We start from the raw sequence: 82,364 nt of genomic DNA, 5'->3' as shown, positions 1-82,364 counted from the left end.
GTCGGGCCAAACCGAGAGCAGGCACTTTTGCTTACTTTTGGTGCTTTTCAAAAGTAAGTCGCCGAAGGCGAAACAGTCTGCCCCCAGGCAGACGCCCTTGATCTTAAGGATCTTGAATCACTGCAAAGCATCACTCAGATGCCCCAACCCCGCCAGCTCCAACTCCTGCCGACGAATACTGTCCAGACTCACCCCCGCCCCCTGCGCATCCGGCACCGCATGCCAGACCACAAAATCCCGCTGCACATCCAGAAACAAAAAGAAATCGTTGAACAACTCCGCCTGCGAAAACCGCCGCTCCAACGCATCGCGCAACTGCTCCGGGCGCAAGGCGCGGCCCTCGATATGCAGCGCGATGCCCCAGTCCCGATGCTCACGTCGACTGACAAACGCCACGCCCGTTGCCACCGGCCAGATCGCCGCACGCTCGGCGGCGACGTGGGCATAAAACGCTGATTTTTCCGATACCCGAATCATGCTCAGTCCTTTAATGGCACCACAGTAAAATCCTGCTCATGGTCACGCTCATCAATCCCCTGACGCATGTCCGGCGGCCACCAGATCACCAGCTCCCGGTCATTGGAATCCGGCCGCTTGCACGAATAACCCGAGCACCCATGGGTGGCACACCCCGCCAGCGTGGCGGTGACCAGAAACAGCAAAAGCAAACCGCGCAGGTTCATCGTGTAGCCCCCTTGAGCAGCGAAGGTCGGTTCTGTTTGGCCTTGCTCGACACCTGCGGCTGGCGCAGGGCGATGTAGATCTCACTCTCCGCCCCCGGCTGCAACCACGCATGGGGCCAGGCGCTGACACCCATCACCCAGCGACCGCCGCAGCGGCTTTCGTCGATGCGCACCGGCTTGCTGGTGGTGTTGCGCGCCACGACCACCGCGACACCCCAATCCTTGCGGGTAAACCACTGGGAACGCTGGCGATCCATGCTCAGCCCGGCACCTGGATCACACAGGCTGTCGGCCTCGAACGGCAGGGTCTCGCCGCTGTTAAAGCCCACCGGTGTCACGCCGTCGAGCAACTGGGTGAAGGCATTCTGCACGTCGCTGCGGGTCGGTTGTTCGCCACCGTCGCGACGTTCCTTGATGCGCTTCATCTGGTCATCGACGTCGTGGGGGTTGCCGTTCTGCACGTAGCGCGCCGGGTTGATCTGATCGCCTATCAGCCGCGGCGTGAGGATGAACAGGCGCTCACGCTGATTCAGCTCGCGACTGCGGGACTGGAACAGCAGTTTGCCGATGACCGGAATGTCGCCCAGCAGCGGGATCTTGTTGACCTTGTCGGTGGTTTCCAGCCCGTGGAATCCGCCGATCACCAGGGAGCCATGCTCCGCGATCACCGCCTGGGTGCTGACATTGCCCTTGCGCACCGACGGCTGGTCTTCGTTGATTTGCGAGGTGTCGATCTGGCCGTCTTCGATGTCGACGATCAGCTGCACCTGAGATTTTCCGTTCTGGTCCAGGGAGCGCGGAATCACCTGCAAGCTGGTGCCCGCCGTGATCGGCACAATGTCCGCGACCCGCTCGGAGGTGGCGGTGAGGTATTCGGTGCGGCTGAAGTCGATCACCGCCGGCTGGTTTTCCAGGGTCAGGATCGACGGATTGCCGATCACCGACGCCGCGCCGTTGCCTTCGAGGGCATGCAGGTCTGCCGAAAACTTGCCGGCGTCCTGAATGAACAGCGTGGTGCTGGTGCCCTGCTCGAACAGGTTGGCGCCACCGCTTACGCTGCCGCCCTTGAAATTCCAGCGGCTGGACAGCTGCGCCAGTTCGTTGCGGTCGATGTCGAGAATCACCGCGTCGATCTCGATCAGGTTACGCGGCGTATCCAGTTCCTTGACCAACTTCTCGTACATCGCCCGGCGCTTGGGCAGGTCATAGATCAGCACCGAGTTGTTGCGCACGTCGGCGCTGACGCGGATCTTCGAGCGGCCCGCCGCTTCACTGGAGGAACCGCCGCGTTTGCCCTTGGCACCCAGCACCCGGTCCAGCCCCTGTTCGATGGCGCCGGTGTCAAACCCCTGGCTTTGCATGCCGCCGTAATTCAGGCCCGACGACGTGGTGCCGCCGCCCGCAGATCCCCCTGCGCCGCTCTGCCCTTGCAGCAGGTTGACGCCGTTGATGGACTCGCCACGGGAGCGGCTTTCCAGCAACTCTTGAAGAATGCTGGCGACGCCGGCGACAGTGAGTTGCTGATCGCGATAACGAATGGTGCGGTCGGCGGCGTTGGCGTACTTCAGCGGCAGGACCACGATGTCCTGCTTCTCGGCTTTTTCCGGGGCCTCGACCTTCTTGCTGTAACTGCGCACGAAGTCGACGTACTTGGCCGGACCGCGCACCAGCACCACGCCTTCGTCGGGCAATGCGCCCCAGCCGAAGCGCTTGTCCAGCAGGCCGACATCGGACAGCGCCTGCTGCAGGTCATCGACCGCCTCCGGCGACACTTCGATGCGCGCCGAGGTCTGCTCGCTGGTCGGGCTGATGTACAGGGTTTCGTTGTAGACGAACCACTGGAAGTGATGCTCCTGCCCCAGCCGGTCGAGGAATTCCTGCGGGTTCTGCGCACGAATGCGCCCGTCCAGCGTGCCCTGGATCGCCGGCATGTCGAGACCGATGCCGAATTCCTTGGCAAAGTCTGCCAGCGCAGTCGCCAGGTCGGTCTGCCGCGCATCGTATGCGTAGGCGGTGTGTTTCCAGGCGTCCGGCACCGCGGCCAGCGCCGGCGCGCCGATGCCGATCATCAGCAAAGGCAACCACATTAAGGCCTTGCGCATTTCACACTCCCGGTTGCCAGGTTCTGAGGGTCGAGCGGGACGACGAAGCGGTCGCGCTGCGAATCGAGGTTTGCATGAGGCTGAGCATCGCGGCGCGCTGATTGGCCAGGCGCTCCAGACGTTCGAGCAGTTGCGTGGGGTTGCAGGGGTCGGCGACCCAGCTGACCAACACCACGCAGCGGGTGTCGGGGTCGATGGCCAGTCCGCCCTCACAGGCACAGGCCACGCCGGCGCCGCCTTGGGTCAGCACGGCGTCGAGGCGCTGCGGGTCGCTGCCGTCGTAGGGATCGAGCACATCGAGGCTCAGGCGAATGCCGTTGCCCGACACCGCCAGTCGCGCGTTGGCGTCGTCGATCCAGCAATCCAGCGGCGCGAGCGGACGTCGCTCGCACCACTGAGCGAGGATCGCGCTGAATTCACTGAATTCCATCGATGATCGCTTTGGTGATGCCGTGTTTGGCGCGCAGCCCTTCGTTGAGAATCATGTTGGCAACGTTGGTCTGCTGCGAGGCATCGCTGAACGCCTGAAAGTCTTCCATGCTGCCGCTTTCCGAGGCGGTTTCGGCGGCGTCCTGCATGTCGTCCTGGGCGCGGGAATAGGAGTGATCGAGGTGGTTTTGCAGGGATTTGAAACTGATCATGCCGGTGGCTCCAACTGAGGGATTCACCCCCTGAGTGGAACCGGCGGCCGCTCCGGTTCCATGAACCGTCACAACCGGGTCAAGAAAAACTCATGAATGCGCCGAAGGGCCCGCGAGCCCGCGGCGCAGGCTGTCCCAGTCGATGTCGAACGCGCCATTGGCATCGCTCAGGCGCAGGGTCTGCGGCGCCAGCGCCGGGTCACCTTTTAGTTGCCAGTGATCGGCAAAGCGACTGGCCGACAACCACTCGCCGAGGCTGTCGAGCATGGCCGGATGAGCGCTGAGCACCGCCCTGGTTTCGACGGTCTGGCCGGCGGCAAGATTTCTCATCAGCGCGCGACTGCGTTCGGCGAGTGTGGTCTGGTCGAGCAACTCGGCGAGGGCTTCGTTGAGCAAGGTTTCCACAGCCTCCATGGATTCCTGCGCCAGCGCCGATCGCTGCTGCTCAAGCTGCTGCAGAAAACCGTTGGCGCTGTCCCAGAATTGCGCCAGCGCCTGATCCTTTTCCTGCTGCGCCTGAGCGTGGGCAGCGGCCAGAATCTGCTCGGCCTCTGCACGGGCGTTGTCCAGCACTTCGGCGGCGAGCACGGTACCGGCCAGGTCTTCGCGACGCAGGATGTCGGTGACCAGCACGGCGGAGGAAGACAACACGAGACGGCGCTTGGCGAGCATGTTCAGCTCCTGAATAACAATGAGGTAACTGCAAGCATCAAGGTGTCGTCACCCGCCATAACACCGAGTGCCACAGGGTTTGCAGCTTGTTCTCGGGCAGCTCGGCGCACGGTGGCGGCAAGGCATCCGGCGCCCAGGACAGGCGCAGCCGCGACCAGCAAGGCTCGCCCGCCCACGCCGCCAGCAACACCCGCGCATCCGTCACCGAAGCATCGAGCCACAACCCGGGCCGCAATGCCTTGGCCACCGCGCGGCACCAAGGCTCATGCACCTGCCCGGCGTCGTCAGCGCTGGCCTGCGTGCCCTGGCCGAAACAGATTCGGCCCGCCAGGGACAGCGCCCGCTGTTGCTGCGCTTCATCCAGTTGCAGCCATTGCATCAGCGATTCAACGGGCGGCGGCGGTTGGCTCGGGACCACACCGACGCTGTGCAGAAAGACAGTGTGGCGGGTGCCCAACAGCTCGGTGCAATCCTCGCGCGTCACGCCGCAATGCTCGGCGAACACCTCGATCCAGTCGGCGTGGGCCCACTCCCAGGGCGCACACCACCAGCGAATCCAGTGCTCCTCGGCACTGATCATTACGCCCGCACCGGCATGCTCGTCCGGGCACTGCGGCGCAGGCCGATGCGTTGCAACAGCGCATTGCGCCAGTCGCCGCGCAGAATCAACACGATCACGGCAATCAGCAGCAGCGCGGCAAACGGCGCGAGCCACAGCATGCGATTCCAGAAGTCGACATTGGCGCTGTCCACCAGAAACGGCCCGAAATTCACCAGCCGTTCGGTGTCCTGAAACTCCGCCGCCGGCACGAACACGATGGCGAATTTCTTCGAATCCAGCGGCTCACCGGACATACCGGGAATGCTGCTGGCGACCATTTGCTGAATACGCCCACGCACGCTGTCGGGGTCGAGGGCCGCGGTGTGTTTGATGAACACCGCCGCCGACGCAGGCTGCACCGGCTCGCCCGGCGCGATGCGTTCGGGCAGCACGACATGCACGCGGGCGACGATCACGCCGTCGATCTGCGACAGCGTTGCTTCCAGCTCCTGGGACAAGGCGTAGATGTACCGCGCACGCTCTTCCAGCGGCGTGGAAATCACCCCTTCCTTCTTGAAGATTTCACCCAGGCTGGTGCGCGAACGGCGCGGCAGGCCGGCGGCATCGAGGATGCGCACCGCGCGATTGATCTCGGCGGTCGGCACGCTGATCACCACGCCGGTCTTCTCGCTGCGCTTGCGCGCGTCGATGTGCTGGTCGGCGAGGCTGGCGATCACGTCATTGGAATCCTGCTCGGACATCCCGGTGAACAGGTCTGTGTCATCGCTGCACCCGCTGAGCAACAGCATCAGGCAGATCAGTCCCGCAGTCAGGTAGTTCACGGCATGCCTCTACTGCAGGTTGGTCAGCTTATCGAGGGCCTGGGCGCTCTTGCTGACGACTTTGGTGGTCAGCGCCATCTGCAGCGAGTACTGCGACAGCGACCGACTCATCTGGGAAATTTCCAGCGGGTCGTCGGTGGTGGACGCCCGTTTCATCTTGCGCGCCGCTTGCTGCGAGAGCTTGTCGGTGGCGCCAAGACGTTCCGACAACGCACTGGCAATCTGTTCGGACAAATGGCTCTGCTGCATCGACAGTTCAGGGCGCATGGCGGCGTTGAACAGATCGACGTCCGCCTGCGAAGGCCCGCTGACCAATCCCTGATCCAGGCGCGGCTCAAGATCGGTGGACGGCGATTTGAGTTGGTTGACATTGGAAAGGGTCACGGGCGATCTCCGGCAGACGGTGTCGATGCGTACGGTTTGCTTCAGGAAAGGGTGTTGCTGTTGCTACCGCCGCCCACCAGCGCCGAGACGAGGGCGGAAGCAGCCTGGGCCAGCGTGTTTTGCTGATCGTGTTGGGCGAACGGGTTTTGCCCACCTGCGCCATTGACGCCGGCACCGTTCTGTTCAGCTTCGAGCCCTTTCTTGATCAGGCCGCTGAGCAGTTGGCCCAGGTCCTGGGTCACGCTGTTGCCGGCACCGCCGGACTGAGAGGCATCGTTCATTGGCGTGCCGAGGCCGCCGCCAACACTGGCGTTGACGCCCTTCTGCAGGAGGTCGCCCAGCAGTTGGCCGAGGTCCTGATTCACGCTGTTCGGGGTCTGCGCAGCGCCGCCCGATGGATCGGCGGGAGAAAGGCTGCTGACCGGATTACCCAATGGCGATCCGCCGCCGGCATCACTGACGCCGTTCTGTTGCTGACCGAGCTGACTGCCCAGCGAATCCAGTGCAGAGCGAAATGCAGCCGTTTCTTTGCCGTCGAGGAAGTTGTCGCCCTCGGCCGTGAGTTCATTCTTCCAGGAGCCCGAGTCCGGCGCCGGAAATTTCTGCGGATCCTGGGCCGTGCGCTGGTCCATGAATTCGGCGATTTTTTCCAGCAGCGGCATGTCGCCCTTGGAGAAGGTGGTGCCGCTGTCCGTCTTGGTCAGCAGATCATCCAGAGACGCCTTGGCCAGACCGTTGAGGGTCTGCGACATCAGGTCCGGCGCGCCGGCGCCCGCCTGGCCCGCATCGGCGGCAGCACCAAAGTTTTCGCCCAGCTTGTCTTTGATCAGGTCGCCCAGTGCGGCCTTGATCATGTCCGGACTGCCACCGGCCAGTGACGCCAGCGGGTTGTTCTTCTCCATCTGCTTGCCGACCATCTGGCCCAGCGGCGATTCCTTGTCCAGGTGCCCGCCTTTGGTCAGCGCCTGAGCGAGTTGGTCGATGACGTCCTTGAGCGACTGCGGGGTCTTGTCGCCGCCCAGCGCTGGTTGGGTCGCCACGGTGCCGATGTGCAGGTTCTGCATCGGATTGGTATTGGCATTGAGACTTAGCATGAAACCTCCCTCCTCAGGTGGATGCCCCCGTTTTCAGGGGGCGCTCGGACCGATCAGTAGCTGATGCCCTTGGCGTTCTGCGCCTCGGCACTGATCGCCTTGTTGGCGCTGTCTTCCTTGCCGGAACGGATAGCGCTGAGGACGTCGTTGGTCTGCTTGCGGATGTCGGCTTCGGTCTGCATGGCAATCAGGCGCGCCTGGCTTGCATCGGACTTTTCGGTGGCGGCGTTTTGTGCAGCTTCGGCCTTGGAAGGGGCGGCGGACTCGGTGATCTGGTTTTCCTGCTTGACATTGGTCACAGCGCTGGCGGCTTGCTGAGTCATTTGCCCGCCCGCATTGATAGCGCTGTTGGCCAAACCACCGACCATTGAGATTGGATTCATGTCGAACACTCCTGAGTCATCACCAGCGAAAGTGCTTGGTGCCAATGGGTGGCCCGGACCTCAGGATCGGTTCCGCCAGTTGCTCAATAAAATTCGGGGTGGGCGGGGACGCTGCGTATTCGGCTGTGTGGACGGAGGGTGTGCCAGCCAGAGGCAGCGGGTCGCGCAGGTCAGACGTCGAGTTCTTTCATACGGTGATAGAGCGTGCGACGGGGGATGTCGAGCTCCTGGCTCACGGCCTCGACGCTGTTGTTGTGGCGCTTGAGCGCCGCCTGGATCAGGGCTTTTTCGATCACCCGCAACTGCGATTTGAGGCCCGACGATTCGCCCTCATCGCTGGCCTCCCCGCCCAGCAGCGGAAAGCCCATGACGTGGCGCTTGGCCGCGGATTTCAGTTCGCGGATGTTGCCCGGCCAGTCGTGGTTGAGCAGGACGTGGCGCAGCACACCAGTGGTTTCGGGCAACGGAATACCTGATTCCTGCGCCGCAGCCTCCGCGAAACGGGCGAACAGCGGCAGGATGCGTGCTCTCTGCTCGCGCAGCGGCGCCAGGGTCACGGTCAGGACGTTCAGGCGGAAATACAGGTCTCGGCGAAAACGTCCCTGCTCGACCATCTCGTCGAGGGAGCGCTGGGCCGAGGCGATGACGCAGACGTCCAGCGCAATCGGCGTTGTCGAGCCGAGCCGCTCGACGGAGCGCGTTTCCAGCACCCGCAGGAGTTTGGCTTGCAGGCTCAGGGGCATGCTGTCGATCTCGTCGAGGTACAGCGTGCCGCCCTGGGCCGCTTCGATGTAGCCGACCCGCGCCCGATCAGCGCCGGTGTAGGCGCCGCTGACCACGCCGAACAGCTCGCTCTCGGCCAAGGATTCCGGGATGGCCGCGCAGTTCATCGCGACCAGCCGGCCCTTGCGACCGGACAGCGCGTGAATCCGGCTGGCGACGGTGTCCTTGCCAGTGCCGGTTTCGCCTGACAGTAGCAGGTCGATCCCCAACTGACCGAGACTGCGGGCCACCACCCGCAGGTTCGGCACCTGATGGTCGTCTTCCAGTTGCTCATCGAATAACTCGTACACACTCATCCACGACCTCTGGTATTTCAGGGTTACGCGACATTGGCTGCGCGAGATTGGCTGCGAGGCGTCCATTGCGAAACAGCGCGCTTGGTGGGGCAGGTATTTGTGGGACTCTGGGCAGAACTCGCGTTTGTAGGACCGGCTTTAGCCGGGAAGACGTCAGGCGTCACACCACACATCTCATGCCGTTCACACCGGCCTCTTCCCGGCTAAAGCCGGTCCTACGAAATCGCCGCTTCATCCGGGAAGGCGTCAGGCGTTACACCGCAAATCTTATGCCGCTCACACCGGCCTCTTCCCGGCTGAAGCCGGTCCTACGAAATCGCCGCTTCTTCGGCATCGTTCATGCCCAGCTCTTTCATTCGGTGATACAAAGTGCGCCGGGGAATTTCGAGCTCCTGCACCACCGCTTCCAGGCTGTGTTTGTGACGCTTGAGTGCGTCTTCGATGAGCATCCTCTCGATGACGCGCAGCTGGGTCTTCAGGCCGGTTTCCAGATCACGATCCGCGGTCGCATCGCCGCCCAGCAGCGGGAAGCCCAGCACAAACCGTTTGGCGGCAGACTTCAGTTCGCGAATATTGCCGGGCCATGAATGGCTGAGGAGCAGCTGTACCAGACGATTGTCCAGCTCGGCGACCGGGCAGCCGAAATCGGCGGCGACTTGCTGGGTGAACTGGTCGAACAACGGCAGGATCTGTTCGCGACGCTTGCGCAAGGCTGGCATTTGAATGGTCAGCACATTGAGCCGAAAAAACAGGTCACGACGAAAAAGCCCTTGTTCCACGAGTTCATCCAGAGGGCGCTGCGCCGAGGCGATGACCCGAAGGTCCACCGGAATGAAATCGGTCGACCCCAATCGCTCGATGCCCCGGGTTTCCAGAATCCGCAGCAGCTTGGCCTGCAGGCTCAGCGGCATGCTGTCGATCTCGTCCAGGTACAGCGTGCCGCCGCAGGCCGCTTCGATGTACCCCTCCCGTGACCGATTGACGCCGGTGTACGCGCCATTCACAACCCCGAACAACTGACTCTCCGCAAGGGATTCCGGAATAGCCGCGCAGTTCATGCCAATGAAAGAACCTGTCCGACCGGACAAGTCATGAATACGTTTGGCCAGCGTATCCTTGCCTGTTCCAGTCTCCCCGCACAGCAGCAAATCCATACTCAGGTTTGCGGTATTCAATGCTATTTGCTGGATATCCAGCGCCACATTTTCGGGCTGACAGGAACAGTCGCTTACATCGATTTCTTCTTTCATCGATACCTCTCGTAGTGGGAGCAAGCGATTTATTAATACCACGCATTCCAAAGGCAGCAATAATTAAATTTAGTTCCCCAACGCGCTGAGACTTACTTCACAACGCCTCAGTGATAGCACTTTGACTTTATTGACGACGACAACTAATCATCCACAAAACATTCAAACGACTATTTAAAATCGTCCCTTGCCCCCGACTGGACGATGACTTACGCGTGCTGCCAAAAGCCCGGCCCGCCTGACGCCTGCATCACAATAGCTTAACAATCATCAGGTTATGCTCTGCCATGGTGCGTTCCCTCTTGCTCTGTCTGGTCGCCTCCCCTGTCGGGTGGCTGTTGACGCTCTAGCACGCTTATTCAATCAGCTTCAAACTTACTGTCATTTATCATGCGCGCCCGGCCGCGGCCTGATAAATATCCACTTGCACCCGCTATTAACAAGCACCCACTTTCTCGCCAGACTTATATATCACCCTCCCCCGAGAACTTATATAAGCGGACGTGCACACTTAAAGTTGCCGAACCACTTGCAGACTGCCTGTTAGTTTCAAAGACTGTTAGTTTAACTCCGTTCGGAAATCCGACCGTTTCAACTCGGTTTTCCGAACACGCTTTACTGTACTCTCGCGTATAGGTCCAGACCCCTTGAATTTAGGGGGTCGGGCATTACGCCTCTCCTCATCTGGACTATTAAAAGCAAAGCAAAGGTTTGCGCATCCCTGCAGATCCGATAATAGGATCCAACTAACCGTTGCCGCGAAAGATGGCTTATCGGCTGAGCTGACAGAACCAAGGCTCCCGTCAACCTGTCGAGGCGGATGTTTCTAATTGTGTCTTAAGGCGGCAGCTGGCCGGGATGTATCAGCGCTTTTACACAACACCCGAAAAGTTCGGTGAAATTTTCGTTAATTGATTGCTTGAATACGTCTGACCCGGCTGGCGCAGATAGATGGGCGGTGAAGAGCAGGCGCGCCGATGTGTATCCGCACCGACATACGCCGGACCCATTGCTGCCAAAAATGGGCCCGAGGCGGACAACCTCGCGGCTGAAACGGTGCGTCAGGGACGCACGATCCCCGCTGACGCGGTGGCCGTGCTGACCGCCAGTGCCTCGTTACCGTGCATGACGTCGTCGGTCATCCTGCCCAGGGTGGCGGAAAGCTGCTCGAACTGGTCGCGCGGCACCAGCAGGCGAGAGGGTCCGTCGACGGTTTTTTTGCGCAGGAACGCCGGATTGAGGTTCAACAATACCGAGCGATCAATGCCGGCACTGACGGCGAGGCGTTCCAGGTCCACCGGCCGCGCCAGCTCCAGCACGGTGAAATACGGCGCATTGGCCACCGGGCTGAGCTTCACGCCATAGGTCTCGGGGTCGCGCACCAGCAACGACAGCGCCAGCAAGCGCGGCACGTAATCCTGGGTTTCCTTCGGCAGGCTCAAGTGCCAGTAATCGGTGGGCAAACCTTTTCGCTGGTTGGCGTCGATGGCCCGGCTCACCGTGCCCTCCCCTGCGTTATACGCCGCCATCGCCAGCAGCCAGTCGCCGCCGAACTGAGTGTGCAGCCGGGTCAGGTAATCCATCGCCGCTTTGCTGGACGCCACTACGTCGCGACGGCCGTCATACCAGGCGGTCTGGCGCAGGTCGAAATCGCGCCCGGTGGCGGCCATGAACTGCCACAGCCCGGCCGCGTCACGGATCGAGTTGGCTGTGGGGTTGTAGGCGCTTTCGATGATCGGCAACAGGGCCAGCTCCGCCGGCATTGCGCGCTGATCCAGGGTTTCGACGATGAAGTGCAGATACGGGCTGGCCCGCTGACTGGCATTGCGGATGAAGCCTGCGTTGCCCAGCAGCCAGTCGCGCTGCCGCACAATGCGCTCGTTGACGCCATTGTCGTCGGCCAGACGGAAATCCTGCCCTATCCGCTGCCAGATATCACTGCCGTCATAGGGTAGCGTCGGCCGCGAGTACGCAACCGGCTCAACGCTGCGATTGAGCCCCGCCACCAGGCGCGGCGTGCGTTCGGTACTCGCCTCGGGCGGGCCGTAGGACTGGCACCCGGCACACAACATCGCAACAGTCAGTGAAGCGATGCGCATCGGAAGAACGACACGCAAAGCGCCCGAATACGGGCGGGAGGCAGGCGGCATTGGAGGTCATCCTGAGAAGTTTATGCTGTGTGGCACGGGCGCTGGAACGGTTCCGTGGCAGAAGGCTGAATACCGGGAAAACCGCGCTCCGGCCGGATGAAAAAACGCCGGCCGGACCGGGTCATCGACGCAATCAGGTCGGGCGATAGCTGCCCGCGCCTGGCGCCGCCATGCCGCGCAATGACGGCGTGTCGCGCTCGGCAGTCAGTTGCCCCTCAAGTTTGTAACCGACCGGCGACTGCTGAGCTTCGGCGTAGTCGAACGTGATCTCGCCGCGCAGTCGCTCGACGCTCAGGTTGCTGCCACTGCGAAAGTTCGTCCAAACCCCCGGCAGGGTGAACGAGTCTTCCTTGGCCGCGTTGCGAAAGACCGAGATGCTCTTGATGCGCAGATTTTGCTCGTCGTCCAGAATCTGCTTCAAGGCCGCGTCGTTGAGCGTCCCGGCGATGGCCATCTGATCAATCTCGGCCTTGGCGTCGTCCGTCACTTCCAGTTTGATCTCCGCGCGGGTAGTGCCCTTGCGGTCCTGAAGCTCCTTGATCAGCCCGGCCAGTTGCGGGTCCTGATTCATCAACCCGGCGATTCTCTCGGCATTGCCCGAATTGGTCGTCCCCCCCAGCCAGGCGCGCACCGGATCGGTGGCGCGCTTGCTATTGCTGGCGCGGTCGATGCGGTTGACGTTGCTCTGTTTGGTGGTGAAATCCATGGTCGTCATCAGCCGGGTGTTCTGATCCGCCGCCTTGTCCTGGCGCTGGGTCTGGCTGAGGCTGTTGAGCGCGGCGTACTGGGCGTTGGTCAACGGCTCGGCGGGCGGAATCGTCACGGCGGCATAGGTCGAGGCCAGCGCGTCCAGTTGCGCCTTTGCGTCCTTGCCCGAGAGGTCCGGCGCATCGATCAGCGGAAACGCCTTTTCCAGCGTACTGGCCAGCGCTTTGGTCTCGGCCGGCAGCAACGGCAAGGTGTCCTTGAAACGGATATCAAACGCTTTGCCGGTCTTGTTTTCCACCACGACGCTGGCGGTGACACCCGTTGGCACCCCGCCGGACAGAAACACGTGGTTAGGCTGCGAGCTGAAAGCAGCATCGAACAACCGCGCGTAAGCGGTGGCGCCGCCCTTCTCCAGAAAACGCACCCTGTTGTCGGTGCGGATATCGGTGCGCAAACCGTCCGACCCTCGTCCTTTCACCCGCTCGCGCTCGTAGCTGGCCAGGTTGGCGGTGCCCACGGCGCCAGCCGAAAGACGCATGAACCCCTTGACCGGCTTCGCGCCTATCTGCCCTGCGTTGAGCCGGTACTCGGCGCCGAGGTTCAGGTCGACATCGGCGTTGTGCTTGGTGCCGATGCGCAGTTCCTGCTCGGAGCTTTCGTCCAGGAAAGACAGTGGATGCAGCCGGCTGGCCACCGCCCCCTGCGCGTCGCTACTCTTTTGCAAGGGTGTGCTGGTCAGGTCCCGCACGAAGCCTTCGATGTCCTCGTCGCGCACGAAGAAACTCAGCGCGTTGCTCTGGGTGTATTTGTATTTGAGGTCGGCGCTGACGCCCATCCAGCTGCCGTTCTGTATCAGGTTGGCGGAAGTGTCCTGTTTCGGCGCGGCGTGATCGGCAAACCCGGCACCGAAGCCAATGTTGCCGCCGCCCGCCACGGCGCCGTCGCGGTTCATCGAGACCTTCAGCCCGCGCTCGTAGCGGGTGAAGGTCAGGCCGTAGGTGCGCTCCGGCTCGACGTTGACCCGCCCGCCCAGATACGCAGCCCCCGTGACCGGACCACTGACCCCGGCGTTGACGTTGCCGGCATAGTTGCGGCTGATTTTCAGGTTCTCCCGGGGTTTGAGCTGACGCAGTGCCGTGCTCAGTTCTTCGCTCATGCGCTCGGGCGGGACGTCCATCCCGGCGCGCAGGTTCTGCGTCATCGGGTGCTTTTCATCGCGGAAGTATTTGAGCATGGTCTTGCTGGCGTCGTAGCTGGCCTCGAGTTCCGTGTGGCTGCGGAATCCGGCGTCGGTGTATTTCTTCAGCGGCGCGTTGGCGTATTCCTTAGCGTACGTCTGTTCCAGGGTGTTCGCCACGCCATCGAGCAGCGCGTTCGACGTATTGCCTTCGCGGGCGGCGGCCGTGAGCAGATCAAGCTGTTGATTCAACTGAAAGAGCACATCGGCGTTGAGCGCCAGCCGCGCTTTTACCAGCCCCTGGGCATCGCCCCGGTCGCGATCACCCTCGGGCTTGCGATGGCCGACCTGAAAGCGTTGGGAGGTCAGCTGTTCAAGCAACGCGTTCAACGGTGTGTCGGTTACGCCGGAAACCGCCAAGGAGTGTGCCAGCCCGGCCACCATGTCGTTGGCAACCGGTTTTGACGGCGTGAACGCGGGATTGTCCTGACCATCGCTGTTCAGTACGCCATGGTCTTGAGCCAGCGAGCGCAGCAGCCGCTCGGTGTCTTCGGTCACGGCTTGGGTGGCCTTCTCGATCACGTCGGTCAGCAGGTCAGCCTTGGGGTTGTTGATGAACGCGCCGTTGCCGCGAATCTGCTCCAGTCGCGCGCTCATCGCCGGGACCCTGGCAGTGGGCCTCATCCTCCAGCGTTGATCCAGTCGCGCCAGCATGTCGGATTCGTTTTGATAGACATCCGCCAGGCCTTTGCGGCCCTTGAAAACATGGGTGGCCTTGTCGAACGGCTTGCGCAGGCCCGACCCGAGGCGAAGGTGCGACCTCAGGTAGTTAAATGGGCCGGGCGTGGCTTCCTTGGGCGTGACCGTTTCCATGTTGGCCCGGCCCAGCACGGCGGCGTTGACCTTGAGGTTGCCGTGGCGGGTGAACCCACCGAGGGCGTGCTCGCGTTCGGCCAGGCGTTGATGCAAATCATGCTGTCGGGTCAGTTTGGCGGGCTGGGCAGGCGCTGCGGTGAGGGTGCCATCGGCGTTCAACTGCTGTTCGGTGTCGCCATGTTTCACGAGCAGGGCGCCACCGGGGGCAGTGCGAATGCTGTCCAGCGAGACACCCGCTGGCAGATTCGGCTCAACCAGGGCCCAGGCGGACTCATCCTGATGATGAACCCCCAAGCCCTCCTTGCCGCCCTGCCAGTGTTTCGCCTCCATGCGAAACAACGCGCCGGCCTTGAGCACGTAGAGGTCGCCGCCTGCGATGGTCATGTCCTGGATATGACGTTGGTCCACCTCATGGGGATCGGGAATGCCCAGTGTCTCGTCGTCGCCAAAGCCCGGCAACGGCGGAAGTGCCTGGCGCGTGCCTTTCTGGTCGTGGCTGCGCAGATGTCCGTCGCTCAGGGTGACGTATCGATCATCGTTGAGCACCGCGATTTTTTCTGCGACGACATCGTGGGCGCCACGCAACGTTGCGCCCGCTTTCACCTCAGTGCCATGCCCGGTGGTGAGGTCCGGTCCGCTGCCCATCGTCCTCGACAACGCTTGGGCCTGCACGGCCAGACGCTTGACCGCGCCTTCTTTGTCGACCACATACGCGAAGCCGTCATTGCCTTGATGCAGGTCCTGCAGATCCGACTCCGAACCCTTGCTCCACGCATCGGTTCTCGGGTCGTTCACCAGCAGTTGGCCGTTTTTGTGCGCCACGCTGCCGCCATCCAGGTGAATCACCTCGTGGGGATCGGGGACCAGCGCCGGCAAATTCTTCTGCCTGACCACCGCCGTGGACTGGCTGAGGTTCCAGCCCGGCACGAAATCACCCTTGGTTGCGTCCCATTGAGCGGTGTGCTCCTTGCCATGGGCGTCCTTGAACCGCGCGTTCAGATTGCCGGCCTGGTCATTGAACAGACCGCTGAAGGTCAGCTTGCCAAACTCCGCGACCGCCAACTCCCTCGCGGCGTGGGGCTGTAGATTCAGTGTGTCCGGCCACTGGTCACCGGTGGGCAACCGACCTTTGTACAACCGCCCACCGCCGTCGACCATCAGCAAATGCGGCCCGGCGACGCCGATGGCTGAAGGCTTGTCGGTTTTTTTTTCACCCAATGGCGCGCCGTTGAGAGTCAGCTCCGTGGAGCGACCTTCCGGTTCCTCCAGATGAACGGCCCCGTCGTGCGACGACACACCCAGCAACTCATCGTCACGGACCGCCGTCGCACTCACCGGATGGGCAAACATCACGCGCGTTGGCTGACCGTCGCCCAGCTTCCAGACAACGCCTGTTTCATCGAGGGCGTGGACATCGCCGCCATCAAGGCTCAATGATTTGAACTTGCCCTCGTGGCCATCGGGCACGCCGGCGGCGTGCCAACCGGCGTCGCCGCCAAAGCGAAAAAGCTGCTTGTCATGAAGGGTCCAGACGTCCCTGCCAGCACCTTCGAAGATGCCGTTTTTCTGAGCCAGATGCCCCTTGTCGAAGGGTATCGCCGGCGCCACGCCGCCCGTGCGATGAGGCCTGGAAGCAACATAGGCATGGACCGTATGCGCGGACGCGTCGGCCCTGACGGCAAAGCCCTGGGCGTCGATCAACTGACCGCCCGGATGCTTTGTAAACGACTGGCCCGGCTTGTTGAGGATCTCGCTCAACAGACGCTGTTCGTTGTCCAGCCCTCCAATGAGCCCCTTATCGCTGACCTCCACACGCCCTTGAGCATTGACCGCCAGGTCGAGACGCGTCAGCGGGTCTAACGGCTGCAGGGCAACGCCGGGGTTTTGCCCGGCGGCGGGCTGCTGCGGGCCGTCATGGCGGCGAAAGACTGAGGCACCGAAGTGTTGAAGCGATCGCAACGGGTTATCAAAGCGCATGAGAAGACATCCATGGAAGCGTCCGCCTGAGTGGCTGCCGACGCCCGAAGGGTTCCCACCGGATTGAGCCTTTGTACCCGTCTTCTTGCCTGCGACCTATAAAAGAGGCCCGCGCCTCACGAATGCATCACCTTGTCGTGATCGCGAACGCTGTACTTCACCACGCCCCAGATCAGCAGCTCGTCGCCATCCATGACATAGCGCGGCGGGTATTTGCTGTTCTCGGACTTGAGGATGACCTCGTTGCCCCGCATGTGCAGCCGCTTGCAGACCGGCTCGGTATTCAGCGCGGCGATGACGATGTCGCCGTGTTCGGCGTACAGGCTGCGGTCGACGATCACCAGATCGCCGCAATAGATGCCCGCGCCCTGCATGCTGTCGCCTTCTATTTTCACCAGATAGACATGGGGGGCGCGGATATCGAACAACTCGTCCAGCGAAATGTGCCGCTCGATGTGATCGGCCGCCGGCGAGGGAAAACCCGCCGGCACTTGAAAGGCGTAAAGGGGAAACCGTTCGCCCGCCGCCGACAATCGGCCAAGGATGGTGACACTCATGAGACTGACCTTGTGTTTGTTAACTGTACGTATATACAGTTAACGTTCTCAGCCGCGCGCGGTCAATCTGGTATGCAGGAAAATTCGACGGGTGACACATGTGCGGACGCTACTCGATCTACGAGCCAATGGACCATTACCTCAAGACGCTTGCGCCAGAGCAGCTGGTGATCAATGGCTACGATCTCTGGCCCATCGAGCGTTACAACGTGGCGCCGACCACCCGTGTCGAGATCATCCGGCCAGTGGCTGACGGCCTGAGCGTCGACAAGGTGCGCTGGGGCTGGTCGCCCTGCTGGGCCAAAGGCAAACGGCCCGACCCGATCAATGCGCGCGTCGAAACGGTCATGACCGGCAAGTTCTTCAAAGACCTGTGGCCGAACGGGCGCGCCCTGGCGCCCGCCAACGGCTGGTACGAATGGGTCAAAGACCCAAACGATGCGAAGCGCAAACAGCCGTACTTCATCCATTTGAAAGACCAGGAGCCGATGTACTTCGCCGCGCTGGGACAGGTCAGGCCCGGCCTTGAGCCGGACGAACGCGATGGTTTCGTCATCATCACCGCCGCCAGCGATGCCGGCATGCTTGACATCCACGACCGCCGCCCGCTGGTACTGACGCCAGAGCTGGCCCGGGAATGGGTCGACCCGCAGACGCCGGCGTCACGGCTCGCGCAAATCGCCCAGGAAGGCTGCCGGCCGGTCAGCGATTTTCACTGGCATGCCGTGGGCAAGGACGTCGGGAATGTGCGCAACGAAGGCGCGCAGCTGATCGAGCCCCTGGCCGGGCTCGATTTGCTGGCGGAAGATCAGGCCGAGGACCTTTGATCGCAGTGCGTTGCGATCAAACGATGTGCCGGGTACGGCGAGTGATCAGAGCGTCCACTTCACCGAGAACATCAGGTTGCGCGGATCGCCGTAAACGCCGGTCCCCGACGCGTTCGGAAGGCCCTGCCAGTAGCGGGTGTCGAACAGGTTGTTGACGTTGACCCGGCCGTCCCAGTGCTCGTTCAGCGTGTAGCCGGCCATCAGGCCGACGATGCCGTAAGCGTCCTGATCGGCCTGACCGTCGCCGACGCGGTTGAAGGTCTTGCTCTGGGCCAGCACGTCCGCCCCCACTCGCCACTTGTGCAGCTCGGCCGGCAAGGTGTAGCTGGTCGCGGCTTTGAACAGGTGCTTCGGCTGCTCGGGGGCGAACAGTTTGCCTTCGTTGCTTTTGGTGCCGTCTTCGACAAACTGGCTCAGCACGTAGGTGTACGACGCCGAGAACTGCCAGTCCGGCGTCAGCGCGCCGCTCAGTTCGGTGTCGATCCCGCGGCTGCGCACCTTGCCCGCTGCGCCGTAGCAGCTGGAAGCCGGAAAGCTCGGGCAATTGGTGGAGTTCTGGTCCTGGACCAGAGACGCGCGGTTCTCCTGCTCCATTTCAAACAGCGCCACCGATGCATTCAGCGCGCCGTCGAAGTATTCGCCCTTCAGGCCGATCTCGTAGTTCTTGCCGGTCATCGGCTTGAGCACCGAGCGCGAGGAGTCCATCTCGGTCTGCGGCTTGAAGATTTCGGTGTAACTGGCGTAGGCCGAGTAGGTGTCGTTCAGGTCGTAGATGACGCCAGCGTACGGCGTGACTTCACGGACCACCTTGTAATCGCCACTGCCGACGCGGTTGTCGAAGTCATACCAGCTGACGCGGCTGCCGAGGATGACGTGCAGCGGGTCGATGGGGTTCAGGCGCGCCACGGCGTAAACGCCTTCTTCAGTGGCGGCGTTGCGGGTTTCGTAAAGGCTGGTGTCGACGTCAGGTTTGGTCACTGAGTGGGTCGGGTTGTAGAGGTCGATCGGCGTGCCGTCGGTCCAGCCGCCCCACTGGTGAAACTTCTCCTGCCGGTGACTCACGCCCACGACCAGTTCATGCTCGCGACCGAACATCTGGAACGGCCCGCTGAGGGACGCATCAAGGTTGGTCTGGTCATCGTCGTCGCGGTACTTGCCGTGGTATTGCTGAAAGCCCAGACCATCGTAGTTGCCGACGTAGCTGGAGAAGGTGTCCGCTTCGGCCCAGATCTTCTGCCCCGCCAGCTTGGTCGACCAGCCGTTGTCGAACCGGTGCGTGACGTCGGTGAAGAACATGATGTTGTCTTTGTTCCAATACGACCAGTCGTTGCTGAGGAAGGTCGAACGCTTGAGGTGCAGGTCTTCGCCGTTCGGACCGCTGGGCAGACCGCCCCAGTCCGAAGTGTTGTCGTCACGCTGTCTGGACGCGCCGACGGTCCAGGTGGTCGAGTCGTTCAGGTCGGCTTCGAGGATGCCGTAAAAGGTCTGGCGCTGATTCTTGCGGATGTCGGAGAAGCTTTTGTCGTCTTCGTACGCCGCCACGACACGGCCGCGAACGGTGCCAGCATCGTTGAGTTTGTTCGACGCATCGACCTCGGTGCGGTATCGATCCCAACTGCCGGCGCTGGTGGTCACGCTCACCTGTGGCACGGCGGTTGGGCGCTTGCGCACCAGGTTCAGCGTCGCTGCCGGGCTGCCCGCGCCAGTCATGAGTCCCGTCGCACCGCGCACCACTTCGACGCGGTCGTACATGGCCAGATCCGCGCCGGAAATCACGTCCTGGGTGTAGGTGCTGATGCTGCTCGGCAGGCCGTCGTACATGATGTTGTCGATCTTGAAACCGCGCGCCAGAAACTCCTGACGGTCCGACGCCGTTCGGTGCAACGTCACGCCGGGCGCGTATTTCACCACGTCGTTCAGGTCGTTCATGCCCTGATCGTCCATGCGCTGGCGAGTGATCACACTCACCGACTGCGGCGTCTCGCGAATGGAAAGCGGCAGCTTGGTTGCCGTGTTCATGGAACCCGTTGTGTAAGAGCCTGAATTCTCCGTGGTCGCTTGCCCCGCGATGCCGTAATCGGCGTTGATGCTCAGGCCTTCCAAAGCCACTGCACCCGGCGCCGAGTTGCCGCTGGCACTGCCCGGTGGAGCGGGCGATGTGACCGATGGCTGATCGGGCGAATCCTGCTGCACCGGCACTGCGAAGGAATGGCTGGAGAAACCAAGGGCGACGAGTGCCGACAAGGCTGGCAGGGCGGGACGTAGCATCGGGTGCTTCCTGGAGAGGACGAAGGCGTGCTGATCGGCGGCACGGCCCCCTGAAAAGCGACGGTCCGCATGGCGAAAAGCTATGAGGGCGCCGATCGTAACAACTTTTGTATAAATTGGTAATGCAAAGCGTTATCAGTTGTTAAGGTTTCTGATTCGTCTTGCAAGGGCTGGTATTGTAAGGGGATGAACGGGCGGCCAAATGCTCTGCAATGACGGGGGTGCGGGGTTCGCGACAGGCCGCGAGGGATGCCTACAAAATCTTTTCTAAAGATTTCAGCCGGGCAGCCGACATGCACCTACAAGCCTTTCTACTATAGGGATATGAGATGGCGATGGTATTTTGTCGTGGCGGTGCAAAGGAGCTGCATGAAACGGCAGTCACTTGCCCGCAATGTGGCGCAAGTCAAATCACCTCAGCAACACTTCACCTCAGCAACACCCCCCCCTGCAAACGTACGCTCTCCCTGGATGGCAATCATTTCGCTCGTGCTCAGTATCGTGTGCACGCTTGCGCTCTTTGACCAAGGCGAGTGGGACCTTGAGACGATTCAGGGCCTGGGCCTGTTCTCCGTCGTCGCCCTGATTCTGGGGATCATCACTATCAACACCAAAAGACCAGGCTATGGCATGGCCATCGCCGGGACTGTGTTATCCGGTGTTTCGCTGCTTGTTTTCGTTGGACTGTGTGTTAATTAATCAAAGGAAGATTCAAATGGCATTTTGTCGTGGTTGTGCAAAGGAAATCAGTGATGGTGCTGTCACGTGCCCGCAGTGCGGCGCACCGCAGTTGGCGTACGCAGGCGGCGGCAATAGTGCTGCAGTTGTCGCCCAGCCAGGTTTTTTTCACTGGTATGTAGACGTTCTGAAAAAGTACGCGGTGTTCAGTGGGAGGGCGCGGCGCAAGGAATACTGGATGTTTTTCCTGATCAGCTTCCTGATCTCAATCGCGCTTGCCGTTGTCGACGCCATCATCGGCAGCAATTCAATGATCTCGAATGTGTATAGCCTTGCGTTATTGATACCCTCCCTCGCCGTTGGCGTTCGCCGACTGCACGACACTGATCGCAGCGGCTGGTGGCTCATTGTGCCGTTCGCCAACATCGTGTTCCTGGCTACGGAAGGTCAGAAAGGCGATAACCGCTTTGGGCCGGCTCCCCAGTAAGCTGATCGGAAGGGGCGCCGTCCCTGGACGGCGCAACTGCCTGAATCGGGTTTGCATCGCGAAACCCTGATCCCCGCACATCAAGCGGTCGCTTGTCGCCCACGGCTGAACAGCTTGGGCCCGAGCAGATTGACCGTCAGCCCCAGCATCACCAGCACACCCCCCGCGCATTGCAGGACGCTGAGTCGCTCGCCCAGCACCAATGCTGATGAACTCAGGCCGACCACCGGCACCAGCAGGGAAAACGGCGCGACCTTGCCCGCTGGATAGCGAGACAGCAGCTTGCTCCAGCTGATGTAACCGAAAAGCGTGGCGACGAAAGCCAGGTAAGCCAGCGACAGCACCGAACTCCATCCCAGGTTAAGCAACGAATGTTCAATGAGCGCAGGCCCCTCTAGCCACAACGACATGGCGAGAAACGGCAGCGGCGGAACAATCGCGCCCCAGACCACCAGGGCAACGAGATCGACGTTCCCAAACCGGCGCGTGATGATATTGCCCAACGCCCACATCGAAGCCGCGCATAACACCAGCAACACCGCCAGCAGCGGTGTCGCAGCCCCCGTGCCCATGCCGATCAGGGTCAGACCGCCAGCGGCGATGAGTAAGCCCGCCACGCTGAAAATGCGTAATTTCTCACCGATGAATATCGCCGCGAACAGCAGCGTGAAGAATGCCTGCGCTTGCAACAGCAAGGACGCCAACCCCGGTGGCATGCCATGGGCCATGCTCTCGAATAGAAAGGCGAACTGACCGAAAGAAATGGTCGCGCCGTACGCAAGGAGCCAAAACCAAGGCAACTGCGGACGACGGATAAAGAACACGGCGGGAATCGCGACCAGCGTAAACCGCAGCGCGCCCAGCAACATCGGCGGCAGGCCATCCAGCCCGTACTTGATCACGATGAAATTCAAACCCCACGCAATGATGACCAGCAATGCCAGGCAAAGGTCTTTAAACGGCATGGTGTTCCTTAATGGTTGGCAGGTATTTCGGGACGATCCCGAGAAGCGATAATCGCCTCAGGCTCGCCCCGTTTGCAAACGCATTGGCGGTATTAAATGAAGAATTAGTTAATTGATTATTGAGCACTGCGCAAACACGCGACCATGATAGCCATATGCCCGTCTATCCGCTGGACGTACCTTAAGTAATCGAGAATCCGGCAGACACGGTGGTTGCTGGAACGGACCTCAGCGCCTTCCTTTGGAGCTCTGGAGAGACCCCATGCAACTACAAAACTTCAAGATTTCAACCAGAGCGCTGCTTTGCTTTGGTCTCATTACGCTCATTCTGCTAGGCCTTGGCGTATTCGCGTACGTTCAAATTGATGAAATGCGTGCCACTGAGCAAAGCCTGGAAACTGACGTGGTTCCCAGCATTCAGGTGATCGACGATATTCAGATTGCACTGCTGCATACCCGACTGGAAAGCGTACGGTTATTGGCGGTGTCGGGCCCGGATGCAGAACGCAAGGTCACGGATAATATTTTCCAATACATCGCTACGCTCGATGAGAAGACGGGCTATTACCGGGCGCATCTGGTCACCAACGACGAAGATAAACGGCAGTTTCAAATAGCAAACGCCCTGATGGAAAAATACATATCAGGCGTCAAAAATATCATTGCGCTGAATAAATCCGACCATCAAAGCGCACTGGACTTCGCCAACACCGAGCAAGCGCAGACCGCGACGCAGTATCAGGCAGAGCTCACCACGCTGCGTGACATCAATTCACAGAATGCCGTCAGCGCAGGGCATCGCGCTGCAGAGGTTTACAGCCACAGCATTATGGTGCTTGTCTCCGTCGTGTTGGCTGCCTCGGCTCTGACCATAGGCCTGGCGTATGCCCTCACCCGAAGTATCGTAAAGCCGGTCGCCAGCTCATTGACCTTCGCGGAGAAGATCGCAACGGGCGACCTCTCCGGCGTCCTCGCCGTGACGGGGCGGGATGAGGTATCCAGTTTGATGATTGCGCTCAATCTCATGGCCGGCAATTTAAAGACCACGATAACGGAGATATCGGGAGCAGCCGACCAACTGAGCACCGCCTCCGTCGAAATGACATCGATCACCGAAAGCGCAGACCGGACACTTCAAAGACAGAACAGCGAGATCGAACAGGCTGCCACTGCGGTCACCGAGATGAGTGCGGCAGTGGAAGAAGTGGCGAGAAATGCGAACTCAACGTCCGAGGCCGCACAGTCATCCAGCACATCTGCTGAAGAGGGCAACCGCAGGGTGGTCCACACGGTGACGGCCATGACGAACCTCGCCGACCTCGTGGACAACTCTGTGGTACAGGTCAAGGCCCTGGCCAGCCAGGCTGACGATATTACAAAAGTGCTGAGCGTCATCCGGGCCATCGCCGAGCAGACAAACCTACTCGCGTTGAACGCGGCGATTGAAGCGGCGCGCGCCGGGGAACAGGGACGCGGCTTTGCTGTGGTGGCGGACGAGGTACGGGCACTGGCGCACAGGACCCAACTGTCTACTCAGGAAATCGAGCAGATGATCACCAAGGTCCAGTCAGGGTCTGCCGCTGCGGTGGCGTCCATGGACAAAAGCAGACAGGAGGTTCACAGCACGCTGACCTCTGCGAAAGACGCCGGCTCGTCCCTGCGCCTGATCACCGATGCGGTGCTGGAGATCAATGAACGAAATATGCAGATTGCGACGGCTTCGGAGGAACAGGCGCACGTTGCCCGCGATGTCGACAGAAACCTGGTAAGCATTCGCGATCTGGCCATGCAAAGCACAGAGGGCGCGAGACAGACACTGGAAGCCAGCAACGAGCTGTCGAAACTCGCGGTCAGGCTCAACGACATGGTCGGCAAGTTCCGGCTTTAGCCCCTCGCTGCTTTGACGCTCTGAAGCGGGTTCCAGGGCCCATGCCACCCCCCGGAAACGTAAAAAGCCCCGCAGATGCGGGGTTTTTTACCGTGTTTGGCGGCGGGTAGTTCAGCAGGACTGCGGGCTGGCGAAACGTTTACGGTGAGGGGCCGGGCGCTCAACGGCGAGCCTGCCCCGGACGGCTTGCTGATGACTGTGCTGCGGATCAGGGAACGCCCTTGAAAAACATGTGGTTCCCGAGTTTCAGAGTCCGCTTGGCGCTGGCTGCCCACGCCGGAGCCCTCGACAAAGTGGTCGCGTAGTAGTGAGTCGCCCCACCGGTGGGGTCTGGCACCTTGCCGTCGATCACCAGGTCAGCAGCGATTTGGCACTGCGCCAAATCGCGGAACGGGATCTGTCGCGCGCCGCTCAGGAATGGATAGTTTGGATCGTCCTTGTTCCAGCAACTGAACTGATAGGGCTTTTGGCATACCCCGGCGTAGCCCTCCCCCCACCATGACTTTTCCTGTCCATCGTTCACTCGGTTGCGGATCGTCCAGGCCACGGCCAGCATTCCGGCAAGGCCCTCCCCGCGAGCTTCGCCATACAGCGTGCGAGCGAGGACGTCGCGATCTTTGTCAGTCACGGTCATGATTATTCTCCAGGCGAAAAAGTCCGCTCAACGGCGGGCTAGACGATCGGATGTGCTTTTGGGGGCGGTCTGCCGCGCGTCACGCTCGAGGGCGATGGCACCCTGCAGACTGACAACGCGAATCTGCCGGAGCGCAATCAGCAGTCCCATCACGATTGCAATGACCATGGCGGCTGCAATGGCTCGCAATGCAGAACCAGCTTGGCTACAGCGACAATGGGCCCGAGGCTCATAACGAATCCGCCTTGCGTCCGAGGAACCGGATGATCAGCTCGCGGATCGCCGTCACGCCGATGAACCCTATGGTGCCGCCGGCGGCGACGGACAGACTCGATGGCCAGGCCATCCATTCGATGACGCTGCTGGCTGACAGGCTCAATGCACCACAGATCAGCGCCTCAAGCACGACGCGCCATTTGTTGGCTTCTTTGCCTTCATAAAGCACGCGCAACAGAGAAATGGTTGCGGCGATGATTGCTCCTTGCCAGAGCGGCGTCGTGATGATCAGCCAGACGTGCGCCCAGAAGTCAGGTGTTTTTTCCGGCATCTTCGTCGACCTCCGACAGTACGCCCTCTCGGGCTCGGGGAATGGGTCCGCCCCTCAGCAATCCCTACTCGGAGCGATGAACGTGGCGGGGCTGAATACGAAAAAGCCCCGGCAAATGCCGAGGCTCTGAATAAGTGCATGTCGTTCACGCTGCCCGTCGGAGCAGCGCGGGTACTGTTATGTAGCGTTCCGGATCGGGTGTTCACACCCGCGGTCACTGAAAGAATGGGAAGGAGAGCCTCCCGGAATGGGAGGCTCAGGCTCTGCTAGCGAGACTACGCTTGCGCGTAACCCCACTGAGTGATGCGCTCAGCGAAGTATGGCTTCAACATCGTAACGGTTGCCGCTTGGTTACTCGCTTCAAGGCTCATCTTCTCGCCGTCAGTGCCCGGACCCGCGACCCATAGGGTGACGGGGATTTTCTCAGCCTTGGCTTTGTCGAGCAGATTCTTCAGCGCGGTACGGCCAGCATCCGTTGGTGGAATGCCAGTCTCGCCGATGAATGCCGCCATCTTGTTGGCTTTGGCGTAAGTCAGAAACGGACCCACGATTTGGTCGCGCAGCGCTGTTGGCGAAATTTGGGTGTTGTCGCCGTTGTAGGCACCGCTCGATCCGCCATCGACGTCAGCATAGGCGTGCGCTTCCCACACGATAGAATTCGCCGGATCCACAATCTTCGACTGTAGATTCGCCGAGACACTCGCCCAGTCCTTGGCACTCGCGTATTGCAAGCCACAGATGAAGACTGGCTTTTTGGAGCTGTTGCGCAGGGCCTTCAGCACGGTATTCATCGTGTTGATGTAAAGGGTTTCCAAGTCGCCCGACGTAATGTAGTCCTTTGCGCCGGCGTTGGGGTTGGGATAGGGCTCGTTGCCCAACCCCCAACCAAGAACCATAGGGTCATCGCATGCAACGACCAGTTTCTGATGAAAGTTTGCCAGATGAACAGCGCTCCAAGAGCCACCGCCAACCGCATTCCCGTCTTTAATCAGCACCTGCTCAGTGACCTTCCAACCGTCTTGGTTACCCGCCTGATCGCTCGGGTAAAGCGCGCCGGTCAGCTGGCCGTTCGCATCGGTCTGATAGCGGTGCAAGCGCATGTAGTGGTGCGGATCGGGAATAATTCGAGCCTCACCATTCGACGCCTCTCTGATCAGTTTGAGCATGATCTGCCATTGATCGATGAACGCCTGATTGAGGTTTGCGCCTTGGCCGGGCAGACCGTCTACCGTCGACAGCTGGATGGCACGTTGGAGCTCGAAAGGGAATCGAATCAGGCGTACGCCTAGATCCTTTACCCAGTGGGTGATGGTGTCCTGATTAGGCCATTGATAATGAGTGCCGGCCGAACCTGGAAGGATTTGACCAGCATTGGCGACCGAACCCAGGTTGATTCCTACCAGAGGAATGTTTTTGAGCTGGGCGATTACTGAGCTGCTATTGGACATTTTGATTACCTTGAGTCGAATGATTTTTAGCGAAGAATTCCGCATTCATGTCGCTCATAGGCGATAGCTCGGGGCACGTGGCCCTCACATGGTTCAACGTCCCGCACCGGGAACACTTGATCTGGAGCTCCGTCATCTCGCCTATACGGGCGAGAAGTCTTTTGCACTTTCCACATCTGCAATCTTTCAACATTCTGCGAAGCCTTTTGGTTTCTGCCAGGCTCCGCCCCGCTCGCGCGGAGAGTAAGGGCCTCGGCTTGTTTGCAGGTACAGCCTGCGATCTGGCGATCCCTGTGGGTGTTAGTGCACCCGCCTGGCTGCCCTCTCTTTCTCCGTTGATTTCCCGTCTGGCCCTGTTACCAAGGCCAGCCAGCGAAATCGGTGATTCCGTTCTGCTTAAAGAACTTTAATCCAGTCGGTCCCTTATCGGGGCTGGGAGACCACTTCGCTGATCCCTGGCTATCTGGCGGCTTCACCAGTCATTTATCGCTGCGGTATCTCGCTGCGATGGATGTAAATTAGCAAACGCTAATTAATGCGTCAATAGCTAACGCTAAATTATTTCCGTGTCTGTAATGGGTGGTTGGCGCTCGAGGCAGGTCGATATTTCTGACAGGGGTTTTGCAAACAGCTGACTGTCGGTATGCTTACGAAAGCTGTACGCATATACAGTAATCAAGGAGAAACTGATGTCCCTGCGAGAGAAGAAAAAGCCTCAAGAGCGCGTGCCCATGTCCGGCCTGGAGCGCCTGAACCTAAGGGTTGCAAGCATGATCAACCACCCGATCGCTCAGGATCAGATGTGGGTGACGATCCATAAGCTGGAGACTGACGGCGACAGGGAGTGGGACGACGTGATGGGGGCAATCGCAGAGGTGGATGGGATAGAGATGGTTTTCAACGATGAAGACCGTTCGGTCACGCTGAAGTGGGAGGCGCCGTCAGATAACGATCCGCGCGTCCAGGTGCGGGACGAATTCGAAGTATTGGAAGAAGCCCCGCCTTTCTAAGGGCACAAAAAAGCCCGCTTGATAAGCGGGCGTCTGTACCTTCAACAAACTGCCTGTGCCGATCCCGGTTGGCAACGTCCGTCAGCGCAACTAGGCCTTCCTTGCGTTCCAAATCAATAAAACCTTCGCATGGATCGTTACGTCGTCGATCCTTGCCGTCTGGTTCTCATAATGCTGATTGTCTGAAATAAGCCTGTAATTCTCTTCGTCCAGCCGCATCACGCGCTTGATGTACAGTTCCTGGTGCCAGGTCAGCACGTAGATCCCCTCGCCGATAAATTCCTGCACGCCTTTGTCGACGATCACCAGGTCTTTGTCGTTGATGGTTCCTTCCATGCTCTGACCCCAGCCACTGATCATTGCCAGCGCTGTCTTCGAGGTGTACGTCACACCTTTCTCGCGAAGAATCTCTTCCCTCACAACCAGGTTGCGCACCACCTCAGTGTAGTCCGGCGGCACCTGTCCGTGACCCATCGCTGCGCGGATGTCGTACTGACGAATGACAATCTCTTCATTGGTAGGGCGAAGAGCGGCGAAATTGGCCGGAAGCACATCTGTGCTCTGGCCATCCGGGTCGGCGGCCGCCGCCACAATCCGTTCCCGCGCCTCATTTGAAAAGCCTTTCACCTTGGCGAGTGACTGTTTGAGCTGTTCCAGCGCCGAAAGCCCGGCTTTCACTGGCGCAGAAGCTTCGGACGTAGCAGGGCTGACCAGGCTTCCCGAAGGGAGGCCGATCTTCTCTTCCAAATTCGCAGCGGCTTTCTCGCCGAGGTTCCTGTGCCCGTTAAGAATCTGGGACAGATACGACGCATCAAGGCCGTGCTGATTCGCGAAATCTTTCTGCGAAGCCCCGGCCATTACGGCTTTCAGGGCGTCTGCTCTCAGTTTGTTGATGTCCATGCCCAATAATCGCTTCCGGTTAGCATACAGTAAATTACGATCTGCTATCACACAGACGATTAGCGCTTGCTAATATGCTAGCGGCCTGGGCAGCATGATTCGCGAGAATACGATCAAAAGCAGCCCGTCGAGCACCAAACCCCGGAAACGAAAAAGCCCTGCATTAGCAGGGCTTTTTACTGTGTTTGGCGGGGAACTAGGGATTCGAACCCTAGAAACGCTATTAACGTTCGCCGGTTTTCAAGACCGGTGCATTCAACCACTCTGCCAATTCCCCGAAGCATCTGCGTCGGAAGGTTTTGTGAACCCTCCCTCGCTTTGCGGGCGCCATAATACCGTAATGAAACAAGCTGTCAAACTCTCCGGCTAGCGCCTTGCCTCGCCTCTGTTATGATCTTTGCAACTTGAGGTTTCAAACCCTTCAATTTCACCATCAGGAGTAGCGCCATGCGCGAACAGGATTACGCAGTCAACAACCGCGTGCAGGTCGAGCAGCTAGAGGTTAGCCGCGTCCTGCGCAACACTTACGGCCTTCTGGCCCTCACCCTCGCCTTCAGCGGCGTCATGGCGTTCGTTGCCCAACAGATGAACGTGCGTTACCCGAACGTCTTCGTCGTGCTGATCGGCTTCTACGGTCTGTTCTTCCTCACCAACAAATTGCGCGATTCGGCGTGGGGTCTGGTTTCGGCGTTCGCGCTGACGGGCTTCATGGGGTTCATCCTCGGCCCGATCCTCAACCGTTACATCGGCATGCAGGGCGGCGCCGAAGTCGTCGCTTCCGCGTTCGCGATGACGGCCCTGGTCTTCGGCGGTCTGTCGGCTTACGTGCTGATCACGCGCAAGGACATGAGCTTCCTCGGCGGCTTCATCACCGCAGGTTTCTTCGTGTTGCTCGGGGCCGTGGTGGCCAGCATGTTCTTCCAGATCAGCGGCCTGCAACTGGCGATCAGCGCCGGCTTCGTGCTGTTCTCCTCGGTCTGCATTCTGTTCCAGACCAGCGCGATCATTCACGGCGGTGAGCGCAACTACATCATGGCGACCATCAGCCTGTATGTATCGATCTACAACCTGTTCATCAGCCTGTTGCAGATCTTCGGCATCATGGGCAGCAAAGACTGATCAGTTTGCCCGCTTCAACAAAAAGCCCGCTTCGGCGGGCTTTTTGCTGTCTGGCGTTCGTGAATTCTTTATCATTGCGCCCATGTTCCCTGTCAGCGCCCCACCGAGCCGCCCATGAAGTTCGCCATTGCCCTGCATTCGCCCGCCCACGCGCCCTCCTCCCGGCGCGCATTGCTGTTCGCCAAAGCCGCGTTGGCGCAGGGCCATGACATCGTCCGTCTGTTCTTCTATCAGGACGGCGTGCACAGCGCGTCCGGCAATGTCGTGTCACCTCAGGACGAGTCGGACACCGCCGCGCAATGGCGTGATTTCGTCACCACCCACCAGCTGGACGGCGTGGTCTGCATCGCAGCGGCCCTTCGCCGGGGCGTGTTGAATGCCGAAGAGGCGGAGCGTTATTCGCGATCTGCGGCGAACCTGCCGGCACCCTGGGAACTGTCGGGGCTGGGTCAGCTACATGATGCAGTGCAGACGGCCGATCGCTTGATCTGTTTTGGAGGGCCGTAACGTGGCGAAGTCATTATTGATCATCAGCCGTCAGGCACCCTGGTCCGGCCCCGACGCCCGGGAGGCGCTGGACATTGCTTTGGCCGGCGGCGCGTTCGATCTACCGGTGGCCATGCTGTTCATGGACGACGGCGTGCTTCAGTTGGCGACGGCGCAGAACGCCAGCCAGGTGCAGCAGAAAGACCTGACCGCCAACCTTCAGGCGTTGTCGATGTTCGGCGTGGAAGACCTGTTCGCCTGCAGCACCAGCCTGAGTGAGCGAGGGATGCAGCCGGCCGGGTTGAGCGTCGCACCGCTTCAGGTGCTGGATGACCCGCAGATCGCCGCGCTCATTGACCGTTACGACCAGGTGATAACGATCTGATGGCTACCCTGCACGTACTCTCTCACTCCCCGTTCACCGACTCGCGCCTGAGCAGTTGCCTGCGCGTGCTCGGCAGCGAAGACGCAATCCTTTTGTGCGGCGACGCGACCTATGCGTTGCGCGCCGATACCGCCACCGCGCGGACACTGAGCGCGAAAACCGGCACCCTGAAGCTATTCGTGCTCGATGAAGACGCCACCGCTCGAAACATCGCGCTGCCTGACTGGGCCCAAGGCGTCGACTACGCCGGATTTGTCGCGCTCTCGGTGCAATACGACAAGGTCAACACGTGGCTATGAAACAGCTTCTCGTCGACGGACGCAGCATCGCGCTGGACAAAGACGGCTATCTCGAAGACCTGCACGACTGGTCCGATGAAGTCGCCGAAGCCCTGGCCCTTGAGGAGGACATCCCCCTCACGCCGGAGCATTGGGAGATTCTCGAACTGCTGCGCGCGTTCTATGCAGAGTTTCAGCTGTCCCCGGCCACGCGGCCGCTGGTCAAGTACACCGCGCTGAAGCTGGGCGCCGGCAAAGGCAACAGCTTGCACCTGAATCGTCTGTTCAACGGCACTCCCGCCAAACTTGCCGCCAAGCTGGCGGGCCTGCCCAAGCCGACCAATTGCCTATGACCGACTTCGCCCCCCTTCTCATCGAAACCCCTGCCGAGCATCCGTTCGCGCCCTTCGTTCGTATTCTCGGCAAGGGCAAGCGTGGTGCGCGCAACATGACCCGCGCTGAAGCCCGGGAAGCCATGGGCATGGTGCTCGATGAAAAAGTCGAAGACACCCAGCTCGGCGCTTTTCTGATGTTGCTTCGGCACAAGGAAGAGAGCCCGGATGAGCTCGCAGGCTTCACCGAAGCCGTGCGCGAGCGTCTGCATGCGCCGCAGCTTAACGTCGATATCGACTGGCCGACGTACGCTGGCAAAAAGCGTCATCTGCCGTGGTACCTGCTGGCGGCGAAGTGCCTGGCGCAGAATGGCGTGCGCGTATTGATGCACGGCGGCGGCGCCCATACCGCCGGCCGCCTGTACAGCGAGCAGCTGCTGGACCTGTTGGGCATTCCGCTGTGCCGCAACTGGCAGGCGGTGGGTGAGGCGCTGGAGCAGCAGAACATTGCGTTCTTCCCCCTCGGCGATTGGGCGCCGCAGCTGCAGCGCATGATCGATCTGCGCAACACGCTGGGACTGCGCTCGCCGATCCACTCGCTGACGCGCATCCTCAATCCCCTGGGCGCGCGCTGTGGGCTGCAGAGTATTTTCCATCCGGGCTATCAGGGCGTGCATCGCGACGCCAGCAGCCTGCTCGGTGACCACGCCATCGTGATCAAGGGCGACGGTGGTGAGGTCGAGATCAATCCCGACACCATCAGCCATTTGTACGGCACCACCGATGGCCAGCCGTGGGATGAGGAATGGCCGGCACTGTCGGACCGTCGCCACGTAAAGCCGGCCACCCTCGACCCGCAGCATCTGGTCGCGATCTGGAATGGCGATATCGAGGACAGCTACCCGCAACTGGCGCTGATCGCAACCATCGCGCTTGCACTGCGAGGCCTCGGGATGCCGCGGGCTGAAGCCTTCGCGCAAGCCGAGCAGTATTGGGCGAACCGGAACAGATCGATTTAGCCGATAGCTACCCCCCAGTCTTTGCGTTATTCGTTCGAACGATTGCCTTTAGACTGATCTCCAACGTACTTCGGTACAGCTCAATTTGGAGTCAGACATGGGCCTTCTCGTTGAAGGACGCTGGCAAGACCAGTGGTACGAAAGCAGCAAAGACGGCGCTTTTCAGCGCGAGCAAGCCAAGCGTCGGAACTGGGTCACCAGCGATGGGCGCCCCGGTCCGTCCGGTGAAGGCGGCTTCAAGGCAGAAGCCGGTCGCTACCATCTGTACGTTTCCCTTGCCTGCCCGTGGGCCCACCGCACGTTGATCGTGCGCAAGCTCAAGGGTCTGGAAAGCCTGATCGACGTCTCCGTGGTCAGTTGGCTGATGCGAGAAAACGGCTGGACGTTCGACAAGCAGACCGGCTCCACCGGCGATGCGCTGGATGGCCACACCTTCATGTACCAGCGCTACCTCGCCGACACCGCCGATTACACCGGCCGGGTCACGGTACCGGTGCTGTGGGACAAGCGGCTGAATCGCATCGTCAGCAATGAATCGTCGGAAATCATCCGGATGTTCAATTCGGCATTTGATGACCTTACCGGCAATCGCCTGGATCTGTACCCGGAGCCGCTGCGCAACGAGATCGACCGGCTGAACGACCGCATATACCCGGCCGTGAACAACGGCGTGTATCGCGCCGGCTTCGCCACGTTACAAGGTGCGTACGAAGAGGCGTTCGATGAAGTGTTTGCCGAGCTGGATGCGCTGGAAAACCTGCTGAGCGATAAACGCTACCTGGCGGGCGAGTACCTGACCGAAGCGGATGTACGCCTGTTCACCACGTTGATCCGGTTTGACGCGGTGTACCACGGACACTTCAAGTGCAACCTGCGGCGCATTGCCGACTACCCGAACCTGAGCAACTGGGTGCGCGAGATGTACCAGCTGCCGGGCGTGGCCGAGACAGTGGATTTCGTGCACATCAAGCATCACTATTACGGAAGCCACGCCACCATCAACCCGACTGGCGTCGTGCCGAAAGGGCCGCAGCAGGATTTCAGCGGCGAGCATGATCGCGGGCGTTTGAGCGGGAAAGGGATTTTGCAGAACGGCTGACCTGAACGATGCAATTGTAGGAGCCGGCTTGCTGGCGAACGCGGCGTGTCAGTCGATACATTCGTCGATGATCAGTTGCGTTCGCCAGCAAGCCGGCTCCTACGGGTTTTGCGTCCGACGTGCATCTTCGACGGGTCACGATCACGTGTAGGAGCGCGCTTGCCCGCGATGGCGGAGGATCAGCTACAGATGAGGCGCCTGATCCACCGCGTTCGCCAGCAAGCCGGCTCCTACGGGTTTTGCGTCCGACGTGCGTCCTGTGCGGGCCCAAAGGTTTGCGTCCGACCCCGATCGATTACCAACCCAATCGGACTGGGGCCGGAATCAAACGCTTGCCTGCGCCCCTTCGAACCATGCCAGTTTCTCCCGCAGTTTCACCACTTCCCCCACAATAACCAGCGTCGGTGCATGAACCTCATGCTCCGCGACCAATTGCGGCAGGTTGGCCAGTGTGCCGGTGAAGACGCGCTGGTTGACGGTGGTGCCCTGCTGAATCAGCGCAGCCGGGGTATCGGCAGAGCGACCGTGTTTGATCAACTGCTCGCAAATGACCGGTAGCCCGATCAGGCCCATGTAGAGCACCAATGTCTGCGACGGCGACACCAGATCCTTCCAAGGCAGGTCGGTAGAGCCGTTCTTGAGGTGGCCCGTCACGAAACGCACGGACTGCGCGTGATCGCGATGGGTCAGCGGAATCCCCGCATACGCCGCACAACCACTGGCCGCGGTGATGCCAGGCACGACCTGAAAAGGAATACCGTGGGCTGCCAGCTCCTCGATTTCCTCGCCGCCACGGCCGAAGATGAACGGATCGCCCCCCTTGAGCCGCACCACGCGTTTGCCCTGCTTGGCCAGGTCCACCAGTTGCTGGTTGATCTGATCCTGGGGCAAAGCGTGATCGGCGCGCTGCTTGCCCACGTAGACCCGGTCGGCGTCGCGGCGGCACAAATCCAGAATCGCCGGCGCAACCAAGCGGTCGTACAGCACGACGTCCGCCTGCTGCATCAGACGCAGTGCGCGAAAGGTCAGCAGATCAGGATCGCCCGGCCCCGCGCCCACGAGGTAAACCTCACCGGTCGTGGCCGGCGCATCGCCGTCGATCTTCGCTCGCAGCAACCGCTCGGCTTCAGCGCCCTGCCCGGCCAGTTGCCGGTCAGCGATGGGCCCCTGAAATACATCCTCCCAGAACGCCCGACGCTGCTGAACGTTGGGAAACAGCCCTTTCACCTGATGACGGAAGCGCGCGGCCAGACCGGCCAGATGCCCGTAAGTCGGCGGAATCCAGGTTTCCAGCTTGGCGCGGATCAGCCGTGCCAGCACCGGCGCATCACCACCGCTGGACACCGCGATCACCAGCGGCGACCGGTCGACGATCGCCGGGAAGATCACGCTGCACAGCGCAGGCGCATCCACCACATTGACCGGCACGCCGCGCTGGCGTGCATCGGCTGACACCTGAGCATTGAGCGGCTCGTCGTCGGTGGCAGCGATGATCAGCACGCAGCCGTTGAGGTCCGACTCGGTGTAGCCGCGCAGAATCTGTTCACCGCCGCTGCGCTCGATCAGCTCGCGCACTTCCGTCCCGATCTCGGGAGCAACCACGCGGAGCACCGCCCCGGCCTCAGCCAGCAGGCGAGACTTGCGCAGGGCAATCTCGCCGCCGCCGACCACCAGCACTTGAGCGCCCCGAAGGTTATGGAACAGCGGCAGAAATTCCATTTAGCCGATCACCTCGATGCCGCCCATCCAGGGCTTGAGGACGTCCGGTACGCGGATCGAGCCGTCGGCCTGCTGGTAGTTTTCCAGCACCGCCACCAGCGTGCGACCCACAGCAAGACCCGAACCGTTCAGCGTGTGAACCAGTTCCGGCTTGCCGGTTTCCGGATTGCGCCAGCGCGCCTGCATGCGACGCGCCTGGAAATCGCCGCAGTTGGAGCACGACGAGATTTCACGGTATTTGTCCTGGCTTGGAATCCACACTTCCAGGTCGTAGGTTTTCACTGCGCTGAAACCCATGTCGCCGGTGCACAACGCCAGGACGCGGTACGGCAACTCGAGCAGTTGCAGAACGCGTTCGGCGTGACCGGTCAGACTCTCCAGCGCTTCCATGGATTTTTCCGGCTCGACGATCTGCACCATCTCGACCTTGTCGAACTGGTGCTGACGGATCATGCCGCGAGTATCTCGCCCCGACGCGCCGGCTTCGCTGCGGAAGCACGGGGTGTGGGCGACGAATTTCAACGGCAGCTGTTTGGCGTCGATGATTTCGCCGGAGACGATGTTGGTCAGCGACACTTCGGCGGTCGGGATCAGGTACAGATCCGCCTCGCCTTCGCGGGAGATCTTGAACAGGTCTTCTTCGAATTTCGGCAACTGGCCGGTGCCCTGTAACGCAGGCGCCTGGACCAGATACGGCGTGTAAGTCTCTTCGTAACCATGCTCGTTGATGTGCAGCGTGATCATGAATTGCGCCAGCGCACGGTGCAGGCGCGCGATCGGGCCACGCAACAGGGCGAAACGGGCGCCGGACAGTTTGGCGGCGGTTTCGAAATCCAGCCAGCCGAACTTCTCGCCCAGGGCAACGTGGTCCTGAACCGCGAAGTCGAACGACGCCGGCGTGCCCCATGTGCGCACTTCGACGTTTTCTTCTTCGTCAGCACCCACCGGGACCGATTCGTGGGGCAGGTTCGGCATGCTCAGGGCCATGGCATCGAGTTCGGACTGAATGGCGTCCAGCTCTTTCTTGCCGGTGCTCAGCTCTTCGGCCATGCGATCGATGTCCGCCATCAACGGCGCGATGTCTTCCCCGCGTTGCTTGGCCTGGCCGATGGATTTGGAACGGGCGTTACGCTCGGCCTGAAGCTGTTCGGTGCGGGTCTGCACCGTCTTGCGCTGGGCTTCCAGCGCTTCGATGCGGGCCACGTCCAGAGTGAAGCCACGGGAAGCCAGGCGATCCGCTACGTCCTGAAGTTGAGTACGCAGCAGTTTGGAGTCGAGCATATCGGTCTCTCGTATATTAAATTCGGGTCAAAGACAGGCCGGCCCACGTCGCGAGCAGCCCGCCCAGTACGCTGATAAGGGCGTAACCAATGGCCAGAGGAGCCTGGCCGCTTTCAAGCAGACGAATGGTGTCCAGTGAGAAAGACGAAAACGTCGTCAAGCCACCGAGGACTCCCACCATCAATCCGGCGCGCACTTCAATCGGGACCTCCGGGCGAATCAGAAACAGCCCGTAGAGCACACCGATCAGCAGGCAGCCCACCAGGTTCACTGCCAACGTGGCCGTGTAAAAATAGCGCGGCCAGTTCGCGGCAACCACGTTACCGGTGGCGAAGCGCAATAATGTACCAGCCACGCCACCGGCGGACACGGCAAGAATCAGCTGAATCATTATTTTCTCCGTTGACGGGGGCTTGCGCGGTCAAGCGCCGACAGGTGTTTGAGCTTTTCACCGATCTTCAGCTCAAGGCCACGGGGGACCGGCTGGTAATACTGGCGCGGTTCGAGTTCGTCCGGGAAGTAATCCTCGCCCGCTGCGTAAGCGTCCGGCTCGTCGTGGGCGTAGCGGTATTCTTCGCCGTAGCCCAGCTGTTTCATCAGCTTGGTCGGCGCGTTGCGCAGGTGCAACGGCACTTCCAGCGAGCCATGCTCGGTGGCTTCGCGCATGGCCATCTTGAAACCCATGTACACGGCGTTGCTCTTCGGCGCGCACGCCAGGTAAACGATGGCCTGGGCCACGGCCAGCTCGCCTTCCGGGCTGCCGAGGCGTTCCTGCACATCCCACGCCGACATGCACAGCGGCAAGGCGCGCGGATCGGCGTTGCCGATGTCTTCGCTGGCCATGCGCACCACCCGCCGCGCCAGATACAACGGGTCACAGCCGCCGTCGATCATGCGCGCGAACCAGTACAGCGCGGCGTCAGGGTTAGAGCCGCGAATGGATTTGTGCAACGCGGAGATCTGGTCGTAGAACGCTTCGCCGCCCTTGTCGAAACGACGGCGGCTGTCACCGAGCAGGCTCTGCAGCAATTCGGGATCGATTTCGCTGCCGTCTTCCGCCAGGTCCGAGGCGTTCTCCAGCAGATTGAGCATCCGCCGGCCATCGCCATCCGCTGCGGCCAGAAGCGTCTTGAACGCCTCGTCGCCTAGGCTCAGATGCCGATTGCCCAGCCCGCGTTCTTCGGTCAGCGCGCGGTTGACCAACTGACGCAGCGCCCCTTCGTCCAGGCTTTTGAGAACATAGACACGGGCGCGGGAGAGCAGCGCGTTATTGAGTTCGAATGAGGGGTTTTCGGTGGTGGCGCCGATGAAGATCAGCGTGCCGTCTTCGACGTAGGGCAGAAACGCGTCCTGCTGCGACTTGTTGAAGCGGTGCACTTCGTCGACGAACAGTATGGTGCGGCGGCCGTACTGACCGGCCTGTTGCTTGGCAATCTCCACCGCTTGGCGGATCTCTTTGACCCCCGCCAGCACCGCCGACACCGTTTCAAAATGCGCGTCGGAGACTTTCGCCAGCAACCGCGCCAGCGTGGTTTTACCGACGCCGGGCGGCCCCCAGAAAATCATCGAATGCAGCGCGCCCTGCTCCAGCGCTTCACGCAGTGGCTTGCCGTGGGCGAGCAGGTGCTGCTGGCCGACGTACTCGTCCAGGTTAGTCGCTCGCAGGCGGGCTGCAAGCGGTTGCGCGATCGGTTCAGTGCTGAACAGGTCCATGAAACAGGCGAACCCCTTTTATTCCTGAATGACGTCAGCGCCTTTCGGAATCTGGAACTGGAATTTGCTCGCCGCGACAGGCTCATTGGCCTTGACGCCGGTGAACAGGATATTGGTGCGCTGGCCGACGCTGTCGATCAGTTGCATGTCGTTGATCATGCCGTTGCGAAAGGACAGGCGCAGGCTGTCGAACAGCGTATCCTTGGATTTAGGCTTGAGCACGAAGTCGATCACGCCGCCCGCTTCCTTGGCGGTGATGTCGAAGCTTTCGCTGATTTTTGAGACATCGCCGGACAGCAGCAGCGCCGGGGTCTGAGTCAGGCGCTGGTCGAGGGTCTTGATGGTGACCTGTTCCAGGTCAGGGTCCCACAGGGAAACCTTCTTGCCATCGGAAACCATCGTTTGCTCTTGCGGCGCGTCGGTGTGCCAGTAGAACAGGCCCGGACGCTGCAGGGTCATCTCACCGGCAGTTTCCTGCAACTGGGTGCCGCCCCCGTCGAGGGTGAGCTGGGAAAAACGCCCGCTCAGGGTTTTCGAGCTTTCCAGCAGTTGGGTCAGACGTGCCACGTCCTTGTCGTCGGCGTGGGCCGAGAGAGCGGAAAAAGCCAGTGCAGATACCAACAGCATGCGGATAAGACGCATGGGATTCCTCTTTGATTATGGTTGAAGCCGGGCATCGCCGCGATGGCGCCGCCCGGTAAAGCACGACCGGGAAGTGTCAGTCACGCACAGGGGCTGGCGCAATCACTTCGCGCGAGCCGTTGGTATTCATGGGTGTCACGACGCCGGCGTTTTCCATGGTTTCGATCATGCGTGCGGCGCGGTTGTAGCCAATCTTCAGTTTGCGCTGCACCGCAGAGATCGACGCACGACGGCTTTCCAGCACGAACTTGACCGCCTCGTCGTACAGCGCGTCGCTTTCGCTGTCTTCGCCATCACCGCCGCCGCCACCGCCGTCGAAGCCACTGCCCGGCTCTTCAACGCCGGCCAGGATGTCGTCGTTGTAGTTGGGCGTTCCACGCAGCTTCCACGCCTCAACGACGCGGTGAACCTCTTCGTCCGACACGAACGCGCCGTGCACACGAATCGGCAGGCTGGTGCCCGGCGGCATGTAGAGCATGTCGCCATGACCGAGCAGTTGCTCGGCGCCGCCCTGATCGATGATGGTCCGGGAGTCGATTTTGCTCGACACCTGGAACGCCATGCGCGTCGGAATGTTCGCCTTGATCAGGCCGGTGATCACGTCCACCGAAGGTCGCTGGGTCGCGAGGATCAAGTGGATACCTGCCGCACGGGCCTTCTGGGCAATACGGGCGATGAGTTCTTCGACCTTCTTGCCGACGATCATCATCATGTCGGCGAACTCGTCGACCACCACGACGATGGTCGGCAGCTTGGTCAGCAGCGGCGCTTCGTCGTGAATGCTTTCGCGGTGGTACAGCGGGTCAGACAGCGGCGTGCCGGCTTCCTCGGCTTCGCGTACCTTCTGGTTGAAACCCGACAGGTTACGCACGCCCATCTTGGCCATCAGTTTGTAGCGGCGTTCCATCTCGGCCACCGACCAGCGCAAAGCGTTGGCGGCGTCCTTCATATCTGTGACCACCGGGCACAGCAGATGCGGGATGCCTTCGTAGATCGACAGCTCGAGCATTTTCGGGTCGATCATGATCAGTTTGGCGTCTTCCGGCCCGGACTTGAACAGGATCGACAGGATCATGGCGTTCACGCCCACCGATTTACCGGAACCGGTGGTACCGGCGACCAGCAGGTGGGGCATCTTGGCGAGGTCGGTGATGACCGGCTTGCCGCCGATGTCATGACCCAGCGCAAGGGTGACCGGCGATTTTGCGTCGTCGTACTCCGGCGTCGAGAGGACCTCGGAGAAGCGCACGATCTGGCGATCCTCATTGGGGATTTCGATACCGACGGTGGTCTTGCCGGGAATGACCTCAACCACACGGACGCTGGTCACTGCCAGGGAGCGCGCAAGGTCTTTCGCCAGGTTCGAGATACGGCTGACTTTCACGCCGGCAGCCGGCTGGATTTCGTAACGGGTAATCACCGGGCCCGGATGAATCGAGTCCACGGTGACCTCGACGCCGAATTCCTTGAGCTTGATCTCCAGCAGATGACCCACCGCCGCCAAGGATTCAGGCGAATAGTTGAGCTGCTTCTTCTCGGCCGGGTCGAGGATAGAGATCGGTGGCAAGGTGCCTTCCACGGCGCTGTCGACGAACAACGGCGTCTGTTTCTCTTTCTGTACGCGCTTGCTCGGCTCCGGTGCCCGTGGCGGTGCCGGCGCAATGACGGCGGGCACGTGCTTCTCACGGGCGGCCATGTGTTCGGTCAGTGCTTGCTCGCGCTCAATGATGCGTTCCTTGGCTTTGGCCTGCTCCCGACGATCCGGGGCCACCGGAGCGACCACTTCGTCGACACGCATGTCGACTTCACGCAGCTGAGCCACCATCTGCTTGCGCTCGTTGCGGGCGGTCCACCAGCGGTTGACCGAGCCGGTGAACAGCTCGATCAGGTCCAGCGTGATCTTGCCGGTGTTGTCCATGACCTTGAACCAGGACAAATCGGTGAACACGGTCAGGCCGAAGAGGAACAAGGCGATGAACAGCAAGGTGCTGCCCTGGACATTCAGCGCGCGCTTGGCCAGATCGCCCAGCACCTCGCCCAGCACGCCGCCGGCCGAGCCCGGCAGGCCCGATGCAGAATGAAAGTGCAAGTGCGCCAGCGAAGCGCCGGCCAGCACGAGAAATACCAGACCGATCATGCGCCAGGAGAACAGCCAGCCGCTCCATTGCCATGGCTCATGGCGATGGCGGAAAACCTGATAGGCCTTGACGCCCAGCAGCAACGGGAAGATGTAGGCGAAGTAGCCGAGGATCATGAACAGGATGTCGGCGGAATAAGCACCGGCAAGGCCTGCAGCGTTCTGTACCTGGGCCGAGCTGCTCGTGTGACTCCAGCCCGGATCGCCCTGATCGTAGGTCAACAGCGCCATGATCAGATAGAGGCAAAGTGCGCCGAACGCGATCAGTGCACCTTCCTTGAGCCGGTAGTGCAGGTGCTGCCGCCAAAGCGGAACGGGGGTGGGTGCTATGGTGGATTTCTTCAAAACGCTTCAATTCCTGCGCGCAAGCGCGAACATCTGATGATTGACTGTGTACGACTGCCTTGACGAAATGGCATTGGCTATCCTGAACAGCGGCTTGACGCTCGGGAAAACCACGCCTGCGATAACGCACGCTCGACAGGTGACTTGAAATGAGGTTAAACAACCTCGGCATTGTACGGATTTGCGCGCCGCGCGCTACGTTAGTCTGGCGCGGCGCTTGCAGATGTTCAAGCTTCGCCGGCCGCTGACAATTTGAGCACGCATTTTCTTTGCCGACAAAGGCTTATGGCGTGTTTTTCCTGCGCCCTTGAACTGTCAAAATGCCATGCCCGGATGAAGGCACCAACGGTTCCCGCTCCCGGGCGCAACCAAGCGGCTTGTGACCGCAGTTGCAGCACGGAGTTGCAAGCCGGCGTTGACTCCCCTCCCCTCTCGTGAAGTCTGGATGCCATGCTGACCTGGTTACAACGCGACACCCTTGATTTCCCACCGCTGGAAAAAGCCATGCGCGAGCCCAACGGACTGTTGGCCGGTGGCGGCGATTTGTCTGCCGATCGCCTGATTGCTGCGTACCGGCATGGCTGTTTTCCCTGGTATCAACAGGGCCAGCCGATTCTCTGGTGGTCACCGGACCCGCGCACCGTGCTTTTTCCGGACGAGCTGCATGTCTCACGTAGCCTGGGCAAGCTGCTGCGCCAGGGGCGTTATCGGGTCACCTTCGATCAGGATTTCGCGGCGGTGATTCAGGCGTGCGCCGAACCCCGGGCCTACACCGACGGCACGTGGATCACCGGCTCGATGCAGGCGGCCTACATCGAACTGCACGCCCGCGGCTTCGCCCACAGTGTTGAGGTCTGGGACGGCGAGGCGCTGGTGGGTGGCCTGTACGGATTGGCGATGGGCCAGTTGTTTTTCGGCGAATCAATGTTCAGCCGCGCCGACAACGCTTCGAAGGTCGGCTTCGCAACGTTGGTCGAATACTTGAAGGAATCGGGTTTTGTCTTGATTGATTGCCAAATGCCTACCGAGCACCTGCTAAGCCTTGGCGCGCGCTCGATTGCGCGCCAGACCTTCGCCGACTATCTGCACAAACACCTCGATGCGAGCAATTACGCCGATTGGTCGCCTAGGCGAGTTTGATTGGGCTGGCTTACACTGATGTCTACAGTTTTTCTCGAGGGTTGATCATGACCGAGCTGGCGCGGCTGAAGTTCTATGCCACTCAACCCCACTCCTGTAGCTACCTGCCCGAGGAACAAGCCACCACGCTGTTTCTCGACCCCAGCCAGCCAATGGACGTCCAGGTCTATGCCGATCTCTCGGACATGGGGTTTCGCCGCAGTGGCGATCATCTTTACCGTCCGCACTGCCAGAACTGCAGCGCGTGCGTGCCTGCGCGCATTCCTGTCGGACTGTTCGTGCCCGATCGTCAGCAAAAACGTATTTTCAAAAGGAACGCCGACGTCGAAGTGACGAGCACCAAGCCGCATTTCAGCGAGGAGTATTTCGATCTGTATCAGCGTTACATCGAGCAGCGCCATGCCGATGGCGATATGTTTCCACCGAGCCGGGACCAGTTTTCCACCTTCCTGGTCAGGGACCTGCCGTTTTCGCGTTTTTACGAATTCCGCCTGGAAGGCAGGCTGCTCGCCGTGGCCGTCACTGACCTGCTGCCCAACGGGCTTTCTGCCGTTTACACGTTCTACGAACCTTCGCAAGAGCGCCGCAGCCTCGGGCGTTACGCAATTCTCTGGCAGATTGCCGAGGCCGCACGTCTGCAGTTGCATGCGGTGTACCTCGGCTACTGGATAAAAAACTGCAAAAAGATGAATTACAAGACCCAATATCGCCCCATCGAACTGCTCACCAACCAAAGATGGGTCACTCTTTACTGAAGCCCTTGGCTTAACCCTCAATTTTCGGGCACAATGCAGCCCGCTTTTGCCTGGCTGCCGTTTGCACCGGGCCATTCATTGGATACCGAGGGCTTTACTGCATGTCGAAAGAAGACAGCTTCGAAATGGAAGGCACTGTCGTCGACACCCTGCCCAACACCATGTTCCGTGTGGAGTTGGAAAATGGGCACGTCGTAACCGCGCACATCTCCGGCAAGATGCGCAAGAACTACATCCGCATTCTTACCGGCGACAAGGTCCGCGTTGAGCTGACGCCCTACGACTTGAGCAAAGGGCGCATCACCTACCGCGCCCGCTAACAGGTCTTAACAAAAACGCCCGGCACATGCCGGGCGTTTTTGTGTGCGCGGGACTCAAGACCCCCGCTTTCTGTTTGAACGCTCGCCATCGTTGCAGCGCCGTAACCCCGTAGGAGCCGGCTTGCTGGCGAATGCATCGTGTCAGCCGACATACTCATCCCTGACCAACGTATTCGCCAGCAAGCCGGCTCCTACGGATCGTGCGAAGCGTCAAGTCTCATCATGCGTCACGAATCACGACCATGACGCCAACAAAAAAGGCGCCAATCGGCGCCTTTCAGGTTTATTGCAGTCACCCGAAACGTCAGGCCATTTCAGCCGTGGTTTCGTACTCGAAGGTGATCTCGCCGTCCTTGAAGTCGATGTGTACAACACCGCCATGCTCGGACAACTCGCCGAAGAGGATCTCCTCGGCCAGAGGACGCTTGATCTTTTCCTGGATCAGACGTGCCATCGGGCGTGCACCCATCGCTGCGTCATAACCCTCTTCGGCCAGGTAACCCCTCACCGCGTCGGTCACTTCCAGCAGTACGCGCTTGTCTTCCAGTTGCGCCTGAAGTTCGGTAAGGAACTTGTCCACCACGTTCTTGATGACCTCATGGCTGAGGCGACCGAATTGAATGATGGTGTCCAGACGGTTGCGGAATTCCGGCGTGAAGCTCTTCTTGATCACTTCCATCGCATCAGAGGAGTGATCCTGATGGGTGAAACCGATCGAAGCCCTCGCTGCCGTTTCTGCACCGGCGTTGGTGGTCATGATCACGATCACATTGCGGAAGTCCGCCTTGCGCCCGTTGTTGTCGGTCAGCGTCCCGTGGTCCATGACCTGCAGCAACAGGTTGAAGACTTCCGGGTGTGCCTTCTCGATCTCATCGAGCAGCAGCACGCAATGCGGCTGTTTGGTGACCGCTTCAGTCAGCAGGCCGCCCTGATCAAAACCGACATAGCCCGGCGGCGCACCGATCAGCCGCGATACGGTGTGACGCTCCATGTACTCGGACATGTCGAAACGCACCAGCTCGATACCCAGCGCCTTGGCCAGTTGACGCGCTGCCTCGGTTTTACCGACACCGGTCGGACCTGCAAACAGGAACGAGCCGACAGGCTTGTCCGGCGACTTGAGGCCGGCACGCGACAGTTTGATCGCGGTGGACAACGAGTCGATGGCTGCATCCTGACCGAACACCGTCAGCTTCAGGTCGCGCTCCAGGTTACGCAGCAACTCTTTGTCGGAGCTGTTGACGTGCTTTGGAGGAATCCGCGCGATCTTCGCCACGATGTCTTCAACCTGTGGCACTTCAATACGCTTGACGCGCATTTCCACCGGTTGCAGCCGCTGATAGGCGCCCGCCTCGTCAATCACGTCAATGGCCTTGTCGGGCATGTGACGGTCATTGATATAGCGCGATGCCAGTTCAGCAGCGGCACGCAGGGCCTCGTCGCTGTATTCGATATTGTGATGCTGTTCGAAACGACCTTTCAGGCCGCGCAGAATGCCGATGGTGTCTTCGACGGATGGCTCGGAGACGTCAACCTTCTGGAAGCGACGGGCCAGCGCACGGTCTTTCTCGAAGATGCCGCGGAATTCCTGGAACGTGGTCGAGCCGATGCAGCGGATGTCACCCGACGACAGCAGCGGCTTTAGCAGGTTGGAAGCGTCCATCACGCCACCTGACGCAGCGCCCGCACCGATGATGGTGTGGATTTCGTCGATGAACAGGATCGCGTGGGGGCGTTTCTTCAACTCGCCGAGCAGCGCCTTGAAGCGTTTTTCGAAATCCCCACGGTACTTGGTACCGGCCAGCAGTGCGCCCAGGTCGAGGGAGTACACGACGCTGTTGGCCAGCAGGTCCGGCACCTGGTTGTCGACGATGCGTTTGGCCAGACCTTCGGCAATGGCGGTTTTACCCACCCCGGCCTCGCCCACCAGCAGCGGGTTGTTCTTGCGGCGCCGCGCGAGAATCTGAGCGACGCGCTCGACTTCCATCTCGCGCCCTACCAGCGGATCGATGCGGCCTTGACGGGCCAGTTCATTCAGGTTGCTCGCATAGGCATCCAGAGGATTGCCTGAGGAAGAAGACTCACCGCCCTCGTCATCCTGCATATCTTGCTCACCTTCAGATTGATCGCCATGCCCAGGCACTTTGGAAATACCGTGGGCGATATAGTTGACGACATCGATACGGGCAACGCTCTGCTGCTTGAGCAGGAACACTGCCTGGCTTTCCTGCTCGCTGAAGATTGCCACCAGCACGTTTGCGCCAGTGACTTCCCGCTTGCCGGAGCTCTGCACATGAAAAACCGCACGCTGTAGAACGCGCTGGAAGCCGAGTGTAGGTTGGGTCTCGCGATCCTCGTCATGGACGGGAATCAGCGGCGTGGTGGAGTCGATGAACTCCTGGAGGTCGTGTTTCAGTTTGTCGAGGTTTGCGCCGCAGGCACGCAGTACGGTGGCGGCAGCCTCATTGTCCAATAGGGCCAGCAGGAGGTGCTCGACGGTCATGAACTCATGACGTTTAGAGCGGGCCTCCTTGAAAGCCAGATTGAGGGTGACTTCGAGCTCACGGTTTAACATAGCTTCACCTCATACCCAAGTGTCCGGCGGTTAACCGTCCTTCTCGATTTCACAGAGTAGCGGATGCTGGCTTTCCCTGGCGTACTGGTTGACCTGCATAGCCTTGGTTTCGGCGATGTCGCGGGTAAACAATCCGCAAACGGCCCGTCCCTCTGTATGGACGGCCAGCATGACCTTGGTCGCCAGCTCACGATTCAGGTTGAAAAACACCTCGAGGACTTCGACAACAAAATCCATCGGGGTGTAGTCATCGTTGAACAAAACCACCTTGTACATAGGCGGCACCTGCAATATCGGCTTGGCTTCCTGTACAGCGGTGCCCGACGCATCGTCCTCATGGGGATGCGGGTCATCCTGATTGAATGTTAGTCGAATCTTGCTGATTGCATGCATGGTAAAGAAGGTTCACAGAGGACGTGATTGAAATAAATGGTGGCGGTGATACCGGTTTTCAACTGGACCGCCGCTTGACCTTGACTATCGGCCAATCAGTGTTACAAACAATAGAACCCACATTGGGTAAAAAGGGTCCGCGCAGTCAACCAAAATTTTTTTAGGTCCGGCGGATGAGAGGTGATGATACTCCCATCGGAGTCCTTTGCAGAGGGATGTGACTATGTACAGCGGTAAGGTCAAGTGGTTCAACAACGCCAAGGGGTATGGCTTCATCGTTGAAGACGGCAAGTCTGAAGACCTGTTCGCTCATTACTCGGCGATCACTATGGATGGCTATAAAACCCTGAAGGCCGGCCAGCCGGTTCAGTTCGATATCACTCAGGGTCCCAAGGGTCTTCATGCCGTAGGCATCAGTGCCAAAGCTCCTGCTGATATTCCTGAGGCAGCCCTGCAGCAAGCGCGACATTTCGAGAAGCAACAGGCATAGCGCAACAATCACGCCTGAGCCGGACCGTTCAAGCGCGAGATTCGAGAAGCCGGTCAATCCGTTCAGGGTTGACCGGCTTTTTTTGTGCCGCTCATCCGTGCGCCTCCCCTACACATCCCATGCTTCTATATAGAAGCGAGTAAAAGGCACCGGGCCGAGTGTCCTCCTTTAGTCGAAATCCGGTCGGCGACCGGAGCAGGCTTTTCGGCTCACAATACTGCGACAGGTTGCCGCAGCCCCCGTACTACAAGGGCTGGAAGGTTTTCCGGGGAAATCATGACACCTCCCGAGACCCGCGCGATCGTCCCGGGCACCGCAAAGCCGTCACACGAGTACCGTAGTAATGGCCGAGTGCGGTGATATACTCAGCGCCGGTGACCGTTGGGTCATTGGGGGCCGGACCACCTGAGCTCAGGCTTTCAGCCCTCGACAGGCCAGACCGCTACCCGGGTCTGACCGTTTGACGCTCGACTGATGCACCCCCTATCACGCGACGAAATTCTCGACTTTCGGCTCATCGATACTTTGGGCGAAAGTGCCTACCCTGCGCATCTCGAAATTTTGTGTACGCTCAGCAAAGAAGAGAGTTATCCCGAAAATGTCCATCCGCTCGAAGATCATCTACACCTTCACTGACGAAGCGCCAGCCCTCGCCACCTACTCACTGCTGCCTATCATCGAAGCGTTCACCGCCTCCGCTGACATCGCCGTTGAAACCCGCGACATCTCGCTTGCAGCCCGCATCCTCGCCAGCTTTCCCGAGCGCCTGGGTGACAAGAAGGTTTCCGACGATCTGGCAGAGCTGGGCCAACTGGCCACCACGCCCGAAGCCAACATCATCAAGCTGCCGAACATCAGCGCCTCGGTTCCGCAACTGAAGGCCGCGATCAAGGAACTGCAAGCCAAGGGCTACGACATCCCGAACTACCCGGATGAAGTCGTCACCGAAGCCGACAAGGTCGCCCTGGCTGGCTACGACAAAGTGAAAGGCAGCGCCGTTAACCCGGTTCTGCGTGAAGGTAACTCTGATCGCCGGGCGCCGCTCTCCGTCAAGAACTTCGCACGCAAGCACCCTCACAAAATGGGCGCCTGGGCTGCGGACTCCAAGTCCCACGTGGCGCACATGGACAACGGCGACTTCTATGGCAGCGAACAATCCTCGCTGATCGAAGCCGCGGGCGCCGTGAAGGTCGAGCTGATCGGCAAGGACGGCAGCACCACCGTGCTGAAGGACAAGACTTCGGTACTGGCGGGCGAGATCATCGACTGCGCGACCATGAGCAAGAAAGCCCTGCGTGCTTTCGTGGCCCGTGAAATCGAAGACGCCAAGAAGCTTGGCGTGCTGTTCTCGGTGCATTTGAAAGCCACCATGATGAAGGTCTCGGACCCGATCATGTTTGGTGAGTTCGTCGCCGAGTACTATCAGGAAGCGCTGAGCAAGCACGCTGACGTCCTGAAAGAAATCGGCTTCAACCTGCACAACGGCATCGGCGACCTGTATGCCCGCATCAAAGACCTGCCGGCCGACCAGCAAGCGCAGATCGAAGCGGACGTCAAAGCCGTTTACGCGACCCGCCCTCCTCTGGCGATGGTCAACTCCGACAAGGGCATCACCAACCTGCACGTGCCGAGCGATGTCATCGTCGACGCCTCGATGCCTGCCATGATTCGTGATTCCGGCAAGATGTGGAACAACGACGGCGTCCTGCAGGACACCAAGGCCGTGATTCCGGATCGCTGCTACGCAACCATCTATCAAGCCGTGATCGAAGACTGCAAGCAGCATGGCGCCTTCGACCCGACCACCATGGGCAGCGTGCCAAACGTTGGCCTGATGGCACAGAAAGCCGAAGAGTATGGCTCGCACAACAAGACCTTCCAGATTCAAACCGATGGTGTGGTCCGTGTGACCGACGACAAAGGTCAGGTCTTGATGGAACAGACCGTTGAAGCCGGCGACATCTGGCGCATGTGCCAGACCAAGGACGCGCCGATTCAGGACTGGGTCAAACTGGCCGTCAACCGTGCGCGCCTGAGCAGCACACCGGCCATTTTCTGGCTGGACCCTGAGCGCGCCCACGACGCGGCGATGATCAAGAAGGTCGAGCACTACCTGAAGGATCACGATACGGCAGGCCTGGACATCAGCATCCAGTCGCCAGTCGACGCGATGAAGGTTTCCCTGGAGCGTATCCGCGCGGGCAAGGACACCATTTCGGTGACCGGCAACGTGTTGCGCGACTACCTGACCGACCTGTTCCCGATCATGGAACTGGGCACCAGCGCCAAGATGCTGTCCATCGTGCCGCTGATGAGTGGCGGTGGCCTGTTCGAAACCGGCGCAGGTGGTTCGGCGCCCAAGCACGTTCAACAGTTGAACGAAGAGAACTTCCTGCGCTGGGATTCGCTGGGCGAATTCCTGGCACTGGCCGCCTCTCTCGAGCACCTGGGCAACGTCTACGACAACCCGAAAGCGCTGGTACTTGCCAAGGCCCTGGACAAGGCCACCGGTCAGTTCCTGGACAACAACAAATCGCCATCGCGCAAGGTAGGCGGTATCGACAACCGTGGCAGCCACTTCTATCTGGCCACCTACTGGGCTCAGGCTCTGGCGGCACAGACCGAAGATACGGCGCTGCAAGCCAAGTTCACGGAGCTTGCAAAAACCCTGACTGACAACGAAGCGACCATCGTCGCCGAGCTGAACAGCGTACAGGGCAAGCCATTGGACATCGGCGGCTACTACTTCCCTACCCCGGAACTGGCCAGCAACGCGATGCGCCCAAGCAAGACCCTGAACGACGCGATCAATGCGTTGAAGTAAGGCGCAGTGACCGGCGGCTGAAAAGCTGCCGAGTGCGACAAGAAAGCCCTGGCCATTGCGCCGGGGCTTTTTTTTGATGTCACCATTCCTCTAGGAGCCACCGCAGGTTATGACGGTCACGAATGCGGTTTACCTGACACTCGCTTCGCGACCCTCGTAAACTCGGATGGCTCCTACAGATAACGAGAAGCCCCAATGACCTGGCATCCCCACATCACCGTCGCAACCGTCATCGAGGACAACGGCCGTTTCCTGTTCGTCGAAGAATTGAAAAACGGCAAGCTGGTGCTCAATCAGCCTGCCGGGCACCTGGAGCCTCATGAGACCTTGCGTGAAGCGGCCATCCGCGAAACCCTGGAAGAAACCGGCTGGGACGTCGAACTGACGGGCGTCGTCGGCATTTACCTGTACACCGCGCCGAGCAATGGCGTGACCTATCAGCGGGTGTGTTTCTCGGCCAAAGCGACGCGACACCACCCCGAACGTGCGCTGGACACCGGCATCGTCGGTGCGCCATGGTTCAGCCGCGACGAACTCGCGGATCAACCGGAGCGCTGGCGCAGCGAGCTGGTGTTGCAGTGCATCGATGACTACCTGGCAGGTCCGATTCACAGCCTGGAGGTTGTACGCGACTGACCAAGCGCTTCCCGGCAAGAGCCCGCCCTACAGACCGCATGCATCGTGTGGGACCGGCTTTAGCCGGGAAGGCGTCAGATGTCACACCGCGAAATTGAGGATCATCATTGAGGCCTCTTCCCGGCTAAAGCCGGTCCCACTCGGTGGAGGCGTCAGCGCAACTGAATAGCTTTTAGCCTTGGCGACGACTCCCTGTTAGAATCGCGCCCTTTCCTGCTGCTACCCAATCGAATTCCTATGTCTGATTCAGCCTTTTCCGATACAGAAAAGAAGCGCGTCATTGTCGGCATGTCCGGCGGCGTGGATTCTTCGGTCTCCGCCCTTCTGCTCATGGAGCAGGGGTATCAGGTGGAAGGCCTGTTCATGAAGAACTGGGAAGAAGACGACGGAACGGAATACTGCACCGCCATGGACGACCTCGCGGACGCCCAGGCCGTGTGCGACAAGATCGGCATCAAACTGCACACCGTGAACTTCGCGGCCGAGTACTGGGATCACGTCTTTGAGCACTTCCTCGAAGAATATAAGGCCGGGCGCACGCCAAACCCGGACATCCTGTGCAACCGCGAGATCAAGTTCAAAGCCTTCCTCGACTACGCCTTCATGCTCGGCGCCGACCTGATCGCTACCGGTCACTACGTGCGTCGCCGCGACATCGACGGCCGTACCGAACTGCTCAAGGGCCTGGACCCTAACAAGGACCAGAGTTACTTCCTGCATGCCGTCGGCGGCGAGCAGATCGCCAAGACCCTGTTCCCGGTCGGCGAGCTGGAGAAGCCCGAGGTGCGCGCCATTGCCGAGAAGTATCAGCTGGCGACCGCGAAGAAGAAGGACTCGACCGGCATTTGCTTCATCGGCGAACGTCGTTTCACCGATTTCCTCAAGCAATACCTGCCTGCACAGCCCGGCGAAATCAAGACCACCGAAGGCGAAGTCATCGGTCGCCACGCCGGCTTGATGTACCACACCATCGGCCAGCGTCAGGGCCTGGGCATTGGCGGCCTGAAAGATGCCGGCGATGAGCCGTGGTACGTGCTGGTCAAGGACCTGGAGCAAAACGAGCTGATCGTCGGCCAGGGCAACGAGCATCCGTGGCTGTTCTCCCGCGCCCTGCTCGCCTCTGAGATCTACTGGGTCAACCCGATCGACCTGAGCAGCCCGCGCCAGCTGACCGCCAAGGTGCGTTACCGCCAGAGCGACCAGCGCTGCACCCTGGAACGCACTAAAACCGGCTATCGCGCCACTTTTGACGAGCCGCAACGCGCGGTCACCCCGGGCCAGTCCGTCGTGTTTTACGACGGCGAGGTCTGCCTGGGTGGGGGCGTCATCGAAATCGCCGAGCCGTGGCACACCAGGAATGCACGTTGATGACCCCGATTCAGGAACAACTTGTCGCCCTGGCCGGGGTTTTCCAGGCTGCGGTGCTGGTCGATCGCATCGCCAAGACCGGACAGGCCGGTGAAGCAGCCGTTGGTTGCCTGATGGGCACGCTGCTGGTCTTGGACCCGAAAGACACGCTGGACGTGTTTGGGGGCGACGACCTGAATCTGCATGAGGGCTATCGGGCCCTCGCCAGCGCTCTGGAACGCGATCCGGCCACCCTGCAACGGGAACCCTTGCGTTATGCCCTGGCGATGCTGGGCCTGGAGCGCCAGCTGTCCAAGCGCGAGGACATGCTCGACACCATCGGCAAGCGCCTGCCGCAGATCAAATCCCAGGTCGAGCATTTCGGTATCGCTCACGAGAACGTCATTGCCGCCAGCGGCGCGCTGTACCAGGACACCCTGAGCACCTTGCGTCAGCGGATTCAGGTTCATGGCGACATGCGCAATCTGCAGCAACCCAACAATGCCTCGAAAATCCGCGCGCTGTTACTGGCCGGGATTCGCTGCGCGCGACTTTGGCGACAAGTGGGCGGTCACCGCTGGCAACTGGTCATCAGCCGTCGCAAGTTATTGAAAGAACTGTATCCATTGCTTCACCGCTGAGTGGCCCACGCCCTTCAGCCTGCTCCGAACCCGACATCGCGCCACTCATAACGGTCAGCCAGCCTCGGCTGACCGGAATTTTCATGTATGATACGCGCCCCTTTTCGTCGCCTGACAGTCCGAGAACACCCCATGCAGCTTTCTTCGCTCACTGCGGTTTCCCCTGTAGATGGCCGCTACGCCGGCAAAACCCAGGCCCTGCGCCCGATTTTCAGCGAATACGGCCTGATCCGTTTCCGCGCCCTGGTGGAAGTACGCTGGCTGCAACGCCTGGCGGCTCACCCGCAAATCCCGGAAGTCCCGGCCTTCTCCGCCGAAGCCAATGCCATCCTCGATGCCCTGGCCAATGACTTCGCCCTCGAGCACGCCGAGCGCGTGAAAGAGATCGAGCGCACCACCAACCACGACGTCAAGGCCATCGAGTACCTGCTCAAGGAACAGGCTGCGAAGTTGCCGGAGCTGGCCAAGGTCAGCGAGTTCATTCACTTCGCCTGCACCAGCGAAGACATCAACAACCTGTCCCATGCGCTGATGCTGCGTGAAGGCCGTGACACCGTGCTGCTGCCGCTGATGCGTCAGATCGCCGAGTCCATCCGCGAGCTGGCGATCCGTTTCGCCGCGGTGCCGATGCTCTCGCGCACCCACGGCCAGCCGGCCTCGCCGACCACCCTGGGCAAGGAACTGGCCAACGTCGTCTACCGCCTGGAACGCCAGATCGCTCAAGTGGCCGCCGTGCCACTGCTGGGCAAGATCAACGGCGCCGTCGGCAACTACAACGCGCACCTGTCGGCCTACCCGGACATCGACTGGGAAGCCAACGCCCGCGCTTTCATCGAAGACGAGCTGGGCCTGGGCTTCAACCCCTACACCACGCAGATCGAACCCCACGATTACATCGCCGAGCTGTTCGACGCGATCGCCCGTTACAACACGATCCTGATCGACTTCGACCGCGACATCTGGGGCTATATCTCCCTGGGCTATTTCAAGCAGCGCACCATCGCCGGTGAAATCGGTTCGTCGACCATGCCGCACAAGGTCAACCCGATCGACTTCGAAAACTCCGAAGGCAACCTCGGCATCGCCAACGCGCTGTTTCAACATCTGGCCAGCAAGTTGCCGATCTCCCGCTGGCAGCGTGACCTGACCGACTCCACCGTACTGCGCAACCTCGGCGTGGGCTTTGCTCACAGCGTGATTGCCTACGAAGCGAGCCTGAAAGGCATCGGCAAGCTGGAACTCAACGAGCAGAAGATCGCCGCCGATCTGGACGCTTGCTGGGAAGTCCTGGCCGAGCCGATCCAGACGGTCATGCGTCGATACGACATCGAGAACCCGTACGAGAAGCTCAAGGAACTGACGCGCGGCAAGGGCATCGGCCCTGAAGCGCTGTTGACCTTCATCGACGGTCTGGACATGCCTGCCGACGCCAGGGCCGAGCTGAAGAAGCTCACGCCGGCGAATTACATCGGCAACGCTGTCGCGCAAGCCAAGCGCATCTGACTGCACTGCACCCGCTCTGAACGCCCGGCTGAGCCGGGCGTTTTTATTCCCGTCGTAAAAACGCGCTTTTTCAATAGGTTACACATGAATCCTGACATCCCTCTTCAGCTCCTAGGTGGCATCACGGCGCGCGAGTTCCTGCGCGACTACTGGCAGAAGAAACCCTTGCTGATCCGTCAGGCCATTCCGGACTTCCAGAGCCCGATCGATGCCGACGAACTGGCCGGCCTGGCGCTGGAGGAAGAAGTCGAATCGCGTCTGGTCATCGAAAAAGGCGAGCGCCCGTGGGAGCTGCGTCGTGGCCCGTTCGCCGAAGACGAATTCAGCAAACTGCCGGAACGCGAGTGGACCCTGCTGGTTCAGGCTGTGGATCAGTTCGTGCCTGAAGTCGGCGAGCTGCTGGAAAACTTCCGTTTCCTGCCAAGCTGGCGCATCGATGACGTGATGATCAGCTACGCCGCGCCGGGCGGCAGCGTGGGTCCGCATTTCGACAACTACGATGTGTTCCTGCTGCAAGGCCACGGCAAGCGTCACTGGCAGATCGGCCAGATGTGCGACTCCGAGAGCAAGCTGCTTGAGCACGCCGACCTGCGTATCCTCGCCGACTTCCAGGGTACCGACGAGTGGACGCTGGAACCCGGCGACATGCTCTACCTGCCGCCGCGTCTGGCCCATTGCGGCGTCGCGGTGGATGAGTGCCTGACCTACTCGGTGGGCTTCCGCGCGCCAAGCGCCGCCGAAGTGCTGACCCATTTCACCGACTTCCTCAGCCAGTTCATGCCTGAAGAAGAGCGCTACACCGACGCTGACGCGCAACCGGTCAGTGACCCTCATCAGATTCAACACGACGCCCTCGACCGCCTGAAGGGCTTGCTGGCCGAGCACATGGGTGACGAGCGCCTGCTGCTGACCTGGTTCGGCCAGTTCATGACCGAGCCTCGTTATCCCGAGCTGGTGGTCGGCCCGGAACTGGCCGAGAGCGAGCTGCTCGACAGCCTGGAACAGGGCGCCGTGCTGATTCGCAACCCGAGCGCGCGACTGGCGTGGTCGGAAGTCGACGACGACCTGCTGCTGTTCGCCAGCGGTCAGAGCCGTCTGTTGCCGGGCCATCTGCGTGAACTGCTGAAAATGATCTGCGCAGCCGATGCGCTGCACATCGACAATCTGGGCCAATGGCTGGCAGATGACGATGGACGTAACCTGCTCTGTGAGCTGGTCAAACAAGGAAGTCTGGGGTTTGCTGATGAATAAGATCCACGTACGGGTAGCCGACTGGCAGAAAGACAACGCCGACATCCGGCGCATTCGTGACGCCGTGTTCGTGTTTGAACAGTCGGTTCCGCCCGAACTGGAATGGGACTCGGAAGATGCAGGCGCCCTGCACTTTCTGGCGCTTGAAGGGGATTACGCCGTGGGCACCGCGCGCTTGCTGCCCGATGGTGAATTCGGCCGTTTGTCCGTGCTCAAGGACTGGCGCGGCCTCAACGTAGGTGAGGCGTTGATCACCGCGATCCTCGCCGAAGCAGAGCGCCGCGACCTGAAACAGACGCGGCTCAGCGCACAGGTTCATGCCACGGCGCTGTATGAGCGCTTTGGCTTTACCGTGGTCAGCGACGAGTTTCTCGAAGCCGGCCTGCCCCATGTGGACATGGTGCGCAACTCGCACTGATTGCACCTGGCGACATTTGCGCCCCGGCGTTTGCGCTTCAGCTGTCTATGCTGGAACGCAAGCGCCGGGGCGTTTTGCTATGTGCGATTCAACTTGGTGCTGCGCGGGCCGACAAACTGGCAAACTCGTCGTTCAGACGCGACCCTCGCGGAGACCACACCGATGTCATTACGCACCCTGCTCGCTTCACTGTTGTTGGCTTGCAGCTTCACGGCCGCGGCCGCCACTGAAGTCATCCCCCTGAATTACCGCACCAGCGACGATCTGCTGCCCACCGTGAAGTCGTTCCTGGGCAACGAAGGCAGCGTGAATGCCTATGGCAACAAGCTGATCGTCAACGCCGAACCGGACAAGATCAGCGAACTGCGCGACCTGCTCGGCCAGCTCGACACGGCCCCCAAGCGCCTGATGATCAGCGTCGACACCAGTGACAGCACGGTCCAGAGCGACCAGGGCTACTCGGTCAACGGCACGGTGCGTTCGCAGGATGGACGCATCAGCGCCGACGGCCGGACGCGTATCCAGAATTACGGGACCGCCAGCCGCGAGGGTGGCGTGCAACAGGTTCAGGCCAACGAAGGGACGCCGGCGCTGATTCAGATGGGCCAGAGCATCCCGATCACCTCGGTGCAGTCCGATGGCTATGGCTACCCGCAGACCAACACGCAGTATCGAAACGTGACCCAGGGTTTCTACGTCACGGCGACGGTCACCGGCGACATCGTCCACCTGAGCATCAGCACCAACAATGACCGCATGAGCCAGCAACAGGCTGATGCGATCAAGGTGCAGAGCACCGACACGCAAGTCAGTGGTCGGCTGGGTAAGTGGATCACGCTGGCCGGCGCCAGCGATCAGTCCCGCGCCGACGAGCATGGCGTCGTCCGACGCTACTCGACACAGGGCAGCAACGACATGCAACTGAGGGTGAAGGTCGATAGCCTGGATTGAGGGAACATCATTCACGACTCCACTGAATCGACGCCCTGCAATCTGTAGGAGCCGGCTTGCTGGCGAACGGTGTCTGTCATTCACCGCTGCAGTGGCTGGAAAATAGGTTCGCCAGCAAGCCGGCTCCTACGACTTTTGCGCAGACGCTGATTTATAAGACGGCCCAAACACTCAGCAACCTCATCAATTATGTAGTGCCCGATCCGGCACTACATCCTGCCTTAATCCCGTGACCACCCAGTGTCCACGCTGACTTCTCCTTCCCAGCACCCGCACGCCCGAAACTGACCGCCAAGTCGCATTCAACGAATTATGTAGTACACCCAAAAAAGCACTACAAAGTGTTTGACGAGGCAAAATTGCCGAGGCATGATGGCCTCGCTCCCGCTGATCGGAGGTTGTGCAGAACGCCTCCTGATCGCGCTCGAACTCAACATGTTCGTGCCGATTAGCGTCATTTCCGCCCAAAAGGCGGCTTCAACGCCTCATCACCCTGATGGCGAAAAATCTGACTGAGAAACCATGCTTTCCGATTCAGCGAGCAGCCATCAGTGCGCCTTGAAGAAACACCCGGCGCCGGCGAAGCAAGGAGCTTCACCTCAAGACCCACAACACCAAGCAACGAGGTTTACCCCATGGCACTGACACGCGAACAACACATTGCAGCCATCGAGAAAGACTGGGCCGAGAATCCACGCTGGAAAGGCGTAACCCGCACCTACTCCGCTGCTGACGTCGTCCGCCTGCGTGGCTCGGTTCAGCCTGAACACACGTTTGCAAAGCTGGGCGCTGAAAAGCTGTGGAACCTGGTGACCCAAGGCGCCAAGCCATCCTTCCGTCCCGACAAGGATTTCGTCAACTGCATGGGCGCCCTCACCGGTGGCCAGGCCGTGCAGCAAGTCAAAGCCGGTATCCAGGCGATCTACCTGTCTGGCTGGCAAGTCGCGGCAGATAACAACTCTGCCGAATCGATGTACCCCGATCAGTCGCTGTACCCGGTGGACTCGGTGCCGACCGTGGTCAAGCGGATCAATAACTCGTTCCGCCGCGCCGACCAGATCCAGTGGAAGGCCGGCAAGAATCCGGGCGACGAAGGCTATATCGATTACTTCGCGCCGATCGTGGCGGACGCAGAAGCCGGTTTCGGCGGCGTGCTCAACGCTTACGAACTGATGAAGAGCATGATCGAGGCGGGCGCTGCCGGCGTGCACTTCGAAGACCAACTGGCGTCGGTGAAAAAATGCGGCCACATGGGCGGCAAGGTGCTGGTGCCAACCCAGGAAGCCGTACAGAAACTGGTGGCTGCACGTCTGGCCGCTGACGTTGCCGGCGTGCCGACCATCATTCTGGCGCGCACCGACGCCAACGCCGCCGACCTGCTGACGTCGGACTGCGACCCGTATGACCAGCCGTTCGTCACCGGCACTCGCACGCCAGAAGGCTTCTACAAAGTACGCGCCGGTCTGGACCAGGCGATTGCCCGAGGCCTGGCGTACGCGCCGTATGCCGATCTGATCTGGTGTGAAACCGCCAAGCCGGATCTGGACGAGGCCCGACGCTTTGCCGAAGCGATCAAGAAGGAATACCCGGATCAGCTGCTGTCCTACAACTGCTCGCCTTCCTTCAACTGGAAGAAGAACCTCGACGACGCGACCATCGCCAAATTCCAGCGCGAGCTGTCGGCAATGGGCTACAAGCATCAGTTCATCACACTGGCCGGCATCCACAACATGTGGCACAGCATGTTCAACCTGGCCCATGACTACGCCCGCAACGACATGACCGCCTACGTGAAACTGCAAGAGCAAGAGTTCGCCGACGCCGCCAAGGGTTACACCTTCGTGGCGCACCAGCAGGAAGTGGGCACCGGCTACTTCGATGACATGACCACGGTCATTCAAGGTGGCAAGTCTTCGGTGACGGCACTGACTGGCTCGACGGAAGAAGAACAGTTCCATTAAGCCATCACATCATTTGAACTCGGAAGCCGCCTTCGGGCGGCTTTCTGCTCACAATCTCGGAATTAACCTACTTTTCTAGTCAACCATTAACGATAGAAAACCCACATCACTGCTTGAAAGTTAATTAATCAGGCAAGCAATAATCGGAGAACTTCCTACGGATAATTAACGGGAACTTCGTCACGCTCCAGTGACTCGCATCAAACGCCCTCGCCAAATGATATTTATTATCATTTAAGCCTGACCAAACTGTCAGCCCGCCGTAAGAAACATATTTCTCCAAACCCTCTTCGATGCCCGTCCCTGCTGGGGCTAAGCATGAAAACCGTGACCTATCTCATTAATCCTGCGAATAAATTTGATGCAGAAAATTTACTTGCCCTCCTTTTGCACATAAAATCCCGGAATTGATCGCACTGCGACATATCGTCACTGCTTCTACTTCTTCCAAGCCCAGAGACCTTTGCTCTCTGTTAAGGACTGCCAGCATGCCCGACTCGACAGGATTGATTGCCCACAATTGGGGCTTCGCCGTGTTTCTTCTTGGTGTCGTCGGCCTCTGCGCCTTCATGCTCGGCCTCTCCAGCCTGCTGGGTTCCAAGGCCTGGGGCCGCAGCAAGAACGAACCGTTCGAATCCGGCATGCTGCCCACCGGCGGCGCCCGTCTGCGGCTCTCGGCAAAATTCTATCTGGTCGCGATGCTGTTCGTGATTTTCGACATTGAAGCCCTCTTTCTGTACGCCTGGTCTGTGTCCGTCCGCGAAAGCGGCTGGACCGGCTTCGCCGAAGCGCTCGTTTTCATAGCAATTCTGTTGGCAGGTCTTGTCTACCTATGGCGGGTAGGGGCGCTCGATTGGGCTCCCGTTGGTCGTCGTAACCGGCAGGCGAAGCTAAAACAATGAGGCTTTGGCAATGCAATATAATCTCACCAGGATCGACCCGGATGCTCCTAACGAGCAGTACCCTATCGGCGAACGCGAAGTCGTTTCCGATCCGTTAGAAGACCAAGTCCACAAAAACATCTACATGGGCAAGCTCGAAGACGTGCTGAACGGTGCGGTCAACTGGGGTCGCAAGAACTCCCTTTGGCCGTACAACTTCGGTCTGTCGTGCTGCTATGTGGAAATGACCACCGCCTTTACGGCGCCCCACGACATCGCGCGCTTCGGCGCCGAAGTGATCCGGGCATCGCCGCGTCAGGCGGATTTCATGGTGATCGCCGGCACACCGTTTCTGAAGATGGCCCCGATTATCCAGCGCCTCTACGAGCAAATGCTGGAGCCCAAGTGGGTGATCTCCATGGGCGCCTGTGCCAACTCCGGTGGCATGTACGACATCTATTCTGTGGTTCAGGGCGTGGATAAATTCCTCCCTGTGGATGTTTACGTGCCCGGCTGCCCGCCCCGTCCAGAGGCATTTCTGCAAGGCTTGATGCTGTTGCAGGAATCCATTGGCCAGGAGCGTCGTCCCCTTTCCTGGGTCGTCGGTGACCAGGGCGTTTATCGCGCCGAGATGCCGTCGCAGAAGGAACAGCGCCGCGAACAGCGTATTGCGGTGACCAACCTGCGCAGCCCCGACGAAGTCTGATCCAGTTTTTCTTTTACAAAAAGAAGCCTGAACCTGGGTTCATTCTGTACGTTGACCGATAGCGATCGAGACCTATGACTGCAGACACCGCTCTGTACATCCCGCCTCACAAGGCTGACGACCAAGAAGTCGTCGTTGAACTCCATAACCGTTTTGGCGCTGAAGCCTTCACCGCCCAGCCCACCGTCACCGGCATGCCCGTGCTGTGGGTGCAACGTGCCCGGCTGATCGAAATCCTGACCTTCCTGCGTCAGATGCCCAAGCCGTATGTGATGCTGTACGACCTGCACGGCGTCGACGAACGCCTGCGCACCAAGCGCCGTGGCCTGCCGGACGCCGACTTCACTGTGTTCTATCACTTGATGTCGATAGAACGTAACAGCGACGTGATGATCAAGGTCGCGCTGTCCGAAAGCGACCTGAGCATGCCGACCATCACCGGTATCTGGCCGAACGCCAACTGGTACGAGCGTGAAGTGTGGGACATGTTCGGGATCGACTTTCCGGGCCATCCACACCTGACCCGCATCATGATGCCGCCGACCTGGGAAGGTCACCCGCTGCGCAAGGATTTCCCGGCCCGTGCCACCGAATTCGACCCGTACAGCCTGACCCTCGCCAAGCAGCAGCTGGAAGAGGAAGCCGCGCGTTTCCGTCCGGAAGACTGGGGCATGAAGCGTTCCGGCACCAACGAGGACTACATGTTCCTCAACCTGGGCCCGAACCACCCTTCGGCCCACGGTGCGTTCCGCATTATTCTGCAGCTGGACGGCGAAGAGATCGTCGACTGCGTGCCGGACATCGGTTACCACCACCGTGGCGCCGAGAAAATGGCCGAGCGCCAGTCCTGGCACAGCTACATTCCGTACACCGACCGCATCGATTACCTCGGCGGCGTGATGAACAACCTGCCGTACGTGCTCTCGGTCGAGAAACTGGCCGGCATCACCGTGCCGGACCGGGTCAACGTCATCCGCATCATGATGTCCGAGTTCTTCCGTATCACCAGCCACCTGCTGTTCCTGGGGACGTACATCCAGGACGTGGGCGCCATGACCCCGGTGTTCTTCACGTTCACCGACCGTCAGCGCGCCTACACCGTGATTGAAGCCGTCACCGGTTTCCGTCTGCACCCGGCCTGGTTCCGCATCGGCGGCGTTGCCCACGACCTGCCCCGCGGCTGGGAGAAACTGGTCAAGGACTTCATCGACTGGATGCCCAAGCGTCTGGACGAGTACACCAAGGCGGCCCTGCAAAACAGCATCCTTAAAGGTCGTACCGTCGGCGTTGCCGCGTACAACACCAAGGAAGCGCTGGAATGGGGCGTCACCGGTCCCAGCCTGCGCGCGACCGGTCTGGACTTCGACCTGCGCAAGGCGCGTCCGTATTCGGGTTACGAGAACTTCGAGTTCGAAGTGCCCCTGGCCCACGATGGCGACGCCTACGATCGCTGCATCGTGCGCGTCGAAGAGATGCGCCAGAGCCTGAAGATCATCGAGCAGTGCATGCGCAACATGCCGGCCGGCCCGTACAAGGCGGATCACCCGCTGACCACGCCGCCGCCAAAAGAACGCACCCTGCAGCACATCGAAACCCTGATCACGCACTTCCTGCAGGTTTCGTGGGGCCCGGTCATGCCGGCCAACGAATCCTTCCAGATGATCGAAGCGACCAAGGGCATCAACAGTTATTACCTGACGAGCGACGGCGGCACCATGAGCTACCGTACCCGGATTCGCACCCCAAGCTACCCGCACCTGCAGCAGATCCCTTCGGTGATCAAAGGCAGCATGGTCGCGGACTTGATTGCGTACCTGGGTAGTATCGACTTCGTTATGGCCGACGTGGACCGCTAAGCATGAACAGCACGCTTATCCAGACAGACCGTTTCGCCCTGAGCGAATCCGAGCGCTCGGCCATCGAGCACGAAATGCATCACTACGAGGACCCGCGTGCGGCGTCCATCGAAGCCCTGAAAATCGTCCAGAAGGAACGTGGCTGGGTCCCGGACGGCGCCATCTATGCCATCGGCGAAGTGCTGGGCATCCCTGCCAGCGACGTTGAGGGCGTGGCGACGTTCTATAGCCAGATCTTCCGTCAGCCGGTGGGCCGCCACATCATTCGCGTCTGCAACAGCATGGTCTGTTTCATTGCCGGTCACGAAGACATCGTCAGCGAGATTCAGAGCAAGCTGGGCATCGGCCTGGGCCAGACCACCGCCGACGGCCGCTTCACGCTGCTGCCGGCCTGCTGCCTGGGCAACTGCGACAAGGCGCCGGCGGTCATGATCGACGACGACACTTTCGGCAATCTGCAGCCCGCGGGCGTCGCCCCGCTGCTGGAGGGTTACGTATGACCATCACTTCCTTCGGCCCCGCCAACCTGATCGCCCGCGCCCCGGAAACCCATCCGCTGACCTGGCGTCTTCGCGATGACGGCGAGCCAGTGTGGCTCGATGAATACCAGAAGAAAGACGGGTACGCAGCGGCGCGCAAAGCGTTCGCTACGCTGTCGCCTGACGAAATCGTCCAGGCCGTGAAAGATTCCGGCCTCAAGGGTCGCGGCGGCGCGGGCTTCCCCACGGGCGTGAAGTGGGGGCTGATGCCCAAAGACGAATCCATGAACATCCGTTACCTGCTGTGTAACGCCGATGAAATGGAGCCGAACACCTGGAAGGACCGCATGCTGATGGAGCAACTGCCCCATCTGCTCATCGAAGGCATGTTGATCAGTGCCCGCGCGCTGAAGGCCTACCGCGGTTACATCTTCCTGCGCGGCGAATACACCACCGCGGCGGTGCACCTGCGCCGTGCGGTGAAAGAGGCCGAAGCGGCCGGCCTGCTGGGCAAGAACATTCTCGGCACCGGTTTCGATTTTGAACTGATCGTGCACACCGGCGCCGGGCGCTACATTTGCGGCGAAGAAACCGCGCTGATCAACTCCCTGGAAGGCCGTCGCGCCAACCCGCGTTCCAAGCCGCCCTTCCCCGCTGCCGTGGGCGTATGGGGCAAGCCGACCTGCGTCAATAACGTCGAAACCCTGTGCAACGTCCCGGCCATCGTCAACAACGGCAACGATTGGTACAAAGCCATCGCGCGTCCGGGCAGCGAAGACATGGGCACCAAGATCATGGGCTTCTCCGGCAAGGTGAAGAACCCGGGCCTGTGGGAATTGCCATTCGGCCTGCCAGCACGCGAGTTGTTCGAAGACTACGCGGGCGGCATGCGTGACGGCTTCAAACTCAAGTGCTGGCAACCCGGTGGTGCAGGCACAGGCTTCCTGCTTCCTGAGCATCTGGATTGCCAGTTCTATGCAGGCGGTGTCGCCAAAGTGGGCACGCGGATGGGTACCGGCATGGCGATGGCGGTTGATGACAAGGTCAACATGGTCTCCCTGATGCGCAACCTGGAAGAGTTCTTCTCCCAGGAGTCGTGTGGCTTCTGCACACCGTGCCGCGACGGCCTGCCGTGGAGCGTGAAAATCCTGCGTTCCATCGAAAAAGGCGAGGGGCAGCCGGGCGATATCGAGACGCTGCTGGGCCTGGTTAACTTCCTCGGCCCTGGCAAGACGTTCTGTGCGCACGCACCGGGCGCCGTGGAACCACTAGGCGCCGCCATCAAGTATTTCCGGTCTGAGTTCGAAGCAGGTATCGCCCCGGCACGTCCGGGCAGCCTGACTCAGGTCAGCAGCCCGACGGTGGTTGGCGCATAACACGATAAACGGTTGGCGGCTCACAAGGCCGCTTTCCCTGCATCCGACGACGCCGCGAGGCTGTTTGAGTCGGATGGCACCGAGATTCCATTAGCCACGCCCGCTGACACCGGGCCAACGAAGAACTTTGAACCATGGCCACTATCCACGTAGACGGCAAAGCGCTCGAAGTCGATGGCGCAGACAACCTGTTACAGGCATGTCTGTCGCTGGGCCTCGACATCCCTTATTTCTGCTGGCATCCGGCACTTGGCAGTGTTGGCGCCTGTCGCCAGTGCGCGGTCAAGCAGTACACCGACGAGAACGACACCCGTGGTCGTATCGTCATGTCCTGCATGACCCCCGCCACTGACAACACCTGGATCTCCATCGAAGACGACGAATCCAAGGCGTTTCGCGCCAGCGTCGTTGAATGGCTGATGACCAACCACCCGCACGACTGCCCGGTCTGCGAGGAAGGCGGTCACTGTCATTTGCAGGACATGACGGTGATGACGGGCCACAACGAGCGCCGCTATCGCTTCACCAAACGCACCCACCAGAATCAGGAACTGGGGCCGTTCATCGCACACGAGATGAACCGCTGCATCGCCTGCTATCGCTGCGTGCGCTTTTATAAGGACTACGCCGGCGGTACTGACCTCGGCGTGTTCGGCGCCCACGACAACGTGTACTTCGGTCGCGTTGAAGACGGCACCCTCGAAAGCGAATTCTCCGGCAACCTCACCGAGGTCTGCCCGACCGGTGTGTTCACCGACAAGACCCACTCCGAACGCTACAACCGGAAATGGGACATGCAGTTCTCGCCGAGCATCTGCCACGGCTGCTCCAGCGGCTGCAACATCAGCCCGGGCGAGCGTTATGGCGAAATCCGCCGTATCGAGAACCGCTACAACGGTTCGGTGAATCAGTATTTCCTCTGCGACCGTGGCCGTTTCGGTTATGGCTACGTCAACCGCACGGACCGTCCGCGCCAGCCGCTGGCCGAAGGCGTCAAGCTGGGCCTGGACGCTGCGCTGGACAAGGCCGCTGACCTGCTGCGCGGGCGCAACATCGTCGGCATCGGTTCGCCGCGCGCCAGCCTGGAAAGCAACTTTGCCCTGCGCGAGCTGGTCGGCGCCGAGCACTTCTACTCGGGCATCGAAGCCGGTGAGCTGGAGCGTCTGCGCCTGATCGCTCAGGTGCTGAAAGACAGCCCGCTGCCGATCCCGACGATGCGTGAAATCGAGGAGCACGACGCCGTGTTCATTCTCGGTGAAGACGTCACTCAGACCGCTGCGCGCATGGCCCTCGGCCTGCGTCAGTCGGTGAAGAACAAAGCCGAAGACATGGCCGCGGCGATGAAAGTCCAGCCATGGCTCGACGCTGCGGTGAAGAACATCGGCCAGCACGAGATGAACCCGCTGTTCATCGCCAGCCTGACCGACACCCGCCTCGACGACATCGCCGAAGAGTGCGTGCATGCGGCGCCCGATGATCTGGCGCGCATCGGTTTCGCCGTGGCCCACGCCATCGACCCGAGCGCCCCGGCCGTTGTCGGCCTGGACAGCGAAGCACTGCAACTGGCCGAGCGCATTGCCGCTGCGTTGCTTGAAGCCAAGCGCCCGCTGATCGTGTCCGGCGCCTCGCTGGGCTCGAACGCGCTGATCGAAGCGGCGGCGAACATTGCCAAGGCCTTGAAGCTGCGCGACAAGCAGGGTTCGCTGAGCCTGATCGTGCCGGAAGCCAACAGTATGGGCTTGACCCTGTTCGGTGGCGACTCGGTGGACGCTGCGCTGCAAGCCGTGATTTCGGGCCAGGCCGACGCCATCGTCGTGCTGGAAAATGACCTGTTCACCCGTGTTGACGCTGCGACGGTCGAGGCTGCACTGAAGGCCGCCAAAGTAGTGATCGTTGCCGATCACCAGAAGACTGCAACCACCGACCGTGCTCATTTGGTGCTGCCGGCTGCAAGCTTCGCCGAAGGCGACGGTACGCTGGTCAGCCAGGAAGGCCGCGCCCAGCGCTTCTTCCAGGTCTTTGATCCGACTTATCTGGATGCGAGCATTCTGGTGCACGAAGGCTGGCGCTGGCTGCATGCCCTGCGCGCTACCCTGTTGAATCAGCCGGTTGACTGGACTCAGCTCGACCACGTCACTGCCGCCTGCGCTGCAAGCAATCCGCAACTGGCCGGCATTGTCGGTGCCGCGCCGTCTGCTTCGTTCCGCATCAAGGGTCTGAAACTGGCCCGCGAACCGCTGCGTTACAGCGGCCGTACCGCCATGCGCGCCAACATCAGCGTGCACGAACCGCGTATGCCGCAGGACATCGACACCGCGTTCGCGTTCTCGATGGAAGGTTACTCGGGCTCTGCCGAACCGCGTTCTCAGGTGCCGTTTGCCTGGTCGCCGGGCTGGAACTCGCCACAGGCGTGGAACAAGTTCCAGGACGAAGTCGGTGGTCACCTGCGTGCTGGCGATCCGGGCGTACGCCTGATCGAAAGCAGCGGCGACAAGCTGGGCTGGTTCGCCAATGTGCCGCGTGCCTTCTCCCCTGCCCAAGGGACCTGGCAGGTCGTGCCGTTCTATCACCTGTTCGGCAGCGAGGAGACCTCTTCCAAAGCCGCACCGGTTCAAGAGCGCATTCCCCAAGCCTATGTGGCGCTGGCGAAGTCCGAAGCGGACCGTCTGGGTGTCAACGAAGGCGCCTTGCTCAGCCTGAGTGTGGCCGGCCAGACCCTGCGTCTGCCGCTGCGCATCAGCGAAGAACTGGGCGCAGGCCTGGTGGCGCTGCCGTCCGGTCTGGCCGGTATTCCTCCGGCGCTGTTCGGCAAAACCGTTGATGCCGTGCAGGAGGCCGCTCAATGACCTGGTTCACCCCTGAAGTGATCGATTCGATCATCGCTGTCGTCAAGGCCATCGTGGTGCTGCTCGCCGTGGTGGTCTGCGGCGCGCTGCTCAGCTTCGTCGAACGCCGTCTGTTGGGCTGGTGGCAGGACCGTTACGGGCCGAACCGCGTGGGCCCGTTCGGCATGTTCCAGATTGCTGCCGACATGCTCAAGATGTTCTTCAAAGAAGACTGGAACCCGCCCTTCGTCGACCGGGTGATCTTCACCCTGGCGCCGGTGGTGGCCATGAGCGCGCTGTTGATCGCGTTCTCGGTCATCCCGGTGACCCAGACCTGGGTGGTCGCGGACCTGAACATCGGCCTGCTGTTCTTCTTCGCCATGGCCGGTCTGTCGGTTTATGCGGTGCTGTTCGCCGGTTGGTCATCGAACAACAAGTACGCCCTGCTGGGCAGCTTGCGTGCCTCGGCGCAGACCGTGTCGTACGAAGTGTTCCTCGGCCTGTCGCTGATGGGCATCGTGGTGCAGGTCGGTTCGTTCAACATGGGCGACATCGTCAAGTACCAGGCCGATCACCTGTGGTTCATCATTCCGCAGTTCTTCGGCTTCTGTACCTTCTTCATCGCTGGCGTCGCCGTGACTCACCGTCACCCTTTCGACCAGCCCGAAGCGGAACAGGAACTGGCCGACGGTTACCACATTGAATACGCCGGCATGAAATGGGGCATGTTCTTCGTCGGTGAGTACATCGGCATCATCCTGATCTCGGCGCTGCTGGTAACGCTGTTCTTCGGTGGCTGGCATGGCCCGTTCGATATCCTGCCGCAGCTGTCGTTCATGTGGTTTGCCCTGAAAACCGCGTTCTTCATCATGCTGTTCATCCTGTTGCGTGCTTCGATCCCTCGTCCGCGTTATGACCAGGTGATGGATTTCAGCTGGAAGTTCTGCTTGCCACTGACCCTGATCAATTTGCTGGTGACCGCTGCGGTCGTCCTGGCGGCTCAGTGAGGATTTGACCCATGTTCAAATATATTGGCGACATCGTTAAGGGTACGGGTACCCAGCTGCGCAGCCTGATCATGGTCTTCGGCCATGGCTTCCGTAAGCGTGACACCCTGCAATACCCGGAAGAGCAGGTGTACCTGCCGCCGCGCTACCGTGGCCGCATCGTCCTGACCCGCGACCCCGACGGCGAAGAGCGCTGCGTGGCCTGCAACCTGTGCGCCGTGGCATGCCCGGTGGGTTGCATCTCGCTGCAGAAAGCCGAGACCGACGACGGTCGCTGGTACCCGGAGTTCTTCCGCATCAATTTCTCGCGTTGCATCTTCTGCGGCATGTGTGAGGAAGCTTGCCCGACCACCGCGATCCAGCTGACACCGGATTTCGAGATGGCCGAGTTCAAACGTCAGGATCTGGTGTACGAGAAGGAAGATCTGCTGATCTCCGGCCCCGGCAAGAACCCTGATTACAACTTCTACCGCGTTGCAGGGATGGCCATCGCCGGCAAGCCGAAAGGCGATGCACAGAACGAAGCCCAGCCCATCAACGTCAAGAGCTTGCTGCCTTAAGGAAGAAAGATGGAATTCGCTTTCTATTTCGCATCCGGCATCGCTGTGGTGGCCACCCTTCGGGTGATCACCAACACGAACCCGGTGCACGCCCTGCTCTACCTGATCATTTCGCTGATCGCCGTGGCCATGACCTTCTTCAGTCTCGGCGCGCCGTTCGCCGGTGCCCTTGAAGTCATCGCTTACGCGGGCGCCATCATGGTGCTGTTCGTCTTCGTGGTGATGATGCTGAACCTGGGCCCGGCCTCGGTTCAACAAGAACGCGCCTGGCTCAAACCCGGCATCTGGCTCGGCCCGATTCTGTTGGGCGGCCTGCTGCTGGCGGAGTTGATTTACGTGCTGTTCGCCAACTCCACCGGCGCTTCCATCGGTCACACCACGGTGGACGCCAAGGCGGTCGGCATCAGCCTGTTTGGCCCTTACCTGCTGGTTGTCGAACTCGCCTCGATGCTGCTGCTTGCGGCAGCCGTGACGGCGTTCCATGTCGGCCGCAACGAGGCGAAGGAGTAAAGCCATGAACTCAGCAATTCCTCTGGAACATGGTCTGGCGGTCGCCGGCATCCTGTTCTGCCTCGGCCTGGCGGGCCTGTTGGTACGCCGCAACATTCTGTTCGTGTTGATGAGCCTGGAAATCATGATGAACGCAGCCGCGCTGGCCTTTGTCGTCGCGGGCAGCCGTTGGGCACAGCCTGACGGCCAGATCATGTTCATTCTGGTGATCAGCCTTGCCGCAGCCGAGGCCAGTATTGGCCTGGCGATCCTGCTGCAGCTGTATCGCCGCTTCCACACGCTCGATATCGACGCTGCCAGCGAGATGCGCGGATGAACCTACTCTTTCTGACTTTCGTATTCCCCCTGATCGGTTTCCTGTTGCTGTCGTTTTCGCGCGGCAAATGGTCGGAAAATCTTTCAGCCCTGATCGGCGTGGGCTCCATTGGCCTCTCGGCCATCGTGGCCGCTTACGTGATCTTCCAGTTCAACGTCTCACCACCGGAAGGCGGTCACCTGACCATGGTGCTGTGGCGCTGGATGTCGGTGGACGGCTTCGAGCCCAACTTCGCCCTGTATGTCGATGGCCTGTCCATCACCATGCTGGGTGTGGTGGTCGGCGTTGGCTTCCTGATTCACCTGTTCGCCTCGTGGTACATGCGCGGTGAAGACGGTTACTCGCGCTTCTTCGCCTACACCAACCTGTTCATTGCCAGCATGTTGTTCCTGATCCTGGGCGACAACCTGCTGTTCATCTACTTCGGTTGGGAAGGCGTGGGCCTGTGCTCGTACCTGTTGATCGGTTTCTATTACAGCAACCGCAACAACGGCAACGCAGCCCTGAAAGCCTTCATCGTCACCCGCATCGGCGACGTGTTCATGGCCATCGGCCTGTTCATTCTGTTCCAGCAACTGGGCACGCTGAACATTCAGGAACTGCTGGTTCGGGCGCCGCAGCATTTCAAGGTCGGTGACTTCTGGATCGTTCTGGCCACCCTGATGCTGCTGGGCGGTGCTGTCGGTAAATCCGCGCAACTGCCGCTGCAAACCTGGCTGGCGGATGCGATGGCCGGTCCTACCCCGGTGTCGGCACTGATCCACGCCGCCACCATGGTAACGGCGGGCGTTTACCTGATCGCACGGACCCACGGTCTGTTCATCCTGGCGCCGGACATCCTCCATCTGGTCGGCATCGTCGGCGGCGTGACGCTGGTACTGGCGGGTTTCGCTGCACTGGTGCAGACCGACATCAAACGTATCCTCGCGTACTCGACCATGAGCCAGATCGGCTACATGTTCCTGGCGCTGGGCGTGGGTGCATGGGACGGCGCGATCTTCCACCTGATGACCCACGCCTTCTTCAAGGCGCTGCTGTTCCTGGCGTCCGGTGCGGTGATCGTTGCCTGCCATCACGAGCAGAACATCTTCAAGATGGGCGGCCTGTGGAAGAAACTGCCATTGGCCTACGCCAGCTTCATCGTCGGCGGCGCCGCGCTGTCGGCCTTGCCGCTGGTCACGGCGGGCTTCTATTCCAAGGACGAAATCCTCTGGGAAGCTTTCGCCAGCGGCCATCAGTATCTGCTGTACGCAGGTCTGGTCGGTGCGTTCATGACCTCCCTGTACACCTTCCGCCTGATCTTCATTGCCTTCCACGGCGAAGCGAAGACCGAAGCCCACGCCGGCCACGGGATTTCCCATTGGCTGCCGCTGGGCGTGTTGATCGTGCTGTCGACGTTCATTGGCGCCTGGATTCATCCGCCACTGGCCGGTGTGCTGCCGGAAAGCGCAGGCCATGCGGGCGGCGAAGCCAAGCACAGCCTGGAAATCGCCTCGGGCGCCATCGCCCTGGCCGGTATCCTGCTGGCGGCCGTGCTGTTCCTCGGCAAGCGTCGTCTGGCCACGGCCATCGCCAACAGCGGTCCGGGGCGTTTCCTCTCGGCATGGTGGTTTGCGGCCTGGGGCTTCGACTGGGTGTATGACGTGCTGTTCGTCAAACCTTACCTGGCGATCAGCCGCCTCCTGCGTAGCGACCCGCTCGACCACACCATCGGCCTGATTCCGCGTCTGGTCAAAGCCGGCAACGGCTTGATGACCCGCACCGAGACCGGTCAGCTCCGTTGGTACGCCGCTTCGATCGCCGCAGGTGCCGTATTGGTACTCGGCGCGATTGTGCTGGTCTGATGAGTCGATCTGACATGAACCTTGCGACTTTGCGAAAGGAATTGAGCCCGTCATGATTCTGCCTTGGCTAATCCTGATCCCCTTCATCGGCGGCCTGCTGTGCTGGCAAGGTGAGCGCTTCGGCCCTACCCTGCCGCGCTGGATTGCGCTGTTGACCATGTCTCTCGAGACGATTCTGGGCCTGTGGGTCTGGAGCACCGGTACGTTTACCTACGCTCCTGCTCCGGGCGCCGATCCGACCTGGGCCCTTGAATTCAAGCTCCAGTGGATCCAGCGCTTCGGCATCAGCGTGCACCTGGCGCTCGATGGCCTGTCCCTGCTGATGATTCTGCTGACCGGCCTGCTGGGTATCCTCTCGGTACTCTGCTCGTGGAAAGAAATCCAGCGTAACGTCGGCTTCTTCCACCTGAACCTGATGTGGATCCTGGGCGGCGTCGTCGGCGTGTTCCTCGCCATCGACCTGTTCATGTTCTTCTTCTTCTGGGAAATGATGCTGGTGCCGATGTACTTCCTCATCGCGCTCTGGGGTCACAGCTCGGCGGACGGCAAGAAGACGCGGATCTACGCGGCGACGAAGTTCTTCATCTTCACTCAGGCCAGCGGCCTGATCATGTTGGTGGCGATCCTGGGCCTGGTGCTGGTGCACTTCAACCAGACGGGCGTGATCACCTTCGGTTACGCGGACCTGCTGAAAACCAAGCTGTCCCACGGCACCGAATACATCCTCATGCTGGGCTTCTTCATCGCCTTTGCGGTGAAGCTGCCGATCGTGCCGCTGCACTCCTGGTTGCCTGACGCTCACGCCCAGGCCCCGACCGCAGGTTCCGTGGATCTGGCGGGCATCCTGCTGAAGACCGCTGCGTATGGTCTGCTGCGTTTTGCCCTGCCGCTGTTCCCGAATGCCTCGGCCGAGTTCGCGCCGATCGCCATGGTGCTGGGCCTGATCGGTATCTTCTACGGTGCCTTCCTGGCCTTCGCCCAGACCGACATCAAGCGCCTGATCGCGTTTTCCAGCGTGTCGCACATGGGCTTCGTGCTGATCGGCATCTACTCCGGCAGCCAGCAGGCGTTGCAGGGCGTCGTCGTGCAGATGCTCGCTCACGGTCTGTCGGCCGCCGCGCTGTTTATCCTCAGCGGCCAGTTGTACGAGCGTCTGCACACCCGTGACATGCGTGAAATGGGTGGCCTGTGGAGCAAGATCGCTTACTTGCCGGCCATCAGCCTGTTCTTCGCCGCTGCATCGCTTGGCCTGCCAGGCACCGGTAACTTCGTCGGTGAATTCCTGATCCTGATCGGCAGTTTTGTCAGCGCGCCGTGGATCACCGCCATCGCCACTTCCGGCCTGGTGTTCGGTTCCGTCTACTCGCTGATCATGATCCACCGTGCCTACTTCGGCCCGGCCAAATCCGACGCGGTCTACAAGGGCATGGACGGTCGGGAATTGATCATGGTGCTGGGTCTGGCAGTGTTGTTGATTCTGCTGGGCGTGTACCCGCAACCGATCCTCGACACCTCCTCGGCGACCATGCATGGCGTGCAGCAATGGCTCGGCACCGCCTTCACTCAACTCGCTTCGGCCCGGTAAGAGCGCTATGGACCTGACGATTCAACACTTTATTGCGCTGGCGCCGCTGCTGATTACCAGTATCACCATTGTGGTGGTGATGCTGGGCATCGCATGGCGTCGCAATCACTCGCAATCATTCCTGCTGACGGTAGCGGGACTCAACCTGGCTTTGCTGTCCATCTACCCGGCGCTGAAAGTTGCGCCGCTGGTGGTCACGCCATTGCTGCAGATCGACAGCTTCGCTTGCCTCTACATGGGCATCATTCTGGTGTCGACGCTGGCCTGCGTCACCCTGGCTCACGCCTATCTGGGTGAAGGCAAGGCGGGCTATCCGGGCAACCGCGAAGAGCTTTACCTGCTGATCCTGATGGCTGCGGCCGGTGGCCTGGTGCTGGTCGCCGCGCAACACCTGGCGAGCCTGTTCATCGGTCTGGAACTGCTGTCGGTGCCGGTCTACGGTCTGGTGGCTTACGCGTTCTTCAACAAGCGTTCGCTGGAAGGCGGCATCAAGTACATGGTGCTTTCGGCGGCTGGCTCGGCGTTCCTGCTGTTCGGCATGGCGCTGCTGTATGCCGAATCCGGCAGCCTGGGTTTCAGCGAAATCGGCAAGGCCATCGCGGCCACCGGCATGCCAAGCCCGATCGCCAGCCTGGGTCTGGGCATGATGCTGGTGGGTCTGGGCTTCAAGCTGTCGCTGGTGCCGTTCCACTTGTGGACACCTGACGTGTACGAAGGCGCCCCTGCCCCTGTGGCGGCATTCCTCGCCACGGCCAGCAAGGTCGCGGTGTTCGGCGTGCTGGTTCGCCTGTTCCAGATCTCCCCGGCGGCCACCAGTGGTGTGCTGACCGACGTGATGTCGGTCATTGCGGTGGCGTCGATCCTGGTCGGTAACCTGCTGGCCCTGACGCAGAACAACCTCAAGCGGCTGCTGGGGTATTCGTCGATCGCGCACTTCGGTTACCTGATGATCGCGATGGTGGCGAGCAAGGGCATGGCGGTCGAGGCGATCAACGTCTACCTCGTCACCTACGTGCTGACCAGCCTGGGCGCGTTCGGCGTTGTCACACTGATGTCCTCGCCTTACAGCGGCCGCGACGCCGATGCGATGTTCGAATACCGCGGCCTGTTCTGGCGTCGTCCGTACCTGACGGCAGTGCTGACCGTGATGATGCTGTCCCTGGCAGGCATTCCGCTGACGACTGGCTTCATCGGCAAGTTCTACATCATCGCGACAGGCGTCGAAGCGCACCTGTGGTGGCTGACCGGTTCGCTTGTCGTCGGCAGTGCCATTGGTGTCTTCTATTACCTGCGTGTGATGGTGACGCTGTATCTGCAGGACTCAAAGATCCAGCGCCACGACGCCCCGTTCAACTGGGCACAGCGCGCAGGTGGCGTGATGCTGTTGGGGATTACGCTGCTGGCGTTCTTCCTCGGTGTGTATCCGCAACCGCTGCTGACCCTGGTGGGCCATGCCGGTTTGTGATGATTGAGTGATGCACAAAAAACCCTGCCTTAGAGCAGGGTTTTTTTATGGCTTTGGATTTTAGAGGATCAAGAGCATCGGCCTAACGGCAGATATTTCGCCTTCGGCGACTTACTTTTGAAAAGCACCAAAAGTAAGCAAAAGTGCCTGCTCCTGGTTTGGCCCTTCCTTCGTCAGGGTTCCCTCACTTCGACGAGGCTCCGTGGGCCCGCGCCGAACGGACATCCATGTCCTAGCGGCGCTCTCGCGGCATCCCTGCCGCTCGGCCCACTCCGCGTCGTCTGCGTTCGGCCTGACCCAAGTCGCGATTGGCGGTGTCTGGGCTGGCTGTGTATGAAGATCAAGATCAAGATCAGGTGCAGATCAAAAGCTTCCCGGCTAAAGCCGGTCCCACTGAGGGCTCGCTATTTCAACGATCTGTGATCGATCATTGTCGTACCTGACAACGCATTTTTTGTAGGAGCCGGCTTGCTGGCGAACGCGGTGAGTCAGGTATGGATATATCGACTGACACAATGCATTCGCCAGCAAGCCAGCTCCTACGGTGAAATCGCGCTCACCCAGTGGGACCGGCTTTAGCCGGGAAGCTTTTGATCTTGATGCGCATAAAGCCCAAACGACACCCATCACGACTTGGGTGCAGGCTGAACGCAGGTCTCGGGGAGTGGGCCGAGCCGCATGGATGCCGCGAGAGCTGCCCCCCGCCATGGATGGCGGATGGCGGCGGGCCCACGGAGCGTCGCCGGAGAGAGGGAACCCGACGAAGTCGGGCCAAACCGAGAGCAAGCACCCTTGGTTACTTGGGGATGGTGCGACTTTCGACTTTTCCAAGTAACTCGCCGAAGGCGAAACAGTCTGCCCTTAGGCAGACGCTTTAGATCTTGATCTTAGAAACACACGCTAACCGGGCAATCGAACCGTCTTCTTGTCGCCGGTAAACAACGCCCACGTCGACATAAACAACGCCGCCACCATCGGCCCGATCACAAACCCGTTCAACCCGAACACCGCCATCCCGCCCAGCGTCGATATCAGAATCAGGTAATCAGGCATTCGCGTGTCTTTGCCCACCAGGATAGGACGCAACACATTATCCACCAGCCCGATCACAAACACCCCGAACAGCCCCAACACCACGCCCTGCCAGATCATTCCGCTGAGCAGGAAATACAGCGCAACCGGCGCCCAGACAATCCCCGCCCCTACCGCCGGCAGCAGCGACAGAAACGCCATCATCACCGCCCACAGCAAGGCACTCGGGATATCCAGGGCCCAGAAAATAAACCCGCCCAACGCCCCCTGAGTCACCGCCACCACAATATTGCCCTTCACCGTCGCGCGCACGACGCGGGTGAATTTCAACTGCAAGCGACGCTTCTGCGGCTCGGCCAGCGGAATCGCGATGCGGATCTTGCGCGTCAGCTCCTGCCCGTCCCGCAGGAAAAAGAACAGCAAGTACAGCATGATGAAAAAACTGACGACAAAATCGAACGTACCCTGCCCGAAGCTGAATGCCTGGGTGGCCAGGTAGTTGCTGCCCTGCATCGCGCCTTTCGCAATCTTGTCGCGCAGCCCATCAAAATCCCCCATGCCCAGGCGATCAAGCCAATGCTGCACATAAGGCGGCAGCAGCACTTTGAATTCAGCCAGGTACTTGGCGATGTCCAGCTGGCCACTTTCCACATTCTTGTAAAGCGTTGCACCCTCCTGAACCATCAGTGCCGCGATGACGATCACCGGCAGAATCGCGATGACCAGACAGATCATCAGCGTGCACAGAGACGTCAGGTTGCGCTGCCAACTGAAGCGGGCCAGCAGACGGCGTTGCAGTGGCGCGAAGATGATCCCGAGGATCACCGCCCAGAACACCGCGCCGTAGAACGGCAGCAGAATCCAGATGAACGCAATGGTCACCAGCACCAGTAACAGCAGCAGGGTTTTCTTTTGAAGCGCGGTCTCGTTCATGTTTCTTCCATGTCATTACACCGCGCCTAGCACACGGCCTGATGCTTAGTCCGTCAATCGCCGCAGGAGTGCCGCGCCTGACGTGCAGGGCACAGGGAAGGAGCGCGAGCGGCGGGCCCTGCGCCTGGCCCGCCACACACGTCTAGATTCTGAACTGCCGAACCAACTGGCCGAGACGCTGATTCAGCGCCGTAAGGTTGCGCGACGTAGAGGCGCTGTGGCGGGTTTCATCGGCCACGCTTTCGACCGCCACGGCGATCTGGTGGACGCTGCGATTGATCTCTTCAGCCACGGCGGTCTGCTCTTCGGCGGCGCTGGCAATCTGCGCGTTCATGGCGTTGATGGTGCCGATCAACTGGCCGATCGTGTCCAGCGAAGCGCCGGCTTCGTTGGCGCGCGCAGATGTCCCGTCGCCTGCCTCGCTCGAGCGTTTCATCGCCTGCACCGCGCCCTGGGTGCCCTGTTGCAAGCGATCGATCATGCCCTGAATTTCCTGGGTGCTTTGCTGCGTACGGCTGGCGAGCGCGCGCACTTCATCGGCCACCACCGCAAACCCGCGGCCCGCCTCGCCGGCACGTGCAGCTTCGATGGCGGCGTTGAGCGCCAGGAGGTTGGTCTGATCGGCGATGGATCGAATCACCCCGAGCACGCCGACGATGGACGACACGTCATTCTGCAGGCTGTCCAGCGAGGTGCCGCTGTCACGGATGTCGTTCACCAACGCGTGAATCTGCTGGATACTGCCGTCGACCACACGCTTGGCGGCCTGACCTTCGGCATCGGTTTGCTGCGCAGCAACCGAAGCGCCCTGCGCGCTTTTGGCGACTTCCTGGGCCGCCGCTGACATCTGATTGATCGCCGTAGCAACTTGGTCAGTCTCGTGACGCTGACGCTCCATCGCCTGCTCGGAGCGCTGGGCCTGATCGGTCACTTCACCCACAAGCCCGGTCAATTGAGAGGTCATTTCGGCGATCTGCCGGACCAGCCCGTGAATCTTGTCGACAAAGCGGTTGAACGACCCGGCGAGCTCGCCGAGTTCGTCCTGAGAGGTCACCGCCAGGCGCTGGGTCAGATCACCCTCACCGGCCGCGATGTCATCAAGGTTGGCTTTCATCAGGCGCAAGGGCCGCAGAATACCGCTCGCGATCCAGAAGCCCACCGCAGCGATGATCAGCAATACCAGGAGCGTGATGCCCATGATGCTGACGAGCATGTTCTGCCGGCGCTCCGCGACGTTTTTCTGCAGCTCCACGACTTTGGCGTCGATGTTGTCCAGATTGATCGACGACCCGAAAGCCATGTCCCATTTCGGCAGGTATTCGGTGTAACCCAGCTTGGGGACGAGCTCACTCGAACCGGGCAGCGCCGAGGAGTATTCCAGGTAATGAGTACCCGCTTTCGCCACGTCAACGAGGCCGGCATTGACGAAGACGCCTTTTGGATCGCGGGCATCCTTGAAGCTCTTGCCGATGCCGTCCGGGCTATTGCCTTTGAACAGCCGCACCGCCTGAGAATCGTAGCCGAAGAAGTACCCGTCCTTGGCGTAGGTTACCTGGGAGAGCATTTTGATGACTTGCGCGCGGGCCTCCATGTCCCCGGGGGCCGACGCGTCATACAGCGGCTTGATGGTGCCCAGCGCAACGGCCACGTAACTTTGCAGCGTGGCTTTGGCTTCCGCGAGGAGGTGCTGCCGGGTTTCCTCGACTTCACGCTTGCCCTGTTCACGCAGCATGATGACGGTGCTGGCACTGATGATCAGTGCGAAGACCAACACCGGGAGCACGGCGAGCGAAAGTACCTTGGCTTTGAGATTTAGCCGCATAGAAGTCATGACCCTTTGTTTTTGTGCGTTGAGCCGTTGGGGTTCCTTTACGGTTAACGGCCCGGCACACAAAAAGTTGAGGTCACGAGGGTGGATGGGCGCTTTCGGTCCCCGGCAGTTGCGGGCTGAGTCGCTCGGGCAGATCAATGCGCACTTGCAGCCCGCCCATGGGGCTGTCCAGCAACTGAATGCGGCCGCCCCACGCTTCGACGATGTCCTTGACGATGCCAAGGCCCAGACCGTGGCCAGTCACTTGTTCGTCCAGACGATTACCACGGCCGATCACTTCATCGCGATGCTGTACGGGGATGCCCGGGCCATCGTCGTCGATCAGCAGGCAGTAGCCCTCGGCGCTCTTGGCAATGGTCAGGCTGACCTGGCTGTCTGCCCACTTGCAGGCGTTGTCCAGAACGTTGCCCAACAACTCGAGAATGTCCTCACGATCCCACGGCAGAAACAGACCCGCAGCGATTTCACTGCTGAGTTCCAGATGCTCGCCATGAATCATCCGCAGTGTGGAAAACAGCCCGGGTATTTCCGCCGCGCAATCAAACCGTGCGCCCGGCAATGCATCGCCTGACAATCTCGCCCGATTGAGCTCACGCTCAAGACGTTGCTGAATGTGCTGCAACTGATCGCGCAGGGTCTCGCGCACGTGCGGGTGGCCCGCCAGCTTTTCGCCTTCGGCCAGGCTCATCAGCACGGCCAGCGGCGTCTTCAGCGCGTGGCCCAGATTGCCCAGGGCATTGCGGGAGCGCTTGAGGCTGTCCTCGGTGTGGGCCAGCAGATGATTGATCTGCGCGACCAGCGGCTCAAGCTCCACCGGCACTCGCTCATCGAGTTGCGAGCGCTGCCCCTGTTGCAGCTGGAAGATTTGCTCCCTCGCTCTGTCCAGCGGGCGCAAGGCACGGCGGACGGTGACGCGTTGCAACACCAGAATCAATATCAGGGCCATCAACCCCAACCCGAGACCGATACGCTGGACCAGTGCGAAACTGTCCCGCACCGGGGTGTAGTCCTGAGCAACGGTGATGGAGATGGTCTGCCCGAACTTGCGGTAATCGGTGTGCAGCAATAATAGCGATTGATCCGTCTTCTCCAGGGCAAGATCGGCATGCAGACCGGGCTGCCCGGGGTGTGGCAACTCCAGATCCCACAGCGAGCGCGAGCGCCAATGACCCTGCTCGAAATCGATCCGGAAATAATGGCCTGAATAGGGTCGCTGATAGCCGGGCGACAGGCGATGCTCATCAAGCTGCAGGCCGTCGGGGCCGCGCACCAGTGCCACCAGCAGCAGCTCGCTTTCATTGCGCAGGCCAGACTCGAGATAACGCTGCAAGCCGACTTCAAACAACCACAGGCTGATCTGCGCCAGGACCAGCCCGACAATCAGCAGCACGCTGATCAGGCCCAGGCTCAAGCGTCGTTGAATCGACCTCACTCGCCTGTCCCGGCAAAACGATAACCCTGCCCACGCCGCGTCTCGACCACGGCGCGTCCAAGCTTGCGGCGCAAATGATTGACGTGGACCTCGATCACATTCGAGTCCCGTTCGTTCTCCCCATCGTAGAGGTGCTCGGCCAAGTGGCTCTTGGAGAGAATCTGCCCGGGGTGCAGCATGAAATAACGCAGCAGGCGAAACTCCGCCGCCGTCAGTTGGATCTCCTCCTCCCCGCGACTGACGCACTGGCGCCCTTCATCCAGGTGCAGGCCTGCGGCTTCAAGTTTCGGCTGGTTGGCCAGACCCCGGACACGGCGAAGCAGCGCTTGAATACGCAGCTGCAGCTCTTCGGGATGAAAGGGTTTGGTCAGATAGTCATCGGCGCCAGCCTTGAGGCCCTCGATACGCTCGGCCCAGGAAGCCCGCGCGGTCAGAATGAGGACCGGCGTGGACAACCCGCCGGAGCGCCATTTCTGCAGGACTTCAAGTCCGGGAACGCCCGGCAGACCGAGATCAAGCACGATCAAGTCGTAAGGCTCGGTAGCGCCTTGATGAATGGCGTCGCGGCCGTCGGTCAGCCAGTCGATCGCGTAACCTTGCCGGCCCAGCGTACTGATGAGCTCGTCCGCCAGGGGGACGTGGTCCTCAACCAATAACAAACGCATCAATCGTCTTCCTTGTCTTGCAACAGGCGGCTGTCAGCAGCATCGAATTTGAGCTCGCGTACGACATGATCGGCAGTCAGAAGCTCAATCTCATACACCAACACACCGTGTTTCTCCTCAAGTTCGGCCTCAAGCAGCTTGGAGCCGGGGTAACGTCCCAGGGCCTGATCGATGAACTGCTCAAGGGGCAGAATTACCCCCTTCCTGCGCAGCTCAAGCACCTCGTCCTGATTCAGGTCCCGAGCCAGGCACGCCAGGCTGGGGGTGACCGCACATGCGGCCACCAGACAGTAAATGAAACGCTTGACGGGACGCTTACCGAAGGTCATCAGGCGTCCTGATGGTCTTTGAGGATCTGCCCGCTGACAGCGTCGACTTCAACGTCCCATTCCATACCTTGCGCATCGCGCAGCTCGATCTGGTAAACGTACTTGCCATATTCCTGTTCCAGCTCGGTGTCAGTAATGGTGGATTTCGGGTGCTTGGCCAAGGCGACGGCGTTGAGCTTTTCAAAGGACTGAATAGTACCTGCATCGCGCAGTTTCAGCGCCTCATCAGGACCTAAATCCCGGGCCTGGACATAACCGGCGGTAACGGTGAATGCAGTAACAGCGATAAATGCAGTCAGGATTTTCATGGTGGTTCTCCGTAGGGGTCTGTTTGTTGACGGAACCCACGATAAACGGACGAACTTAATTGAAGCTGAATGTATCTGGCTACGTGCCACTACCCGGCGTGCCTCCAGTGTCTGAATACGGGTCCCACGATATACTTCGCCCCTGTCCAACTCCGGAGGGGCCATGAGCAACATTCACATCAAATACCCGGCATTGACTATCAAGGCCGGCAGGCGTGCGATGACGCGGATCAGGGAGCAAGGTCTATCACCGATGGATGTCGGCATTATCCCTGGCGCGGCCGGTGGCCCCAAAGCACTGGGCATTCAGGGCCTGGATCTGGCGCTGTTCGGTGAATGGCTGCCCCGGGCTCCTCGGGAGCGCTCGTTGATTGGTGCTTCCATTGGTTCGTGGCGATTTGCAAGCGCATGCCTGCCGGACCCGGTTGCAGGTATTCAGCGACTTGGGCGCCTGTACAACGAGCAGAGTTTCGCCAAAGGCGTCACGATGGCGCAGGTCACCCGCAGCTGCGTAACAATGCTGGACGCGCTATTGCAGACATATGATGCACAGGTCCTGGCGAATCCCCATTACCGTCTCAACGTGATGATCGTCAGAAGTCGTGGCTTGCTTGCTCAGGATCATCGTGCAGGGTTGAGTGTGGGGCTGGGAGCGGTTATCGCTGATAACCTGCTCGGGCGGGCGCGCCTGTCGCGGCATTTTGAACGGCTGGTCATGCACGACCCACGTCTCGTCCCTCCCCTTCTGCCACTGACTGACTTCCCATCCCGTTGCTTGCCACTGGACACATTGAACCTGCGCCAGGCATTGCTGGCGTCAGGCTCTATTCCGATGGTCATGGAGGGCGTTGCCGAGATACCCGGTGCCGGCGCAGGAATGTTCCGCGATGGCGGCCTGCTCGACTACCATTTGGATCTCCCTTACAGCGGTAGCGACATAGTGCTGTATCCGCACTTCACCGACAAAATCATTCCGGGTTGGTTTGACAAGGCACTTCCGTGGCGCAGGGGCGACCCGACTCGGCTTCAAGATGTCGTACTGCTGGCCCCCTCAAACGCGTACCTGGCTACGCTGCCATACGGCAAGCTGCCAGATCGAAGCGACTTTAAACGGTTTGTAGGCAGGGATGCGGATCGGCAACGGTATTGGCGCACTGCAATGGAAAGCAGCCAGCGACTGGGGGATGAGTTTCTGGAACTGGTCGACACGGACCGTCTTGCACAGCGACTGCAGCCTCTGGTTTAACCACGTGGTCAGCTTCTGCCTGTTACTCGCCAAACCATTACTGATAAACTCGCAGCTTGCATTTATCGCGCTGGCGATCGCCACTTCTCAAGGCTTATATCACCGTGGAAATTTTTAAAGAATTTACGTTCGAGTCAGCTCACCGGCTCCCTCATGTGCCAGACGGCCACAAGTGTGGACGCCTGCACGGTCACTCATTCCGTGTGGCGATCTATCTACAGGGCGAACCTGATCCCCATACTGGCTGGATCCGCGATTTCTCCGAGATCAAGACAATCTTCAAGCCTTTGTACGAGCGCCTGGACCATAACTACCTGAACGACATTCCCGGCCTGGAAAACCCTACCAGTGAAGTGTTGGTGAAATGGATCTGGAAAGAGTTGAAGCCACTGCTGCCAGAGTTGTCCGCTATACGGATCCACGAAACATGCACCAGCGGGTGCGTGTATCGCGGTGACTGATCAGCGTTGACCAAAACAAACCACCCTATGGGTGGTTTTTTTGGGCCCGAGATCTCGAAAAATTTCCGCGTGCAAAAACAAAACCCCACCTGCCTTCGCAGATGGGGTTTTGGAATTTAATCTTGACGATGACCTACTCTCACATGGGGAAACCCCACACTACCATCGGCGATGCATCGTTTCACTGCT

Annotated in this window: 75 protein-coding genes, 1 tRNA gene and 2 pseudogenes; 40 read left to right on the top strand and 38 right to left on the bottom strand. The window is 60.4% G+C overall.

The annotated features are described in order from the left end of the window. Window positions 1–117 precede the first annotated feature (117 nt). The 16 genes and pseudogenes from EC919_RS26495 to EC919_RS26420 all read right to left on the bottom strand — a co-directional run bounded on the left by EC919_RS26495 (window position 118) and on the right by EC919_RS26420 (window position 17,116). Complete coding sequence (locus EC919_RS26495) at window positions 118–477, bottom strand: type III secretion protein HrpV (protein ID WP_133777278.1); 360 nt, start codon at window positions 475–477, stop codon at window positions 118–120. Window positions 478–479: 2 nt separating this feature from the next. Next, window positions 480–683, bottom strand: coding sequence for an HrpT family type III secretion system protein (hrpT, locus tag EC919_RS26490; RefSeq protein ID WP_074891941.1), 204 nt, complete (start codon window positions 681–683; stop codon window positions 480–482). Next, entirely contained in the window at window positions 680–2,785 is a 2,106-nt protein-coding gene (gene sctC / locus EC919_RS26485; protein WP_133777276.1) for a type III secretion system outer membrane ring subunit SctC, read from the bottom strand. The genes hrpT and sctC overlap by 4 nt, the downstream gene beginning before the upstream one ends. 1 nt (window position 2,786) lies before the next feature. Next, window positions 2,787–3,215: a type III secretion protein gene (locus tag EC919_RS26480; protein ID WP_133777275.1), complete on the bottom strand. Its 429-nt coding sequence runs from the start codon at window positions 3,213–3,215 to the stop codon at window positions 2,787–2,789. Then, window positions 3,202–3,426: a type III secretion protein gene (locus EC919_RS26475; RefSeq protein WP_133777273.1), complete on the bottom strand. Its 225-nt coding sequence runs from the start codon at window positions 3,424–3,426 to the stop codon at window positions 3,202–3,204. Before EC919_RS26475 ends, EC919_RS26480 begins: the two co-directional genes overlap by 14 nt. A 90-nt stretch (window positions 3,427–3,516) precedes the next feature. Then, window positions 3,517–4,098 (bottom strand): type III secretion system stator protein SctL, encoded by a 582-nt coding sequence (gene sctL, locus EC919_RS26470; protein ID WP_133777271.1) that lies wholly within the window; start codon window positions 4,096–4,098, stop codon window positions 3,517–3,519. A 37-nt stretch (window positions 4,099–4,135) separates the two neighbouring features. Beyond that, window positions 4,136–4,678, bottom strand: a complete 543-nt coding sequence (locus EC919_RS26465; RefSeq protein WP_133777269.1) for a type III secretion protein — start codon at window positions 4,676–4,678, stop codon at window positions 4,136–4,138. Continuing rightward, window positions 4,678–5,481, bottom strand: a complete 804-nt coding sequence (sctJ, locus tag EC919_RS26460) for a type III secretion system inner membrane ring lipoprotein SctJ (RefSeq protein WP_133777267.1) — start codon at window positions 5,479–5,481, stop codon at window positions 4,678–4,680. Before sctJ ends, EC919_RS26465 begins: the two co-directional genes overlap by 1 nt. Before the next feature lie 9 nt (window positions 5,482–5,490). Then, entirely contained in the window at window positions 5,491–5,865 is a 375-nt protein-coding gene (gene sctI / locus EC919_RS26455) for a type III secretion system inner rod subunit SctI (protein ID WP_065989211.1), read from the bottom strand. Between the two features lie 41 nt (window positions 5,866–5,906). Next, the gene (locus EC919_RS26450) at window positions 5,907–6,959 is read right to left on the bottom strand and encodes a harpin HrpZ family protein (RefSeq protein WP_133777265.1); all 1,053 of its coding nucleotides are present in this window, start codon (window positions 6,957–6,959) and stop codon (window positions 5,907–5,909) included. A 53-nt stretch (window positions 6,960–7,012) separates the two neighbouring features. Next, window positions 7,013–7,342 (bottom strand): hypothetical protein, encoded by a 330-nt coding sequence (locus EC919_RS26445; RefSeq protein WP_133777263.1) that lies wholly within the window; start codon window positions 7,340–7,342, stop codon window positions 7,013–7,015. A 170-nt stretch (window positions 7,343–7,512) separates the two neighbouring features. Continuing rightward, the gene (locus EC919_RS26440; protein WP_133777261.1) at window positions 7,513–8,421 is read right to left on the bottom strand and encodes a sigma 54-interacting transcriptional regulator; all 909 of its coding nucleotides are present in this window, start codon (window positions 8,419–8,421) and stop codon (window positions 7,513–7,515) included. A gap of 308 nt (window positions 8,422–8,729) precedes the next feature. Then, on the bottom strand, window positions 8,730–9,671 hold the full coding sequence (locus tag EC919_RS26435) for a sigma 54-interacting transcriptional regulator (protein ID WP_133777259.1): 942 nt from the start codon (window positions 9,669–9,671) through the stop codon (window positions 8,730–8,732). Between the two features lie 1,064 nt (window positions 9,672–10,735). Continuing rightward, window positions 10,736–11,821, bottom strand: a pseudogene (locus tag EC919_RS26430) (transglycosylase SLT domain-containing protein); the annotation flags it as partial. A 133-nt stretch (window positions 11,822–11,954) separates the two neighbouring features. Continuing rightward, complete coding sequence (locus tag EC919_RS26425) at window positions 11,955–16,559, bottom strand: AvrE-family type 3 secretion system effector (protein WP_133777255.1); 4,605 nt, start codon at window positions 16,557–16,559, stop codon at window positions 11,955–11,957. A 116-nt stretch (window positions 16,560–16,675) separates the two neighbouring features. Further along, window positions 16,676–17,116 carry a LexA family protein gene (locus EC919_RS26420; RefSeq protein WP_133777253.1) on the bottom strand — a complete coding sequence of 147 codons (441 nt, stop codon included), beginning with the start codon at window positions 17,114–17,116 and terminating at the stop codon, window positions 16,676–16,678. Between the two features lie 98 nt (window positions 17,117–17,214). Here EC919_RS26420 and EC919_RS26415 point away from each other — a divergent pair, with 98 nt between their 5' ends. Then, complete coding sequence (locus EC919_RS26415; RefSeq protein WP_133777251.1) at window positions 17,215–17,943, top strand: SOS response-associated peptidase family protein; 729 nt, start codon at window positions 17,215–17,217, stop codon at window positions 17,941–17,943. Between the two features lie 45 nt (window positions 17,944–17,988). On the opposite strand, the gene EC919_RS26410 is transcribed toward EC919_RS26415, so the two are convergent. Beyond that, window positions 17,989–20,211 carry a TonB-dependent siderophore receptor gene (locus EC919_RS26410; RefSeq protein ID WP_133777249.1) on the bottom strand — a complete coding sequence of 741 codons (2,223 nt, stop codon included), beginning with the start codon at window positions 20,209–20,211 and terminating at the stop codon, window positions 17,989–17,991. A 329-nt stretch (window positions 20,212–20,540) separates the two neighbouring features. Here EC919_RS26410 and EC919_RS26405 point away from each other — a divergent pair. Both EC919_RS26405 and EC919_RS26400 read left to right on the top strand, forming a co-directional pair. Beyond that, a pseudogene (locus EC919_RS26405) lies at window positions 20,541–20,910 on the top strand (DUF4190 domain-containing protein). Between the two features lie 16 nt (window positions 20,911–20,926). Then, the gene (locus EC919_RS26400) at window positions 20,927–21,376 is read left to right on the top strand and encodes a DUF805 domain-containing protein (RefSeq protein WP_133777247.1); all 450 of its coding nucleotides are present in this window, start codon (window positions 20,927–20,929) and stop codon (window positions 21,374–21,376) included. Between the two features lie 80 nt (window positions 21,377–21,456). Here EC919_RS26400 and EC919_RS26395 read toward each other — a convergent pair whose 3' ends face one another. After that, window positions 21,457–22,341: an EamA family transporter gene (locus EC919_RS26395; RefSeq protein ID WP_133777245.1), complete on the bottom strand. Its 885-nt coding sequence runs from the start codon at window positions 22,339–22,341 to the stop codon at window positions 21,457–21,459. Between the two features lie 262 nt (window positions 22,342–22,603). On the opposite strand from EC919_RS26395, the gene EC919_RS26390 reads away from it, so the two are divergent. After that, window positions 22,604–24,229 (top strand): methyl-accepting chemotaxis protein, encoded by a 1,626-nt coding sequence (locus EC919_RS26390; RefSeq protein WP_133777243.1) that lies wholly within the window; start codon window positions 22,604–22,606, stop codon window positions 24,227–24,229. 208 nt (window positions 24,230–24,437) lie between these two features. Here the strand turns inward: EC919_RS26390 and EC919_RS26385 are convergent, their stop codons facing one another. The 4 genes from EC919_RS26385 to EC919_RS26370 form a co-directional block, all read right to left on the bottom strand. Then, a complete protein-coding gene (locus tag EC919_RS26385) occupies window positions 24,438–24,863 on the bottom strand; it encodes a cell wall hydrolase (RefSeq protein ID WP_133777241.1) in 426 nt (141 codons plus the stop codon). Between the two features lie 229 nt (window positions 24,864–25,092). Then, a complete protein-coding gene (locus EC919_RS26380; RefSeq protein WP_133777239.1) occupies window positions 25,093–25,410 on the bottom strand; it encodes a phage holin, lambda family in 318 nt (105 codons plus the stop codon). A 275-nt stretch (window positions 25,411–25,685) separates the two neighbouring features. After that, complete coding sequence (locus tag EC919_RS26375) at window positions 25,686–26,858, bottom strand: cellulase family glycosylhydrolase (RefSeq protein WP_133777237.1); 1,173 nt, start codon at window positions 26,856–26,858, stop codon at window positions 25,686–25,688. Further along, the gene (locus EC919_RS26370) at window positions 26,848–27,051 is read right to left on the bottom strand and encodes a Com family DNA-binding transcriptional regulator (protein WP_133777235.1); all 204 of its coding nucleotides are present in this window, start codon (window positions 27,049–27,051) and stop codon (window positions 26,848–26,850) included. Before EC919_RS26370 ends, EC919_RS26375 begins: the two co-directional genes overlap by 11 nt. Window positions 27,052–27,547: 496 nt before the next feature. On the opposite strand from EC919_RS26370, the gene EC919_RS26365 reads away from it, so the two are divergent. After that, window positions 27,548–27,868, top strand: a complete 321-nt coding sequence (locus EC919_RS26365) for a DUF1654 domain-containing protein (protein WP_133777233.1) — start codon at window positions 27,548–27,550, stop codon at window positions 27,866–27,868. Window positions 27,869–27,958: 90 nt separating this feature from the next. On the opposite strand, the gene EC919_RS26360 is transcribed toward EC919_RS26365, so the two are convergent. Both EC919_RS26360 and EC919_RS26355 read right to left on the bottom strand, forming a co-directional pair. Beyond that, window positions 27,959–28,768: a LexA family transcriptional regulator gene (locus EC919_RS26360; RefSeq protein ID WP_243842349.1), complete on the bottom strand. Its 810-nt coding sequence runs from the start codon at window positions 28,766–28,768 to the stop codon at window positions 27,959–27,961. Window positions 28,769–28,954: 186 nt separating this feature from the next. Then, window positions 28,955–29,045, bottom strand: a tRNA-Ser gene (locus EC919_RS26355). 170 nt (window positions 29,046–29,215) lie between these two features. On the opposite strand from EC919_RS26355, the gene EC919_RS26350 reads away from it, so the two are divergent. From EC919_RS26350 to EC919_RS26320, 7 genes are all read left to right on the top strand, one after another. Continuing rightward, window positions 29,216–29,887 (top strand): Bax inhibitor-1/YccA family protein, encoded by a 672-nt coding sequence (locus EC919_RS26350; protein ID WP_133777231.1) that lies wholly within the window; start codon window positions 29,216–29,218, stop codon window positions 29,885–29,887. A gap of 114 nt (window positions 29,888–30,001) precedes the next feature. Further along, complete coding sequence (gene tusD, locus EC919_RS26345) at window positions 30,002–30,394, top strand: sulfurtransferase complex subunit TusD (RefSeq protein WP_133777229.1); 393 nt, start codon at window positions 30,002–30,004, stop codon at window positions 30,392–30,394. Between the two features lies 1 nt (window position 30,395). After that, the gene (gene tusC, locus EC919_RS26340) at window positions 30,396–30,758 is read left to right on the top strand and encodes a sulfurtransferase complex subunit TusC (protein ID WP_133777227.1); all 363 of its coding nucleotides are present in this window, start codon (window positions 30,396–30,398) and stop codon (window positions 30,756–30,758) included. Then, entirely contained in the window at window positions 30,758–31,057 is a 300-nt protein-coding gene (gene tusB / locus EC919_RS26335) for a sulfurtransferase complex subunit TusB (RefSeq protein WP_133777225.1), read from the top strand. Before tusC ends, tusB begins: the two co-directional genes overlap by 1 nt. Further along, a complete protein-coding gene (locus EC919_RS26330) occupies window positions 31,054–31,389 on the top strand; it encodes a TusE/DsrC/DsvC family sulfur relay protein (protein WP_133777223.1) in 336 nt (111 codons plus the stop codon). The genes tusB and EC919_RS26330 overlap by 4 nt, the downstream gene beginning before the upstream one ends. Beyond that, the gene (locus tag EC919_RS26325; protein ID WP_133777221.1) at window positions 31,386–32,387 is read left to right on the top strand and encodes a glycosyl transferase family protein; all 1,002 of its coding nucleotides are present in this window, start codon (window positions 31,386–31,388) and stop codon (window positions 32,385–32,387) included. The genes EC919_RS26330 and EC919_RS26325 overlap by 4 nt, the downstream gene beginning before the upstream one ends. 97 nt (window positions 32,388–32,484) lie before the next feature. Then, a complete protein-coding gene (locus EC919_RS26320) occupies window positions 32,485–33,486 on the top strand; it encodes a glutathione S-transferase family protein (protein ID WP_133777219.1) in 1,002 nt (333 codons plus the stop codon). Window positions 33,487–33,810: 324 nt separating this feature from the next. Here the strand turns inward: EC919_RS26320 and cysG are convergent, their stop codons facing one another. The 6 genes from cysG to EC919_RS26290 form a co-directional block, all read right to left on the bottom strand. Beyond that, a complete protein-coding gene (cysG, locus tag EC919_RS26315) occupies window positions 33,811–35,205 on the bottom strand; it encodes a siroheme synthase CysG (protein ID WP_133777216.1) in 1,395 nt (464 codons plus the stop codon). Then, entirely contained in the window at window positions 35,206–36,486 is a 1,281-nt protein-coding gene (gene serS, locus EC919_RS26310) for a serine--tRNA ligase (protein WP_133777214.1), read from the bottom strand. Between the two features lie 16 nt (window positions 36,487–36,502). Continuing rightward, entirely contained in the window at window positions 36,503–36,877 is a 375-nt protein-coding gene (gene crcB, locus EC919_RS26305) for a fluoride efflux transporter CrcB (RefSeq protein WP_133777212.1), read from the bottom strand. Beyond that, the gene (locus tag EC919_RS26300; RefSeq protein WP_133777210.1) at window positions 36,877–38,199 is read right to left on the bottom strand and encodes a replication-associated recombination protein A; all 1,323 of its coding nucleotides are present in this window, start codon (window positions 38,197–38,199) and stop codon (window positions 36,877–36,879) included. Before EC919_RS26300 ends, crcB begins: the two co-directional genes overlap by 1 nt. An 18-nt stretch (window positions 38,200–38,217) precedes the next feature. Then, complete coding sequence (gene lolA / locus EC919_RS26295) at window positions 38,218–38,841, bottom strand: outer membrane lipoprotein chaperone LolA (protein ID WP_133777208.1); 624 nt, start codon at window positions 38,839–38,841, stop codon at window positions 38,218–38,220. A 76-nt stretch (window positions 38,842–38,917) separates the two neighbouring features. Next, on the bottom strand, window positions 38,918–41,323 hold the full coding sequence (locus EC919_RS26290; RefSeq protein ID WP_133777206.1) for a DNA translocase FtsK: 2,406 nt from the start codon (window positions 41,321–41,323) through the stop codon (window positions 38,918–38,920). Window positions 41,324–41,773: 450 nt separating this feature from the next. Between EC919_RS26290 and aat the strand changes: the two genes are divergently transcribed. From aat to infA, 3 genes are all read left to right on the top strand, one after another. Then, window positions 41,774–42,463 carry a leucyl/phenylalanyl-tRNA--protein transferase gene (aat, locus tag EC919_RS26285; RefSeq protein WP_133777204.1) on the top strand — a complete coding sequence of 230 codons (690 nt, stop codon included), beginning with the start codon at window positions 41,774–41,776 and terminating at the stop codon, window positions 42,461–42,463. A gap of 47 nt (window positions 42,464–42,510) precedes the next feature. Further along, window positions 42,511–43,218 carry an arginyltransferase gene (locus EC919_RS26280; RefSeq protein WP_133777202.1) on the top strand — a complete coding sequence of 236 codons (708 nt, stop codon included), beginning with the start codon at window positions 42,511–42,513 and terminating at the stop codon, window positions 43,216–43,218. A 101-nt stretch (window positions 43,219–43,319) separates the two neighbouring features. Then, window positions 43,320–43,538, top strand: a complete 219-nt coding sequence (gene infA, locus EC919_RS26275; RefSeq protein ID WP_002553999.1) for a translation initiation factor IF-1 — start codon at window positions 43,320–43,322, stop codon at window positions 43,536–43,538. 304 nt (window positions 43,539–43,842) lie between these two features. On the opposite strand, the gene clpA is transcribed toward infA, so the two are convergent. Both clpA and clpS read right to left on the bottom strand, forming a co-directional pair. After that, window positions 43,843–46,113 (bottom strand): ATP-dependent Clp protease ATP-binding subunit ClpA, encoded by a 2,271-nt coding sequence (gene clpA / locus EC919_RS26270; protein WP_133777200.1) that lies wholly within the window; start codon window positions 46,111–46,113, stop codon window positions 43,843–43,845. 30 nt (window positions 46,114–46,143) lie between these two features. After that, window positions 46,144–46,506: an ATP-dependent Clp protease adapter ClpS gene (gene clpS, locus EC919_RS26265; protein WP_122536342.1), complete on the bottom strand. Its 363-nt coding sequence runs from the start codon at window positions 46,504–46,506 to the stop codon at window positions 46,144–46,146. A gap of 223 nt (window positions 46,507–46,729) precedes the next feature. On the opposite strand from clpS, the gene cspD reads away from it, so the two are divergent. The 23 genes from cspD (at window position 46,730) to nuoN (ending at window position 73,938) form a co-directional block, all read left to right on the top strand. Beyond that, a complete protein-coding gene (gene cspD / locus EC919_RS26260; RefSeq protein ID WP_133777198.1) occupies window positions 46,730–46,996 on the top strand; it encodes a cold shock domain-containing protein CspD in 267 nt (88 codons plus the stop codon). Window positions 46,997–47,594: 598 nt separating this feature from the next. Beyond that, window positions 47,595–49,820 (top strand): NADP-dependent isocitrate dehydrogenase, encoded by a 2,226-nt coding sequence (locus EC919_RS26255; RefSeq protein ID WP_133777196.1) that lies wholly within the window; start codon window positions 47,595–47,597, stop codon window positions 49,818–49,820. Between the two features lie 195 nt (window positions 49,821–50,015). Beyond that, window positions 50,016–50,456 (top strand): NUDIX hydrolase, encoded by a 441-nt coding sequence (locus EC919_RS26250; protein WP_133777195.1) that lies wholly within the window; start codon window positions 50,016–50,018, stop codon window positions 50,454–50,456. 237 nt (window positions 50,457–50,693) lie between these two features. Next, window positions 50,694–51,824, top strand: coding sequence for a tRNA 2-thiouridine(34) synthase MnmA (gene mnmA, locus EC919_RS26245; protein WP_133777194.1), 1,131 nt, complete (start codon window positions 50,694–50,696; stop codon window positions 51,822–51,824). After that, a complete protein-coding gene (gene hflD / locus EC919_RS26240) occupies window positions 51,824–52,444 on the top strand; it encodes a high frequency lysogenization protein HflD (RefSeq protein WP_133777193.1) in 621 nt (206 codons plus the stop codon). The genes mnmA and hflD overlap by 1 nt, the downstream gene beginning before the upstream one ends. Window positions 52,445–52,576: 132 nt before the next feature. After that, window positions 52,577–53,947: an adenylosuccinate lyase gene (purB, locus tag EC919_RS26235; RefSeq protein ID WP_133777192.1), complete on the top strand. Its 1,371-nt coding sequence runs from the start codon at window positions 52,577–52,579 to the stop codon at window positions 53,945–53,947. 84 nt (window positions 53,948–54,031) lie between these two features. Beyond that, on the top strand, window positions 54,032–55,198 hold the full coding sequence (locus EC919_RS26230) for a cupin domain-containing protein (protein WP_133777191.1): 1,167 nt from the start codon (window positions 54,032–54,034) through the stop codon (window positions 55,196–55,198). Beyond that, window positions 55,191–55,616, top strand: a complete 426-nt coding sequence (locus EC919_RS26225; RefSeq protein ID WP_065989671.1) for a GNAT family N-acetyltransferase — start codon at window positions 55,191–55,193, stop codon at window positions 55,614–55,616. The genes EC919_RS26230 and EC919_RS26225 overlap by 8 nt, the downstream gene beginning before the upstream one ends. Before the next feature lie 162 nt (window positions 55,617–55,778). Next, window positions 55,779–56,567, top strand: a complete 789-nt coding sequence (locus EC919_RS26220) for a secretin N-terminal domain-containing protein (protein ID WP_133777190.1) — start codon at window positions 55,779–55,781, stop codon at window positions 56,565–56,567. Window positions 56,568–57,202: 635 nt separating this feature from the next. After that, on the top strand, window positions 57,203–58,528 hold the full coding sequence (gene aceA / locus EC919_RS26215; protein WP_065989127.1) for an isocitrate lyase: 1,326 nt from the start codon (window positions 57,203–57,205) through the stop codon (window positions 58,526–58,528). 488 nt (window positions 58,529–59,016) lie between these two features. Continuing rightward, window positions 59,017–59,430 carry an NADH-quinone oxidoreductase subunit A gene (locus EC919_RS26210; protein ID WP_037008823.1) on the top strand — a complete coding sequence of 138 codons (414 nt, stop codon included), beginning with the start codon at window positions 59,017–59,019 and terminating at the stop codon, window positions 59,428–59,430. A 10-nt stretch (window positions 59,431–59,440) separates the two neighbouring features. After that, window positions 59,441–60,115: a NuoB/complex I 20 kDa subunit family protein gene (locus EC919_RS26205; protein ID WP_065989126.1), complete on the top strand. Its 675-nt coding sequence runs from the start codon at window positions 59,441–59,443 to the stop codon at window positions 60,113–60,115. A gap of 74 nt (window positions 60,116–60,189) precedes the next feature. Next, on the top strand, window positions 60,190–61,971 hold the full coding sequence (nuoC, locus tag EC919_RS26200) for an NADH-quinone oxidoreductase subunit C/D (protein WP_133777189.1): 1,782 nt from the start codon (window positions 60,190–60,192) through the stop codon (window positions 61,969–61,971). A gap of 2 nt (window positions 61,972–61,973) precedes the next feature. Then, on the top strand, window positions 61,974–62,471 hold the full coding sequence (gene nuoE, locus EC919_RS26195; RefSeq protein WP_065989124.1) for an NADH-quinone oxidoreductase subunit NuoE: 498 nt from the start codon (window positions 61,974–61,976) through the stop codon (window positions 62,469–62,471). After that, window positions 62,468–63,826, top strand: a complete 1,359-nt coding sequence (gene nuoF, locus EC919_RS26190; protein WP_133777188.1) for an NADH-quinone oxidoreductase subunit NuoF — start codon at window positions 62,468–62,470, stop codon at window positions 63,824–63,826. Before nuoE ends, nuoF begins: the two co-directional genes overlap by 4 nt. Window positions 63,827–63,960: 134 nt before the next feature. Beyond that, the gene (gene nuoG / locus EC919_RS26185; protein ID WP_133777187.1) at window positions 63,961–66,672 is read left to right on the top strand and encodes an NADH-quinone oxidoreductase subunit NuoG; all 2,712 of its coding nucleotides are present in this window, start codon (window positions 63,961–63,963) and stop codon (window positions 66,670–66,672) included. Continuing rightward, entirely contained in the window at window positions 66,669–67,658 is a 990-nt protein-coding gene (gene nuoH, locus EC919_RS26180; RefSeq protein WP_037008811.1) for an NADH-quinone oxidoreductase subunit NuoH, read from the top strand. The genes nuoG and nuoH overlap by 4 nt, the downstream gene beginning before the upstream one ends. 11 nt (window positions 67,659–67,669) lie before the next feature. Further along, entirely contained in the window at window positions 67,670–68,218 is a 549-nt protein-coding gene (gene nuoI, locus EC919_RS26175) for an NADH-quinone oxidoreductase subunit NuoI (RefSeq protein WP_037008808.1), read from the top strand. Window positions 68,219–68,227: 9 nt separating this feature from the next. Next, window positions 68,228–68,728 (top strand): NADH-quinone oxidoreductase subunit J, encoded by a 501-nt coding sequence (gene nuoJ, locus EC919_RS26170; protein ID WP_037008804.1) that lies wholly within the window; start codon window positions 68,228–68,230, stop codon window positions 68,726–68,728. A gap of 4 nt (window positions 68,729–68,732) precedes the next feature. Beyond that, window positions 68,733–69,044, top strand: coding sequence for an NADH-quinone oxidoreductase subunit NuoK (gene nuoK, locus EC919_RS26165; RefSeq protein WP_065989117.1), 312 nt, complete (start codon window positions 68,733–68,735; stop codon window positions 69,042–69,044). Then, a complete protein-coding gene (gene nuoL, locus EC919_RS26160; RefSeq protein ID WP_133777186.1) occupies window positions 69,041–70,888 on the top strand; it encodes an NADH-quinone oxidoreductase subunit L in 1,848 nt (615 codons plus the stop codon). The genes nuoK and nuoL overlap by 4 nt, the downstream gene beginning before the upstream one ends. A 52-nt stretch (window positions 70,889–70,940) precedes the next feature. After that, window positions 70,941–72,473 (top strand): NADH-quinone oxidoreductase subunit M, encoded by a 1,533-nt coding sequence (gene nuoM, locus EC919_RS26155; protein WP_108122799.1) that lies wholly within the window; start codon window positions 70,941–70,943, stop codon window positions 72,471–72,473. Between the two features lie 7 nt (window positions 72,474–72,480). Further along, the gene (nuoN, locus tag EC919_RS26150; RefSeq protein ID WP_074892029.1) at window positions 72,481–73,938 is read left to right on the top strand and encodes an NADH-quinone oxidoreductase subunit NuoN; all 1,458 of its coding nucleotides are present in this window, start codon (window positions 72,481–72,483) and stop codon (window positions 73,936–73,938) included. Window positions 73,939–74,838: 900 nt separating this feature from the next. On the opposite strand, the gene EC919_RS26140 is transcribed toward nuoN, so the two are convergent. The 6 genes from EC919_RS26140 to EC919_RS26115 all read right to left on the bottom strand — a co-directional run bounded on the left by EC919_RS26140 (window position 74,839) and on the right by EC919_RS26115 (window position 80,468). Next, the gene (locus EC919_RS26140) at window positions 74,839–75,903 is read right to left on the bottom strand and encodes an AI-2E family transporter (RefSeq protein WP_133777184.1); all 1,065 of its coding nucleotides are present in this window, start codon (window positions 75,901–75,903) and stop codon (window positions 74,839–74,841) included. 142 nt (window positions 75,904–76,045) lie between these two features. Continuing rightward, window positions 76,046–77,725, bottom strand: a complete 1,680-nt coding sequence (locus tag EC919_RS26135) for a methyl-accepting chemotaxis protein (RefSeq protein ID WP_133777183.1) — start codon at window positions 77,723–77,725, stop codon at window positions 76,046–76,048. 82 nt (window positions 77,726–77,807) lie between these two features. Continuing rightward, window positions 77,808–79,166, bottom strand: a complete 1,359-nt coding sequence (locus tag EC919_RS26130; RefSeq protein WP_133777182.1) for an ATP-binding protein — start codon at window positions 79,164–79,166, stop codon at window positions 77,808–77,810. Then, complete coding sequence (locus EC919_RS26125) at window positions 79,163–79,831, bottom strand: response regulator transcription factor (protein ID WP_133777181.1); 669 nt, start codon at window positions 79,829–79,831, stop codon at window positions 79,163–79,165. The genes EC919_RS26130 and EC919_RS26125 overlap by 4 nt, the downstream gene beginning before the upstream one ends. After that, window positions 79,831–80,160: a PepSY domain-containing protein gene (locus tag EC919_RS26120; RefSeq protein ID WP_133777180.1), complete on the bottom strand. Its 330-nt coding sequence runs from the start codon at window positions 80,158–80,160 to the stop codon at window positions 79,831–79,833. Before EC919_RS26120 ends, EC919_RS26125 begins: the two co-directional genes overlap by 1 nt. Next, on the bottom strand, window positions 80,160–80,468 hold the full coding sequence (locus tag EC919_RS26115; protein ID WP_133777179.1) for a PepSY domain-containing protein: 309 nt from the start codon (window positions 80,466–80,468) through the stop codon (window positions 80,160–80,162). Before EC919_RS26115 ends, EC919_RS26120 begins: the two co-directional genes overlap by 1 nt. 163 nt (window positions 80,469–80,631) lie before the next feature. On the opposite strand from EC919_RS26115, the gene EC919_RS26110 reads away from it, so the two are divergent. Continuing rightward, entirely contained in the window at window positions 80,632–81,714 is a 1,083-nt protein-coding gene (locus EC919_RS26110) for a patatin-like phospholipase family protein (RefSeq protein ID WP_133777178.1), read from the top strand. A gap of 104 nt (window positions 81,715–81,818) precedes the next feature. Continuing rightward, on the top strand, window positions 81,819–82,175 hold the full coding sequence (queD, locus tag EC919_RS26105) for a 6-carboxytetrahydropterin synthase QueD (RefSeq protein ID WP_074893670.1): 357 nt from the start codon (window positions 81,819–81,821) through the stop codon (window positions 82,173–82,175). The last annotated feature ends 189 nt before the right edge of the window (window positions 82,176–82,364 follow it).

Source organism: Pseudomonas graminis, assembly GCF_004364335.1.
In the GTDB taxonomy this organism is placed as follows: Bacteria; Pseudomonadota; Gammaproteobacteria; order Pseudomonadales; family Pseudomonadaceae; genus Aquipseudomonas; species Aquipseudomonas graminis_D.
The sequence above is the reverse complement of the archived record's forward strand: the minus strand, read 5'-3'. Positions and strand labels throughout refer to the sequence as shown.

Bases quoted from the DNA above. Each gene is read 5' to 3' on its own strand.
- EC919_RS26410 (WP_133777249.1), bottom strand. From the start codon at position 20,211: ATGCTACGTCCCGCCCTGCCAGCCTTGTCGGCACTCGTCGCCCTTGGT.
- EC919_RS26280 (WP_133777202.1), top strand. From the start codon at position 42,511: ATGACCGAGCTGGCGCGGCTGAAGTTCTATGCCACTCAACCCCACTCC.
- clpA (WP_133777200.1), bottom strand. From the start codon at position 46,113: ATGTTAAACCGTGAGCTCGAAGTCACCCTCAATCTGGCTTTCAAGGAG.
- EC919_RS26375 (WP_133777237.1), bottom strand. From the start codon at position 26,858: ATGTCCAATAGCAGCTCAGTAATCGCCCAGCTCAAAAACATTCCTCTG.
- EC919_RS26365 (WP_133777233.1), top strand. From the start codon at position 27,548: ATGTCCCTGCGAGAGAAGAAAAAGCCTCAAGAGCGCGTGCCCATGTCC.
- EC919_RS26330 (WP_133777223.1), top strand. From the start codon at position 31,054: ATGAAACAGCTTCTCGTCGACGGACGCAGCATCGCGCTGGACAAAGAC.
- nuoN (WP_074892029.1), top strand. From the start codon at position 72,481: ATGGACCTGACGATTCAACACTTTATTGCGCTGGCGCCGCTGCTGATT.
- EC919_RS26495 (WP_133777278.1), bottom strand. From the start codon at position 477: ATGATTCGGGTATCGGAAAAATCAGCGTTTTATGCCCACGTCGCCGCC.
- EC919_RS26205 (WP_065989126.1), top strand. From the start codon at position 59,441: ATGCAATATAATCTCACCAGGATCGACCCGGATGCTCCTAACGAGCAG.
- infA (WP_002553999.1), top strand. From the start codon at position 43,320: ATGTCGAAAGAAGACAGCTTCGAAATGGAAGGCACTGTCGTCGACACC.
- EC919_RS26400 (WP_133777247.1), top strand. From the start codon at position 20,927: ATGGCATTTTGTCGTGGTTGTGCAAAGGAAATCAGTGATGGTGCTGTC.
- EC919_RS26360 (WP_243842349.1), bottom strand. From the start codon at position 28,768: ATGGACATCAACAAACTGAGAGCAGACGCCCTGAAAGCCGTAATGGCC.
- EC919_RS26395 (WP_133777245.1), bottom strand. From the start codon at position 22,341: ATGCCGTTTAAAGACCTTTGCCTGGCATTGCTGGTCATCATTGCGTGG.
- tusB (WP_133777225.1), top strand. From the start codon at position 30,758: ATGGCTACCCTGCACGTACTCTCTCACTCCCCGTTCACCGACTCGCGC.
- EC919_RS26350 (WP_133777231.1), top strand. From the start codon at position 29,216: ATGCGCGAACAGGATTACGCAGTCAACAACCGCGTGCAGGTCGAGCAG.
- EC919_RS26255 (WP_133777196.1), top strand. From the start codon at position 47,595: ATGTCCATCCGCTCGAAGATCATCTACACCTTCACTGACGAAGCGCCA.
- nuoK (WP_065989117.1), top strand. From the start codon at position 68,733: ATGAACTCAGCAATTCCTCTGGAACATGGTCTGGCGGTCGCCGGCATC.
- nuoC (WP_133777189.1), top strand. From the start codon at position 60,190: ATGACTGCAGACACCGCTCTGTACATCCCGCCTCACAAGGCTGACGAC.
- EC919_RS26420 (WP_133777253.1), bottom strand. From the start codon at position 17,116: ATGAGTGTCACCATCCTTGGCCGATTGTCGGCGGCGGGCGAACGGTTT.
- lolA (WP_133777208.1), bottom strand. From the start codon at position 38,841: ATGCGTCTTATCCGCATGCTGTTGGTATCTGCACTGGCTTTTTCCGCT.
- EC919_RS26415 (WP_133777251.1), top strand. From the start codon at position 17,215: ATGTGCGGACGCTACTCGATCTACGAGCCAATGGACCATTACCTCAAG.
- EC919_RS26120 (WP_133777180.1), bottom strand. From the start codon at position 80,160: ATGACCTTCGGTAAGCGTCCCGTCAAGCGTTTCATTTACTGTCTGGTG.
- nuoI (WP_037008808.1), top strand. From the start codon at position 67,670: ATGTTCAAATATATTGGCGACATCGTTAAGGGTACGGGTACCCAGCTG.
- EC919_RS26230 (WP_133777191.1), top strand. From the start codon at position 54,032: ATGAATCCTGACATCCCTCTTCAGCTCCTAGGTGGCATCACGGCGCGC.
- nuoM (WP_108122799.1), top strand. From the start codon at position 70,941: ATGATTCTGCCTTGGCTAATCCTGATCCCCTTCATCGGCGGCCTGCTG.
- EC919_RS26425 (WP_133777255.1), bottom strand. From the start codon at position 16,559: ATGCGCTTTGATAACCCGTTGCGATCGCTTCAACACTTCGGTGCCTCA.
- EC919_RS26140 (WP_133777184.1), bottom strand. From the start codon at position 75,903: ATGAACGAGACCGCGCTTCAAAAGAAAACCCTGCTGCTGTTACTGGTG.
- EC919_RS26135 (WP_133777183.1), bottom strand. From the start codon at position 77,725: ATGCGGCTAAATCTCAAAGCCAAGGTACTTTCGCTCGCCGTGCTCCCG.
- EC919_RS26475 (WP_133777273.1), bottom strand. From the start codon at position 3,426: ATGATCAGTTTCAAATCCCTGCAAAACCACCTCGATCACTCCTATTCC.
- nuoE (WP_065989124.1), top strand. From the start codon at position 61,974: ATGAACAGCACGCTTATCCAGACAGACCGTTTCGCCCTGAGCGAATCC.
- nuoF (WP_133777188.1), top strand. From the start codon at position 62,468: ATGACCATCACTTCCTTCGGCCCCGCCAACCTGATCGCCCGCGCCCCG.
- EC919_RS26450 (WP_133777265.1), bottom strand. From the start codon at position 6,959: ATGCTAAGTCTCAATGCCAATACCAATCCGATGCAGAACCTGCACATC.
- EC919_RS26320 (WP_133777219.1), top strand. From the start codon at position 32,485: ATGGGCCTTCTCGTTGAAGGACGCTGGCAAGACCAGTGGTACGAAAGC.
- aceA (WP_065989127.1), top strand. From the start codon at position 57,203: ATGGCACTGACACGCGAACAACACATTGCAGCCATCGAGAAAGACTGG.
- EC919_RS26220 (WP_133777190.1), top strand. From the start codon at position 55,779: ATGTCATTACGCACCCTGCTCGCTTCACTGTTGTTGGCTTGCAGCTTC.
- clpS (WP_122536342.1), bottom strand. From the start codon at position 46,506: ATGCATGCAATCAGCAAGATTCGACTAACATTCAATCAGGATGACCCG.
- mnmA (WP_133777194.1), top strand. From the start codon at position 50,694: ATGTCTGATTCAGCCTTTTCCGATACAGAAAAGAAGCGCGTCATTGTC.
- EC919_RS26380 (WP_133777239.1), bottom strand. From the start codon at position 25,410: ATGCCGGAAAAAACACCTGACTTCTGGGCGCACGTCTGGCTGATCATC.
- sctL (WP_133777271.1), bottom strand. From the start codon at position 4,098: ATGCTCGCCAAGCGCCGTCTCGTGTTGTCTTCCTCCGCCGTGCTGGTC.
- nuoH (WP_037008811.1), top strand. From the start codon at position 66,669: ATGACCTGGTTCACCCCTGAAGTGATCGATTCGATCATCGCTGTCGTC.
- hflD (WP_133777193.1), top strand. From the start codon at position 51,824: ATGACCCCGATTCAGGAACAACTTGTCGCCCTGGCCGGGGTTTTCCAG.
- cysG (WP_133777216.1), bottom strand. From the start codon at position 35,205: ATGGAATTTCTGCCGCTGTTCCATAACCTTCGGGGCGCTCAAGTGCTG.
- EC919_RS26250 (WP_133777195.1), top strand. From the start codon at position 50,016: ATGACCTGGCATCCCCACATCACCGTCGCAACCGTCATCGAGGACAAC.
- EC919_RS26480 (WP_133777275.1), bottom strand. From the start codon at position 3,215: ATGGAATTCAGTGAATTCAGCGCGATCCTCGCTCAGTGGTGCGAGCGA.
- cspD (WP_133777198.1), top strand. From the start codon at position 46,730: ATGTACAGCGGTAAGGTCAAGTGGTTCAACAACGCCAAGGGGTATGGC.
- EC919_RS26115 (WP_133777179.1), bottom strand. From the start codon at position 80,468: ATGAAAATCCTGACTGCATTTATCGCTGTTACTGCATTCACCGTTACC.
- EC919_RS26125 (WP_133777181.1), bottom strand. From the start codon at position 79,831: ATGCGTTTGTTATTGGTTGAGGACCACGTCCCCCTGGCGGACGAGCTC.
- EC919_RS26110 (WP_133777178.1), top strand. From the start codon at position 80,632: ATGAGCAACATTCACATCAAATACCCGGCATTGACTATCAAGGCCGGC.
- crcB (WP_133777212.1), bottom strand. From the start codon at position 36,877: ATGATTCAGCTGATTCTTGCCGTGTCCGCCGGTGGCGTGGCTGGTACA.
- EC919_RS26300 (WP_133777210.1), bottom strand. From the start codon at position 38,199: ATGGACCTGTTCAGCACTGAACCGATCGCGCAACCGCTTGCAGCCCGC.
- hrpT (WP_074891941.1), bottom strand. From the start codon at position 683: ATGAACCTGCGCGGTTTGCTTTTGCTGTTTCTGGTCACCGCCACGCTG.
- serS (WP_133777214.1), bottom strand. From the start codon at position 36,486: ATGCTCGACTCCAAACTGCTGCGTACTCAACTTCAGGACGTAGCGGAT.
- EC919_RS26210 (WP_037008823.1), top strand. From the start codon at position 59,017: ATGCCCGACTCGACAGGATTGATTGCCCACAATTGGGGCTTCGCCGTG.
- sctC (WP_133777276.1), bottom strand. From the start codon at position 2,785: ATGCGCAAGGCCTTAATGTGGTTGCCTTTGCTGATGATCGGCATCGGC.
- nuoG (WP_133777187.1), top strand. From the start codon at position 63,961: ATGGCCACTATCCACGTAGACGGCAAAGCGCTCGAAGTCGATGGCGCA.
- EC919_RS26385 (WP_133777241.1), bottom strand. From the start codon at position 24,863: ATGACCGTGACTGACAAAGATCGCGACGTCCTCGCTCGCACGCTGTAT.
- EC919_RS26465 (WP_133777269.1), bottom strand. From the start codon at position 4,678: ATGATCAGTGCCGAGGAGCACTGGATTCGCTGGTGGTGTGCGCCCTGG.
- EC919_RS26370 (WP_133777235.1), bottom strand. From the start codon at position 27,051: ATGTTGAAAGATTGCAGATGTGGAAAGTGCAAAAGACTTCTCGCCCGT.
- purB (WP_133777192.1), top strand. From the start codon at position 52,577: ATGCAGCTTTCTTCGCTCACTGCGGTTTCCCCTGTAGATGGCCGCTAC.
- nuoL (WP_133777186.1), top strand. From the start codon at position 69,041: ATGAACCTACTCTTTCTGACTTTCGTATTCCCCCTGATCGGTTTCCTG.
- EC919_RS26225 (WP_065989671.1), top strand. From the start codon at position 55,191: ATGAATAAGATCCACGTACGGGTAGCCGACTGGCAGAAAGACAACGCC.
- tusD (WP_133777229.1), top strand. From the start codon at position 30,002: ATGAAGTTCGCCATTGCCCTGCATTCGCCCGCCCACGCGCCCTCCTCC.
- EC919_RS26325 (WP_133777221.1), top strand. From the start codon at position 31,386: ATGACCGACTTCGCCCCCCTTCTCATCGAAACCCCTGCCGAGCATCCG.
- EC919_RS26445 (WP_133777263.1), bottom strand. From the start codon at position 7,342: ATGAATCCAATCTCAATGGTCGGTGGTTTGGCCAACAGCGCTATCAAT.
- nuoJ (WP_037008804.1), top strand. From the start codon at position 68,228: ATGGAATTCGCTTTCTATTTCGCATCCGGCATCGCTGTGGTGGCCACC.
- EC919_RS26440 (WP_133777261.1), bottom strand. From the start codon at position 8,421: ATGAGTGTGTACGAGTTATTCGATGAGCAACTGGAAGACGACCATCAG.
- EC919_RS26390 (WP_133777243.1), top strand. From the start codon at position 22,604: ATGCAACTACAAAACTTCAAGATTTCAACCAGAGCGCTGCTTTGCTTT.
- EC919_RS26435 (WP_133777259.1), bottom strand. From the start codon at position 9,671: ATGAAAGAAGAAATCGATGTAAGCGACTGTTCCTGTCAGCCCGAAAAT.
- aat (WP_133777204.1), top strand. From the start codon at position 41,774: ATGCTGACCTGGTTACAACGCGACACCCTTGATTTCCCACCGCTGGAA.